Origin of the sequence: Achromobacter sp. JUb104, assembly GCF_024806975.1 — a bacterium.
Lineage (GTDB): Bacteria > Pseudomonadota > Gammaproteobacteria > Burkholderiales > Burkholderiaceae_B > Achromobacter > Achromobacter spanius.
Genome location: NZ_JANUEY010000004.1, coordinates 57,672 through 173,014, shown reverse-complemented (window position 1 = coordinate 173,014; position 115,343 = coordinate 57,672). Strand labels below are relative to the sequence as shown.

Sequence of the window (115,343 nt, the reverse complement as noted above, 5' to 3'; positions counted from 1 at the left end):
GGCGACTCATTGCGCGCGGAGTCACTGAAGTAGATTTGCAGTTTGACGTTCGAGCCTCGCGCCATGAAGCTCACGATGCCCATCTCGTGGTCGTGCGTGCCTCGGATGATGACGGGGCCTAACGAAATGCCGGGGCCGGCCGCTTCGGCTTGCTTGACGGCCACAACTTGCGGAGCGAGCTCAAGCAGGCGCGACTCGACCTGTGCGTTGCTGCCCTCGTACGAGTTTGCTGCCAGCTTGACGTGCGTGCCGTTCACCAGCAGATGCAGTTCATAGGTCTGCGACCATGTACCGCCCAGACTCTCTTGAAATTGGAATAGCCACTTGCCCCGAGCCAATTCCTCCGCGCCGAGAAGCATGGACTTCCCGGTTTCAGCACTTTGGACGGCGCGGATGCGGCGGGCTCGTTCTGATAGCGCCTCGTCAAACTGAGCCAGCGTGATGTCTTGCCCCAGAATATCGATTTCAACGCTCGTATGATCGGCCCCTCCTCCGTAGTAAACCTTCGCGTACCCGCTGGAAGGCGGCCCCCAGTCGGCAGGAAGTTCGATCAGTTGCCTGCCTACCGCCCACGTTCGCATGGGGCCGGTAATCTCGTTCACGGCGGGTTCCTCCTTTGAATGAAATAGGGCCATCGCGCCAGTGGCCAAGCCTGCCACCAAACATAGCAGCGGGATCAAGCGGCGCATGACGGACGCTTGGCTTGGGCTGCGATCTTGATGAGGCTATACAGCGTGAAGCGCCGGGTCTGCATCACTTTGAATGCGCCTTCATGGTCAAAGCCCGCGGCACTGACTTGCACCCGCACTTGGCAGACGGGTTCCGACTCCTGGTCCACCTCCGGGACGGACTTCAGGTTCGACCCCATGATGCCGGGGATGAACACGACCGGCAGGATCGCTTCGGGCGGAATCAGCAGAATGACCGGATCGCAGAGGGCCGTGGGCGTGAGGGTCCAGTGGAACACGGGGTGGCCCCGGGCATCGTAGGACATCGGGGCGAAACGCGGTGCGGTCGGGGCGGTGTCGGTCATGGCGGGTTCCTAAGCGGACGCGCGCATGGCCTTGGAAAATGACGTGGCGCTTGCGCAAGCGAATCACTCAACCGACCAGGGTGGTACCGATCCGGCAAAAAGACTATTGGAGAAGTCTGATTCTTGGATCTGATTTCTAAGGCTGAGTCTTAGGGCTACCCATGGCCATGGCCTATCCATGACCCAAAGCACACGGGGCGACGCCAACCGGCGCCGCCCCGTATGAAAACTGCCGCGACATCAGGCCCGTTCCGCGGCCCCCGGTGGCGCGGGCGGTGCGGACGCCGGCTCGCGGTCACGCCCCACCATGCGCTTCAATCCCAGCCATTGCTGGGACCAGAATCCTCGGCCGTAGTCGCGTCCGCCCAACTCGGCCTGCTGGTCATGGATGCCCGTGGGACCGTAGCCGACGCCGAAGCGGGCGGTGCGAAACAGCACGTCCCAGATGGGGAACAGCGCGGCGAAGTTATAGCCGCCGACGGGGCCGGGGGTGGATGCGTCGTAGGCAATGGAATGGTGGTGCCGATGAAAACGCGGGCTGACCAGCAAGCGTTCGCCCAAGGCGCCAAAGTGCATGCGCAGGTTCGCGTGCGACAGGCTCTGCGCCAATTGGGTAATGGCCACCACCACCACGAACTGCGCGGGCGGCACGCCCACCAGTTGCGACACGAACACGACCAGCACGTCGCGCAGCATGTCGTCCAGCAGGTGGTTGCGATCATCGCTCCAGACGGTCATCTGGCGTTGGCTGTGATGCACGGCATGCAGCGCCCATAGCCAGCCAAAGCGATGTTGTGCGCGATGGTAGAAGTAGTCGACCGCGTCGAACAGCAGCAGATAGATGATCAGGCTGACCCAGGCTTTGTCCGTGACGCCCGGCCAGTACTGGTCAAGCTGAAACGGCGCGAAGCCCCATACGTGCAACTGACCGAACACGCTGTCCCAGAACGGGTCGATGGTGAAGAACAGCGCCAGTCGGAAAACGCCCAGTCGATGGATCAGGGTGTAGAGCACGTCGATGCCGATCTGGCGGCGGTCGGTAACGGGTTCGACCGGCCGCAGGCGTTGCAGCGGGCCAAGCACCAGGACAAGCACGGCCACCTGCACCAGGCCGACCAGCAGCCACATGGTGGCGTCGTAGCCGTCTTCGATGAGGTTGCTCATGCCCAGGTGAAACAGCGCGGGCTGGATCAGGGTTTCGAAGAGCCATTGCTGGCTTGCTCCGAAGAATTGGCTAAGCGTGTCCATGATCAATGATGCGTGGCGATCCAGTCGCGATAGGCGGGGTTCTTGTCCAGGGTGGCGAAACAATAGCCCTTCTGTTGCAGGCCCACAATCAGGGGCTCAAGCACGGCGGGGGCCCAGGGGTCCTGGCGTGACCAGATGCCCAGGTGCGCCAGCAGGATATCGCCCGGCTTGATGGTGCGCAGGGCCTGGTCCAGCAGCTTTGCGTTGGGGAATTTGTCGCTGGGCAGTTCATCGCCCAGGAAACCGGCCGGCGACCAGCCCACGTGTTCGTAGCCACATGCCTTCGCGGCCTTGAGCAAGGCGGGCGAGGTCTTGCCGCCCGGCGCGCGGTACAGCGGCAGCATGGTGGCGCCCGTCATCTGATGGAAGCGGGTGGCGGAGCGCTTGATTTCGGCACAGTACTGTTCAGCCGACATTTCAGCGCGCTTGCCGGTGTTGGGGCCGGCGCTGGGCTTCACGCGGAATTTGCCACCGGGCAGGTCGCCCTGCCAATAGACGTGATCGTAGGTGTGCGAGGCAAACGCATGGCCTTCCGCCACGCGCGCCTTCCACCAGGGCGCCCACACGTCGTCCAGGCTTGCGCCGTCGGTCTTGGTGCGTTCGTTGGCCAGGAAGAAAGTGACCTTCACATGATGGCGCGCCAGCACGTCAGCGATCAGCGGCGCCACGCCCATGTGGCCGGTATCGAAGGTCAGGTAGACCGGCTTGTCGCAGGTCGTCGGCGCCGCGGCATGCGCCATCGGAACGGCAAATGCCAGCGCGGCGGCGAGCAGGCTCCTAACGGGTTGGAGCATGATTCAACGTCCATACGCCGTGCGGCGATTTGCCTACCGGGACCTGGTTCACGACCTTCTTCTGTTCCAGGTCCACCACGGTCAGCTTGCGTGCCCAGCGTGACGTGACCAGCAGCGTCTTGCCGTCGGCCAGGACGTCCATGCAGTCCGGACCGCCCGGCACGGCGAAGGTGTCGGTGACGGTCAGCGTCAGCATGTCGATGCGGCTGATGGTGTTGGCGGTGCGGTTGCTGACGAACAAGTGATGCTTGTCGCCCTGCGCGCGAAAGGCGTGCGCGCCGGCCCCGGTGGGAATGCGCTTGACCAGCTTGGCGGGGCCGTGGCTGACGTCATAGGCTTCCACAAAGGAATCGCCCGTCAGCGCCACCAACAGGGTTTTCTGGTCGGGCGTCAGGAACACGTCGGCCGGCGTCTTGCCAACCGACACGGTCCACTTCGGTGTCTGCGTAGCCAGGTCGATGGCGATCAGTTGATCGCTGTCCTGCAAGGTGACATAGGCCGTGGTGCTGCTCTTGTCGATCATGATGTGGCTGGGCGTCTTGCCCGCCTGCACCCGCTTGACCAGCTTCAGTTCCGCCCCCGGATGCTGCGGCTCCCAGGCGTAGATGTCGATATGGTCCAAGCGGTTGGCGGCGGTGACGAACCACTTCATGTCCGGCGAAAACTGCAACTGATAGGGGTCGACGATATCCGTCAGGGTGCGCTGCACCTCGCCTGTTTTCGGATCCATCATGGTGATGGTGTTGCCCGTTGCGTTGGCCACCATCAGCGATTTTTCGTCGGGCGTCAGGTACAGGTGGTGCGGTTCTTTGCCGGTGGGCACCCGTCGCAGTTCTTTGTAGGACACCGGGTCGACGATGCTGACATTGGCGTCCAGGGAATTCAGGACAAAAATCGGCGCGGAAGCCGCCGCTGCGCTAAGCGCCATCCCTACGCCGGCCAGGGCGTAGCGGACAAAATGCATGGGGTTCAATTTGAAGGTCCGGCGAAGAAGGATCGGGCACCGATCCCAGTGCTCGCCATTTTATGCACACGCACCTTTCAAAAGGGCATCAAGCGAGGGCGTGGGCGCATTCGCTTGCGCCTGTTGCGACTCAGCAACAACCCTCGCCCGCACCGCCCCCTAAAGATGCCAAAAACTCATTTGGCGTCAGCGGGTTGCGCGTCGGCCTCGACCCAGTTGCCGGCGTCAATATCGCGGTGGCGCAGCGCCGGCGCGCGGGTGGCGGACGAGGGGCCAAGGTCGGCCTCGCGCACGCCGCCCTGCGGGCCGATGACGAAGGTGCCGACGCCTGTCTGCCCGTAACGCGCGGGCCATGCCACGATGCGGTAGGCCATGTCGTCGTCGCCCGGCAGGATTTTGTAGCGATACCCGTAATACGCATCGGCCACCGGCACCTCCGGACCCATGACCAGCGCGTCGGGCCCCAGGGCTTGCGGCGGGGCGCCGGGCACTTCCGGCCAGTACAGGCCGTCCATGGCGCCGGGGCGGCTGACCAGGCGGCTGGCGTAGCGGCCTTGCCCCACGCCTTGCTGGTAACGGGTTTGCGCGGCCTGCAACTGCTGCAGGGTATCGATGGCGGTCAATTCGTTGCGGCCGATCGCGCGGCGCTGAAGTTCGGCCTTGCCCGCCACCGGGTCAAACCGCCAGCCCTTGCCCGCGCTGACGATGGGCACGGGAAGCGTCCAGCCGGATTCGCCCACGGCCAGCCAGGAGCTGCCGACGTCGGTGATAACCTCGTGCTTCTTGGACCAGGCCGCCAGGAAGCGGTAGATGTCGTCTTGCGCCACCCCGCCCGGCACAAGCTGATTGTGGTTCGGCCCCAGTACCTTCGCCATGGCAGCGGGATCGCTGGTGGCCAGGGCGTCGGCAAAGGCGTCGGCCGCGGCCTCGGGGGTGGGATACACGCTTTGCGCCGCCAGCGGCGCGCCCAGCCCCAGCGCCAGCAGTGTCGCCGCGCCCAAGGCACGGGCACGAATCCAGGCATTCGTCATGAAAGCTCCCTTGTCCATGGTGCTACCTCCGGCCGCCGCGATGGCCGCCGCCGCCCGCGTGTCCGCCGCCGCCGCGAGGGGCGCCACCGCCGCCCCGGCTCATGTCGCTTCGGTGACTTTGCTGGCGCATGCGGTCGCCGTTGCCGGAGTCGCGCAAAGCGTTGTTGCTGTTGGCCGAGCGGGCACGGTCGCGGGCGGCGCTTTCATCCGCGCGCTGGCGCTGGGCCGCGGCCTGATGGTTCTGCGTGGACACGCTTGAAGAGCGCGGGCTGTGGTTGCCGGCCTGTGTGCTGCGAGCCCCTTGGCCCTCGTTCCGTCCCGCCGCGCCTTGGCCATTCCGGCCCGCCGCGCCCTGGCCACCACGATCCGCGGCGCCCTGGCCACGCCCTGCGCCGGGTTGTGAATGGCCCGCAATGGGCTCCCCGGTACGTCCCTCGAACGACTGTGCCGCGCGATCACGCGCGGCGTCGCGTGAATTCGCCGCGGGTGCGGCGCCGCCCACACGTCCGCCCTGTCCGGCCTGACCTTGCCGCTGGCCCGCTTGCCGGTTTTGCAGGCCCGCCTGGCGTTCGCTATCGAAGCGCTGACGGTTGGCCTGGTCCGCATAAGGCGTGTTGCCACGGTTCTGCGGGTTGTGCTTCCAGGACACATTATTGTTGCGGGCGTTATCGATGCGCTGATTGACGTTGATGTTGTTGTACCGGTTGACGTCGATGTCGACGTCGTTGCTGCCCCAGTTAAACCCGCCCCACATCGAGTTCACCGCCGCCACGCCCAAGCCGAAACCAATGCCCGACACCAGCGCGGTTCCAAAGACGGACCCGGGCGGCGGCGGATAGTAGTAAGGCGGATAGGAAGGATAAGCCCACGCCCCGTAGACCACGGTGGGGTTGTAACTGGGCACGTAGACCACCTGCGGATCAGCCGGTTCGATCACCACCACCGTCTTGTCGTTGGTGGTGTTGGTGGTGACCGTCTGCTGCGGCGTGCTTTTCAGGTTGCCGGCCTTTTGCGCCTGCGTGCGCAAGCGCTGAACCGAATCCATCACGGCGTCCGGCTGCGCCAGGAAGGCATCGCCCACGGACTTCACCCAGTCAGGCTGGCGGCCCATCATGTCCATGACGGACGGGAACGCCACCAGTGATTTCACGCTGGGGTCCCAGGCTTCGCCTTCAACCGCCTTGACCGCCTGGTCACCTGATTCCGAGGTATGCGCCGCCGACCACTTGGCGGCGGCGGCAATGTCGTCGGGGTACGTGGCCCCCATGAGGATCTGCGACAGCAAGGAATCGGGATACAGCGCCACAGGCGCCATCAACTGATCCAATTGCCCGTTGTCCAGCTTGGTTTGCGCCGCCGCGGGCATGCAGACCGCCAGCCCCAGACACAAACAAGAAATTAACCACGCTTGCAGTCGACGCATGAACCGTTCTCCGTGAAGCAACGCATGAAGCTAAAAGCCACGAGGGAACTGCCGGATAACGCGCTGACAATATATGCCTATCACCGGGGCATGGGAAGCCCTGGCATCACGCGCCTCGTCCTTTTGCGGGACTGGATTGCCGGCAGGGCCAGGCCTATACTGATTTCGCCGTTGCTCGACATTCCTTTTCCTAAAGGAGAGGCAACATGTACAGGCACTTGCTCATCGCCGTGGATGGCTCCCTGCTGTCCGAATCGGCATTCAAGCGCGCGCTCGTTTTCGCCAAGGAAATGGGCGCAACCATCACGCTTATCCGCGCCATACCGGAGGACCATCTGCTGGTTCACCAGGCTGAAATGCTGGGCACCACGCAAACGCATCACACCGATCAGACGCGCAAGAACGCGGAAAACTACCTGAACGGTCTTGAAATGGAAGCCCGCCACGCGCTGGTGCCGTGCAATTGCGTCGTGCTGATCAACGACCACCCGCACGAGGCCATTGTGGAAACCGCAAAGGGCCAGGGGTGCGACCTGATCATCATGGGGTCGCACGGGCGCCACGGCATGACGGGCTTTCTGCTGGGCAGTGAAACGCAGCGTGTGCTGGCCAAAACGCGGCTACCCGTGCTGGTGTTCCGATGACGGACAGCGCGGCTCGGCACGGCACGGCCTGACGCGGCTCGGCCTGACGCGGCCCGGCCTGACGCGGCTCGGCCGAGCTTCCAGGCCTGGCATCTTTGCCGTCAGCCCGCCGGCTCCAGTGCGTGCTGGAAGGTGAAGCTGTCGGCGTAGATGTGGTCCAGGCTGGCGCCGCGTCCGGCCAGCACGTGCTTGGCGTCTTGAATCATGGCGGGTGCGCCGCACAGGTAGATCGCGTGTTCGGAAAGGTCGTCGTGGTCTTCGGCGACGGCGTCCTGCACATGGCCGCGCCGGCCTTGCCAGCTTGCGTCCGCGCGTGACAGCACCGGCACGAAATTGAATTCGTACAAACGCCCCGCCCAGCCCGCGATTTCATCTTGCAGATACAGGTCCGCCTGCGTGCGCATGCCCCAATACAAAGTCACGGGCGGGCAGTCCTCCTTGTCCAGCAAGGATTCCAGGATGGCCTTGATCGGCGCGATGCCGGTACCGGTGGCCACCATGATGAGCGGGCGCCAATCTTCCTCGTGGTAGCTGAACACGCCCAAGGGCGCTTCGATCGTCAAGGCCGCGCCGGCCTGCGCCTGCCCCAGCCATTGGTCGGTGTAACGGCCGCCGGGAATGCGTCGCACATGGAAGTCGACCAGCCCATCCGAGGGCACTGACGCCATCGAGAAACTGCGCGTTTCGCCGTCGGGCAGCAGCACGTTCATGTATTGACCCGGCACATAGTCCAGCCCGCCGTCGGGCAGCGCCAACGTCAGGTGGATGATGTCGTACGTATAGGCGTCGATGCGGTGCACGGTGGCGGCCAGTTGGCGCGGCTCGGGAAACACCTGGCGGCTGCTGGGCACGCTGATGCATAGATCGCTTTCCGGGCGCGCCTGGCACGCAAGCGCGTAGCCTTCGGCGGCTTCTTCCGGCGTCAACGCCATCGGGAAGTCGTCATAGCGCACCGCGCCGGATTCCAGCTTGATGCGGCAGGTGCCGCAGCCGCCAAAAGTGCATTCGTGCGGCAGCTTGACCCCCGCGCGTTCGGCGGCGTCCAGCAGGGATTCGTCGGCGCCGGCGACGAAGGCTGCGCCGGTCTGCAGGATGTGCACGCGGTATGCCATGACGGGCCTCGCTTATTTCTTGATGTCGGCCTGCACCAGCACTTTCATGCCGCGCGGCTCCAGCAATTCGGCCAAGGCCGCCAGCGCGGCCAGGCCCGCCTGCGTGTCCTGTTCGCCGTTGCCGCCGCTCAAGCCCACTCCACCGATCACCTCGTCGTTCACCACGATGGGAAAGCCGCCCACGAACACGGCGAACTTGCCGTCAAAGCTCCATTGAATGCCGAACGCTTCGTTGCCGGGCAGCGCGGGGCCGTTGGGCGGCGTGTTGAACAAGTGCGTCGAGCGCTTGTGGCCGGCGGCGGTAAAGGCCTTGTTCCAGGCGATTTGCGGGCCGGTGATGCGCGCGCCGTCCATGCGTTCCAAGGCGATGGGGTAGCCGCCGTCGTCCACGATGCAAATGGATTCCAGCACCCCGATGGCTTCGGATCTGGCCATGGCGGCACGCACCATCACGCGCGCTTCTTCCAGTTCCAGGCGGTAAATCTGTTTCATAGTCGTAGCCTCTTCAGTGATTGATCGCGCGCGTTCAGCCCGCGCGGTAGATGGTTTTGATTTGCGTGTAGAACTCCAGGCCCACACGGCCGGATTCCCGGAACGTGGACGTGCTGGAATGCTTCAAGCCGCCAAACGGCGCGTTGATCAGGTTGCCGGTGGTGGTGCGATTGATCTTTACCGTGCCCGCCTGAATGTCGCGCGCGAACCGGTGCGCGTAGCGCGCGTCGGTGGTGGCGATGGCGGCGGACAGGCCGTATTCCGTGTCGTTGGCCTTGGCGATGGCGTCGTCGTAGCCATCGACTTCGATCAGCGCGATCACCGGCCCGAAGATCTCTTCGCGCGCGATGCGCATTTGCTGGGTCACGTCGGTGAAAAGCGCGGGCGTGACGTAGTAGCCGCCGTCAAAGCCCGCGCCGGTCAACTGCTCGCCGCCGCACAGGTGCGTGGCCTCTTCCTTGCCGATTGCCACGTAGCTCAGCACGTTGTCCAACTGCTTGCGGGTGGCCAGCGGCCCCAGGTCGAAGTTGCCTTCCAGGCCATTGCCGATGGTCAGCGCCTTGACGCGCGCCACCAGTTTTTCGGTGAACGCCTGGCGCACCTTGGCATCCACCAGCACGCGGCTGGTACCCGTGCATGCCTGCCCGCTCAGCGAAAAACCGCCCTTTACGGCCAGGTCCACGGCGCGGTCCAGGTCGGCGTCGGCCAGCACGATCAGCGGATTCTTGCCGCCCAGTTCCATCTGCGTGCGCGTCGTCAGGCCGGCGCTGCGGTGGATCTGTTCGCCCGCGGCGGTGGACCCGGTGAACGAGATGGCGCGTACGGCCGGCGCGCTGGTGATGGCGGCGCCCACCGCCGCCGCCGGGCCGATCACCAGATTCAGCACGCCCGCGGGCAAGCCGGCCTGCACAAAGGCTTCGGTCAGGCGGTAGCCCGAGAGCGGCGCGTCGGACGACGGCTTGAATACCACCGTGTTGCCGGCGATGAGCGCGGGCGCGATCTTGCGGGCCGGGATGGAAATGGGGAAGTTCCACGGCGAGATCACGGCCGCCACGCCCAACGGTTCGCGCTGGCTGTAGACCACCATGTCCGGGTCATCGTTGACGAAGGTTTCGCCGGTAAAGCTCTGGCCTTCGACAGCATAGAAACGGATCGTCTGCGCCGAACGCAGCACTTCGTCCTTGGCCAGGTTCAGGCCCTTGCCCTCTTCGCGCGTCAGTTCGCGGGCGAATTGGTCCGCATGGTCTTCCAGGTATTGCGCCGCGCGAAACAGAATGGCCGCCCGCTTCGAGATCGGCATGTCGCGCCAGGCGGCAAAGGCGGCGTCGGCCGCCTGCACCGCGCGCCGCGCGTCGTCGGCGTCCGATACCGGGAAGTTGCCGACGATGTCGCTGGTGTTGGCCGGGTTGATGTTGGGAGCCGTGCGGCCGGTGGCGCTGGGCACCCAGGCGCCGCCGATGTGGTTCATGAAGGTTTGCTGCGAAAGATCGTCCACGGAAGCGCTTCCTATGCCGGTACGGGAGTGGCCCGAAATGGGGCGTCTGAGGTAAGTTCTGAACATTGTATACTTTAATCTCTAGCGAACGATACGTGAAAACCCGATCTGAGCCGTGAAAAAGGGGCCCTCGGGCCCCTTCTTGCTTGGCGTGGTGCGCCCTCGGTCAACGCCAGATCAGCACCGCGCAGATGGTGGACACCGACAGCGCCAGCACCACCGGCAGCAGCAGCGCCCGCACCAGCGACAGCACGTTCACCCGCGCGAAGCCGGCCACCGCAATCAAGGACGACCACGCGATCAGCGTGCCGCCGCCCGTCCACACCGCCCCCATCTGGCCCACCGCGGCCAGCGTCGCGGGGTCCACGCCCACCACCGGGCCCAGCGCGCCGGACAAGGTGCCGGTGAGCGGCAGCCCCGCGAAGCCGGAGCCGTCGATGCCGGTAATCATGCCTACCAGCAAGACGCCGAACGCGACCAGGAAGTGGTTTTCGGGTATCAGGTGCTGACCGGCCGAGATCACTTCAAACAGCAGCCCAGGAGCCTGCGCCTGTGGCACGCCCAGGATCTGCGCCGCCGTTTCGTTGGCGCCGATGAAGAAGAAACCGGCAATCGGCAGGACCGATCCCATGGCCTTGAAGGCGAACACAAAGCCGTCCGTCACGTGCTCGGGGCACACGTCCAGCATCCTGCGCGGGCCTTCGGCGGCCAGCGTCACCAGCATCATCACCACGAAGGCGACGCCGCCCACCAGCGCCGCCGCGTCGCCGCCGCGCAAGGCGGGCAGGGTCGGGAACAGCCGGGGCAGCACCATCACGCCGATCACCGCCAGGAAGGCCAGCGGCGTCACCACGGCGAAGGTCTTGGACCAGCGCACACGGCGGCGCTCTTCATCGCTGACGGTGGGGCCGCTGGGCAAGGCCGGGTCGGCGCCCATGGTGCCGCGCGCAAGTTCGGCCTTGTCGAACGAGCCGGATTGCTCGATGCGCGCCAGGCTGCCGTCCTGGGCACGCGCCTGCCAGGCGTCCAGCAGCCCCGCGTTGGCCGGCACGATGTGCTTGCGGATCAGCAGATAGGCCGCGGTCAGCGCCACGGCGCCGGTGATCAGTGACAACACCAGCGCGCGGTCGGCGACCACGGCCGCGCTGACCGCCGCCCCCGCCGCCTTGGCGCTGATGCTGGGCGCCACGCCAATCACATAGTCCGACGACAAGGCCATGCCTTGGCCGGCGATGGCAATCGCCATGGCGCCCGCCAGGGGCGGCAAACCGGCCGCGATGGCCGCGGGCAGCAAGATGGCCGACACCAGCGGCACGGCGGGCGTGGGCCAGAAGAACAGCGAGATCACATAGGTACAGAGCGCGATGATGATGAACGACGAATGGCCGCCCCGCATCACACGCCGAAACGGCTGCACCATGCGCACGTCCGCCTGCAAGGTTTTCAGGGAATTCAGCAGGGCGGTCATGAACGTGATGACCAGGAAGATATTGAACAATTCCTTGGCCGCCACGAAGCTGGCGGAAAAGATGCCGATCAGCGCGCTGATCGGATTGCCGGTAATGGCCAGCACCACCAGAAAGGTGCCGATTACCGATGGCACCACCACGTTGGCCCGCAAAATCATCGTCAGGATGATGGCGGCCACGCTGATCAGATATATCCAGTGAGCAGCAGTGAGCACGACGTCCGCTTGCATGCGTGATTCCCCTTGTGACGTGGCTGTTAGGTCGCCACAATCGGTATACTATATTTCGTTTGAAGGCATACCAATCGAAATATGCAGTGCCTAGGGAAACCGATAATTCTGAAAATCCCATGAATACCGCATAAAAATTACGGGTTTACCCGTGTTTTGAACGGCGGCATTCATTGCGGTCGAAATCAACGCTCGACTATCGTATACAAGAAGAAGCCTAGCCCATGTCCTCCCTGTCTTTCCCGGATTTCTGGCAGTACGCCGCCATGGCCGTGGTGGTGTTTGGCGCTGCCGTGGCGCAGGGCGTGGGCGGTATCGGCTTTGCGATGTTCGCGGCCCCGGTGGCGGCAATGTTCTTTCCGCAACTGGCTCCCGGCCCCCTGCTGACGCTGGGCGGCTTCATCTCCCTGTTGACCGCGTTGCGCGAACGGGCCTTCATCGACTGGTCCAACGTGTCGTACGCCTTGGCCGGCCGCGCGGTCGGGACGCTGCTGGCCATCTACGCGATGGCGCGTTTTGCCCCGCAGACCTTGGGCGTGCTGTTCGCCGGCATGATCCTGGTGGCCGTGGCGCTAAGCGTGGCGGGCTTGCGCTTTACGGCCACGCCGGGCCGGGTGTCCGGGGCCGGCGTGGCCTCCGGCATCATGGGAACGATGACGTCGGTGGGCGCCCCGCCCATCGCCATCGTGCTGCAGCACACCGCGCCGCCACAGCTGCGCGCCACGCTGGGCGTGGTGTTGTTCCTGGGGTCGATTTTCTCGCTGGCGATGCTGGCCCTGGCCAAGCGGTACACCGGCTACCACCTTGGCCTGGCGCTTAGCCTGGCGCCGTTCCTGCTGGCCGGTTTTGCCGTGTCCAACCGCTTGCGCACGCTGCTGCCGCCGCAAGCCGTGCGCAGCGTACTGCTGGCAGCGTGCGCGCTGGGCGCGGTGGGCGTGCTGGCCAAATCCTTCTGGGGGGCTTGATGCGCGGCATCGATGCCTGGCCCGCCGCACCGGTTTGCCGTCGCGGCATTCGGCTACACCCGGTAATACAATGCGGACTATATCCATTAATCCATACCTGCTCGCCATGACCACTTCTCCCGTCAGCCCGCAAGCCGTAGAGACGCCGTCTTCCGCCCCGCTGAAGATCGGCGAGCAGCATCCGCAGTTGTTCGCCGTTATCCGCGACAAGCTGCGCGAACGCATACTCAGCGGGGAATTCACCCCCGGTGACCGCTTGGTGGAAGGCCGCTTGTCCGAGGAAATGGGCGTATCGCGCATCCCCGTGCGCGAAGCGCTGCGCGCCTTGGCCGCCGAAGGGCTGGTCACCATCGAGCCGCGCCGCGGCGCGTCGGTATCGGTGCTGTCCGATGCCATTGCCTATGACATGGTGGAAGTGCGCGCCACGCTGGAAGGGCTGAACGCCAAGCTGGCGGCGCAACGCCGAGACGCCAAAACCGTGGAACGCTTGCAGGAATTCCTGCGCGAAGGCACCGAAGCCGCGCGCGGCGAGCAGTTGGACAAGTTCCTGGCGCTGAACTCCCAGTTTCACGAAATGCTGGCCACCATTGCCGGCAACGTGGTGCTGACGGATTTGATGCGCTCGCTGCGTGACCGCACGGCGCTCTTGTTCGCGCCCAGCAACATGCATCGCGCCAAGGCGAATTGGGATGAACATTCGCAGATCTTGAATGCCGTGATCGCCGGCAATGGCGACCTGGCCGCCTTGCTGGCCAGCCAGCACGTGCACAACGCGGCCAAGGCCTATACGGACGCCCAACAGCCGCACGGCGCGGCTGACTGATCAAGCAATAAAAGGCGACAGCGCAACAGGCGTTGAGCCCGCCGTATCAGGCGGTCGGCACCGGCGCGTCGGCCGCGTCTGAGGCCACGCCCACCACCACGCCCTTGCCGTTCTGCACCACCCACGACACCTTCACGTCGCCGGTCACAAAGGTCTGGCAGGCCATGCGATAGCCAGCGTCGAAGTCTTCAGGCCGCAAGTGTTTGCGTTCCTTGGGCTTGATCGCGTCAGTGTGTTCCAGGCCTTCCTCGATACGGCACTTGCAGGTGCCGCACAGGCCGCCCCCGCACTTGAAGGGGATGCCGCCCTTTTCCTTGAGCGACACGCGCAGCAAGTTGCTGTTCTCAGGCGCGGTGGCGACCTTGCCGCCGTTCGAGACGAATGTAATCTGAACCATGTTTTTTCAATGCCTTGCGACGGCGGCGGCGGGGCGCAGCGTCAAGGTGGATTCCATGCTGCCAAAGCGGGTCAGGTGGGCAAGTTCCTTGCGGGCCGCCTCCACCGACGTGAATTTCTCCAGAAACTTCGCGGGCACGCGGTTGACGACGTAGGGCGGAGTTTCTTCCGTCACGATCAAGCGCGTATCGCCGTGCAGCCGCGCGATGCAGAACACGGCCAAGGCCCGCCCGTAGAACTCGTAGTCATACGTTTCGATGATGTCGACGTCGTCCCCCACTTCGGTGCGGAACACGCCGGGTTTGGACGTCAGGATTACGTACACGGCATCCATGGCGCTAGGCCTCCACGTCCTGAACCAGCTCGACATCGTTGTTGAGCCACAGTTGGCAGGCCAGCCGATAGCCCTGGTCAATGCGGTCGCCCAACTGCTTCTTTTCTTTCCAATTGACCGGCGGCAGATACTCGGCGCCGGCCAGCACGCGGCACGCGCACTTGGCGCACTTGCCCATGCCGCATTCGTAGCGCAGATGCGGATACGGAAACTGCTTGATGCCGGCCCGCACCACCAGATTGGTGTTGTCCTTCACCACGTCGGTGTAGGTCTGGCCGCCTTTATGAAATACAACGGTAGGCATGAGTCTGTCGTCCAGGAACCGCGGGCCGGGCGTACCGCATGCGCAGCGCTGCCCGGAAACACCCACAACAATCAGGCGGCCAGGCCAAGTTCGGGCAGCTTGATCTCGTGCTGCACGTAATCGGTGTAAAGCGCCGTGGTGTACAGCAGCCGCATCTGGGCGCCGATTTCGCAGATCTTCAGGCAGCGCTGCTGCAAGTCGACCGTGTTCGCGTGTTCCAGCACGATCTGATAACCGCGTTCACCGTGGATCTCGTCGGACACGATGTGCAAGTCGAAGAATTCCACTTCTTCGTCGGTGAAACCGTACTTCTCGCGCAGCGTCGGCGTCTGCTTGCGGTAGATGGACGGCACCTGCGATTCCAGGCCGACGACCAGGCCCGCCACCGCCACGATGGGGTCTTCGCGCATGGCCACGGCATAACACCAGCTTTGCAGCGCGCGCGTGGTGGGCGACATGTTGTCCGGGTTGGTGACCCGTTCGCGCGTGGTGCCGCAGGCTTCGGCAAAGCGGATCAGCAGGTCGGTATGGCGGTCGCCGCCGATCTCTTCTTCATACATGTTGGCCAGCAGGAAGTCCTTGGCCTCGGTGTAGGTGTCGGGCGTGCGGGCGTAGAGATACCCCAGGTAGTCGGCGAACGGACCCACGTAGTGGTAGTGGTTCTCGGCCCAACGCGACAGATGTTCGCGGCTGAGCTTGCCTTCGGCCCAGGCAATGGAAAAGGGCGACGCATTGGCGCTCTTGCCCTTGATCGCGTTTTCCAACGCGGTGCGGAATTCATCTCGGTTCATCAGTTCTGCCATGACGCGCTCCAGTCCAGTAGGGAGGGATACCAGGCTGGTTTAGCCCGGGCATGATGAACATTGTATACCGTCTACTATTTTGAGCTGCTAGGGCAATCCCGGAGATAGCAGGGAGAAAGAGGGCCAGAACGCGCTAAATCAATAGGTTGCCGGATGGGAGGCGACGGGCGGCCGGGTGGACGACATTGCGCGCGCTGAGTACAATGAATACATTATCAATGCAATACGGAAATACCATGAATACCCGCCACCCTCTGGGAGACGCCCCCATCGGTCAGCAACTGCTGACGCATTACGCCCGCCGCGATGCGGTGCGCCACGCCACGCCCCTGTTCCCGTCGTCCTGGGCCGAGCTGTTTGCCCCGTTCCGCAGTGCCCGCCTGCAACCGCTGCGCGCAGCAGCGCCCACGGTTCGTCGGCACGACGACGAACCGGTGTGTCAGGCAGGTTGATGGTTTGCCGACCGGGAGCGTTGTCCCGGTAGCCGCGCCGGGGCGCCCGCCCCGGTCGATACGCTGTGCCGCCTAGCGGCGCGCGCGCAAGCTGGCCCGCATCCGGGCGTCTTGCAGAGTCGCCGCGTGTTGACGGCGTTCATTGGCGCCGGCCAGCATCAGCACCACCACGAACCCCACGGTGTAGGCCAGCACGTCCCACCAATCGGGCACGCTGCCCAGCACCACGCGCAGCACCGGCTGCTGAATTTGCCAGCCGTACAGCCGCGCCAGGTATTGGCAGAATTCGACCGCGTAGCCCGTCAACAGGGCTGCCACCGCCAGCGGCAACACGCGCGCGCGGACGAACGTGCGGTACAGCAGAAACGCCCAACCCACCGCCACCACATCCCCCACGAACCCGCGCAAGAACGGATAGGGCGCGCCATACATGGCAATTACCGCCAGCAGCGCGGTTACGGCAAGCAGGGCGGCGAAGGCGCGCCCATTGAAAGTCAGGGTCATGGTGGGATACGGCAGAGGGTGAAAGGACAACTTACGGCATGAGCTTGCCTGGCGCTTCGGGGAGCCAAGCCCGGCAACGCGGGCAGGCATGCTCAGAGCACCGGGCAGCGTACTCGAAATCCGAGGGAAAACCCGGAAACAGAGATCGCGTATCCGTCACCAAAAGTTATCCCGCGTTATCCACCGACTATCCACCGGCTATCCACTGCCTATCCACCCCCTATCCACCGGCTTACCCACATAGTTATCCACCGTCCGGCTCCTGCACGGCCGGCGTCTTCAGGCGTACCATTGATCACCGCGCAACGCCCCGCTTGCCCTCCCCCGATTCCCCACGAACCGCGAGGCCGTGTCGATGTTTACCTCCCTTTGGCGCAAGTGGCAGGCCGCGCGCCACGGCGGACCGCAGTTGGACGTGATACTGGCCGGCGCCGATCCGGACGCGCCGCTGGCTGACCGCAATTTGTGGATGCTGGATTTGTGTCGCTGGCTTGACCGCCCGGCTCCCGCCGCGTCGCCGCGCCATACCGACACCGCCGACGCCACCGACCCTGACCCCACGGCAAGCGCACGCTACCCGCAGCACACGCGCCTGCGTTACCTGCTGCAAGTGCTGGAACACACCCCCGAGCGCGCCGCGCGTGTCGGCGCCACCTTGCGTTCACTGGTGGCCGACAACGACCCGACCTCGCTGCTATGCGACACGGGCGTGGCCGCCCACCCCGGCTTCTGGAACGAGTTCTGGAACCGCGTGCAGACGCGCCTGTTGCCGCCGCCCCCCACGCGCGGCGACATGTCCGGCCTGTTCTCGCTGATGTTTCGCGGCAGCGGCACCGCGGAATGGATCGACGCACTGGACGACGACACGCTGGCCCGCATGCGCGCCGTGTTCCGCGCGGGCGACGCCACGACCATCCCGACGGCGCCTGCCGTCGATCCGTTTCCGCCAAGCATCGAAAAGGCCCTGATCAACAGTATCCAGGTGCTGGTCAGCCAGGTGCGCGCCACCGGCCTGGGTCAGGACATTCGATCTCGCCTGCCGGGTCCTGTCGAGGACTCGCCGTTCTTTGCACTGGCCCCCGCCGTGGCCGAACTCTGTGACAGCACGCCCGACACGCCCCCCGAGGTCTTCGCGCGCCGCCTGAACATGTTTCGCGCGCTGCTGGACGGTTGCCGCATGACCGCGCAAGGCGTGTATGACGAGCTTGCGGAAAACGGCGTGTCGGTCGACGTCGTGTTTCAGATTGAACGCATGAAGCTGCGCCTGGCGCGCATCGAACTGCTGCTGGGCGTATGGGTGGATCAGACCCAGCGTCATAAGTTCGTACAGCTGACCACGGAGCTGATCCGGTCCACCCAGGCGCGCAACAGCATCCGCCACCTGGTGACCTCGGCGTTTGCGCAACTGGCGCGCCGCGTCATGGAACGCACCGCCCAAACCGGCGAACACTACATCGCGCGTGACACCATCGAATACCTGGCGATGCTGAAAGCCTCGCTGGGCGGCGGCTTCGTCATGGTGTTCACGGTGTACTTGAAATTCTTCATCACGTCGGCGCACCTGGACAAGCTGCTGGAAGGGCTGTTGGCGGCGCTGAACTACGCGGGCGGATTCCTGGTGATCCACTTTGCGCATTTCACGCTGGCCACCAAGCAGCCCGCCATGACCGGGCCCGCGCTGGCCCACCGCCTGGACGACGCCCACACGCCGGAGGGTCGCGACGCCTTCCTGGACGACACGCTGGCGATGCTGCGGTCCAACGCCGCCGCCATCCTGGGTAACCTGGCCGTGATATTTCCGCTGGCCCTGGCCGTGCAGTGGGTGGCGGTCCATGGCCTGGACCGGCCGCTGATCAACGCGGACAAGGCACAGGAAACGCTGGCGTCGTTTTCCATCTGGGGCGCGACTCCGCTCTACGCCGCCGTCACCGGCGTGCTGCTGTGGCTGTCCAGCCTGATCGCCGGTTGGGCCGACAACTGGTTTGCGCTGCATCGCGTCCACGACGTGATGGCCTACAGCCGCCGGGCGCGGCACCTTTTTGGCGCGCGCGGCGCGTTGCGGTGGGCCGGGTTCTGGCAACGCAACATCTCCGGCATCGCGGCCAACGTGTCGTTGGGCCTGATGCTGGGCTTGGGGCCGGCCATCGTCGAACTGCTCGGCGCCCATGTGGAGGCGCGCCACGTGACGCTCAGCGCCGGCCAGCTTGGCACGGTGATCGCCACGCTGGGTTGGGACATCGTGCGTACCCAGGGGTTCTGGCTGGCCGTAGCCGGCATTGCCGCCACGGGCCTGCTGAATGTGGCGGTCAGCTTTGCGCTGGCCTTCAATGTGGCGCTGCGTTCACGCGACCTGCGTCGGGGCGATCGCGATTCGCTGTCGGCCAGCGTGCGGCAACGCATCTGGCAGCGGCCCACCACGCTCTTCTGGCCGGTCAAGCCCCGGCCCGCGCCCAAGCAGACCTGATGCCGCATTAGAATCAGTCCCTTGATGCCGGACGCCCCGCCCGCACGCCTCGCCCTGTTGCTGCCCATGCTCCCGTTCTCTCGCAATACCGTCTATCCGGCTGGCGCCGGCCTGCCCGCCTCGGAACGTCTTGGCGCCTTGCTCGCCGTCATGTTGGCCGTATGCATGGCCAGCCTGGACACGGCGATTGCCAACACGGCGCTACCCACCATCGCGCGTGATCTTCAGGCCAGCGACGCCGGCTCGATCTGGGTCATCAGCGGCTATCAACTGGCCATGGTGGCCGGGCTGCTGCCCGCCGCCGCGCTGGGCGAAATCCTGGGGCATCGGCGCGTGTACATGGTGGGGCTGGTGGTGTTCACCCTGTCGTCGCTTGCCTGTGGCCTGGCGCCGACCTTGCCCACGCTGGTGGTGGCGCGGATTCTGCAAGGGTTGGGCGCGGCCGGCGTCATGAGCGTGAACGGCGCCTTGCTGCGTTTTATCTACCCGTCATCCATGCTGGGACGCGGCCTGGGCTTGAACGCGATGGTGGTGGGGCTGTCGTTCGCGGCCGGTCCCACCGCCGCGTCCGCCATCCTGTTGCTGGGGTCCTGGCACTGGCTGTTCCTGATCAACGTGCCCATCGGCATCCTGGCCGCGGTGCTGGGCCTGCGCGGCCTGCCCGAAACCGAGCGCGCGCCGCACGGCTTCGACGGCATTGCCGCCGTGCTGTGCGCGCTGACGCTGGGCCTGTTTGTGTTGGGCTCCAATGAACTGGCGCATGGCGCGCCCTGGGCGCGCATTGCGCTGGAATGGGGCGGCGCCATCGCCAGCTTGTGGCTGCTGATGCGGCGCCAGGCCGGCCACCCGGCGCCCATCCTGGCGGTTGACCTGCTGCGGCGTCCCTTGTTCGCGCTGTCCGCCGCCACCGCTGTTTGCGCCTTCGCCGCGCAGGGGCTGGCGTTTGTATCGCTGCCGTTCATGCTGCAAACCGTGCTGGGCTACAGCCAGGTGCATACCGGCTTTCTGATTACGCCATGGCCGGTGGTGGTGGCCTTCATGGCCCCGATCGCGGGCCGGCTGTCCGACCGCTATCCCGCCGGCATCCTGGGCGGCGTCGGCCTGGCGTTGCTGGCCTTGGGCATGGTGCTGCTGGCGATGCTGCCGGCCGCGCCCTCCGCGTGGGATATCTGCTGGCGCATGGCCATCTGTGGTGCGGGTTTCGGCTTTTTCCAATCGCCCAATCTGCGGGCCATCATGACCTCGGCACCAGCTTCCCGGGCGGGCGGCGCCAGCGGCATGATCGGCACCGTGCGGCTGCTGGGCCAGGCGACTGGCGCGGCGCTGGTTGCGGCGTGCTTTCACGTGTCCACGACGCACGGCGCGGTGACCGCCTTGTGGCTGGGCGGCTTGTGCGCCGCCCTGGCCTGCATCGCCAGCTTTTCGCGCTTGCGCTTTGACGCATCGGAACCCATGGCATGCCCGGCGCCGCGATCCATGAAATAGCATCTAAGTCGCAACATTGTTGCGCTATTTATCGATATATTCGCCGAACGGGCCGATATATTCGTAAGTTGTGAAACAGTTGCTAAATATCCGCTGAACGGCGTCGTTGTTCGTAGTGCAGCACTCGCTGTATATCGGACGACTCGCTATGACACAGTTACTGAAAGACATCACGATCCGACGCATGATCCTGTGCACCCTGCTCGCCATCAGCGCGCTGGTCACGGGCTTGTCAGCCATCAGCGTCAACGGATTACGCAGCGCTGGGGAAGCGCTTGCCACCAGCGGCGACCTGCTGCACGAGGTTTCGGCGCTATCCCGGGTCAACGACCAGATCATGCGCGCCCGCCTGCGCTTGTCGCGGCAATTGGAATATGCCGCCGAAGGCCAGGCCGCCAAGGCGGCTGAAGAAGGCCGCAGCATCGACACCGCGCTTGCCGAAGCGCGCAAGCAACAGGCCATCTTTATTGAATTGGCCACCAAGGACGCTCCCGCCACCATCCTTCAACCCATGCAAGCGGGCTTTGATGCACTGGTCAACGGCGGCATCGCCGTGCAGCGCCAGCACCTGGAAGCAGGCGACATCGCGCGTGCGCGCGAGCACGCCGCCACCGCCGTGGTGTCGGCCAGTCGCGCGTTCGGCAAGAGCATGGAAAACTACGAAGCCTATGCAAAGGACCGCGAAACGCAGTTGTGGGAAGACGCCGCCGCCAAGCGCCAAGAGGCCTATATCGGCATGGGCGCCGTGCTGGGCATCTGCCTGTTGCTGCTGTTGCTGGGCGACCGCTACGTAGTGCTGTTCGTGCGACGCCCGCTGGACCAGGTCAAAGCCCACTTTCAACGCATCGCCGGCGGCGACCTGACCACGCCCATCGCCTCGTATGGCAAGAATTGCGTGGGGCAGCTCATTCCTTATCTGCAGGAAATGCAGACCAGTCTCGTGCATACCGTGCACGCCGTGCGCGAAGGCGTGGTCGAGATCAACGCGGGGTCCAGCGAAATCGCGGCCGGCAATCAGGACCTGTCCAGCCGCACCGAGCAGCAGGCCGCGTCCCTGGAAGAAACCGCCGCCAGCATGGAGCAATTGCTGTCCACCGTGACCAGCAACGCCGAGAACGCCCGCCAGGCCAACCAGATGGCGGCCACCGCCAGCCAGGTGGTGCAGCGCGGCGGCATGGCCGTGCAGGAAGCGGTGAGCACCATGCGCGAAATTGCGCAGGACTCGGGCCGCATCGAAGACATCGTCGGCGTCATCGACGGCATTGCCTTCCAGACCAACATCCTGGCGCTGAACGCGGCGGTCGAGGCCGCGCGCGCGGGCGAGGAAGGCAAGGGCTTTGCCGTGGTAGCCGCCGAAGTGCGGTCGCTGGCGCAGCGCAGCGCCGGAGCCGCGAAAGAGATCAAGCAACTGCTGTCGGCGTCCAGCGCCACCGTGCAGGCCGGTTCGGCGCAGGTCGAAGCAGCCGGGCGCACCATGCAGGAAATCCTGGAGACCATCGAACGCCTGACGCTGCTGGTCAATGACATTGCCACGGCGTCGCAGGAGCAGGTGACGGGCATCGACCAGGTCAATACCGCCGTGAATCAGATGGACCAGGTCACGCAGCAGAACGCCGCGCTGGTTGAAGAGGCCGCCGCGGCCGCCTCGTCGCTGGAAACCCAGGCTCAACGCCTGCAAGGCGCCGTCAGCGCGTTCCGCCTGCCGGCGCTGATCCAGGACAGACGGCAGATGGCTATCGCGGCCTGACGCGAGGTGCGCACGCTGGCCTGAACCCAGACGGCTTCAGGCCAGCGCCGCCACATCCACCAGCGCGCCGTGACGGATCACGCGCTTCGGAATATCCCCGCCAATCCAGTACGCCAACTCAGCCGGATGCGCCACGCGCCACGCGACAAAGTCCGCCACCTTGCCGGGTTCCAGCGCACCATGCGTGGCATGCAGGCCCAGCGCGCGCGCCGCGTTCACCGTGGCGCCCGCCAAAGCCTCTTCCGGCGTCATCTTGAACAGCGTGCACGCCATGCTCAGCATCAAGCGCAACGACAGCACGGGCGACGTGCCCGGGTTCAGGTCGGTTGAAATCGCAATGGGCACGCCGTGGCGGCGCAGCAGGTCCACGGGTGGCAACTGCGTTTCACGCAGCGCGTAGAACGCGCCTGGCAATAGCACCGCCACGGTGCCGGCATCCGCCATCGCCCGCACATCGCTTTCGGTCAGGTATTCCAGATGGTCCGCCGACAAGGCCCCATAGCGGGCGGCCAGCGATGCGCCATGCAGCGAAGACAATTGCTCGGCATGCAGCTTCACGGGCAGGTCCAGGTGCTTGGCGGCCTGGAACACCCGCTCGACCTGCTCGGGGGAAAACGCCAGGTGCTCGCAGAACGCATCCACGGCATCAATCAGCCCTTCGGCCGCCAGCACCGGCAGCATGCGCCGCGCCACTTCGTCGATGTAGTCATCCGAGCGCCCCACGAATTCCGGCGGCAGCGCGTGCGCGGCCAGACAGGTGGCCTGCACGGTCATCGGCAGTGTCTGGCCCAGGCGCCGCGCCACACGCAGCATCTTGCGTTCATTGGGCAGGTCCAGGCCGTAGCCCGACTTGACCTCCACCGTCGTCACGCCATCTTGCAGCAGATGCAGCGCGCGTTGGCGGGCGCTGACATACAGCGCGTCTTCGGACGCCTCGCGCGTGGCGCGCACCGTGCTGGCGATACCACCGCCCTGCGCCGCAATCGTTGCGTAGTCCACGCCTTGCAGCCGCTGTTCGAATTCCTTGCTGCGGTTGCCGCCAAAGACCAGGTGCGTGTGGCAGTCAATCAGCCCGGGCGTCACCCACGCGCCGCCCAGGTCGTGTTCATGCGCGGCATCCACCGACGGCAGGTCCGCTTCGTGGCCGATCCATTCGATGCGGTCCGCTTGGGTCACGATGGCCGCGCCTTCAATCACCGAATAGGCGCCGCCCGCCATGGTGGCCGCGTGGCAATGTCGCCAGATCTGTCTCATGCACATACTCCTTGAAACCGGCGCCGCGCCACTGGGGGGTGGCGGGCGCCGTACTCGGTCAGTCGGACCCATCAGTCAATCCCATCAGTCGGACCCCTGCGCCACCGGCACCGGGATGCCGCCGCTGGGACCGCGCGGCAGGACCAGGTAGCGGTACGCCACGCACAGCAACGCAATCCACACCGCGCCCACGACCAAGGCCATCTGCGTGCGCGGAAAATACCCCAGGACCCCGATCACGAACACCAGGAACGCAATCGCCAACAGCGGCCCGATCGGCCAGAACGGCACCGGGAACTTCAGGTCGGCGATTTCCGCAGGACTCATCTTGCGCCGCATCGCCACCTGCGACAACAGAATCATCAGCCACACCCACACGGTCGCGAAGGTGGCAATCGACGCAATCAGCACGAACACGTCTTCGGGTATCAGGTAGTTCAGCAGCACGCCCAGCAGCAGCGCCACGGTCATCACCACCACCGTCATCCACGGCACGCCGGATTTGGACACCGCCGCGAAGCCGCGCGGTGCCTGGCCTTGGCGGGCCATGCCGTAGAGCATGCGGCCCGCGCCAAAGATGTCGCTGTTGATGGCCGACACGGCCGCCGAGATCACCACGATATTCAGGATGGTGGCCGCCGACTTGATGCCCAGCCCGTCAAAGATCTGCACGAAGGGACTGCCCTGGCTACCGATCTGCGTCCACGGGAAAATTGACATCAGCACGAACAGCGTCAGCACATAGAACAGCAAAATGCGCAGCGGCACCGCGTTGATGGCGCGCGGGATGGTGCGGCCGGGGTCCTTGGCTTCTCCCGCCGTGATGCCGATGATCTCGATGCCGCCAAAAGCAAACACCACCACCGCCAGCGACGCGATCAGCCCGCCCACGCCGTTAGGCATGAAGCCGCCGTGCTCCCACAGGTTATGCACACCCGTCGCCGCGCTGTCCACATTCAAGCCGAAGCCGAACAGCATGATGCCCAAGCCGCCGGCAATCATGGCGATAATCGCGCCCACCTTCAGCAACGACAGCCAGAATTCCAGTTCACCAAACACCTTTACCGAACACAGGTTGATGGCGCCGATGAAGAACACGATGGACAGCACCCAGATCCAGCGCGGCACGTCCGGATACCAGAACCCCATGTACAAGCCGAAGGCGGTCACGTCGGCCAGGCAGACGATGATCATCTCGAAGGCATAAGTCCACCCCGTCAAAAAGCCCGCGATGGGTCCGAGGTAGCTGGTGGCGTACTGCCCGAAGGACCCGGACACGGGGTTTCTGACCGCCATTTCCCCTAACGCGCGCATCACCATGTACACGGCCGCGCCGGCAATCAGATAGGCGATCAGCACCGACGGGCCGGCGTCCTGGATGGCCTTGGCCGATCCATAGAACAGGCCCGTGCCGATGGCCGATCCCAACGCCATGAAGCGTATGTGCCTGGCGTTTAGCCCCCGTTTCAGATCCTGCGTTTCAGCTTGCATTTCCGTCTCCGTACTTGTTATAGGCGTGCAGCATCACGCCGTGCGAGCGCCTTCTACGGGCGCGTACGCACAGCGCGGGAATGCGGCCGTCAGGCGACGGCCGCAAAGAGGAAAATCAAAGGCTCGGCAGCAGCCCCGCGGGCATCAACCCGTTCAGGACCTGCGCCGATATCAGGCTGCTGGCGGCGGCGATGTCCGGCGCGAAGAAGCGGTCTTCTTCGTAGTGCGGCACTTGCTCGCGCAGTACGCGGCGCGCCTGTTCAAGCTGGGGCGATGTCTTCAAGCCTTCACGGAAGTCCAGCCCCTGGCACGCGCCCAGCCATTCGATGGCCAGGATGTCGCGCACGTTGTCTGCCATGGCCCAGAGCCGCTTGCCGGCGTTGGGCGCCATCGATACGTGGTCTTCCTGGTTGGCCGACGTGGGCATGCTGTCCACGCTGGCCGGATGCGCCAGCGCCTTGTTGTCGCTGGCCAGCGCGGCGGCGGTCACCTGGGCAATCATGAAGCCCGAATTCACGCCACCCTTGGCGACCAGGAACGGCGGCAACTGCGACATGTGCTTGTCCATCATCAGCGCAATGCGTCGTTCAGACAGCGCGCCGATTTCGGCCAGCGCCAAGGCCAGGTTGTCCGCCACCATGGCCACGGGTTCGGCATGGAAGTTGCCGCCCGAGATCACGTCGCCCTGGGACACGAACACCAGCGGGTTGTCCGACACGGCGTTGGATTCAATTTGCAGCACATGCGCGGCGTGGCGGATCTGCGTCAGGCAGGCGCCCATCACCTGGGGCTGGCAGCGCAGGGAGTACGGGTCTTGCACCTTTTCGCAATCGGCGTGCGAATGGCCCACTTCGCTGTCCTGGCCCAGCAGGTCGCGATAGACGCCGGCCACGGCGATCTGGCCCGGCTGGCCGCGCGCGGCGTGAATGCGCGCATCGAATGGCACGCGCGAACCCAGCATGGCTTCCACGCTGAGACTGCCGCACACCAGTCCGGCCGCCATCATGTCTTCGGCGTCGAACAAACCGCGCAGGGCGTAGGCCGTGGACACCTGCGTACCGTTCAACAGCGCCAGCCCTTCCTTGGCCGCCAGCGTCAGCGGCACGAGGCCGGCGCGCGCCAACGCTTCCTGCGCGGGCAACCACTCGCCTTGATACCGCGCGCGGCTTTCGCCCAGCAGCACGATGGACATATGCGCCAACGGCGCCAGGTCACCCGAGGCGCCCACCGAGCCTTTTAGCGGAATATGCGGATAAACGCCCGCGTTCACCATCGCGATCAGGCTGTCGATAACGTGGCGGCGGATACCGGAATAACCACGCGCCAGGCTGTTGATCTTCAAGACCATGATCAGCCGCACCATGGCGTCATCCAGGGGCTCGCCCACGCCCGCCGCGTGCGAGCGCACCAGCGAACTTTGCAGCGCTTCGAGGTCTTCGCGCGCGATCTTGGTGGACGCCAACAAGCCAAAGCCCGTGTTGATGCCATACACCGTGCGGCCCTCGGCGATCAGCCGTTCAACGGTCGCCACGCTGGCGTCGATGGCGTCCGCCGCGCCCGCATCCAGCGTCAAGCGGACCGGCTCCTGGTAGACGCGCCGCAAGTCGGCCAAGGTGAGGTGGCCGGGTTTCAAGTGCAATTCCATTTTTTTCTCCTGCGCCGGTGCTTCGGCGTCTTGCAATGGGGTGGTCAGGCCGGCCGTCATGCCGGCGCGTGCGCCGCAAGCCGCGTATCGCGGCGGGCAAATAGGTAATAAAGAATGCTGGGAACGATCAGGCCGATGATCCACGAGATGTCCACGCCACCCAGGCGTTCGACCATCGGGCCGGTATAAAGCTTGGTCGAGATGAACGGCATCTGTACCAATACGCCGAAGGCGTAGACCAGGATGCCGGGCAGGTTCCAGCGGCCATAGCGGCCGTTGGGGTCGGACAGCGCGGCCACGTCATAGCGTTCGCGATTCACGAAGTAGTAGTCCACCAGGTTCACCGCGCTCCAGGGCACGAAGAAGGCCAGGAGGAACAGGATGAAGGACTTGAATGCGTTCAGGAAGGAATGCTGGCCCACCAATGCCACCGCCGTGGCGGCACCCACGATCAACACCACGGCTACCGCGCGCTGGCGCCGTGTAATGTCGACATGCCCACGAAACCCGCTGACGATGGTCGCGATGCACATGAAGCTGCCGTAGGAATTCAGCGTAGATATCGTGACCTTTCCAAACGCGATGCTGAAGTACAGCAGCGCCGCCATCGTGCCCGTGCCGCCCAGGCCCACGATGTACGCGACTTCCCGCCCCGCGAACTGCCCGGCCGACATCGCCGCGGCCAGCACGCCCAGCACCATGGCAATCTGCGCGCCCAGCACCGAACCCAGCCCTACCGCCAGGAACGTCTTCACCGACGAGGTCGAACTGGGCAGGTAGCGCGAGTAGTCGGCCACATAAGGCCCATAGGCAATCTGCCAGGACGCGGCCAGTGACACCGCCAGCAGGAACGGCCCCCACGCAAAATGCCGGATCTGCAGCAACTGGCCCACATCGCCCACGGCAATGACGCGGCTGAACAGGTACACGAACGCGATCAGGCCGAACACGGTGGCGATGCGCCCGATGATGTGAATGACCCGATAGCCAAACAGCGTGGCCACCACGATGACCGACGCGAATATCAGGATGCCGATGGTGTCGCTCACGCCGAACAACTGCCCCAGCGCCTGGCCCGACAACACCGTGCCCGTGGCCGTGAAGCCCAGGTACATCAGGCACACCAGCACGATGGGTATCGCCGCGCCATACACGCCGAACTGCACACGGCTGGAGATCATTTGCGGCAAGCCCAGCTTTGGCCCCTGCGCCGCATGCAGCGCCATCACCACACCACCCAGCACCTGCCCGATGAACAGCCCGATCAAGGACCAGAACACGTCGCCGCCCAGCACCACCGCCAACGCGCCCGTGACGATGGCGGTGATCTGAAGGTTGGCGCCCATCCACAGCGTGAACTGGCTGTAGAGCTTGCCGTGCCGTTCGGACGCCGGAATGTAGTCGATGGAACGCCGTTCGATAAGCGGCGTGGACCCTGCCTCGCTTGCCTGCACCATCGCGTTGCCTCGTGGGTGGCGTGGGGCCGATCGTTGCCGATGGCGCCCCACGCGGGTTGGCGGAATTGGAACGGGTGTGGCTTTAGCGTTGGCCCGTGACCATGGGCAGGTTCAGCCCCTGCTCTTTCGCGCAGTCGATGGCGATGTCGTAGCCCGCGTCCGCATGCCGCATCACGCCCGTAGCCGGGTCGTTGGTCAGCACGCGGGCGATGCGCTCGGCGGCCTCGTCGGTGCCGTCGCACACCACGACCATGCCGGAGTGCTGCGAGAACCCCATGCCCACGCCGCCGCCATGGTGCAGCGACACCCAGGTGGCGCCGCTGGCGGTGTTCAGCAAGGCGTTCAGCAGCGGCCAGTCGGACACGGCGTCCGAGCCGTCGCGCATGGATTCGGTTTCGCGGTTGGGGCTGGCGACCGACCCGGAATCCAGATGGTCACGGCCAATGACGACGGGCGCGGACAGTTCGCCCGAGCGGACCATTTCATTGAAGGCCAGGCCCAGCTTCGCGCGTTCGCCCAGGCCCACCCAGCAGATGCGCGCCGGCAGGCCCTGGAAGCTGATGCGCTCGCGCGCCATGGCCAGCCAGCGGTGCAGGTGCTCGTCGTTCGGAATCAGTTCCTTGACCTTGGCGTCCGTCTTGTAGATGTCTTGCGGGTCGCCGGACAGCGCGGCCCAGCGGAACGGGCCCACGCCCCGGCAGAACAGCGGCCGGATGTAGGCGGGCACGAAGCCGGGGAAGTCGAAGGCGTCGGCCACGCCTTCTTCCTTGGCCATCTGGCGAATGTTGTTGCCGTAGTCAAAGGTGGGAATGCCCTGGCGCTTGAAGGCCAGCATGGCTTGCACGTGGACGGCCATCGATTGCTTGGCGGCCTTGATGACGACGGCGGGCTCGCGCTTGGCGCGTTCGCGGTATTCCTGCCAGGTCCAGCCGGCGGGCAGATAGCCGTTAAGCGGATCGTGCGCGCTGGTCTGGTCGGTAACCATGTCGGGCTTGACGCCACGGCGCACCAGTTCGGGCAGGATGTCGGCGGCGTTGCCGCACAGCGCGATGGACACCGCGCGGCCTTCCTTCGTGTACGCGGCAATGCGCGCCAGCGCGTCGTCCAGGTCAGTGGCTTGTTCGTCCACATAGCGGGTGCGCAGGCGGAAGTCGATGCTGGCTTGCTGGCATTCGATGTTCAGAGAACATGCGCCGGCCAAGGTGGCGGCCAGCGGCTGCGCGCCGCCCATGCCGCCCAGACCCGCGGTCAGCACCCAGCGGCCGGTCAGGTTGCCGCCGTAGTGCTGGCGGCCGGCTTCCACAAAGGTTTCGTAGGTGCCCTGCACGATGCCCTGGCTGCCGATGTAGATCCAACTGCCGGCCGTCATCTGGCCGTACATGGCCAAGCCCTTGGCGTCCAGCTCGTTGAAGTGTTCCCAGGTGGCCCAGTGCGGCACCAGGTTGGAATTGGCGATCAGCACGCGCGGCGCATTGGCATGGGTCTTGAACACGCCTACCGGCTTGCCCGACTGCACCAACAAGGTTTCGTCGTCGTTCAGGTTGGTGAGCGATTCAACGATCTTGTCATAGCAATCCCAGTTGCGGGCGGCACGGCCAATGCCGCCGTACACGACCAGTTCCTTGGGGTTCTCGGCGACGTCCGGGTCAAGGTTGTTCATCAACATGCGCAACGGCGCTTCGGTCAACCAGCTCTTGGCGGTCAGCTTATTGCCGCGCGCGGCACGGATCACGACATCGCGGTATCGGTTCGATTGGTCCAAGAGAGTCTCCTTGATCGGTTCTGCCGCGAAGTTCCCCACGCAGCGGTTGCCCGCATCATAGGACGCCTAGGGTTGTATATACAAGCCTAGATAAGCGAAATTTTGATAAGGGAATACCCGAATGGAGGGAGGGAGTTGTGGGCGCGGCTGATAGATGGGTTGCGCGCGATCCGCAGGTGGGTTCTTTTCATGGTTTATTCGCGCTTCACCCATCCTACGTACGCCGGCTCGGGCCCGTAGGATGGGTGGAGCGCGCAAGACTCAAGGCAAGAACCCAACCGCCCAACGCGCGAAACCCATCAAGCAGCGCAGGGTTCTAAACGCGATTGGCCACAGCACAACCGCGTTTTCAACGAAGCTGGCTACAGCACAGCCCCGTTTCTAAACGACGCCTGCCACAGCGCAACCGCTGCTTGATGGGTTGCGCGCGATCCGCGGTTGGGTTCTTTTCATTGTTTGTTCGCGCTTCACCCATCCTACGTACGCCGGCTCGGGCCCGTAGGATGGGTGGAGCGCGCAAGGCTCAAGCTAAGAACCCCAACCGCCCAACGCGCGCAACCCATCAAGCAGCCCAGGGTTCTAAACACGATTGGCCACAGCACAGCCGCGTTCTAACGAAGCTGGCTACAGCGCAAACGCGTTCTAAACGAAGTCGGCTACCACGCAACCGCTACTTGATGGGTTGCGCGCGGCCCGCAGTCGGGTTCTTTTCATTGTTTGTTCGCGCTTCACCCATCCTACCGGGGCGTTAGTTCGATCACGCAGGCATCGACTTCGCCTTCCAGCCGATATTCCACCAGCTCCAACGGCCCATCACTGTGCAGGCAGTCATATCGTGACGGCAGCGCGTGCGCCTCACCATCCACTCGCACCCCCAACATACCGCCCGCGTTCAGCACCAGCACGATGGGCGCGGCGCTATGAAACACCCACGGCGCCGATGCCCATTGCAGGCGCGCCTGATAGCGCTGGGGCGCATAGATCAAGTTGAAATCCCGGATCGGCCCATCCAGCAAACGGCAATCCACCCGCGCATTCCCCGGAAATGCGTAGGCCTGGCGTGACGTCAACGGCGTTTGCTCGCGGCCATCAACCGTCAACTGAATTCCCTGGCCTTCAAGCACGGTGATAACCCGCTGATAGCCATTGAACGCCGAAAACCCCCCATCCTGCGCCACATCGGCAATCGACAAGCGCCACTCAAACGCAGCGCTGCTGTCTCCAGGATTGCGGGCGACCTCTTGCGTGGTGCCTCCGCCGTTCTTCCACGGCATGCGCGGATAATCGGCGGCTTGATACAAACGGATGTTGCGCGCTGTCATGTCGTGAACTTGCCTTCCAGACGATGCCGCGACCCGGGGTGGATCAGGCGGGCAAGCGTCACCGCGCGGTCGCCCGACCAGGTACGGCGGCGGATCAGCAAACACGGTTCGTTGCGCTCGATCTGCAACAACTGGCATTCGCGCGGCTTGGCCAGAATGGCTTCGACCACGTGCTCGCCCTCGCTCAGCGGCGCCACGCGCGTCAGGTACTCATAGGGCGTGTGTTGCGTGAAGTCCTGCTTCAGGTAGTCGGGCGCCAGCCGCACATTGACGTAACGGTCTTCCAACTGGATCGGCACGTCGTCTTCAAAATGCACGATCACGGAATGGAATACCGGCTGCCCCGGGCGCAGCTCCAGCGCCTGGGCCTGCTCCGGGCCGGCCGGTTCTTCAACCAGGCGCACCACGCGGCTGTGATGGTGATGGTTGCGCGCCGCGATTTCATCCGCGATGTTGTTCACCGCGAACAGCGCCGACCGCGCCTTGGGCTGCGCCACGAACGTACCCACGCCCTGCATCCGCACCAGCAAGCCTTCGGCGGTCAGCTCGCGCAGCGCGCGATTGATCGTCATGCGGCTGAACCCCAGCTCATCAACCAGCTCGCTTTCCGAGGGCACGCGGTAGTGCGCGGGCCAGGCGCCTGTGCGGATCTGTTGCGCAATCATCTGCTTGACCTGCGCATACAAGGGCGCGGGCAGGGCGTTGGTCTGGACGGGCAATCGGGGGGGAGGAGAAGCCACGGAAGAATCCTGGGTGGGCGCCGCTGGGGCGGTCAAAAATTGGCCTCCAGTATAGACAGGTACACATGACTTGCGAATCGCCCGCCGCTTTCCGTATACTCCCCCCCTGTATCGTTTTCGGAGCCTGCCGTGCCGCATTCGCCGGAAGAAAAAAAACGTGTCGTCACCCGCTTGCGCCGTATCCAGGGGCAGGCGTTAGCATTGGAACGCGCGGTCAACGAGGGCACGGAATGCGGGGCGCTGTTACAGCAACTGGCCGCCTTGCGCGGCGCCGCCACCGGCCTGATGGCCGAGGTGCTGGAAAGCCATCTCCGGGAAACCTTCCTGCAATCCGCCCAGGGCGGGCCGCAACACGCCGGGATCGACGCCGAAGCCGAAGTCGATCAGCTGATGCGCATCGTCCGTTCCTATTTGAAGTAATTCCCCCGACATTCGTGGAGCACAACTATGAAATCACGCGCAGCAGTCGCATTCGGACCCGGCAAGCCGCTGGAAATCGTTGAAATCGACGTCGCGCCCCCGCAGCGCGGCGAGGTGCTGGTGCAGATCACCCACACCGGTGTCTGCCATACCGACGCCTTCACGCTTAGCGGTGATGACCCCGAAGGCCTGTTTCCCGCCGTGCTGGGCCACGAGGGCGCGGGCATCGTCGTGGAAGTGGGCGAAGGCGTCACGTCCCTGAAACCCGGTGACCACGTCATTCCGCTCTACACGGCCGAATGCCGCGAGTGCAAGTTCTGCCTGTCCGGCAAGACCAACCTGTGCCAGAAGGTGCGCGCCACCCAAGGCAAGGGTGTGATGCCCGACGGCACCTCGCGCTTCAGCTACGAAGGCAAGCCGCTCTACCACTACATGGGCTGCTCGACCTTCAGCGAATACTCGGTCGTCAACGAGATCTCGCTGGCCAAGATCAACCCCGCCGCCCCCCATGAAAAAGTCTGCCTGCTGGGCTGCGGCGTCACCACCGGCCTGGGCGCCGTGCACAACACCGCCAAGGTCAAGGAGGGCGATACGGTCGCCGTGTTCGGCCTGGGCGGCATCGGCCTGGCCGTGATCCAGGGCGCGGTGCAGGCCAAGGCCGGCCGCATCATCGCCGTGGACACCAACCCGAACAAGTTCGTGCTAGCCAGCGCCATGGGCGCCACCGACTGCATCAACCCAAAGGACTACGACAAGCCCATCCAGGATGTCATCGTCGAACTGACCGATGGCGGCGTGGACTTCTCGTTCGAATGCATCGGCAACGTGCACGTGATGCGCGCGGCGCTGGAATGCTGCCACAAGGGTTGGGGCGAAAGCATCATCATCGGCGTGGCCGGCGCGGGCCAGGAAATCAGCACGCGCCCGTTCCAACTGGTCACCGGCCGCGTGTGGCGCGGTTCGGCGTTCGGTGGTGTGAAGGGCCGTACGCAACTGCCGGGCATGGTCGAAGACGCCATGAGCGGCAAGATCGACCTGGACCCGTTCGTGACGCACACGCTGCCCCTGGAACGCATCAACGAAGCCTTCGACCTGATGCATGAAGGCAAGTCGATCCGCACCGTGATCCACTTCTAACGTTCGCCTCCGACGCGGCATACGACAGGCCCGGCGCAGGATGCGCCGGGCCTTTTTTCATGACACGCGCAAGACAGGTCCGCGTGTCTTCATGACAGCGTTGTCATTCATCTTCACGTCATCTTCCAACGCAACCATTCGCCCTTCAACAACGAGGGATCACACGAATGAATACGTGGAAGAGGACTGCGGGCGCCGCCATGCTGAGCGCCCTGTTGCTGGCCGGCTGCGGCGGCGACGACAACGATGACGAGCCGTCGGGCAACCCGGCGCCGGAACAGCCCGCACCGGAACAACCGGCCGCCAGCCGGCCGATGGAACTGACGATCCTGCACATCAACGATCATCACTCCACGCTGGACAGCAAGAAGAAAGACCTGAAACTCAAGAACGCCGCCGGCACGCCGGTGACCGTGAACGTGGACGTGGGCGGCTTTCCGCGTGTGACCGGCGCCATCAACACGCTGGCGGCCCAGTCCGCCAATGTGCTGAAGCTGCACGCCGGCGACGCCAATACCGGCACGCTGTACTTCAACCGCGCGGGCGAACCCGGCGAGGCCGACGCGGCCATGATGAACACCGTGTGCTTTGACGCGATGGCGGTGGGCAACCACGAGTTCGACAAGGGCGACAGCGGCTTGAAGCGCTTCATCGACCTGCTGCACGCGGGCACGTGCCAGACCCCCTTGCTAAGCGCCAACGTCACCTTTGCCGACGGGTCCGCGTTGAATCCATCGCGTGCGCCGGGCCTGGTCAAGCCGTCCATCGTGCTGCAACGCGATGGCCAGTCCATCGGCCTCATCGGCCTGACGATTGCCAACAAGACGCAGCAGTCGTCCAGCCCGGACGCCGGCACGCTGTTTTCGGACGAAGCCATCGCAGCGCAAACGCAGATTGATGCGCTGCGTGCCCAGGGCGTGAACAAGATCGTGGTGCTGAGCCATATCGGCTATGGCTACGACAAGCAGATCATCCCGACCTTGAGCGGCGTGGACGTGGTGGTGGGCGGCGATTCGCATACCTTGCTGGGTCCCGATGCCATGGTGGACTACGGCGTGGGAACGCCGTCGGGCGCCTACCCGACCGTGTTGCAGAACAAGGACGGCAAGCGCGTCTGCCTGGTACAGGCCTGGGAATACTCACAGGTCGTGGGCGAACTGAAAGTCAGCTTCGACGCCAACGGCGACGTGACCGAATGCGCCGGCACGCCCCATGTGCTGATGGGCGATGCGCTGACGATGGTGGGCGCCGCCCCCGCCGCCGCCGACAACACCGCCATGCTTGCCGATGTGGCGGCCAGCGGCTTTCTGCGCATCCAGCAGCCGGATGCCCAGGCCAGCGCGGTACTACAGCCCTTCAAGGACAAGGTCGACGTGTTCAGCGCCAGCGTCGTGGCGTCGGTGCCGCAGGAACTGTGCTCGCGCCGCGTGCCGGGCCTGACGCGCGACCGCAGCCGGTCCAGCGCCGACTGCAACACATTGGGCAGCGTCGACCTGCGCGGCGGCGACATCCAGCAACTGGTGGCGCAAGCGTACCTGGAAGTCGCCAACGCCAGCTACGGCGGCGCCGACATCACGCTGCAAAGCGGTGGCGGCGTGCGCGTGGCGCTCAAAGGCAACGTGACCGCGGCCAACGTGATCGAGGTGGTGCCGTTCGGCAACATGCTGTGGCGGCTGGACATCACGGGCGCCGAGGTCAAGGGCATGTTGGAAGACGGCATGCAGGCGGTCTTCGGCGCGGGCGGGTCAACCGGCCCCTACCCGTATACCGGCGGCCTGCGTTGGGACGTGAACGGTGCGCAGGCGCAAGGCAACCGCGTGACCAACATTGAAGTGCTGGATGCCGCCACGTCCACCTGGCAAGCGCTGGACGCCGCCCGCACCTACAAGCTGTTCGTGCTGAGCTTCAACGCGACGGGCGGCGACGGGTACAAGACCCTTGCCAACGTGCCCGCCGAACGCCGCCAGGATATCGGCGTACTGGACGCCGACGTGCTGCAGACCTACATCGACACGCAGGCCAAGGACCCGGTGTCCGGCCTGCCGGTGCTGAACCTGCTACCCGTCAGCCTGTACAGCACGAAGTCGTATAGCGAGTAGTCCGCGAGAGGGTCAGGACGTCAGGCCGAATTGTCGGCCGGGCGTCCTGCCCTCCAGGTATACCTGCTCGGTCTGACCCACAAACTGCGCCAGCGAAAATTCCCGCAACGCCGTGTTGCGGGCGTCCTCGCCCATCCGCGCGAGGACGCCGCGGTCGTTCAGGATGGCGGATACCGTGGTCATTACGCTGCTCACCGCCCCCGGATTCACCACCCAGCCGTTGCGGCCGTCGGTGACGTTCTCGGTCAGCCCGCCCACCTTGCTGACGATGACCGGCTTGCCGGCCGCCATCATTTCGCGGCAGGCGAATGAAATCGTCTCCAGCCGGGACGACAACACAAAGCCCACATCCAGCGCGGCCAGGACGGGGCGCACGTCATCGAGCAGCCCCGTGAACACCACCTGATGCGTCATGGCCAGATCGGCCACGCGCTGGCGCTGTTCGGCATCAGGTTCCTTGCCGGCAATCAGGATAACGACCTGGTCGCGCTGATGCTCGGGCAAAAGCGACACGGCGGTCACCATGTCCAACCAATTCTTGTAGGACGCCGTGCCGGCATTGCTGCCGATCACGAAGCGGCGCCGCATGCCCTCGGGCAACAGCGCGGCGCGTGCCTGCGCGGCTTGTTCGGGGGTCGCCGGCTGGTACTTCTGCGTGTCCACGCCATTGAGCACCACGCGCAGGTCTTCATCGCGGTACACCGATTCCTTCATGCGCCGGAACGTGTGGCCGCAGACGCAGATGACGCGATTGGTGCCCCACTTGGCCCGCACGCGCACGCCCAGGCTCTTGGCGTTGCGGTCGTTGTGCTGCGTATAGACGATGAACGGGCGCTTGGCGCCCATGCCCACGGCGGCCAGCATGCAAAGACGATGGTCGGCGGAGCCGTTCACGTGAATGACGTCGAACCGTTCCTTGCGCAGCAGCGTGCGCAGGCGGTGCAAGGCGCCCAACTGCTGGAAGGGCCGGCCCTTGAATTCCAGGTCGATCGAATGCACGCCGGGCAAGGCGTCCGCCTCGGCCAGAAGACGGCTGCCGCGCGGCGCGGCAACCGTGATCTGGGCGCGCTGGCGCAGCATGCGCGCCAAGGACATGACGTAGGTGGTGTGACCGCCCCCGTCGCCCTGGTGAAAGTTGGTGTAGAGAATTTTCATCATGAAAGGCCTGAAAGCCGTTGCGGGGAAGGCGGAGATTCCCCTTGATTGAGCAAACAGCTCCAATGACGCTTTTCGAACACGTCGTCGCCCAGGCGGCTGTCGACCGACAGGTTGTAGACCTTGACGCCGCGCTCTGCCAACAGGCGGCTGGCCTGTCGGAACGCGGGTTCGATGTGTCCGGCAAACTGCCGGTCCAGCGCGGTGGCCAACTGCGCGCCGGGTTGTTCATAAAAACGCGGACCCGCTGCGGCGCTCAGGTCCAGGCCATGCAAGTACAGCGTGCGGGCGCCCATCCAGGCCAACAGTTGCAGCGCCGTGTAGGCGACGGTGCCGCCACCGAAAAGCCCGCGCGCCGGGTTCAAGCTGAAGCCGTGCGCGTGCTGGGGGTTGTGCGCGTCAAACAGCACCAGCTCGGGGTCTGTGGCCAACTGCGCTTCCAGCTCGTCCGGCTGCGCGCGCGGTTGTAGCGCACGCTGATGCACTTCTTCAAACAGCGCGATGCGACAGCGAACCGCCTTCGCATCGAACAGGAACGAGATCCAGCGATACACCTCGGGCGTCACGAACAGCAGCAGGTCTTGCGACAGCACGTCCGCCACCAGATCGCGCCGACGCTTGACGAAGCCCGCATCCAGCATCGCGTAGTAATGAAAGCGCAACGTCGGATGCGCGCGTTGCAGCGCGATGGATCCGTTCACGCCCATGACAGTGTCCAGATGGCACCGCGCATAGTCGATCTGGGCGACCGAGGGGCCGCTAAGAATCAAATGTGCGTCGCCGCGTATGTCTTGCGGCACCTGCGCCATTGGCAGCGTCACCGGGCCACGCACGCCGACAAGATCACACGCCACCAGCCGTTCGCGGCCTTCGCGGCGCACCTTCACCAGCGGCCACAGCGTCTCGTTGTGCCGATAGGCCCCACCCTGTGTATAGCGGTAAAGATAGCGAAAGCCCTTGGTCAAAGGACGCGAGCGAAGCAAACGGGGAACGAGGGCAAACCGGGTCATGAATGGTGCCGCTGAAAGCGCGGCGAAACCTTACGAGGCGCTGATTCTACGCAGACGCCCCCCGTCCCAGGAGCTTAGAAACATTTGAGATGTAACAACGTGGAATGGGCGCATTCGCCCCCTATTTCGGGGCGTGCACCGGGCGGAAAGCGGCCTTCCCACATAGCGGAACGAAGGGTGCCGAATGCGCCGAATCGGCACCATTTCCGTGCATCGGCACCGTGCCCGCCGTACTAAACACGATTAGGCACGACGCCCACCGCGCTGGAACCTTCCATTACCATTTGCGGCAAAGCGATAGGCAATTGCAAGCGACTTTCCAGCGCGGCGATCCGGCCCCTTCAGCCCGCATGCCGAATGCTGATCAGGCTGAGGATTTCAAACAGGATCTGCGCCCCCGCGTGCGCCGTGTTTGCCGTGGCGTCATAGGCGGGCGCCACTTCGACCACGTCGCCACCGATGATGTCGATGCCGGCGAGCCCGCGCAATATCGCCTGCGCTTCGCGCACCGTCACGCCCCCGACCTCTGGCGTGCCCGTGCCGGGCGCGAAGGCGGGGTCCAGGCAATCGATATCGAACGAGACATACACCGGCGTGTCGCCGACGATGTCGCGGGCGCGCGCAATGACCGCGGGCACGCCCACCCGCGCGATGTCTTCCGCATGCACCACCGTCATGCCGGATTCGTACGAGAATTCCCACAGGTATTCCGCCGACCCTCGAATGCCGATCTGGATGGTGCGGGTGGGGTCCAACACACCGTCCAGCACTGCCTGCCGGAACGGGCCACCATGATGGAAGCGGCTGCCGTCGAACGGCCCGCCCGTGTCGCAATGCGCGTCAAAGTGGATCAGGGACACCGGCTCGCGCCGCCCCAACGCGCGCAGGATCGGCAGCGTGACGGAGTGGTCGCCGCCCACCGACACGGGAATGACGCCCGCCGCCTGGATCTGGGCATAGGCGCTTTCGATATCTTCGTGCGATTGCTCCAGGCTGAAGCGGCTGCGCATGGGCACGTCGCCAATGTCGGCCACGCGCAGGTCGCGCGTGGGTGTACAGCGCAGCACGTGGTTGTACGGGCCGACCCGTTCAATGGCGCGCAAGGCGCGTGGCCCAAAGCGGCAGCCGCTGCGGTTGCTGGCGCCCAGATCCATCGGCACACCCGCCAGCGCCACCTGCAGGTCACCGAAGTCTGGCGACTGCCAGTCGATGTATTGGGCGGGCGCGTCCAGCAAGGTGGGCATGCCCGCGTAGGGCGCGCTGCGCGTGCCGGTGTTGTCGATGATGTTCGCGGCCACCGCCCGAAAGTGGGCGTCATGGATGGCGGCTTCGTTGTCTCCGCCGAAGCGGGCGCGCAGCGCAGCAAGGCGTTCCGGTGTAAAGCGCATGTTGTCTTCCTGAAAGGGGTCGATTAGGTGGAGTCGATTAGGTGGAGTCGATTAGGTGCAGTCGATTAGGTGCAGTCGATTAGGTGGCGCCGATAACGCGGCGCCGATGCGTTGGCGCTACAGGGTTGGCATTGTTCAGTCGGCATCCGCCGGCGACACGGCCGCCTGGCCATACGGCGCGCCGGCGCGTCCCATCAGGCTGATCAGCACGAAGCTGGCCGCGCTGGCTGCCAGCGCCGCGTAGATCGGCGAGTTGGCCGCCAGGCCGTCCTTGACCATGAAGACGATCGCGGCGGCGCAGCCCAGCAACATGCTGGCAACGGCCCCGGCCGTGGTGGCGCGGCGCCAGTAGATGGCGCCCAGCAAGGGCACCAGCATGCCGCCCACCAACAGGTTGTAGGCGCAGGTCAGCGCGCTGAGCACGTCGTCCACCACCAGCGCAATGCCCACCGCCGACAGCGCCGCCAACAACGTGATCACGCGGTGCACGCGCAGGTCCTTGAAAGACCGCCCGCCACGCAGGGCCGGCAGCAGGTCTTCGGCCAGCACGGTGGCCGTGGCCAGCATCGTGGCGCTGGCGGTCGACATCATGGCCGCCAACGCCGCGGCGATGACCAGCCCGCGTATGCCATCCGGCAACTGCGATTGCACGATGGCCGCGAAGGCGTTGTTGGCGTTTTCCAAACCGGGAAGCAGCACCTGTGCCGTCATGCCGATCAAGGCGCCGACCAGGCCGTACACAATGCAGTACAGCCCGGCGGCGGTGCCCGCCACCCGCGCCACGCGCTCATCGCGGGCGGTGAACACGCGCTGCCATATTTCCTGGCCGATCAGGATGCCCAGGAAGTAAATGACGAAGTACGTGATGATCGTGCTCCAGCCAATCGAGGTCAGGTCGAAGCTGGCGGCGGGCAGGCGGGCGACAAGTTCGTCCCAGCCCCCGACCCGCATCAGGCAGATGGGCAGCAACACGAACATCAGCCCAACCGTCTTGATCACGAACTGGACGATGTCGGTCAGCGTCAGCGACCACATGCCGCCCAGCGCGGAATACACCGCGACAACGCCGCCGCCCACCACCACCGCCACCCAGAACGGCAGCTCGAACAACACTTCCATCACCGTGCCGATGGCGATGACGGAGGTCGCGGCCAGCATCAGCGCATAGGCCATCATCACCAGCGCGCTGACGTGCTTGGCGCCGGTGCTGAACCGCCGTTCCAGGATCTGCGTCACGGTAAAGATGCGCAGTTTCAGCAAGGGCTTGGCCAACACCCGGTTCAGCACGATGATGCCCAGGCCCAGCGCCCCGCATAGCCAGAACCCCGACAGGCCGTACGTGTACCCCAGCTTCACCGTGCCCACCGTGCTGGCGCCGCCCAGCACCGTGGCCGCCATGGTGCCCATGTACAGGCCCGGCCCCAGGTTGCGGCCCGCCACCAGATAGTCTTCATGCGTCTTCGCGCGCCGCATGCCGTACCAGCCCAGCAGCAGCATCGCCGCCAGGTAAATCACCACTACGCTTATATCCAACATCATGTCCGAAGTCTCCTCACCCGCCACGGCAGCAATGGTTGTTTTGAGCCCGGCGCGCCTGCCCACACGCCGGGCTTATCGATCAACCCGGATCTTCGTTCAAGCCGCGCCAAAAATATCGCTATTGGCGCGAATGTCAGACGCATCTGATATCGTTGCTCAATCCTCCGCCTTCGCGCCTACCCCATGCCGCCTCTACGCCCCGACTCCCCCGCCTTGCAGGACGCCATCGCCGACGCCATCAGCACGGCCACGCGCGGCGCGGGCCGCGTGAACATCCTGATCGCGGGCAAGACGGGGGTAGGCAAAAGCACGCTGATCAATGCCGTGTTCCGTGGCGAATTGGCCAGGACCGGCGCGGGCAAACCCGTCACCCAGACCACCCAGGAATACACCAAGCCCGGCCACCCGCTGACCATCATCGACACGCGCGGCCTGGAAGTGGGCGACTACGCGCGCTCGCGCCAGCAGTTGACGGACCTGATCCAGGAACGCTCCGCGTCCGACGACCAGGACAAGCACCTGCACGTGGCCTGGCTTTGCATCCAGGACAGCAGCCATCGCGTGGAAGACGCCGAGATCGAGCTTGCCGACATGCTGGCCAACGCCGGCATCCCCGTGGTGGTGGTGCTGACCAAGGCGCGCAAGAACAGCCCCTTCGTGGAACAAGCGCGCGCCCTGCTGCCGCGCGCCAAGCAAGTGGTGGCGGTGCGGGCGCTGCCGGAATGGATCGAGGAACTGGACGCGGAATTGCCGCCGATGGGTCTGGACAAGCTGATCGAGGTCACGGCCGAGTACATCCCCGAATCCCAGCAGCGGGCCTACGCCAACGCACTGTCCACCCGCAACAAGAAGGCCCTGGAAGTAAAAAAAAAGCGGGCTGAGATAGAGGTCAACGTGGCCGCCGGCCTGGCCGCCTCCGCCGCCGCCGCGCCCATTCCGTTTTCCGATGCCTTCGCGCTGGTGCCGATCCAGGTGGGCATGATCGCCAAGATCGGCATCACCTTCGGCATGGAACTGGACACCACCGCCATCACCACGCTGGTCACGTCCACCCTGGGCGCCTCGGCGGCCACGCTGATCGGCCGCTCGCTCGTGTCGGGCATGCTGAAGTTCATACCCGGCGCGGGCAGCGCCGTGGGCGGCACCATTGCCGCCACCACCGCCGGCGCCATCACCAAGCTGCTGGGCAATGCCTACGTGGCGGTGCTGTACGACTTTTGCCAGAAGAACCCGGGCAAGGACATCGACATCGGCATGATCGCGCAGGCGCTGAAGCAGCGGGTAAAGCTCTAAGCCGCGGCGCATTCGCATGCCTGCGCGCAGGCATACCCGCAACGTGCACGCAACGCTCCCGCATGCAATGAATTGCGTTTTCACGACATCATTCGTTAGATTTGCGCCTTTTCAGGCGCTCGGCTTAACTATCGTCCGTCATACGACGTAAAGCCGTATATCCCTCAGTCTTTTTGCGGGACGACCCACGCAGGCAAAACGCAACGCACGCGAATGCGCAAACGCCCCGCGACGGGGTCGGCTCCCGTCACATCCAATGATCATCGACAACTCCGACGTCATGTACCGGCACCTTGTGCAGGGCGTCGTCGACTACGCCATCTACATGCTGCATCCGGACGGCACCGTCGCCAACTGGAACGCCGGGGCGCAACGCGCCAAGGGCTACACACAGGAAGAAATCGTCGGCAAGAACTTCGCCTGCTTTTATAGCGAGGAAGACCAGGCTTCAGGCCTGCCGCAGCGCGGACTGGCCACTGCCCGCGAACAAGGCCGCTTTGAAGCCGAAGGGTGGCGGGTGCGCAAGGACGGCACGCTGTTCTGGGCCAACGTGGTGATCGATGCCATCCACGACGACCGGGGCGCGCTGCTGGGCTTTGCCAAAGTCACGCGCGACATCACCGAACGGCGTGAACGCGAACAGCAGCTTGTCCGGGCCAAAGAGCTGGCCGAGCACTACAACACCGAGCTGACGTCGCTGTCGAGCTTCCTGGATGCCGTGGTGTCGCACATCCCGTCGTGCGTGCTGGTGCTGGATGCCGTGTCGCGCAATATCCTGTTGGCCAATCGTCAGGCCGAAGCCACGTTCGGCGCCACACGCGCCGAGATGTTGGGCAAGACTGCCCAGCAATGCCTGCCCGCGCCCGTCTGCGAATTTTTCGACCGCCTGACGAACGATGCCCTGCGCACGGACGGCGCGCTGCGCGAAGCCGAAGAAGAACTGATCACCGCGCGCGGCATGCGCACCTTGCGCACGCGCACGCTGGTATTCCACAGCAGCGACCCGCGCTCGCGCTACGCGCTCTTGATCTCGGACGACGTCACCGACGAAAACGCCGCCCACGCGCAGGTGCGCTACATGGCGCACCACGACACGCTGACCGGCATGCCCAACCGCCGACTGTTTCGCGAACAACTGCTCAAGGCGCTGCAAAACCGCGCCGCCGACCGCCGCACCGCCGTGCTGTGCCTGGACCTGGACAACTTCAAGAGCGTGAACGATACGCTGGGCCACCCCTGCGGCGACGAACTGCTGCGCCTGTTCGCCAAGCGCCTGCCCAAGGTGCTGCGCGAGCAGGACACGCTGGCCCGGCTGGGTGGCGACGAGTTTGCCGTGGTGCTGCCCAACATCGGCCAGCAGGAAGACGTGCGCAAGCTGGCCGAGCGCTTGATCGAAACGATGCGCCAGCCGTTCGAGGTGGACGGCCATACCGTGCCCGTTACCGTCAGCATTGGCATCGCGCTGGCCGAAACGCCCGACTACACGGCCGACCACCTGCTGCGCTACGCCGACATGGCGCTGTATGAAGCCAAGCGCAATGGCCGCAACCGCCTGGCGTTTTTCGAACCCGAGATGGAAGTCGCCGCGCTCAAGCGCCATGAAATCGAGATGGACCTGCGCCAGGCCATCATGGGGCAGCAGTTCCAATTGCATTACCAGCCCATCCTGGATGTCAGCCATGTTCGCATCGTGGGTCGCGAGGCGCTGATGCGCTGGCAGCATCCGGTGAAGGGCCTGATCATGCCCGACGCCTTCATCCCCATCGCTGAAGAGACCGGGCTGATCCACGAGCTGGGCGCCTTCACCCTGCACGAGGCTTGCGCGGAAGCCATGCGCTGGGACGACCACGAAACCGTGGCGGTCAATCTGTCGGCCACCCAGTTCACCAACAGCGCGCTGGTGTCGCTGGTGGAGTCGGCCCTGTCCAATTCCGGCCTGCCCGCGTGGCGCCTGGAATTGGAGATTACCGAGTCGGTGCTGCTGGCGAATTCCGCCGCCAACCTGAACACCTTGAACCGGCTGAAGGCACTGGGTGTGAAGGTGGCGCTGGACGACTTCGGCACGGGCTATTCATCGCTGGGCTATCTGCGGTCGTTCGACTTCGACAAGATCAAGATCGACAAGTCGTTCACCCAAGATGTCGAATCCAGCAAGGAAGCGCTGGCCATCATCCGCGCCATCAACGGCATCGGGCGCAGCCTGGACATTCCCACCACCGCCGAAGGCGTGGAGACCGCCGCGCAATTGGAGCGGCTGACCCAAGAGGGCTGCTCGCACTTCCAGGGCTATTTGCTGGGCCGACCGGTGTCTCATGAAACGCAGCCGGACGACGCGACGTAGTCGGTTGTGAGATCGCGGAGTCGCCGGATCGCCGGACCGCCGGACCGCCGGACCGCCGGATCGCCGGATCGCCGGACCGCCGGACCGCTCAATCAAGGGGTCGGATCAAATCAGGGGCCGACCCCTCAATTTCGACCCCCGCCTGACTGCCCGCGGACCTATACTTTTCGAATCATCGGGTGCGCTGTGACGCGCCATCCTGCCCGGTGCCTGCCACGCCGCGCGTCGGATATTCCATCGCGCAAGCCGCCCCCTGGGCCGCTGCGCAGGGAGCCCATCATGAGCCGCAAATACATCGATTGCCGCGAGTACCCAAGCGAGCTGAACTGCTCGGTGGCCTTGGTAGCGGATACCGACGACGAACTGCTGGAAGCCGCCGTGCAGCACGCCACGACCGTACACAAACATGCGGACAGCCCCGAGCTACGGACCCAGCTAAAAGGCATGTTCCACGAGGGCACACCTTCGGTCGAGACGCCCGCGCGCGCGTGATCGCCGACAGCTACGCGCCATCAAATACGCGCGTCAACTAAGGGCCGTCAACTACGGGGCCGTCAACCAAGCGCCGTGGCCACGCCTTCAACCCGCGCCACCCGTCGTGACGCGGGTTGCCGCGCGCACCACGTCGAACAGGTTCTTGGGGTCCTGCAATTGCGGCGCCACTTCAATGCGGGTGCCTACGCCCAACCGGGCAGCGCTGTCGCGCAGCCAGCGCAGCGCCGAGAAGTCCTCCAGCGCGAATCCCACCGAATCGAAGATGGTCACGTCTGACGCGCTCTGGCGGCCCTCCGCCTGGCCCGTCAGCACGCGCCACAATTCCGTCACCGGGAAATCCGCGGGCATCTGCTGCAAGTCGCCTTCAATGCGCGTCTGTGGTTCGTATTCAACGAACACGGGGCCCAGCTTCAACACGTCGGCATGCAGCTCGGTCTTGCCGGGGCAATCGCCGCCCAAGGCATTGATGTGCATGCCCGGCTCGACCATGTCGGCGCAAAGGATGATGGCGTAGGCCTTGTCGGCCGTCACGGTAGTGACGATGTCCACGCCCTTGACGGCCTGGGCCGTGCTATCAAAGCGGACGACGCGCAAGGACGGCGCGGCGGCGGCCAGGTTGGCTTGCAGCTTGCGGGTGGCGTCTTCGTCCACGTCGTACACGTGCAGCGTGTCGATGCCCAGCACGGTGTGGAAAGCCAGCGCCTGAAACTCGGCTTGCGCGCCGTTGCCGATCAGGGCCATCGACCGCGAATCAGGCCGCGCCAGCGCCCGCGCAGCCAAGGCTGAGGTGACGGCGGTGCGCAGGGCGGTGGTCAGCGTCAGTTCGCTGATCAGCAGTGGCTCACCCGTGTTGACCTGCGCCAGCGCGCCAAAGGCCATCACGGTGGACAGGCCGGCATGCGGATTATTGGGGTGGCCGTTGACGAACTTGAAGCTGTAGAGCTCGTGGTCGGCGGTGGGCATCAATTCGATGACGCCGGTGGGGGAATGGCTGGCGACGCGCGCGGACTTATCGAATTCCTGCCATCGCAAAAAATCCGCCAGCACGTAGTCGAGCAGTTCGGTGTACACCTTTGGCGGGCCTTGCAAGGCCATGATGTTTGCCACGTCCGACGTTGTGAGCAGGGTCGTCATTCTTTTCTCCCCAAGGGATGGAAAGGAAATTCTGGCTGATGCCCAAATCAATTCATAGTGACAATAATATTCCACCCGCCGCCCACGGCGACGATCTAAACGGCAAGGCGGGCGGGACAGCCCCGCCCGCCTTGCGTGCCTTCCCGCGCTCAGTCCAACAGGTCCATCAACGCGGCGTCCTCCGCGTCATGGTGACGCGCCGCCTGTTCCAACTGCATCGAGAACGGCGCCGCCGCCAAGCGTACCGGCGAAGCCATGACCATCCCTCATCGCTTCCTGCGCCCCTGCCTGCCCTATTTTTTATTGCTCGTTTTAACGGGCGCTATCTTTGGCGTGGCCTACGATGCCATCGCTTCCTCGTCGGGTGAGAACAGCGGCACGGCCGAGCAACCCGCGCGCGATGTGCACTGGCCCGCCTTGCTTGGCGCCATTGGCGGCGTGCTGCTCAGCCTGTTGTGCTATCGCTGGTTTGGCGGTGCGTCAGCGGTGCGACGCCGATTGAATCGGGCAATGCGACGCGGGCACATCCACGTCGTCTATCAACCACTTGTGGAGATGTCCACGGGCCACATGGTTGGCGTCGAGGCGTTGGCGCGCTGGACGCACGAGACGCTGGGCGTGATTCCGCCCGATACGTTTTTCGCGTGGGCAGAGTCAACGGGCCTGGGACGCAAACTCACGCGCCACATCGTGCGCGCCGCCTTCTGCGACCTTCAAGATCGTTTGCGAGAGCCGGGCGACTTCTACGCCAGCATCAACGTCACGCCGCGCGACATCGAAGACGCTTCCTTTGTGAAGTTCATGGTCGATACCACACGCGAGTTTGGAATACCGCCCGACCGAATCGTGCTTGAAATTACGGAATCACTGGCGTTCTTGGTGGAAGACCCGCGCACGTTGATTGCCCAATACTTGCGAGTTGGATTCCGTGTGGTGATTGATGACTTCGGGGCGGGCTATGCCAACCTCAGCAATCTGCTCACGTGGGGCGTCAGCGGCCTGAAGCTGGACCGCACGTTGATCCGTTGGATCAGCGCGAATGCGTGGGCGGCCACGGTGCTGGACACGGTGTTCGAGATGACCCGCCGGTTGAATATCTCTGTGCTGGTCGAAGGCATCGAAACCGAAGAGCAGGCGCGCTATGTGCTGGAACGCGCGCCCGAAGCCACCGGCCAGGGCTGGCTGTATGGTCGCCCGTGCCGGGCGGAATTGCTGCGCGCCAATCCAACCCCGCCCGCCGCCCCCGCGTCCGCGTCCGCCCCTCAAGCGGCAACGTCTTTCTGTCCGGGAGCCAGCGCCGCCACGTCCGGCCATTGCGACCCGACGGTATGGCCTGTCTGATAAGAGTCGGCGCTGGTTGCGTCAGCCGCCTGCCAGCCCGACAGGCAGATGCTCGCGCATGATCTCGACGAATCGGCGCAGCCGCGCCGGCTGAAAACGCGACGGCGCATACACCAGGAATACCGGCAGCGGGTCGGCGCGCCACTGGGGCGCCAGATGCACCAGCCGGCCGGCGGCAAGGTCGTCTTGCATGACCCACGCCGATCCCAGCGCCACGCCCAGGCCCAGCACGGCGGCCTTGCGCAGCGCGTGCAAGCCGTCGGTGGACAGACGCGGGTGGATGCCGAAGCGCTCGGTTGCGCCCGTGTCGCAATGCGTCAGGCTGACCTCGGTGCGATAGAACGTGCGCAACGCCAGCCAGGGCAGGCACGCCAGCGCCTCCGGCTGCAAAGGCACGGGCGCACCGCGCAACAGATCGGGCGATGCAACGACAATGCGCGGCACTTCGCCCAGCTTCACGGCGATCACGGACGGGTCGGTCACCGCGCCCACGCGAATCGCGCAGTCCACGTTTTCCGCGATCAGATCCGGCATGCGGTCATGCAGCAGCCATTCCACGCGCATCGCGGGGTACTGCTGCAAGTAGCGCGCCAACGGCTCCACGAATTGATCCTGGCCAAACGCGTGCGGGGCCACCACGCGCAAGGTGCCGGTGGGTTCGTCGCCCGCGCCGCGCACATCGCTTTCAAACGACTGCCACGTGGCAAGCAGTTCCTTGGCGCGTTCATAACAGCGCTGCCCATCCTCGGTCAGCCGGATGGCGTGGGTGGAGCGTTGCAGCAGCCGCACCCCCATCGAGCGCTCCAGCAATTGCAGGCGGCGGCTGACGGTGGGTTGCGTGCCGCCCAGTTGCGCGGCGGCGGCCGACAGGCTGCCCGCCTCGACGATGCGCACGAACGTTTCGATCAGCAGCAGGCGGTCGGTGCCGGCAGTGGCGTTGCCAGGGGTCGTGACAGTCGGGATGGAGGTGCTCATACGCCAAACGTATAACCGATGTACCGCCGCGCCGGCTACCAAAACATCGTCCAGACGCCCAGAATCTGCCCCGTACACGAACCTTCGGACACGTCATCATGTCATCCCAAACCCCTTCCGCCACCTTGTCGCGTGGCCTGGTTTTTCTTCTAGCGATCGGCGCCGGCCTGTCGGTTGCGTCCCTGTATTACAGCCAACCCATGCTGGGCGTGCTGGGCGTTGAGATCCACGCCAGCGCCGAAACGCTGGGCTGGATTCCAACCCTGACGCAATTGGGCTACGCCTTCGGTATCTTGATGCTGGCGCCACTGGGCGACCGCCACGACCGTAAGCGCATCATCCTGATCAAAGCCGCCGTGCTGAGCCTGGCGCTGTTGGCGGCCGCCATGGCGCCGTCCATCGGCGTGCTGTTGGCGGCAAGTTTCGTGGTGGGCCTGTCGGCCACCTTGGCGCAAGACATCGTGCCCGCCGCCGCGCATCTGGCGCCCGCCGAGCAACGCGGCAAGATCGTCGGCACCGTCATGACCGGCCTGCTGCTGGGCATCCTGCTGTCGCGCGTGGTCAGCGGTTTTGTGGCCGAGCAATTCGGCTGGCGCGCCATGTTCGTGGCCGCCGCCGTCGCCATCGTGGTCTTGGGCGCGGCGCTGTGGCGCGGCCTGCCGCGCTTTGTGCCGACCGCTCAGTTGTCGTATGCGGCGTTGCTGGGTTCGCTGGCCACCTTGTGGCGCCAACATCCGGGGCTGCGCCGCGCGGCTACCGCGCAGGGCTTGCTGTCGTTGGGCTTCAGCGCGTTCTGGTCGACGCTGGCGGTCATGCTGCATGGCGCGCCGTTCCACCTGGGCGCCGGTGCGGCGGGCGCGTTCGGCCTGGCGGGTGCGGCCGGTGCATTGGCCGCGCCGCTGGCTGGCCGCGTGGCCGACACCCGTGGCCCGCTGGCGGTAGCCAGCCTGGGCGCGGGCCTGACCATGGTGTCGTTTGCGTCCATGATCTTCCTGCCGTTCCTGTCGCCGCACGCCGCCCTGTGGCTGATCGCCGGCGCCGCCATCGGTTTCGACCTGGGCATCCAGACCTCGCTGATCGCGCATCAAAGCATCGTCTACGGCATCGACCCCGCCGCCCGCAGCCGGCTCAACGCCATCCTGATGACGGGCGTGTTCATCGGCATGGCGGCTGGCGGCGCGCTGGGTAGCCTGGCGCTGGCGCACTGGGGCTGGACCGGCGTGACGGTGGTGGCGGCCAGTGCGGCAGCGGTAGCGCTGGGCTTGCGGGTGTGGCCCGCCTTGGGCGGCCGCGCGGTTATTGCGGCGCGTTGATCTCGTCGGCCGTGATGATCTCGGCCACCAACACCTGCGCGGGACCGTCCAGGAAGTACTCTTCCTGGGCGGGCTCGCGCAGCTTCATGTAGGCGTTCTCGCCGATCTGCATGGTGTGCCCGGCGGCCAGTTCCGCGCCGCTTTCCAGCATGTAGCCCATGATGTTGTTGAACATGTTCGAGTAGTACTCGCCTTCATCATGGCCCCGCGCCAGCGCCGCGAAATCGGGCAGGCCGAACCGGTCGGCGCCATACGTGCGCATCCACACGCCCGCCACGCCGTCCACGTCATACTTCACAAAGCCGCAATACAGCATGTTCAGCGGCAGCGTGCGCAACAGGTCCAGGCTTTCCTCACCCAGCGACTCGGCATCGAACACGCCGGCCGGCAACGAGGTGTGCGCGGTTTCGTTCAACACCGCCACGGCGCCAAACCCCGTCAACGCGCCGGCCACGGCGGCCAGCGCCACGTACTGCTCCAGCGGATCTTTCGCGAACCCACCGTAGTACAGGATGATGTGGCTGGCATGCGCGCGGACTTCGTCCTTGACCGTGCCCGGGTAATGGGCCGGCGCCACGCAGGCTTCCAACGAATCCTTGGGATAAGGTGCGTTAAAACCCACCAACCGCACCACATGCTCGCCCCAGCCCGCCAGGCCCAGCACTTCCGGCATGTCGGGCGCGATCTCGACGCGAGCCTTGCTCATTGACGGGTGATACGCGCACAACGCGGCCTTCAAGGTGTCTTCGGCCAGCGCCAGCGGTGCGTTGAACAGCACCTGCAAGCTCAGCGGGTTTTCAACGTCGGGGTTGGCGGCCAGCGCGCGCGAGTCGGCGGATTCTTCCTTGCTGCCAAAGAAGCGGGAGAAGATGCTCATGGGGTTTGGGGCTATCCAGAATTAAAACGGGGGCAGTATACGTTTGCCCATTGGTGCGCCCAACGCCATGTCTCGATTGGACACATCTCTCACCGTCCGGCCGGCTCCGAGAATCCCTTCGGCCCCACCGCTTCAACCACATAGTCGATGAACGATTTGATGCGCGACGAGATCGCGGTGTTGCGGTAGTACACCGCGTTGATCGGCTGCCTGACATCTTGCGTGTGGCGCGGCAGCACTTGCTGCAAGGCGCCCGATTCGCGGTCCGCTCGCGTCATGAAATCCGACAGGCAGACAATGCCGCCCGCATTCAACGCCAACTGCCGCAGCGTTTCGCCGCTATGCGCGCGCACGCCGGGCTTGACGTGCAAGGCTTGCCCATCGGCATCCAGCAGCGGCCATTCGTTCAGCGCTTCCAGTTGGCTGAAACCCAGCAGCGTGTGCGTGGCCAGGTCTGCCACGCGCTTGGGCGTGCCGTGTTGCGCCAGATAGGCCGGGCTGGCCAGCACGCGCACGCGGCTTTGCCCCAGCGGCACCGCGTGCAGCGACGAATCCTTCAGCCGCCCGATGCGAATGGCCAGGTCGGTGCGGCGTTCCAGCAGGTCGATATTGCCTTCGTTGCTGTTGAGCTCCAGCTCCACTTGCGGATAGCGCTTGCGGTAGCCCGGCACCAGCGGCGCAATGACATGCAGCATGAACGGTGACGCGGCATCCACGCGCAACAAGCCGGCCGGCTGATTGCGCCGCACATTCATCAGGTCTTCGGTTTCTTCCACCGCCGCCACGATGCGGCGCACTTGCTCAAGATAGGCGCGGCCTTCTTCGGTCAGTTCCAGCCGGCGCGTGGTTCGGCGCATCAAGGTGGTTTGCAGCTTTTCTTCCAGCCGGCTCATCGTGCGGCTGGTAGCCGAAATAGTCTGCCCCAGCACGTCGGCGGCAGCGGTGATGGATCCGCTGTCCACGACCGCGATAAAGACCTGCATTTCGTCGAGTGTGGTTTTCATGTTTGACGTTATATCAAAAGTCTTTCGCCAATACAGGGCTTTTTCAGCAAGGATCGGGCGGGCACACTGCCTGCATTCCCGGGCCATCGCCGCCTGGATCTTCACCCCCCTTTCCGGAGTTTTACATGAGCATTCCCCAATTCGGCGTCGGCACATTCCGCCTGCAAGGCCAGGTCGTCATTGATTCCGTGCGCAACGCGCTGGACGTGGGCTACCGCGCCATCGACACCGCGCAGATCTACGAAAACGAAGCCGAGGTCGGCCAGGCCATCGCCGAATCCGGCGTGACGCGCGCAGACCTGTTCATCACCACGAAAATCTGGGTGCCCAACATGGCGCAGGACAAGCTTGTACCCAGCCTGAAGGACAGCCTGGCCAAGCTGCGCACCGACTACGTGGACCTGACCCTGATCCACTGGCCCGCGCCCGGCAATGGCGTGTCGATCGCGGAATGCATGGGCGCGCTGGCCGAGGCCAAGTCGCAAGGCCTGACCCGCCAGATCGGTATCTCGAACTTCCCCATCGCTGAAACTCGTGAAGCCATCGAAGCCGTGGGCGCTGACGCCATCGCCACCAACCAGATCGAACTCAGCCCCTATCTGCAGAACGCAGCGCTGACCGCCTTCCTGAAGGAACAAGGCATTCACGTGACGTCGTACATGACGCTGGCCTGCGGCAAGGTGCTGAAAGACCCCGTCATCCAGCAGATCGCCCAACGCCATAACGCCACGCCCGCGCAAGTGGCGCTGGCCTGGGCGCTGCAACTGGGATATTCCGTGATCCCCTCGTCGACCAAGCGCGACAACCTGGCCAGCAACCTGCTCGCCCTGCAACTGCGCCTGAGCGATGAGGATATGGCACAGATCGCCGCGCTGGAGCGCAACGGGCGTGAAGTCAGCCCCGACGGGCTGGCGGCGAAGTGGGATTGAGCGAATGCTGGGATGGGTGTTATTGACGCCACTTGGCATACAGTGCTTCATAGCATCTTGAACCAGAGATTTTTATGAAGCCTAGCAAGAACCCACCCAAGAAGCCCAACAACCTCACCGGTATCCAACGCTACGACGCCCCCGCCGGCGGCTGGGGTGCGCTCAAGGCCACCGCCCAGGCCGTGGCCGACCAGATGCGGATCGCCGAAGCGCCCGTGCTTCTGCTGCGCACCAACAAACCGGACGGCTTTGACTGCCCGGGCTGCGCCTGGCCCGACAAGGCCCATACGTCCACCTTCCAGTTCTGCGAAAACGGCGCCAAGGCGGTCACCTGGGAAGCCACCAAGAAGCGGGTCACGCCTGAATTCTTCGCCGCGCACACCGTCACCGAATTGCTGACCTGGAGCGATCACAAGCTGGAAGACGCCGGCCGCCTGACGCATCCCTTGCGCTACGACGCCGCCAGCGACACCTATCAGCCCATCTCGTGGGACGCGGCCTTTGCCCACATCGGCCGCACGCTGTCCAGCCTGCCGGCCCCCGACATGGTGGAGTTCTACACGTCTGGCCGCGCCTCGAACGAGGCCGCTTTTCTCTTAAGCGTATTTGCGCGCGAGTTTGGCACCAACAACTTTCCCGACTGCTCGAACATGTGCCACGAGGCCACCAGCGTCGGGCTGCCGCAAGCCATCGGCATCGGCAAGGGCACGGTGTCGCTGGATGATTTCGATACCTGCGACCTGATCATCTCGATGGGCCACAACCCCGGCACCAATCACCCGCGCATGATGGGCACCTTGCATGAATGCGCGCGGCGCGGCGTGCCGATCATCGTGTTCAACCCTTTGCGTGAACGCGCGCTGGAACGCTTTGCCGACCCGCAAGACCCCATCGAAATGGGCACCTTCGGCTCGACCCGCATCGCATCCACCTACTACCAGGTGAAGGTCGGCGGCGACGCGGCGGCGCTCAAGGGCATCATGAAGGCGCTGGTGGAGGCGGACCGCAAGGCGCCCGGCGCCCTGGATCACGCTTTCATCGCGGAACACACGAACGGCTTTGACGCCTACGTCCAAGACCTGGACGACACCGACTGGGCCGACATCGAACAGGTCAGCGGCCTGGCGCGCGCGGAACTGGAACAGGTGGCCGCCGCCTACGCCAAGTCCAACGCCACCATCGTCACCTATGGCATGGGTATCACCCAGCACGCGCGCGGCACGCAGAACGTGCAGCAGATCGCCGCGCTGCTGCTGATGCGAGGCAACTTCGGCAAGCCCGGCGCCGGCATCTGCCCGTTGCGCGGGCATTCCAATGTGCAAGGCAACCGCAGCGTCGGCATCACCGAAAAGATCGACCCGGTGATGTTCGACAACTTTGAAAAGACGTTCGGTTTCCGCCCGCCCGAGCGCCATGGGCATGACGCCGTCGACGGCATGAAGGCGATGGTGAACGGGGACGCGCGCGTGTTGATCTGCCTGGGCGGCAACCTGGCCATGGCGCTGTCCGACACAAGCCAATGCGAGGCCGGCATGCGCCGCCTGGACCTGGCGGTGCACATGAACACCAAGCTGAACCGCTCGCAGTTGCTGATCGGTCGCGACGCGATCATCCTGCCGGTGCTGGGCCGCACGGAAAGCGATGTGCAGGCCAGCGGCGCGCAGTCCATTACCGTGGAAGACTCGATGTCGATGGTGCACGCCTCGCGCGGCAAGCTGACACCGGCGTCCGAGCACCTGCGTTCCGAACCCGCCATCATCGCCGGCATCGCCGCCGCCACGCTGCCCGCCAGCCGCGTCCCGTGGCTGCATCTGGTGGAAGACTACAGCCGCATCCGCGACCTGATCGAACAGGTGTATCCGGACTTCCACGGCTACAACGAACGCATCCTGAAACCGGGCGGCTTCCGCCTGCCGCTGCCGCCCACCGAGCGCATCTGGAAAACGCGCTCGGGCCGCGCTGAGTTCCTGCCGTTCAAGGGCTTGCAGGAAGATCCCGCCACCGCATCCGGCGGCCTGAAGCTGACCACGCTGCGCAGCCACGACCAGTACAACACCACCATCTACGGCCTGGACGATCGCTATCGCGGTGTGTTCGGCCGACGCGACGTGCTGTTCATGAATGCGTCCGACCTGACGCGCCACGGCCTGGAACCCGGCGACGAAGTCGAGCTTCAGACCGACCTGCCCGGCCAGTCCCACCGGCGCCTGCGGCTGACGGCGATTGCCTACGACATCGCGGCCGGCTCGGTCGGCGCGTACTACCCCGAAGCCAATGACCTTTGCCCGCTGGACTACCAGGACAAGCAAAGCGGCACGCCCAGCTACAAGTCGATTCCGGTGGTGATTCGGAAGGTGGCCTAGCTGGCGCGGCGGTGGCGCATTTGCCGCCCTATCGAAGCTCCAAGGTCGCCCCGATCACCCGCATTGTCGGCATCAACTGGCGCCAGGCGTCCCGGGGTATGGACGCCGGGCGCTTCAGTTCGGCGGCGGCGGGGTCGTTCAGCAGGTCGCCCTTGCAGGCGAACACGATGCTGTTGGTCATGTCGTCGTCCACCACTTCGAACATCGCCGGCCCGAACGACGCGCGCACGCGGGCCAGGTAGTCGTGGTGCATGGGGTGGTTCACGTGGAAGTTGATGACCAGGATGCCGTCGTCGCGCAGCGCGCGGAAGCAGTCGGCGTAGAACGCTTCCGAACACAAGGCATCGGGGATGCCGCCCACGCCGTAGCCGTCCAGGAAGATCACGTCGGCGTGGTCCGACATGGCGCGCAGGTGGTCGGCCGCGTCGGCCTGGATGACCTGGAAGCGGTCGTCGTCGCGCGGCACCATGAAGGTGTCGCGCAGTGCTATGACGGCGGGGTCGATCTCGACGACTTCGATGCGGGTCCGGGTCAGGTAGCGATAGCAGAACTTGGGCAGCGAGCCGCCGCCCAGGCCCACCATCAGAATGCGCGCGGGCTCGGGCTTGAACAGCACGAAGCCCATCATCATCCGCGTGTATTCGATTTCCAGCGCATCGGGATTAAGCACCGACATGCTGCTCTGGATCTCTTTCTGCGTGAAATGCAGCGTGCGGCGCGTGCCCGCGTTCTGAACGAAGGGCCGGTGGATGGCCGCTGGCTCGTCGCTCGGTTCCAAGTCGCGTTCCGAGTCGGGTGGCGATGCGTCGGCGGGAAGTAAGGGGTCGGACATGGGCGGGGCGGGTGGTGAAAACAGGCACAAGATACCACCAGCCCGGCGCCACTCATCACACCGGATGGTTGATTCGTCATCTTGGTCTTGTCCGGCAGGCGGCGAACGGCGATTTTCTCAATCTGCTCCGTTTTCACGTCAATGCGCCGCCATGCCCGTCACGCAAGCCCCCTCGCTACCGGACCGTCACCGCCCCCGGCTATCTACGCTTGCCCTGCTTGTCATGCAAGCCGGCGTGTTCACGGCGTATCTTTTTGGGCGTCCCGCCTACGCACAGGACCCGCTGGTGTATGTCTTTCGCGGCGCGGATGGCACCTGCTGTTCAAGCGGATCAACACCGAACAACGGCCACGATGGCCAATGGGGCCTGCGCGACTTCGTCCAGCAGGACGGCAATCTGGGCATCAACGCAAACGCGGCGGGCCAAGCCGGCATTTTGATCGACGTCAGCGGCGGAAGCGGCGGCAACGGCCGGGATTCGAACCCGAACCATTGGGGCGGCAACGGCGGCGGCGGCCGGATCATCGACTACACCTTGTCGACCAGCACCGTCACCGCATCGGGCCGGGGCATCACGCTGACATCGGCTGGCGGCAATGGCGGGCTGTGGGGCAACGCCGATGGCCCCAACGGCGGCTACGGCATCGGCGGCGACGGGCATAGGGCGCGCATCACGCTCAACAACGCCCGCGTGTCCGGCACCGGCTTTGGCGTGGCGGTCCAGTCCTGGGGCGGATCGGGCGTCGACAGCGCAATCGCCGGCGGGTTCAGCGGCGCCAATAACGCGGGTCACGGCGGCAACGCGGGCGAGGCATCCGCGATCCTGCAAGGCAATACCTCCATCACCGCGCGCGCGGCGGGGCCGGACGACGTCAGCGCGGGCGTGGGGCTGATATCCAGCGCCGGCAACGGCGGCGCCGCCGAGCACACTGGAGATTTCGGTGGCCATAGCAACGCGGGCCGAGGCGGCGATGCCGGGACGGTCACCTTCACGTCATCGGCCAACGCCAGCGTCACCGCGCTGGGCGACGGCGTCTACGGCGTCATCGCCCGCTCCATCGGCGGCAATGCGTCGCAACAGAACGGCACCGACACCCAGGCCGCCGCCGGCGGCAATGCGGGGCTGGTCACCATCAACAACGGCGGCAGGATCACGGCAAGCGGCAACCGTGGCATTGGCGTCTATGCACTGACCCAAGGCGGCAATGGCGGAAACGGTGGCGACGGGTCCTGGGCCGGTGGACACAATGGCGGCGCGGGCGGCTCGCCCGGCGCCGTCAACATCACCAACACCGGAACGATTACAACGGGCACGGCGGATACGGTCGGCGCGAAGGGCATCGTGGCCAGCGTGCTGGGCGGCGAAGGCGGGCCGGGCGGCGCCAACGGCACCTTCGGGCCCGGGGGCAATGGTGGCGCGGGCGCGGTCGCCGGCCAGGCGATCACCTTGGCCAACAGCGGCGCCATCAGCACCGACGGCAACGACGCCGGCGCGGTCATCGCCAACAGCGCGGGCGGCGGCGGCGGGCTGGCCAACGCCAGCAACGGCTTCATCTTCGTGGGTGGCGGCCACGGCGGCGCGGGGGGCACGGGCGGCAGCATCGCCATGAGCAACAGCGGCGCGATCGATACCTCGGGTGACAACAGCGCCGCCGTGACGCTGCAAAGCATCGGCGGCGGCGGTGGCGTGGGCGGCGACGCCAACGCCACCGGGGTGATCGCCACCGTCGCCATCGGCGGCAACGGCGGCGCGGCGGGCAACGGCGGGCTGGTGCTGTTCTCGTCCCAGGGCAAGATCCTGACCCGCGCCGGCAACGCCTCGGCGGTGGTCCTGCAAAGTATCGGTGGAGGCGGCGGCAGCGCCGGATCGGCCAATGCGGTCGGCGTGGGCGTCGGCCTTAACGTCACGGTGGCCAATGGCGGCAAGGGCGGCAGCGGCGGCTCGGGCGGCGCCGTGTCGTTCACGCAGGCGAGCCAAGGCGTGATCTCGACCTTGGGCGCGCACAGCCATGGCGTACTGGCGCAGAGCATCGGCGGCGGCGGCGGCAATGGTGGGCTGGCCAACTCGCGCACCATCACGATCGCGCCGCAGGCGGGCGAAGACCCCACCGGCGCCGTCACACTTGCCATCACCAATGGCGGCGCGGGCCAGGGCGCCGGCTCGGACGGCACGGTCACGCTCAACAACGCGGGTTCCATCAGCACGGCAGCGGCGCAAAGCAACGGCGTGGTGGCGCAGAGCATAGGCGGCGGTGGCGGCAATGGCGGTGGTGTGCTGGCGCCCATCAAGACACCCACCATCGGTGATTCCCTGATCACCGTGAACCTGAGCGTGCGGCACGGTGCGCAAGGCGGCCAGGGCGGCGATGGCGGACGCGCACAGGTCAGCAATGCCGGAACCGGCGTCGTCGCCACCCAAGGCGAGGGGTCGGCCGGTATCGTGGCGCAGAGCATCGGCGGCGGCGGCGGCAACGGCGGCATCGTCCAGGCGCAGGACGCCCGCTCGTTCACGGACATCCTGGGCGCGCCCAGCGGCCTGGCCGGCTTGCTGGACAAGGCGGCAAGCTGGCTGGAAAGCGGTGCGCAGATGAAGGTGAGCAAAGCCATCAGCCTGTCGGCCGGCATCACGACAGGGGGCAGCGGCGGCGCGGGTGGGGACGCCAATCCCTTCAACGTGCGCAATGACGGAACCGTGACGACGAAGGGTGACCATGCCCCCGGCATCCTTGCGCAGAGCATCGGTGGGGGTGGCGGCAACGCGGGAATGATTGAATCCAGCGGCGTGTCCGGCCTGCTGTCCAGCATTGATGGGCTGATTCGGGCGTCGGAATCGGGTGTGCAGGACCTGTTCACCGTGGCCCTGCCGCAAGTCAACATGACGCACCAGACCGGCGGCAGTGGCGGCGCGGCGGGCGCGGGCGGAGGTTCGGCGGGCGACCCAGCCATCGTCATCAACAGCGGCACGATCGTGACGCAAGGCGACGGGTCGGCGGGCATTGTGGCGCAGAGCATCGGCGGCGGCGGCGGACGCAGCACCGCCAGCGGCCAGGACCTGCAAGCCATCGTCACGGCGGCAGCGGGCAACAACAGCGCCGCCATCATCGACAAGATCACCCGCATCATCGACATCCTCGGCACGAAAGGCGGCGCGGCGATAGGCTCGCTGGCCAATGTGAACATCGGTGGCGTCGATGGCACAAACGGCGCGGGCGGGGCCGTCACCATCGATGCCAGCGCAACCAGCAGCCGCATCAGCACCCTTGGCTACCAGGCGCCCGGGCTGCTTGCCCAAAGCGTGGGCGGTGGCGGTGGCGTATCGGCCGTCGAACAGCCGCTAAGCCTGTGGAGCAACTTCACGTCGACCACGGCGCTGGGCGCGACGGGCAGGCAGGGCCCCGACACGGCAAGCCTGGGCGGCCAGGTCAGCGTCGTCCACGGCGGCAACTTGACCACCCAGGCGGGCGGATCTCCCGGCATCATGGCGCAAAGCGTGGGCGGCGGTGGCGGGCTCAGCACGCTCAGCCTGCGCAACGCCAGCCTGGCCACCATCGCGCAACGCGCCTCCGTGGCGATATCGCTGGGCGGCAACTTCGATTGGAGCGCCCCGTCGGCATTCAACTCGGTAAGAACCTCTGCGGGCGCGGTGAGCGTGGCGAACAACACGGGTCGCATCGCGACGCAGGGCGGGATGTCGCCGGGCGTCTTCGCGCAAAGCGTCGGCGGCGGCGGTGGGGCGGCCATCATTACCACCACCGCGTCGCTCGGCGGCATCGACATCCAGCTTGGCAATCTACGCAACGACACGATTGCGTCCTTCTCCACGCTGACCGGCAACGGCGGCAACGTGGCCGTCTCGAATTCGGGCGGCAGCATCGTCACGCAGGGTGCGCTGTCATTTGGCGTGCTGGCGCAAAGCGTGGGCGGCGGCGGGGGTTACGCCTCAGTCGACAACGGCGTCCAGCCTATCGCCGCGCCCATGAACATCACGTTCGGTTCCAACTCCCTGATGAACGGGGCGGGCGGAAGCGTGACGGTGACCCAGGATGTGGGCGGCAGCATCGTCACCGCCGGCACCAACGCGCATGGCATCGTGGCGCAGAGCATCGGCGGTGGCGGCGGCATTGCGGGCATGGCGGTCCAGCCGAATCTGACGACCTTGAAGGCGGTGTCCGCGCCGGCCAGCGGTGTCGACGCCAACACCGTCAACCTGTCCGTGTCGGGCGTGGTTGCCACCTCGGGCAATGGCGCGGCCGGGATTCTTGCGCAGAGCATTGGCGGCGGCGGCGGGCTGACGGGCGATCAGTCATCGGCGCTTTATACCAGCGGGATCATCCAGGACGCCGGCCTGACGGCGGGCACCGGCAACGGCGGTGGCGTCAGCGTCGCCATCGGCACGGGCGGCACGGTGCAAACGTCGGGCGCGAATGCACCCGCCATCCTGGCGATGAGCGTGGGCGGCGGCGGCGTCTTCAAGGACGGCACGCTGTACCAATACGACACGCCCAGCAACGCCCTGGCCTACGGCGGCCCCATCACCATCAGCCTGGGCCTGGCCGGCCAGGTGGTCGCCACCGGCGCAAACTCGCCGGCCATCGTCGCCATCAGCAACGGCGCCAACGGCGGTGGGCGGCCCATCTCGATCACCCTGGACGCGCGCGCGCTGGTCAGCGCCAACGCCACGTCAGGCACCGCCATTCTTGCCGTTGCACCACTGGCCACCACCACCATCACCAACGCGGGCGTCATTCAGGGCAAGACGGCCATCGACGTGTCCGGCACGGCCTTGGTCAACAACAACGGCAGCGTCGCGGGCGATGTGCTGATGGGTGGTGGCAGCACGTTCAACAACAACCCGGGCGCCACGCTCTATAGCGGCGCGCAATTTCAGGGCAACCTGAACAACGCCGGCATCCTGAACCCCGGTGGGCCGGGCGTGTACCAGGCCACCCGCATCACCGGCGTGTTGAACCAAACGGGCACCTACCGGCCCGACCTGGATTTCGGCGACCACAACAGCGACTTCATCTCCGTCTCTGGCGCATCGACCTTCGGTGGGGTGGTCAATCCGGTGCTGCGCAACCCCGTGAAGAACGTGTGGCTGGGCATTGGGCATTTCGACGCCGCCCAGTCCCAGGCCCCCACCACCGCCAGCGATAGCCCCTTGTTCACCTACACCTTGAAGAACAACGGCGGCCCAGGCTGGCGCGACCCCTTGATATCGGTGGACGCCAACTTCACGCCATCGGCGTTACCCATCAGCGCGGACCGCATGAACATCGCGAACTCGCTGCAAGGCTTGTGGAACCAGGGCGACCGGCGCAGCGCGGCCTTGTTCGACAAATTCACCGGTGTGCAAACCGCCGACCAATACCGGGACGCGCTGAACGGCGTGGCGCACGACGGTCAATTCGCGCGCGCCTCCAACCAGATACACGCCAGCTACGCCGCGATGAACCGCATGATGAGCTGCCCGGGTTTCGTGGGCGACAACACGATACTGCGCGAGGGCGATTGTGTGTGGTCGCGGCTGGACACGAACTGGACGCAGCGCAAAGGCACTTCGAATGACGAGGGCTATCGCATTCGCCAGACGGCGCTGACACTCGGCGCGCAGCGCGAGATCGCCCCCAACTGGTTCCTGGGCGGATCACTGGGTTACGCCTACGGCAAGACCACGTCGTCATCAGACCTGTCCGGCAACAGCGATACGTTCCTGGGCGGTCTGGCCTTGAAATACAACAACGCCCCCTGGCAGATCGCCGTGGCCGTGCATGGTGGCGTCGAGAAAAGCAGGATGTCGCGCAGCACGCTTGATGGCGTGGCAAAGAGCAAGCCCGATTCCTCGTTTCTGGCGGCGCGGCTACGCACCGCCTATGAATTCAGCCAGCCGTCGTGGTACCTGCGCCCCTATGTTGACTGGGACGTGAACCATATCCGGCAGGACGGCTACCAGGAGCAAGGCGGCGGGCCGTTCAACCTGAGGGTGCGCGGCAACGACACGACGTCGTTCATGGTGTCGCCCATGGTTGAAGTCGGCGGCCGCACGGACCTGGATAACGGCGCAACCCTGCGCTCGTATGTGGCCGGCGGCATGAGCTTTCTGAGCGGCGGCGACGTGGTCACGACGATGCAGCTCAGCGGTTTCAACACCACGCCGTTCTCGTTGAAGTCAGGCATGCCGCGCACCTACGGCAATCTGGCGGCGGGGCTGGAGATGCTGACGCCCAAGGGCATGGAGCTGAAGACAGAATACGCACTACGCGGCAACGGGCAATACCGCGACCAGTCGCTGACGTTGCGTATGGCCTACCGCTTTTGAGGGGGCTGCGGGCCGCTGCGGGTTGTGCTTACTTCCGCGTCCACTTCCCCAGGCCGCCATCGTCGTAGAACTTGATATCCAGGCCGCTGGCCTGACCCTGGCCAGGATCCGTCTTGAACACGACGGACGCCAGCGAGTCGACCAGATCCGCTTCCCCGGCGGGTGCGAACGCGAACGTGTCGCCGTCCCAATGCGTCATCGGAAAGCGCATGCCCTTGGGTCCCAGCACCAGCGTCAACGCGCCGTCGGCTTCCTGGATCTCGGCAGGCCCGTAGTAGGCGTTGTCATAGCGGCCCACATACTGGCGCAGCGGCTTGGCGGGCTTGGGGGTAGCGGGTTTAGTGGTGCCGGAAAGATCGGCCTGCGGTTCAAAGAAGCCCAGCATGGCGCCGTGGTAGGCCGCGTACCAGTCGCGCGTGGGCTTGCCATACAGCGCCGTGTCGATGAACGTGGCGGCCACGGATTCCGCCGCGCCCACCGGCGCGCCGTTGGTCAGCACCACGATGCCGATACCGGCGGACGGCACGATCTTGAACGTGGTGCCCGTGCCCATCAGGAACGCGCCGGAATGCCCCATCGACGGGCGTCCGCCCAGCTCCGTGTTGATATTGAAGCCATAGCCATAGAAGCCGGAACGCGCGTCGATGCTGTGAGCACGCGCGCTGAATGATTGCGGCGACAAGGCGGGCAAAAGCGCGCCGGAAGCAATCATCGGCTTGCCCTGGTATTGGCCGTCGGCCAGCAACAGCTTCAACCATTGCGCCAGATCGACCACCGTGGAAGACACGCCGCCTGCCGGCGCCTGCTGATCGGCGTTGCGCTGCCCCAGCGGCACAAACGCACCCTTCTGATAGCCATGCAGCACGGCGCGATTGTCGTGCGCCAGGAAGTCGTTGTAGCGATAGCTGGTCGACGTCATGCCCAGCGGCGAGAACAGCAGGTCTTGCGCCAGGCCTTCCCACGGGCGGCCCGCCGCCTTCGCCACCGCCTCGGCGCCGATCGTCGTACTGAAGTTCGCGTAGTGATACGACGTGCGAAACGCGTCCAGCGGTTGCAGCCGCAGCCGCGCGATGACCTCAGCGCGCGTGTAGCCCAGGTCTTCCAGATCGTCGCCCGCGGTGCCTGGCAGGCCCGAGCGGTGCGCGAAGAAATCGCCGATGGTGCCGTGCGTAGAAACGTACGCGTTGCTGAGCGCAAAGTCCGGCAGATACCGCGCAACGGGGTCATCCCACGACACCGCGCCCTTGGACACCTCGATGGCCGCGACGGTTGCCGACAGCGACTTCGAGATCGACGCAATCTGGAACACCGTGCGCGCATCCACGGGTGCGTTCTTGCCTGCCTCGCGCGTGCCGTAGCCCTGGGCCAGCACCGTCTTGCCATCAATGACGACCGCCACCGCCATGCCTGGCACCTGGCTGCGCGCCATGATGTCCTGGACGATGCCCGGCAGCGCCTTCACCGCCAGGTCCTTGCTGCCCGCCGGAATCGCGATGGCGTCGGCGGGCGGGCTGGCATGGCTTTCAATGGCGATCGGCTGCGCCCGCGCCGTCATCGAACCGCACAGAGCCAGAACGACAAGGCTGGCGATGATGGTGTGTTTGTTCGTCATGGAACCCTCTCAGAAACCCGCTTGATACGCGATGCGGAATACGCCCTGGTTGATGCGGATGGCCTGATCGCGCTGATGCGTAATGCCGGCCTGAATGATGAAGCCGACTGGCGTCACATACGTGACCGCGCCGGATAGCGCCCAGTCCCAATCGTCTTGCAAGCCGTACTGCGCCAGCTTGCCGTTGCTGCCGGACAACTTGCGCGCGGCGGCCGTGGCGGTGAATTGCCAGCGCTCGCGCGACAGCGATACCGACGTCACCCCATTGCCGTTGCCCACCGGCGCGCCTCGGAACGCGCTGGCAAAGGTGGCCTCGTTGAACCAGCTCAGGCTCCAGGCATCGGCCAGCGGCGCGTCCACCCGAAACCGGGCGGAAACCGTGTTGGCGCTTTCGCCCTGGCCCGGGTCCACGTGCAGCCGGCCGGCGTCCACGCCACCCGACAGCCCCTCCCAACCCGGCAAGTCTCGAAAGTCGTAAGACACGATGAACGATTTCAGTTGGTCGCTGAACGCCGGCGGCTGGTCGGGCCGGATGAAGCCGTCGTCCACGCTAAGCCGATGGTTGAGCGCCGTGTCGTCGCGCTTGAACAGCATCGCCGCCACCGAGTGCGTGCCATGGCCGCCCGTGTCGAAGGTGTAGCGGCCGCCCAGGCCGATGGATCCGCGAAATTCCGAGTTCTCGTTGAAGCCGCTGTACAGGCCATCGATGACATGCCAGGCGTCGCCGAAGCCCAGGTCCATCTTGCCGCCATACAGCGCGTAGCGGTCCGCCGTATAGGCCGCGAACAGATTGTCCAGGTCCACGCCCAGATCCGAAAAGGCGTTGTCCTTCGTTTCGTTGTTTGACGAGTTGAGCGTGGCCTTGGTGCGGATCGAGAACCGCTGCGTCAGTTGCAAGACCAGCGCGGCTTCCGCCGTGGGTTGAACGCTGCTCCAGTGAGAACGCGGAATCTGTCCGTTGTCATCCTTGATGCCGAAGAATTCGGTGTAGCCGGTCATCAGCAAGAAGCGGCCATTCAAGTGCGGGTATGTGTCCGCGCCGTCGCCCAACTGGCTGTAGGGCGTCAGGAAGATCTCGGTCTTGAAGGGATCAGGCCCTTCTTGCGCGGACGCGGCGCCAGACGCCAGGGCGACCAACGCAATGGCCTGGCAAAGCGATTTTGCAATACGCGCGCCCATTGCAGGGCGCCGACCAAACCCGATCACCGCGCCAGCTCGGCCGCCAGCTCGCGCACTTGGGAATGGATGTTCCCGAACATGGCGAAGTTGACCCGGCTGGCCACGACGAACACGCCCAGGTCACGATTGGGCGACAACACCGCATAGCTCATGAAGCCGCCCAGGCCACCGCTTTTGCCCAGCAGCAGGGGCGCGCCGTTGCGGGGCAGGCTGACCACCCAGCCCAGCCCCATGCCATCGGCATCGGTCACTTCCGTGCCCACCACGGACTTCAAGCCGTCATACGGCAGCCACATCGTGTGGGCCAGGGTGAACGCTTCCTTGCCCTGCCTGGCGCCGTCCAGATGCCATCGCATCCACCGCGCCATATCGCCCGCCGTGGAATAGATGCCCGCGCTGGCGTACATCACATCAGGCACGGGTGCGTTCGGATCCGGTTTGTCGAAAGGATCCAGGCCCGTCATCAAGCGCTTTTTCTGCGCGTCGCTCAGCACGTTGGTCGTATCGACCAGGCCGGCGGGCTTGGTGACTTCGTTGGCAAGCAATGTGGAATAGTCGGCGCCCCCCGCTCGGGCCAGCGCATCGCCCAGCAATCCGAAGCCCAGGTTCGAATACAGGGTGGTGGTGCCGGGCCGGTAGGCGGGCGGGTTAGCGCCGATCCACTTCCAGTAATACGCGCGGTCGAAAGCCGCGAAGGGGTTGTCGGACGGCTTGGCGTTCGGGTCCGGCAGTTCGCGCGGCAGGCCCGCCGAATGCGTGGCCAGGTCCAGCAGGCTGATGGGGCGACCCTGGGTCTGCACGGTGGCCTTGTCTGGCGCGTACTTGGCCAGGGGGTCGGTCAGCTTGAGCTTGCCCTGGGCCGCCAGCGAGGCCAGCACGTCGCCGGCGAACACCTTGGATACCGACGCGATCCGGAAGATGGAATGTTCGTCCGGCTCTACGCCATTGCCCGGCGCCGTCTCGCCGTAGCCCTGAATGACGACGTCGTCGCCACGCACCACGGCGATGATCAGGGCGGGCGCGCCGGCGTTTAGATACAGCTGCATGCCGGCCATGGACACGGCGTCTTGCAAGGCCAGGTCGGTGGCGCGGGCCGGGGCCGTGCCTAGCGCGCAAGAGGCGGCAACAGCCAGGAAGGTAAAGCGTGAAAGGACGCGAGACGCCAGCATGCCGATTCTCTCAAGGTAGCCCGGGGAAGCGGGAAACCCGCCAAGCGAGATGATCCCAAAAACTTCGGCAATGGCCACATTGCAAGGACGAAACAACATGCCGGCATGACGAATGGCATGGCGGGGGCCCAAGCCCCGGGCTGACGCTGCGGGCTAGGCCCCGATGTCAAATCCCCATGCGTTCGCGCAGCGGCTTTCGGTACGAGCGCGACACCGGCCAGGCGCTCTCGACCGACCGCATCCGGATCAGCCACTTGTCGACGCTGCGGCGGTCGACGTCCATGACATGCAACGCATTGGCAATGGCGGTGCGGTGGACCCGGAAGAAGATCTTCTCGGGCAGCAAGGTCGACCACATGCCCAACGCGCGCGAGTCCAACACCATCGACCCGTCTTCAAGCCAGATCTCGCTGTAGTTGCCGGCCGATCGCACCCCCACGATCGTCTCGGGCTGCACGCCGCGCACCACGCCGCGCATCGTCAGATAGACCACGGACATGGCGCTTTCATGCATCGCCGTCCGGTTCTTTTCCAGACTGTGCGAATACTTGGCCTGCCCGATCAGATTGGCGCATTGGTACAAAGCGTTGATCTCGGCGGCGGACCAGGTCCGATGCAGGACGGTGGTGTCGAAACCGATGATCCCGCATAGCTTCTTGTCGTGGAATACCGGCACGCTCAGCACGCTCTTGTTGCCCTGGCGCACGAATTCGGCCTGGATGATGCGCGCGGTGCGCGGCAGGTCGTGCACATCGTGGATGGCTACGGCATAGCCTTGCACCATGAACTTGTGCAGCCATGCGATCAGCGTCGTGGGTACATCCTGAAGTTCGGCAACAAAGGGCTGCGTCTGGCCCCGGCACCATTCATGAGTGTTGCGAAACCGGAGCATGTCGGGCCGGTACTCGATGAACCAGGCGCGGTCGACATCCGAGGTTTCGCCCATGAAGGCCAGCAGCTCGGCGATGGCGTCATCGACAGGACGCTTGAGCAAACTCATCGCGCACCGATACAGCCACTTCAGCGACGAGTCAGGCGAGAGTTCGGCGACGGTGTGCGTCTGGTATTGGACTGCATCCTTCACTGCGTTTCCCCTGGCGACCGGATCGAACATCGTCCATGTGCTGCCATGCAGCACGCCAAGCGGCGATTTTCACTCCGGCCCGGGGCAAAGACAAGCTTGAATCAGGAAGATGCGCCGCCGAACAGATCCGCCTGGCGGGGGTCCGCGGCGGTCAGGTCGTAGCCGATCTGCTCGGCCACCTCACGCAGGATGGCCTGCGCCAGATTGAACGCGGTATTGGCGGCGGGCACGCCGGCGTAGATCGCGTTCTGCAACAGCACTTCCTTGAGCTCGTCGGGCGTCAGGCGGGACTCATCCGCTGCCGTCAACGCCGCGCGCACATGCAGCTCGAACTCTTCCCACCGGCCCAGCGACAGCGTCACCGCCAGCACCATCATGCGGCGAGCCTTGTGCGGCAAGCCCGGACGGCTCCAGATGTCGTGCCAGGCGTAGCGCGTGATCAGGTTCTGGTAGTCGGCCGTGAACGTGGTGGCGCGGTCCAGCGAGCGCTGCACCCATTCATCGCCCAACACGGCGCGGCGGTTGGCCAAGCCCCGCTCGAAATCGTCTTCCCGGCTCATCTGATACCCCTTTTGCGTGAATGCGTGAGGATAGGGGCGCAAGCTGAACATCCGCCCGCGCCCCCTGTCGATCAATTCACCGTGATGTTATTGGCTTTCACGACCTCGGCCCAGCGCACTTGTTCGGCGTCGACGAACTTGGCGAAGTCGGCTGCGCTGCTGCCCACGGGGGTCAGGCCCAGCTTGGCGAGCTTTTCGCGGGTGTCGGGGCGGGCCAGCGCTTTTTGCACCAGGTCTTGCAGCTTGGCCACCACGGCGGGGTCGGTGCCGGCGGGCAGGAACAAGCCGTTCCACTCGGCCACATCAAAGTCCTTGATGCCGGCTTCGCCCACGGTAGCCACGTTCGGCAGTTCGGGCATGCGCTTGGCCGACGATACCGCCAGCGCCTTCAGCTTGCCGCCGCTGACGTAGTTCAGGCTGGACGCGGCGTTGGCGAAATAGACGTCGACCTGCCCGCCCATGACGTCAACGATGGCCGGCGCGCCGCCCTTGTACGGCACGTGCACCACGTCGATGCCGGCGTCTTTCTTCAGCAGTTCGGCGGCCATCTGCGCCAGGCTGCCCGGGCCGTAGGACGCAAACGTGTAGCGGCCCGGGTTGGCGCGCGCGGCGCTGATGAAGTCAGGCAGGTTGTTGAAGGCCGAGCCGGGCGCCGCCACCAGGATGTTCGGCACGCTGACGGCCTGCGAGACCGGCACGAAGTCCTTTTTCACGTCGTAGGGCAGCTTGCGCAGCGCTGGGTTGATCGCGAAAGCGGATGCATCGAACAGCACCGTGTAGCCGTCCGGCTTCGCACGCGCCACGTAGGCCGCGCCGATAGCGCCGCTGGCGCCACCCTTGTTTTCGATGACCACGCTTTGGCCGGCCACTTCGCCCATGCCTTGCGCGATGATGCGCGCGGCGTTGTCGGCGCCGCCACCGGCGGAGTACGGCACCACCATGGTGATGGGTTGCTCGGGATAGCCGGCGGCGTGAGCCGTGCCCAACGCGCTGGTCAGGCCAATGGTGGCAGCCAGGGCCGCGATGTAGGTTTTCTTCATGTGTGCTCCTCAAGTCCCCCCTACGGGGATGTGAAATGGATCATGGAATCGTGGCGCGATCCGCCTGGCAAAGTCAGACGGTCGCGATGGGGTTGACCGGCGCGCCCACCAGACCGGGCACGTACATGGGTGCGGCGGTCAGGAAAAAAGCGTGTCGGCCATGCTGGCGCAACCATTGCGCCAGCGGGGTCAGGTGCCAAAGCTCGCCCAGCGGCAGGCCCAGCTTGAACAGGCATTGTTCGTGCAGGGGCAGCAGCGGCCCCGTGCCCGTATCCAGGTGATGGTTGCGCAGTTCCACGGCGTGGTTGTCGGCGGCGATGGCCGCGATGCGGCTCTCCTTGATCCACGCCAGCAGTTGCGCGTCCGCGCCATCCAGCACGCAGCAACTGGTCTTGAGCCGGTCTTGTTCGTCGTCGCCCAAGGTCAGCGCCAGATCGGCCAGGCCCGTGTGCAGGCACAGCACGTCGCCCGGCCGCACCTGCACGCCATCGGCCTGCATCACGTCCATCAGGTCGCGGTAGGACACCTTGCGGTGCGCGTCGCCAAAGCGGGCGCGCAGGTCCACCATCACGCCACGGCCCTGGATGCCGTGACGCGCCATCGGCGCGATGGACAGGTCTTGGGTGCCGCTGAAATTTTCGGATTGAGGTTCGCTGACGGTAAAGCCGTTGTAGCCGGTGGGCTGCGCCTGGCCGGTGCCATGCGCGTCGTACATCGACCCCACATGGCCCAGCGCGTCCCATTGCGTGGAGTACTGCGGCGACAGGGTGACGCGGTCATCGCTGACAACGTCGGTGGCGCCGGGCACGTCGCGCGCCAAGGGGTAGCGGTAGACCGGCACGCCATTCTTTTCGGCGGGCTGGATCACCGGCCCCTTGCGGCGCGGGTTGAGCACGGGTGCGCGCGGCACCGTCAGCGGCAGGCTCAAGGAAAACGACAGGCCGGTCTGAATTTCGGCAACAGCGGCCAAGCGCGCCTGGCTGTCCAGGTAATTAAGGGTGCCGAGCTGGTCGTCATGCCCGAAGTCCCCCCAATTCGATCCTTCCGGCCGATGCCCGTAGCGGCGTGCTTGATTCATGACTGCTGTCTCCTCGTCCTGTCACGGACGAATTTTGCTATCGTTTTGTTACGGCTTATTGCACCACAGCGGATTGCATTAATTGCTCGATTTCCTGCTCGGTGTATCCCAGGGTGGACAGTATTTTTTCGCTGTGTTCCCCCAAACTGGGCGCGGCGCGGCCGGTGGCGCTGTCGTTGGTGCTGTCGTTGGTGCTTCCCGTGGCGTTCTCGGTGACCGCTTCGGTGGTCTTGCCTTCGCTGGCAGCGGCCTGGCCGGACGCACCGAAATGCGCCCATTGCGCCAGGCCCAGATAGTTGCCCGCCTGCTTGCTGTGATACGGGCGCATCAGCCCCATGGCTTGCACCTGCGGGTGGTCGAACATGTCTTCCACCGGACGCACCTCGGCGCAAGGCACGCTCTGGCCAAAGCGCTCGGCCCATTCGCGGGCCGACGCGCGCGACAAGGCCTGGCGCACCAGCGGCACCAGCACGGCCGCCTGCGCCGCGCGCTTCTTGACGGTGTCGTAGTCGGGGTGGTCGGCCAGGTCCGCCAGGTCCAGATGGCCGCACAGGGCGCGCCAGAAATGCGGCGTGTTGGCCGACAAATACAGATGGCCTTCGCGCGTGGGATGGATGCCCGTGATACCGCCCGAGCGCATGTCGCGCTCAAGATGACGCGGCTCGCCCTCGGCCCACACCAGGCGGGCCGATTGCATGGCCAGCGCGCTGCCCAGAAGCGATACCTCGATGGCCTGGCCCTGGCCCGTTTTCTCGCGCTGGTAGAGCGCCGCCGACACGCTGTTCGAGATCAACGCGGCGCCGTAATAGTCCACCACCGATCCGTACAACACTTCGGGCGGGCCGTCGGCCTTGGCCTGCGCGGCGCACATGCCCGTCATCGATTGCAGCACCTGGTCGTAACCCGCATGGCGCGCCATGGGGCCGACCGCGCCGTAGCCCGTCATGGCGCAATAGATCAGGCGGGGGTTCACGGCCGACAGGGTGGCGAAGTCGATCCGCAGCCGTTCCGGCACGCCCGGCCGGAAGTTATGGACCAGCACATCGGCCTCACGCACCAGCCGAAGCAGCACCTCGTGGCCGGCCTCGTCCTTCAGGTTCAGGCACAGGCCGCGCTTATTGCGGTTGATGCCCAGAAAGGCGCGGCTTTCGGCCGCCAGTGTGGAGGGGTACTTGCGCAGGTTGTCGCCTTCGGGCGGCTCCACCTTGATCACGTCGGCGCCCATGTCGCCCAGCAGGGCGCAGCCGTAGGGGCCGGCAATGTAGGCGCTCAGGTCCAGCACCTTGATGCCTGCCAGCGGCAGGTTGGCGGGGGATTCAAATTCCATATTGCGATTCACTCGATATCTAGGGCCAGGCGCGGGCCTGGCCCGGTTCAGGCGGCCCGGCCGGCTGCCAGCAGCACATCGCGGGCGCGTTGCACGAAGGGCGCGTCGATCATCTTTCCGTCCAGCAGGAAGGCGCCCACGCCGTCCTGCTCGCGGCTGGCCGACACGATCCGCTCGGCCTCGGCGACCTCTTCGGCGCTGAAGCCGAAGACCTCGTTGGCGATGGCGATCTGGCTGGGATGCACACAGGATTTGCCCAGAAAGCCCAGCGAACGGGCCAGCTTCGCTTCGGCGCGAAAGCCCTCGGCATCGCGCACGCGGGCGTAGGCCGCGTCCATGGCGTACTTGCCCGCGCACCCCGCGCCCAAGCGCAAGGACAGCATCACTGCGCGCAGCGTTTCGGGTTGGTAGCGGTCGATGCCCAGCGGTTCGAAGAGATCGGCCAGGCCCAATTGCAAGCCGGCCACACGCGGATGCGCGGCGGCCAACTCGGCCGCGCTGGCCAAGGCGCGCGGGGTTTCCACGGTGATAAGGAATTCATTCTGAAAGCCGGCGGCAATGGCTTGGGCGGCGGCCTCGCACAGCGCGGTGGCGCTTTCCACCTTGGGCAGGTTCAGCAGGTCAATCGGCAAGCCGCCCAGCGCGCCCAGGTCGGCGGCAAAGTACGGGGTGTCGGCCGCATTCACGCGAACGATAATTTTCTTGGGATGTAGCGCCTGCGCCGCCGCAAAACCGGGGGAAGCCAACCAGTGGGCCAAGGCATCGCGGGCCTCGTGCTTGCGCGTGGGCGCGACGGCGTCCTCCAGGTCGAAGGACAGCGCGTCCGCCTGGCTGGCCATGGCTTTATCGAAGAGGTCCGGGCGCGAACCCGGCACGAATAGCTTGCTTCTCATTGGTGTCTCCTGGTGGCATTGTGGCGCTGCGCCACGGCGTCAGGGGACAGCCAAATTACGATAAGAAGATAGAATATCTATCGTTATGAACACCGACTTCCTACATACGCTGGCCGCCGTGGGCCAGCATGGCTCCATGGCCGAGGCCGCTCGCCGCCTGGGGTTGACCCATGGCGCCGTGGCGCAACAGGTGCGCAAACTGGAGCAGGAATTGGGCGTGCCGCTGGTGGCGCGCGCCGGCCGCACGGTGCACCTGACGGCCAAGGCGATTGAACTGATCGGCCCCATGCGCGAGGTCCTGGAGCGCATCGAGAAGATCCGCTACCTGGCGCGATCCGACGAAATGATGGGAGAGCTGAGGCTGGGCGCGGGCAACACCGCGTTGAACTCCATGGTGCCGGCCATCCTGGAACACCTGGTCAGCCGCCACCCGCTGATCAACGTGGAGATTCAGCCGGGGCATTCGGTGCGCTTCTATCCCGCCATCGAAAGCGGCGAGCTGGATGCGGCCATCGCCCTGGAGGCGCCTTACCCGCTATCCAAAAGCCTGGGCTGGCAGTTGCTGCGCGAAGAACCCTATGTGCTGGCGGCGGCGCCGCGCCACGCGGGTCGGCATCCGCACAGCCTGCTGACCGCCGAGCCGTTCATCCGCTATCAGCGCAGCGACTGGGGCGGTAGCCACGTTGACGACTACCTGCGGCGCGTGGGTATCACGCCGCGTGAACGCTTTGAACTGAACGCCATCGAGTCGATCGCGGTGATGGTCAGCCGCGACCTGGGCGTGGCCATCCTGCCGCAATCGACCAACGGCGCGATCGAACGGCTGGGCCTGTTGGCGCTACCGCTGCCCGAACACTGCGAACCGCGCCGCTTCGGGCTGATCTGGTCACGGGTGTCGCCCCGGCTGGCGCTGATCCGCGCGTTTCGTGACATCGCGGTGGTGGAGTACGCCAAGGTGCAACTACCCGGCGCACCCCGCCCCGGTGCGTGACGCCGGCAAAGGCGTATCGGCCGAGGTATTGCCGGCGAACTTGCGGATCTTCTCGGCCAGTTCCGGTGTTGGCCGCTCATAGCTGTAGCAGTACGGCGGCGTGGGGGCTGACTCGGGGCGGTAGTCCTGAAGCACGGGCTTGGCATCGCCCAGGTACAGGTTGTCTTTCAAGCGCAAGAAGGCCTTGTAGTCGCGCGTGTAGCCATGCACGGCCTTCAATTTTTCATAGGCGCCACGATCCGATTCGCCGTTGTCCAGCGCGCTGCGTCCGGATGCGATGGGAATGTAGCGGCAGTAATTCACATTGATGCCTTCCACCGTGGGGAAAAATTCCGGCTCGACGCATTTGCGCTTCGTGTCGTTGTTGAAGATGTTTCCTTCGACCAGCGCTTTCGCTTCCAGGCTGAAGCTCATGCCGTAGAAGTCCCAATTTTCAAGCAGGTTGTTGAACAGGTGGAAGGTGCCGAATTGCCCGCGCGGATTGCGCTGCACGGTATTGAAAAAGTAATTGTGGTGCAGCGTCACGCGCGCGATGGAATCGCGGTCGTAGTTGTGGAACAGGTCCTTGGACGTAATGTTGTTCAGCAGCATGACCTTGTTCGAGTTATGGAACTTGGTCCATGAAATCGTGACGTCGGTCGAGCCGTTCTTCACGTTGAGCAGCCGGTCGGACATGCGCGACAGATCCATATGATCCACCCACACGTCGCGGCTGCCATTGGCCACGTTCACCGCTTGCGTCAGCCGGTTCAGGCGTCCGTCAATCGTCAGATGCGTCAGGATCACGTTCTGGCTGCCATATACGCCCAGGCCGTCGTCCATCAAGGCGACGCGCTTGCCGCGTCCATCGATCGTGGTGTTGGACGGCACGCGAAGCTGCTTCTTCAGCACAATCGTCATGTCGGACGCAAAGCGGATCCAGGTGGGTCCCTTCTTGGCTTGCGCCAGCGCGGCGCGCAGCGTGCCCGGCCCCGCATCCTGGTCAGAGGTGACCTCGATCAACCTGCCGCCCAAGCCGCCCGTGGCCCGGGCGCCGTAGCCCTCGCGCTGTTGCAAGAGCGACGCGACCCAGGCGCAGCTTGCATCCGGGCTGGCGCACGATTCACTGGCTGCGGCGGTGCCGCCCGCCAACATGGCGAAGGCCGCAATGGCCCAGGCCAGCAATCGACGCATCGCCTTCATTCCAGGCTTTGTTCGGGTCTTCGTTTCTGGCTTCTTTCCAGGCTGCATTCGCGCCCTCCTTGTCACTGCGCGGAGCGATCCGCAGGCTTCACGTGGCGCCAGATGCCGCCGCTTGCGCGCAGGTCTTCCGGCGGGCCGGCCAAGTGTTCGCGCAGCCGTTCGAAGTAGGCGGCCTTCCAACGCTCCGCATACGCATCGGCGTCTTCGCCGGGATTGGCGGCGGGCAGCATTTCCAGCGTGTAGGCCACGTGGCCGTTTTCCCAGCGCGGCACGTAGAACACCGACGGCACGCCCAGCCGATGCGCCAGGTGCGACGCAAAGCTGGAATACGTGACGTCCTGCCCTTCGAAGGTGGTGCGTGGCGCCGCCGGGTTTGCCGCGCCATCGATGGCCAGGCACAGCACATAGCCCGAGTTCAGTGCGCGCATGCAGGCCTTGGCCACCTGCGCCTCGGTCTGGTCGGCGGTGGAAATCAAGGCCGTGGCGTAGCTGCTCTGAGCCACGCTGGGCGCCGTCGCCAGCCAGCGCGACGGAATCCCCAGCAATTCCAACGCCATCAGCCCGGCATACATGGGGCCGACGTGCGCCGTGGCAACCACCACTCCCCGGCCGGCCGCCAAGAGCGGCGCAAAGAAGCGTTCGCCGGTGTCCAGCTCGCCCAGCACCTGCATGGCCTCTTCGACGCTGTCCTCGCGGCATTCCAGCCAGTCGAACAGCAGGTGGTCCATCATGTGGCCCCAGCGCACCCGGCGCTCCCATTCCACGCGGTCAATATCCTTATCACCGCGCAACGACCACGCCCAGTCCAGGCGCGCCTGAGGAATGGGCGCGGAATCCAGGCGCGCTTCCATCTGGCGCACGGCTTCCTGAAAGGTGGCGGGCAGTTGCTCGCTACGCGCCGCCACATACTTGTCGTACAGCGCCTCGGCCTCTTGCTTGCGGCCCGCCTGTGACAAGGCCCCGATGGCCGCGCGCTGCCACATTCCCTTCTCGGGCGATTTCTCCAGCAGCTTCAGCATCTGCTCGGCGGCTTCGTCGTACTGCAAGGTGTAGCGTAGCGCGCGCGCATACAGCGCCCGCGTCTGCTCCAGGTCCGGCGCCAGTTCAATCGCCTGCGCGAGCGGCGCCACGGCCTCTTTGTAGCGGCCGGCGCGCAGCAGCGTTTCGCCGTACAGCGTCAGCAGCCTGACGTCGGACGGCGACGCGCGCAAGCCCGCTTCGAAGTGCGTCAGCGCATGCACCTTGCGGTCATCTTCAGTGCTTCGCCGAAGGTGCGACAGGCCGAGCGACGAGCGCAAGGCGGCGCTGTCATGCCCCGCGTCCAGCGCCGCATTGCCAAGCTGAATGGCGGCCTCGGCGCGGTCATCGTCCATCAAGGCGCGCACGGCAACGGTCGCCACGCGCTCGTTCGGCAGCTTGTTCGGGTCCAGCGACGCCGCGATGCCTGCCGCATCAGCCGCATCGCCGTTGCGCGAAAAGGCCAGCATCCAGAAGTGCGCTTCGCCGGGGTCCGCGTGCGCGACGTCCAGCGTGGCGCGAGCGACCTCGGCGGCCTCGGCGACACGGCCGGCTTGCACGCGCAACTGGATCCGCGCGGCATGCATGGCTGCGGATTCCGGCGCCAACGCGCCGGCGGCGTCGGCCTCGGCAATGGCGCGTTCCCATTGCTCGGTGCGCCCCAACAGGCTGGCCAGCGTGCGGCGTTCATCGGCACGCAAGGGGTAGGCGGCAATCAGCACCTCCAGCGCGGCAATGGCTAGCGCAAGCCGGCCTTCCCGCATGTAAGGCGAAACCAGCAAGCGTCGCACATCGCGCCAGCCATCGCTTGCGCCCGCCAGCACCGGCGCAAGCTTGGCCATGTCGCGCGCGGGGTCGTCGGCGTCCAGGATTTCCTTGATGACTTCGCGCAGCCGCGCGGTGGCGTCGGCCTGCGCGCGGCGCGCCGCGACGGCAGGATTGACAGCCGAAGCACCAGCCGAATCAACCGAATTTTGAACCGGGTTTTCAACCGGGTTTTCAACCATGTCGCAGCCCCCTCAACAACGCCATCCCCACACGGGTGATGAACATCAACACGAATCCCAGCGCCAACGCTTGCAGCAACAAGATGGCGGTGCGCGGGCTGCTCGGCCGGTCGGTCGGCACCGGTTGCGCAATGATGGACAGGTACCGCTGCAAGCGCAGCGCATCCGTCATGGCCTGCTGGTATGACTGCTGCGCCAGGGTCAGGTTCGAATCCGCGAAGGCCTGGGTGTTTCTCAGCGCTTCGTAGGATTTAAGCTGCTTCGCTTCCGTGTTGCCCTGGCCGCTTAAGCGACGGCGAACCGACTCAATCCGCTTCTTCAACGCTACCACCTGCATTTCAGCGGGCTTCAGCATGAAATGGTCTTTGTTGCCCAGCGCGCGAATCTTGTCCAGATTGATCTGCGCGCTGCTCAACTCGGTCTCAAGCTGGCTGGACAGGTTCAGCAGCATCGACACCGTGGCGGTCGGGTCGATATTGCCGTGCGTGGTGCGCCACGCCGTCAGCGCCTCGCGGGCGCCAAGCGCCTTTTGCTCGGCAAGCCGCACCGACTCTTCGCTGACCTTGAGCTTGTCGGCCACGCCCTTCTTGTTCATCGAGCTGACGAATTCCTCGGCCAGCCCGATCAGCGCGCGCGACAGGGTGGCGGCATCTTCCGGCGAATACGCGCTGACGCGCAACACGTCGATCTGCTCCAGCGCGTTGAACGACACGTGCACCGCCTTCTGATAGGCACGGTAAAGATCGTCATTGCTTGAGCCTTCGGAAAGATGGTTGAGCGGATCCACGCCGGCATGCACCAGGTATTGACGCAGGCCCACGCGTTGATCCAACTGCTGCATGGCGTCGCGCGATTTCAGGAAATCGGCCACGGCCCAGCCGTCCACGAAGCCGCCCAGCATGCCGCCCATGTTGCCGGTGGTAAGCAGGCTTGCCGGCCCGCCTCCTCCGCCTTGCTGACCCGACCCCGCCTGCACGAAGAAGCGCGATTCCGCTTCGTAGCGTGGCGTGGCGATGATCAGCGCGTAGACCAGGGCGAACGCCACCGGCGCAATCACGATCAGCGCATTGATCCAGCGGTGGCGGCGGCGCTCGCGTATCGACGCCTGCCGTTCAAGACGGCGGCGTTCGATCTCGGACCCGCCTTCAGATGCCAAGCTGGCTGTCCTCGAAGCCTCCGAAGACGTCGTCGCCTGCGTTGCCGGATTCATTCCTTGATCGTCTTGGGGGGAACCGGCTGATGCATTGGTCGAGGTCGTCTTCGATCCGGAGGTTGCTTCGTTCATAAATCAAGCCTTTCAGGCAATAGTCCGCCAACTGATTCTGGCGATAACTGGAAAAAATCAATGTCCGGCCGATCAGCCGCTCTTCGAACAGCGCCAGCCAGAGACGGGTGAAACGGCAGGGCTCGAAAGGGATGGACCCTTCGATCACATACACGTCGAACGCCGGCGCCAGCGCCAGTGCGAACGAAAATTCCTGCCGTGCGTAGAGCGGCCAATGCTCCATGGGCTTGGCCAGGGTCTTGGGGTCGCTGATCAGGTCGGCAACCAGTTCGTGGGTGGCATCCGCGTCGATCTCGTACATCTCGCTGACGAAGTCGATCATGCTCAGGCCGTTTGCCTTGCCGCGGATAAAGCCTTGCCGGCCGATGGCCCACGACACGTTGCCGTCGTGCTTGACGAAGCCCTGGCGCGGCGGGCGCAGGTTGCACAGCACGTCGATAATCTGGCGATGCATTTCCGGCGCGGGAGACAGCAGCGCATAGCGCCCCACCGGAATGTCCAGGGTGACGTTGGCCAGCAGCGCCTGCCTGGCGCCAAAGGCAAAGGGCTCGTCGGTGACGCCGTTCAGATGAATCATCTTCGTGCCTCACATTGGCTGGATATTGGGACGGGCCAGACGCTCGGCCGCCAAGGCAACCACCATCAGGAACACCAAGGACGTCAGGAAGTAACCCAGGCTGGCGTCGGTCGATTCGTAGGCCTCGAAGTACGCGGAGCGCAACAGCTGCATGCCATGCGCGAACGGCGACCACAGGATCCACGGGCGCAGATGCTCGGGTAGCTGTTCCGACACGAAGAACACGCCCGAGAAGATCTGCAAGAAGCGCTCGATCACCGGCGCCAGCCGCAGGAAGAAGTGCCAGAAGGTGGCAATCGACCCGAACAGCAGGCCCATGGCCGAGCCGCAACATCCCATCAGCACGACAAACAGCACAAACCCGCCCCAGCTTATCGGCAGGGTGATGAACCCCAGCGCGTGGCCGGCGCTGATCAGTATCGCGAACACCACCAGGTATATCGAAAGGTAGATAAGCGACTGCACCAGCGCGCACATCAGCGGCGTCACCCCCTGGAAGTTCAAGATGCCGCGCGCCGAGATATAGGCCGCGCTGCTTCTGAAAATGATCTGCCGGAACATGATCCAGGTGGTCGCGCCCAGCAGCGAGAACGTCTGCACATCCATGCCCAGGATGTAGTGCGTGCCCATCAGGATGTACAGCGACGAAATCAGCGTCAGCAGCACCACCGGGCCCACCAGGGCCCACAGCAGGGCGATGCGGCTTTCGCCGTGGATCACGCGCAACTGAAACACGAACAGCGCCAGCAAGGTGCGTCCCACGGGCCGGTATTCGGCCATGCGCGGATGATGCCCGTCATGCAGCACCCGCAGGTGTTGCCGCAGGATTTCAAGGTCCGCGGCCTCGTCGCGCGGCAGCTCGACTTCCAGCGCGATGTCGTTGCGCGAGGCATGGCGACGCGCGTCACGCGCCTCGTCCTGCTTGCGCCGCTCCACGCGCCGCGCATGCGCATCGGCCAGGCGCTGGTCTTCCGCCACCAGCTTGGCCGGCATATAGCCCGGCGCGAATACCTCGACACCCGCGCGGATGTCCTGCTCAAGCAGGCGCACGATGATGCGCAGCCTGCGCCGCGAAAAATCGGCGACGGTCTCATCGACTTTGCCGCGCGCAATCTCCGCGTCCAGTTCCGCCTGCACGGCCTCGTACACCGCCCGGCGGGCGGCCACGGAGTCATGCGGCTCGCCCTGCAGGCGCGCCAGCAAAGGCTTGAACAAGACGGCTGGCGGCGCCTTGGCTTCAAACAGCACGGCCGGGTCCAGCCGCCACGCGGCGACCCCGGACCCTACCGCGTAACTACTGTCCTTGCGGCGCGAGCGCCAACCCTTGATCCGGTCCTCGTTGCTCATCGACACGCTATTGAGTCACGCCGGTAGAGCTGCCGCCCGAATCGCTGTCGATTGCCCGCGTGGCGCTGAAGCCTGCGCTCATGGTGACGCGGAATGCCGACAAGACCTTCTGAACCTGCGTAAACGGCGCGTCCGAAATGTAGATGGCCTGGCCTTCATGCACGGTGAATTCACGCGCCAGCGCCACCTGCTCCGGACGGGTCAGGTCAAACTGGTAGACCACCGGCAGCATGTCCGGCTTGCCTTCCACGCCCGCCTTCGCTGGCGTGAACAGGAACACCGAACGCGGATCCGCCAGCTTGTCGTCCAGGCCGCGCGAATCAGCCAGCGCGTCCAGCACGCTGTAGTTGCGCTTGCTGATGGCCACGCGGCCTTGCGTGCCGGCCGCGCCCAGCACCGTCAGGTACTCGCGCGAATCGTAGGCGGTGATGACGTCGCCCGGCCGCAGCAGGATGTCGTTGTTCTGGTTGCGATAGATATCCGACAGCCGCACGGACGCCACCTGGTTGTCGCGGCGCAGGCTGATGACCAGTTGCTCGGGGTTCGTCTGCACGGGCGCGGCCTGCGCCAGCGCGCTGCTCAGCCGTTGCGCGGTCTGGGTGATGGGGTACATGCCGGGCTTGGTCAGGTTGCCCTGCACGGTCACCATCTGGCCGCGCTCGGCGGCGGCGCGCGTCACGCTGACGTCGGCGCCCACCACCAGCTTGGCCAGGCGCTGCACGACGCGGTCATGCAACTGGGCCAGCGTCAAACCGCCGGCCTGGAATTTTCCGATGATGGGGAAATAGACGTTGCCCGCCCGGTCGATCTGCTGGTTGCCCAGGTCGCTGACGCCGGACGGGTCCGCCGCGAACACACCCAGGCCACCGCGTTCCCACACCTTCACGTTGATACCGTCGCCCGGGACCAGGCGGTCAAACCCCGCCTCGGTCAGGTCACGATAGCGGACCGGAAAGTCCGCAACGTCGGGCACCCTGCTTTCTTGCACAAGCTCGCGCGAGGCGGGCATCACGATGACGTCCTTGTCGTCGTGCGCCCCCGTCATCTCGCTCAACATGGGACCGGATCGCGGCAGTTGGCAGCCCGTCAGTGAAAGTGCGGCAAGCACCATCAGGGTGATTGCCGCGTTGCGCCGCAGGCTCGGAGCCGGGACGTTCATTTGCATAAAAACCTTAACCTTTAAGACCTAGGAAGAATGAACGGCCGATCAGCGCAATCGCTGATCGGCCGCTCAAAGCCGCCCCTCAGGCAAGCATCCGTTGCATCGGCACGTAGTCGATGCGCTCATCGTTTTCGGAGACGGGCATGACGGGCACGCACAGGCTCAGGAACATGGACAACATCGCGTCCAGCGAAAACAGGTTCTGTGCCCGCTGACGGCTTTGCGTTTTCAAGTCCTGGTTGGTGCGCGCCAGGTCGATCATCGACTCCACCTTGTCGCAAGCCTCGTGCATGTCCGGGTGCTCGACATCCGAAAGCAGATGCCCCGTTTCGTTCTCGACAAAGCACTCGCCCGCGCCGCCGGCCGGTGTGGAGATCACCGGCACGCCCAGAAGCTGCGCCTCGATCAGCACGTTGGGCAAGCCCTCGTAACGCGACAGCAGCACACTGGCATCCATCTGCGAATACCAGTAGCCCACGTGGTTCGACAGGCCGACCAAGAGCAGCCGGTCTTGCACGCGCAGCTCTTCCGCCAGCGCTACGATGTTGTCGTGCAGGCGGCCGTCGCCCACGATGACAAAGCGCGCTTGCGGTCGTCGTTTCAGATAGAGCGCGGCAAGCTTGATCCACAGTTGCGGGCGCTTGTCGGGCTCCAGGCGGAACACACCGCCAATCGTTTCCGTCGCGTCGCTGGTGCTGGCCTTGAAGGCCTCCCACTTGGCTTCGTCCGCGGGCGAGGCATTGACCGCCAGGTCCGGCACGCCGTTGTACAGCACGTGAAAACGCACGATGGGAATGCCCAGCCAGTCCGCATAGGCCTCGGCGGCCGTGCGGCTGTTGCTGACGAAATACACCCCAGGCACTTGCGCCAGCGCCTGAAACAGCTCGGGGTATTCCTCGCGGAACCGATCCTTGCGGATGTTCGGTGGCAGCCCGCGAAACACCAGGTGGATGGTCGGGGCGCCGGCCAGCAGCGCGGCCAGTGCGCCGAACAGGCATGTGCCGTCCTGCCACAAGCTGACCACGTCGAAAGGGTTGGCGCGCAACACCGGCGCCAGGCGCGTGACGCCATAGTGCACGGGCGGCGGCAACTGTTCCAGCAGGCGGCCCAGACGGCCGTCGGGCACGGACTGATGCGCCACCGACACGGCGGGCAAGCGGTTGATTTCGGTGACCGGAATCTGCGCCTTTACCAGCACGGGCAGGAAGAAGTCCAAGCCCTGCTTCTTGGAGGACCCGGACGGCTCGGTGTGCTGCTTGACCATCACCTCGACCTTTTCCGGCCGCATCAGCGCAGGCGCCGCGCCATTGCCGGGCAGAACCTGATCCGGCATTTCGGCCATGCGCGTCAATTCACCGGCCAGCCGCGTCAGTTGCCGTTCGGCGCCGCCCGGCCCCAGGCTGCCGGTAACCAGCGCCACCGAGATCGGCTTTTCCGGAGACTGCTCGGGAATCTGGCGATTCCGAAAATGCAGGATCGCATGCTTCATCGACACGATCCTGATGTCCTTGCCCGCCAGCGCCGCCTCGGGTTCCAGGCCGCGATAAAAAGCGTAGTCGCGGGCCAGGCCCTCGGCCAGTTCCGCCGCCTTGCTGCCCGGCGCCAGATGGCTGGCCACTGGCCGGATCGCTTCATAGGCTTCAAGCAGCAAGCCGCGCTTGCGCAGGCGCTTGGCGAATTCGACGCGGATATTGCGATCCGTATGTTGCAGGATCAAGCGGCGAAACAGCGCATCCGACTGCGCGTGCGCGCGGATGTCGCTCAGCAGCTTGGCACGCGCAAACAAGCGCGAGGGGTTCTCGGACGACTCGGGCAGATGGCGGTCGACCAAGGCCAGGGCCTCGTCGACATGCCGTTCCTTGACGAGGCGAGTCGCGCAGTAGCGGACGATCAGAAGATCGTCCGGCCATTCTTTCAAGAGCGTGGCCCACTGCTCGGCCATGCCCTCGTTCAAGCCCGCCGACTCCTTCAGTCGAAGGAGCAGAAAACGCACTTTGGAGTCTTCCAGGTGATCGCGCGCCAGCGCCTCGGCGCGCGGCAGGTTTTCCTGGGCGACCTGAACCCGCACCGACGCCGCAACGATCTCCTCCAACTGGGCGTGCACCCATTGAAGGTCGGACATTACGCCAGTCCGCTCGGCTGTCAGCGGCGGGTTCATGCGGCCTTCCTGCGGTTGGCCTTTTCAATCCACACCAGGCAGCGGTCGATGTAGTGGTCGTACTGTGCCGGGTTGTCGGACTGTTCCTTCAGGCGCCGCCAGTAAGGCAGGGCGTGCTCGAAGCGGTGCAGGCGCATGGCGCCCACGGCGGCTAGGCGCAGGCCGATGGCGTCGGTCGGCACAAGCTGCAGAATGCGTTCGCCCAGCGCCAGGCGCTCGGTGGTGCTGGCCGGATCCAGCGCACGCGCTTCGGCATACAAGACCGCGATGATGCGGCGCTTCTCGTGTTCGACCTCGGTCATGGCCGGCCACGCCTGCGCCACGCGCTCCAGCAGGTTCCAGGCGCCGCGATGATCGCCGGCGGCCAGGATTTCGCGGGCGCCACGGATGGCGCGCGGGCCGAGCCTGCCAAGCTGGCGCTCGGCTTCGTCCTTGGCGCTTTGATCGGCCGATGCATGCGCCAGCACCATCTTGTAGGCGTCAATGGCTTCGCCGAACCAGCCGCCGTTGAATGCCACGCGGGCAAAGTACAACTGCGTGCTGAGCGGGGCGGCTTCTTCCGCCGCGGCTTGCTCAAGATGGCGCATCGCGGTTTGCTTGTCGCCCAGGGCGTCGGCGGCGCGGCCACGCATGGTGTCCAGCTCGGGGAACTCCACCTGGCTGTCCAGCGCGATGTCCGTCAGGTCGATCACTTCCTTGTGGTTGCCCGCCAAGAGCGCGGCGCGCACGCCCAGGCGCATGGCACGTTCGAAGGCGCGCTGCGAGCGCAGGGCGGTCAAGGCATCGGGGTTAAGCAGGCGGTGCGCGCAGATGCGTTCTGCCGCGTCACGCAAGCGCCCTTCTTCCAAGGCGCGCGTGCCTTCTTCGGCCCATGCGGACGATTGCGACAACAGCCAGGCGCGGATGTCTTCCCGCTCGCTCTGGGCCAGTCGGCAAGACACGGCCAACGCCGCCGCCGCCAGGATGAAGCCGCGCCACGAAGCCTCTTTGACCAGCTCCAGCGCCAACACGTCGTCCAGCGCGGGCGACTCGGACGCCAGCACGCGCAGCGCCGCGCGGTCACCATTCAACAGCCTGTCGCGCCACAGCACCGCAAAGCCTCGGCCATGCGACGGAATGGCCTCGCGCACTTCCTGAACCCAGCGCAACACCGCTTCCATGTCACCGCTGGCTTGCAGCAGCGACAGCACCGTGTCGGCCGCTTCCAGCGCGCTGGCCTCGTCCGGCGAGGCAATGCGGAACAGTTGCTTCCAGTTGCCCAGCGCTTCGTCCACATAGCCCAACTGCCCCGCCGACACGGCGGCGATGCGCACGATTTCGGGGGTTTCGATTTCGTCGCCCAGCAGGCCGGCCGCCAGCGAGTACGCCACGTCGTAGCGACCCAGCTTGAACTGATTGCGCATCAGCACCTGCTCGGCCTTGCTGCCGGTGGCCAGCGCGCCGTCGGCGCCGTCCGCGCTGCCCAGCAGCGCCAGCGAGCCTTCGTAGTCGCCCAGCTCTTCTTGAATGCGAGCGAACAGCAGCGTGTGCTCGGGCAGGCCGGGATGGCGGCGCAGCACGTCGCGCACCCGGCGCGAGGCTTCGCGCAGGTCGCCCGATTCCCAGATCTTTTCAATGCGCTCGGCGCTTTCGTCCGCGGTCAGCTTGGGCACAACGGGCTGCGTCGTGGCGGTGCTCATGCGCGGACGCATGTAGTTCTTGAACCACTCGGCGTACAGACGCTCGGCGAAGGTCTGCGTGTAGTGCGTCAGGTCAAGCCCGCCGTTTTCCATCGCATCGGCCTGGCCGATCTTGTTCATCAGCGGCGTCGGGTCATAGCACGGCACGCCGATGCGCTGCGCGCCGGCGGCCACCGCGGCAATCAGTTGGGCGCGCTGTTCGATCGGCACGTTGTCCGGCGTCAAGGCGTTGACGTGCGTGACGAACACCACTTTGTCGTGGCCCAGCAGGTCCACCAACTGACGCATCTCGCCGTCGATCTCTTCGTCCGTCTGGTCGCGCTTGACGATGCGGGCGAGCAGCTCGCGGTCGTCCTGGGAAAGCCCCTTGAAGACCGGATCCTGGTCCAGCAGCGCGCGGCGTTCAGCCAGGCGGTCTGCGTGCGCCATGGACCAGAACATCCGCGTGCGGGTGCGGTCGGCGAAGAACTCACTGAAGTAGCGCCCCAGGTAGTTGGACTGGATGGGGTAGCCGTCAATGGTCAGCAGCTTGCGCGAGGACAGCTCGACCATGTACAGGTCGGCCGGCTTGTGCGTGCCACGGCGAGCCTGCTCGCCGTTGGACGGGCGGAACACCAGGCGCTGCACGTCGGCCGGAATATCGGCCTGGCCGAACATGAAGCGCGCTTGCTGCAGCGCCTCGGCGCTGGTGTGCACAAAGCCGTAGTTGCGGCCCAGCTGCAACTTGATGGGGTAGCGGCCCACGGCGTCGCGCAGCGGGGTGTGGATGCGGCAGGTGCCGATCGGAGCAATGGTAAATGCGGTCATTCAGGGTCTCTCCTGTAGTGAGGGATAGCGAGCCTGAACTTAAAGAGTCCAGTACAAGAGGTCGGAGGCGAGCCGCTTGCTATCAAGCACAGACTTCAAGTCGCACACCATGCCTCCGCTCTTGACCAAGGTGGGCATGTCTTCCCAGATGGTCTCCATGGTTTCGCGGTGCGGAACTGCAAGAATCAGCACGTCCATGTCGCGGAAATCTTCGCGCTTGACGAGCTGGATGCCGTATTCGTGCTCCATCTGGTCCGGATCGACCATCGGGTCGCACGCGACCGGGGTAATGCCGTAGTTGCCAAGCGCCTTGTAGAGGTCGACGACTTTGGAATTACGGATGTCGGGCACGTTTTCCTTGAAGGTCATGCCCAGGATGCCGACGCGAGTCGACGCATTCAGGCGACCGGCGCGCGCCAGGTTCTGCACGATGCGCGAGGCCACGTGGTTGGCCATGCCGTCGTTGATGCGGCGGCCCGACAGGATGACTTCGGGGTGGTAGCCCAGTTCCTGCGCCTTGGACGTCAGGTAGTACGGGTCGACACCGATGCAATGGCCACCGACCAGGCCCGGCGTGAACTTGAGGAAGTTCCACTTGGTGCCGGCGGCGTTCAGGACTTCCGAGGTGCGGATGCCGACCAGGTCGCAGATCTTCGACATCTCGTTCATCAACGCGATGTTGATGTCGCGCTGGGTGTTTTCCAGCACCTTGGCGGCTTCGGCCACCTTGATGGACGAGGCGCGGTGTACGCCGGCATCAATGATTTTTTCGTAGACGCCCGCGATGATTTCCAGCGACGCTTCGTCCTGGCCGGACACGATCTTGACGATCTTTTCCAGCGGGTGCTCGCGGTCGCCCGGGTTGATGCGTTCGGGGCTGTAGCCCAGCTTGAAATCGACGCCGCAGCGCAAGCCCGACACTTTTTCCAGCTCGGGGCCGCAGATTTCTTCGGTGGCGCCAGGGTGGACGGTGGATTCAAAGACAACGATGCAGCCCGGGCGCAGCACGGGGCCGATGGACCGGCACGCCCGCACCAGCAGGGAAAAGTCGGGGTTGTTTTTTTCGTCCACGGGCGTCGGGACGGCGACCACGAAGAAGTCGCAACCTTCCAGTTCAGAGATCTGGTCGGTGAAGGTCATGGGAGACGCTAGCAATGCGTCACGTTCGATCTCGCCAGTCCAGTCATGTCCCTCTTTCAGTGTCGCGATTCGCCGCTTATCCACATCAAAGCCGATGACATCAAAGCGCTTGGAAAATGCGACTGCCACGGGCAGGCCGACATAACCAAGGCCACACACTGCGATTCTCTTTACCACGGGGGCCTCACTGTTTTCGTCGTGTCTAGGACACTAGAAATCGACGCCCAAAAGACAAAAAATCGACGTGAAATCGATTTACTTTTGTCCCGCTTGGGCGGACTTTTTGCTAGGGGTGTTGTTACGTCTCGATACCCAAATCACGGTGCTGGGCGGCGAGCAGACGAATCGTAGAGGCGCTGGACAGCAATTTTCTTTCTAAAGATTTATTTTGCTGTGCAAATAAGTCAGAGGTTCCGTAATAAACCCCGGGGAATCCCTCAAATAATTACATTCATTACACAAACGGCAACATAGCGTTGTCGCCGACCTGTTAGTGAATGTTGAAATTCGTGTTTTTTATTATTAATTCACGAAACTGAAAAGCGGGTTAACAGCAGCATAATATCGACTTGCACAACGGTTATTAATTAATAACTGAAAAAAAGATTATCAGTTTCTAATTCCGGTAACGGCGCCGTGCTATCCATCCCCCCCTCCTACGCACGAGCTTTCCGGCTGCGACGCCGCTTGACAACGTAACCGACCAACTAGTAGATTGGCTGCCACGCGAATCCTTCAACCATCCCACGCCACTGCGCGCCCCGGCGCTTCGTTTTTTTTCAGCAGACCAGAGTTGTTACCCATGAGCTTGGAGCTTTCCCCCCGCGCCCTTGAGATCGTCGAGCAGACCCGGCTGCTGCTGGGCGCCGGTGGTTATCACGGGTTCAGCTACGCCGATGTGTCCGAACGGGTGCATATCGGCAAGCCCAGCATCCACCATCACTTCCCCACCAAGGCGGACCTGGTCCTTACCGTGGTGTCGCATCACCGCGCGCAAGCCCGGCAGGGCCTGGCGGCGCTGGACCAACATGTGCCAGACCCACGCGCGCGCTTGACCGCCTATGCCGACTACTGGGCCACCTGCATCCGCGAGGGCACGATGCCCATGTGCATCTGCGCCATGCTGGCCGCTGAATTGCCGATGATTCCTCCGCCGATCGCGGACGAGGTGCGCGCGTATTTCGGCGAACTGACCGCGTGGATCGCATCGGTACTGGAGGGCGGCGTGTCGCAAGGGCAGTTCCAACTGCGCGACAGTGCCGAGGCAGACGCGCAAGCCTTCATGTCGACCTTGCACGGCGCGATGCTGACCGCGCGGGCGTTAGGCGACCCCAAGGTATTCGCCACGATTTCCAGCGCGGCCATCAAGCAGTTGGCCGCCTCGACCTGATCACATCAGGACGCGCATCGGCAGTTCAAAACGATGCGCTTTTTTTTAACTTTTTCACCGACCAACTAGTCGGTTGTTTTTTAGGAGCCTTCCCATGCCACATCCTATTTCCACCTTGGGGGCCGCGCACACCCTCATCAGCCTGGTGCCTCTTGCGGCAGGCGCATACAGCTTTGCGCGCTATCGCGGCATCCAGAGCGCAACGCGAGCCGGCAAGATCTATCTGGGCGGCTTGCTGATTGCGGTGCTGACGTCGTTCGGGTTGTCCAGTTCGGGCGGGTTCAATGTCGGGCATGCGCTGGGCATCCTGGCGCTGCTGTCGGTGGCGGGCGCATTGCTCGTGCCGCGACTGCCCCTGCTGTCCCGCGCGCATCCTTATCTGTCGCAGCTTGGGTTTTCATTCAGCTTTTTCCTGATGTGCGTGCCGGGCATCGCGGAAACGCTGACGCGGCTGCCTGTTTCGCATCCGCTTGCCGACGGCCCGCAATCTCCGTTGGTCCGAGGCGCGCTGGCGACATGGTTCGCGGTGTTTCTCGTGGGGTCGGTGGCGCAGTTGATCTGGATCGGTATGCAGCGACGCGCGCAGAAAGCAGGCGGCGGGCAGCGATAGCCGCTGGCCATGCCTACCGCCATGCTGACCCGCCATGCCACAACGGTATGCCATCAAGCCATGCGCCGTGATTCGCCACGGCCACGCAAGGAGTTGCCATGAGTTCCAGCGCCGTCGACCCGATTGGCCACACCCGCATCGACACAGTCCCGGACCCCTACCGCGCTCAACACGCGGCACGAGCGCAGGCGCAGCAGTTCGCGCGCATTCATTCCGCGCGGCAGGCAACGGTTGCTGCGGCTACGTCGGCCGCCACGTCGGCGGCCCGGCAATCGGCCAGTCCGAAGGCCGATGTGCCTGGCGCATCCACGGACCCACTGCGCGATCAGTACACCGCCCACTGCTTGAAGCTGGCTGTCCAGGCGTTCCATGACCAGCAAGCCAGACTGGACGCGCATGCCATCGCGGTCAACCGGGCATTGCGGGACGAGCAGACCGCCTTGCAGGTGCGCGCCGACGCGGCCCATGACCTGGGCACCATCCAAGGCCTGTTGCCGCAACTACCTTATCGCTTCGTGGTGGGCGTGCCGCCGATGCTGCCGCTGCCCTTGAGCCCGGCAGCACAGCCCACGTCCACCATGGTTGCCCCGGTGACCCAGGCGGAAAAGCTGGGCAGCAGCACTGAAGGCGCGGCGTCTAACCCGCCACCACGTCCGCCATACAAGGCTGATGCTGCGCACGATGACGAATCGCATTGGCCAGGTCAGCAATCGGCGCCAACAGACCCCGATCAAATGCCTCGTGCGCCACACCCGCGCGCAGCCTAGCGGGCCAATCGGCATGCGTCAGCGCCCCCCGCCCCAGCGACACGAAGTCCGCCTCTTGCCGGGCGAGCATTTCTTCGGCCCGCGTGGCGTCATGCAAGGAACCGTTCGCCAACACCGGCACGGAAGCCTGCTTGCGCGCCAGCGCCGCCAGGCTTCCACCATGCTCGCCAAAAGCAGGCCGCCAGGCCTCGAATTCCGTCGTATGCAGGTAGTCGATGGGCTGCGCACCTAGCGTGCGGAAGATGTGCGCCGCATCGGCCTCGCCGCCTTCCCACTTGTGCGTGAAGTCGTTCACCTTGCCTTGCGAAGTACGCACGCCCACCACGAATGGCGCCGACGTGGCCTGCCGAACCGCCTGGATGACATCCACCGTCAAGCGCAACCGCTTGTCCAGGCTGCCGCCGTAACCGTCATCGCGCAGATTGGTGTGGGCCGTCAGAAACTGGTCCAGCAGATAGCCGTTGGCGCCGTGGATCTCCACGCCGTCGAACCCCACTTCTTGCGCGCGGCGCGCCGCTTGCGCAAACCCGTCGATGGCCTCGGCGATGTCATCGGCGGACATCGCTTCGGGCATGCGATACGGCCCTTCGCCACGATAGAACGCCATCTGCTGCCCCTTCGGCAACACCGCCGAAGGACCCTTGGTCGTATCGCGATAGGGGTTGCCCTGCGACAGCGCCCCCGCATGCATCAACTGCGCCACGATGCGGCCGCCTTGGCCGTGCACACGGTCCACCACGGCGCGCCACGCATCGCGCTGCGCGTCGTCGGCCAGCCCCGGCTGAAAAAGATAGCCCTGTGCATAGGCCTTGTCCGTATAGATGCCCTCGGTAATCACCAGGCCAAAGCCGCCGGCCGCGAAGGCCTCGTAATAATCGGCCATCAACTCCGTGGCGTGGCCGTCTGCCGTGGCGCTGACGCGCGTCATGGGCGCAACGGCAAGACGATTGGGCAGGCTCAGCGCCGTGCCTATCCGCAGCGGCGTGAACAGCCCGGCGTGCGCGGTCGGCGTGTTGCTGACGGAACGATCGACAGGCGTGTTCATGTCAGTCGCCCTCTTGCTGGCGCACGGCCGCAATGGCTTCGATCTCGATCATGGCGGCGGGGTCGTACAAGGCCTTGATCTCGGCGATGGTGTCGGCCGGATAGGGGGCCGAGAAGAAGCGACGGCGCAAGGCCACGACGTCCTTGAAGTGCCCCATGTCGGTCACGAAGATGGTGACCTTGATGACGTCGTCCAGGCTGGAGCCACCGGCTTCCAACGCACGCCGCAGGTTGGAGAATGCCTGCTCGCCTTGCGCCATGAAGCCGCCTTCAACAATCTTGCCGTCATCGGCGGCGCCCGCTTGCCCCGAGATGAAAAGCAGATTGCCAAACTGGATGCCCTGCGACAGCAGGAAGGGCGCGTAGTTGTCGGGTTGGGTGGTGACACGTTTCAGCATGATGCGAATTTCCTCATTTGTAGATGGTGGGAAGAACAGCCATGTATGACTGATCCATGCCTCTACTGTAGGAATACGCCGCCCCCCTGACAAAGGTTCATTTGTCAGCTATAAGAAGAGATAAATTCATCTATAAGCCCACCGCCATGCACCGCCGCACCCTTCCGCTGTCCGCTCTACGCGCCTTCGAAGCCGCCGCCCGCCTGGGCAGCTTCAAGGCCGCCGCCACTGAACTGGCGGTAACGCCAACCGCTGTCAGCCATCAGATTCGCGCCCTGGAGGCGCAGACCGGGCTGGCGCTGTTCGACCGCCAGGTGCGCAAGGTGGCGCTGACCGAAGCGGGCGCGCAGTTGTTCCCGGTGCTGCGTGACGGCTTCGATGCGTTCGAGGCCACGCTCGCCCGATTGACCCAACAGCGCGCACGGATTCAAGTCAGCATCTCCGCCACCAATGCGTTCACCGTGAAGTGGTTGGTGCCGCGCATGAGCGATTTCCGCGGCCAGCATCCCGGCATCGACTTGCAGCTGCAAGCCAGCGACGAGCTTGCCGACTTGCGATCCACGGCGGTCGACATCGCCATCCGCTACGGCCGAGGGCCGTATCCCGGCTTGGTCACGCAACCCTTGTTCACCGACCGCTTCGCTCCCGTGGCGAATCCCCGCCTGGGCGTCACCTCGCCGGCGGATCTGGCGCGCGTGCCCTTGATCCGTTTCGACTGGAAGCAGGCGCATCCTGAAAACCCCACTTGGGAACGCTGGTTCGCCGTCGCGCAATTGCCGCAGCCGCAACAAGCAAGCCAGTTGCGCTTTTCAGATGAGGGGCATGCGATACAAGCGGCCGTGGCCGGGCATGGGATTGCGCTGGTCAGCCTGGCGTTGATTGCCGACGAGTTGGAAGCCGGCCATTTGGTGCAGCCATTCGGGCCCGAGATCGACGGGCACACTTATCACCTGGCGACGTATGCCGACCGGCCGAGTTCGGCGCCGGTTCAGACGGTGGCGGAGTGGTTGCGTGCGCAGGCGGCGCGATAAGAATGGCAACGCCGTCAGCCCGGCGTGCGGCGCGTTCTCTTTGGGGTTTCGCCGAAGGCCCGGCGGTACGCTTGTGAGAACTCGCCCAGGTGGGTGAAGCCGAAACGTGTCGCAATGGCGCTGACCGTGTCCGGATTATCGGGCTGCGTCAACGCTTGCCGCACGGCCCGCAGGCGCTGTTCGCGCAACCATTGCAAAGGCGATTGCCCGCATTCATCCTGGAACAAGGCTTGCAGCCGTCTGACCGACAGGCCGCAATGGCTGGCAACCATGGCCACCGGCAACCGGTCGCCCAGATGCTCAAGCATGTAGGCTTGCGCGCGCCGCAGGCTCTTGGGCGCGGTGGGCGGTGGCGCCGGCCACAATTGCCCCGCCATGCTGTGCGGCTGGTGCAACAACAGCGTGGTCGCCACAAGCATCTCGGTTTGCGCCAGCAACGCGGCCTGGGCGATGTTTTGTTCCTGATTCAGGCCCGAGCAGCGCACCACCCATTGCAGCATGGGCAGCAGCGCCTGCCACGCCGCCGTGTATAGCGGAATGACCGCATCGAAGCCGACATCGGGCGCCTCTTCGTGGCCCGTCAGGCGTTGCCAGGCGTCGTCAATAGCGGGGCGGTCCAGGCGCAGCAGCACCTGTTCGTAATCAGGGCCGGTCTGAAAGTGAAATCGCCTGTCGGGGCTGATGAGAAACGCCTGGTTGGGCGAGACCTCGATGCGTTGCCCATCAAAGTGGAACACCGCCTGCCCCTGCGTGGGCAGCACCAGAAGGTAATAGCCGTCCAGGCAGTGGCAATCGGGATCAATGCTGAGGTCCGCCCCGAAGCCATGCCGCATCTTGAGCAACGACATGCGCCCGCATGCAAGCACGTCCAGCCTGCTGTGAAGAATCCGTCCGTGGTTGATCCGCAGCCGATAGGAGTTAAGGATCTGGCCTATCTGCTGCCGCGCGTCGTCGATGTCGTTCGTGTCCACAAGCCGGTTTTGCTCGAACGGCACTTGTTCAAATAAAGAAGCAAGCATCTGACTTCACACAGGCTGAGGTAGCCGAATACTACCGGAGCATCCCTGGCGGCGCGATAAAAACGTGCTTTTCCGATATCCGGCGGCGCAGAACCGATAGACGCCCCGAGGCCCCGGCACGACCATGACGCGCCGTGTGCCTCATGAGTGTATCGATGCAGAACCCTTCCAAGTTGCCCCAGCGTGTTTCCCGTCGTCAACGCAAGGGCACGCCAAGCCCAGTGCGGGGCCTTGTCGGTTTGAGGCTGAACCACGTCAGCAAACTGCTTCTGATGGCCTGGTGTTCAACGCTGTCGGTTGCCCACGCCCAGCAGCAAAACCTGAACTGCGTGGTTCAAGGGAGCCTGGTCTGCGGCAATAGCGGCAGCCAGACACTGAATTCGCCGGTGCTGCTGACCGATGGCATGTATGACCTGAGCATCACCAACAGCGCCCCCCTGCTGCTGACCACCGGGTCCGCGGCAACGGGCGTGCAGATCATCAGCCAGGGGCAGACCGGCACCGATGACAGCTTCAACGGCGGCGCGGGCCATTCCGTTACCTTGACCAACAACGGCAGCGTATCCCTTACCTTGGCCGGCACCGCAGGCCAGATGGGTATCGGCGTGCGCGCCGCCAGTCGCGGTGGGGTCGGCTATACGCCGGACCACGACGATGACGGTGGCGCGGGCGGCTACAGCAGCCCGGTCACGTTGACCAACAACGCCACGGTGTCGATGTTCCAAGGCGCGGGCGGCAACTTTGCGGCCGGCGTGATGGGTGTGTATGCCGAGGCCGCGGGCGGCAACGGCGGGGCGGCCCATTCGCACGCCATCGACCACTACGGCGGCAACGGCGGCACGGCGGGGGTCGTCACGCTGAACAACAATGCGGCCGTCACCATTGGCTCCGGCATTACGCGCGTGACGGGCAGCGTCAGGGCTTGGGGGGTGGCGGCTGAAAGCTTCGGCGGCTCGGGCGGCATGTACGCGAAAGGCCAGGAAACGGATTCGACCGCCGGTGAAGGCGGCGACGCAAGCAACGTCACCGTGAACAACCTGGGCAACGTCGGCGTTTATTGGCAGAACCCGTCCACCGAAACCACCTCCGACGGCGTGGTCGGCATTCTTGCCCGCAGCATTGGCGGCCAGGGAGGCGGCAGCGACTACACCAACGATGCCGGCGGCAACGGCGGCAATGCCGGCGCGGTGCAGATCAACGTGGGGCCCATCCAGGGCGCCGCCAACACGGGGCCGACGACCGTGGTGGTCGACAGTGTGCAGGCCCCCAGCGGCACCAGCGCGGGGATATTGGGCATTTCCCGGGGCGGACTGGGCGGCGTGCAGGCGTCGCATGGCGCCGGTGGAGGCGCGGGCGGCAACGCGGGGTCGGTCACCATCCAACTGAACAATACGGCGGTCCGCTCCACCGGCGACAACGTGGCGGGCGTGATCGCCTTTTCGCGCGGCGCCAACGGCGGGTCTGGCGACAACACGCACGACAGCACCTATGGCGGCAACGGCGGCAAGGCCGGCAATGTGTCGATCTCGCTGGATTATTCCGGCAGCCCGCAGGGCCAGGCTTCGTCGGTACTGACCAATGGCGCGTATGGCTACGGCCTGCTGGCGCAAAGCGTGGGAGGTTTCGGCGGCGCCGGCACCACGCTGGGTGGCATCGGCCAGGACGCGGGCACCGCGTTCGCCACCACCCTGAATTACTCGTCCGTGACGACCGTGGGCGACTTCGCCGCCGGCATCGTCACGCAGTCCATTGGCGGCGGCGGTGGAACCGGCACCGACTTCACCGTCGGCCTGGCCGGGGCGGGAGGCAACGGTGGCAACGGCGGGTCCGGCACGGATGCGACGATTTCCACCTCGGGCGCGATCACCACGACGGGCCAACACGCCTACGGCCTGCTGGCGCAGTCGATCGGCGGCAGCGGCGGCACTGGCGGCGTCGGCGAGGGGCTGATCCTGGCGCTGGGCGGAGCCGGCGGGGCCGGCGGCGCGGGCGGCACGGTGACGATCGACAACGCGGGCGCCGTCAGCACCAACGGATACGGGTCCACCGGCATGCTGGGCCAATCGATCGGTGGCGGAGGTGGCGCGGCGGGATCCGCCACCGGCCTGTTCGCCATCGGCGGATCGGTGTCCGACTCGCAGAACAATGGCGGCGGCACCGTCACCCTGACCAACACCGGAAGCGTGATCACCCAAGGCGATGCGGCCATCGGCCTGCTTGGGCAGTCGATCGGCGGCGGTGGGGGTAGCGCAGCATCGGCGGCGGGTCTGCTGTCCATCGGCGGCTCTGCCGGCTCTGGCGGAAACGGCGGGACGGTGACCGTGTCGGCCAACGGCACCCAACAGACTTCGGGCAAGTACGCTTACGGCGCGGTCGCGCAGTCGATCGGTGGCGGGGGTGGCAATGGCGGCGATGCGTTCGTGCTCACCACGGCGGTGGCGACGCCCGCCATCGGCGGAAGCGGCGGCGCCGGCGGCAACGGCGGCACGGTGCAGTTATTCGTCGACAACAACGGTACGGTAACGACCTTGGGCGATGGCGCCACCGCGGTGCTGGCGCAGTCGATTGGCGGCGGCGGCGGCAGCGGCGGCTCGGCCACCAACGTGGCCCTGGTGGATCCGGTTTCCCTGTCGATCGGCGGATCCGCGGGTGCGGGCGGTACGGCGGGCACGGTGACGGTCCAGACGTCGGGCGCAAGCCTGCAAAGCAATGGCGCCGCCGCCTCGGGCATCGTTGCCCAGGCGATCGGCGGCGGTGGCGGCAGCGGCGGCACCGCCCAGTCGGCGGGACTGAATCTGGGATTCAGCCTGGCCGTGGCGGTAGGCGGCAGTGGCGGCCTCGGCGGCGACGGCGCCAAGGTGGCCGTGACGCTGGCTGATACACAGATCAATACGGGCGGCCTGGTGGCGGGCCAGGCAGCCCCGACGACAGCAGGCCAGGCGGTCGCGCAAACCGATTCCTACGGAATACTTGCCCAGTCGATTGGCGGCGGCGGCGGCACCGGCGGCAGCGCCGTGGCGCGCAGTGTCGCCCTGCCCGTGCCGCTGGACGAAGACACGGTATTCGCGATCGGCTCGGCGGTGGCGGTTGGGGCCTCGGGCGGCAGCGGGGGCGATGGCAAGGAAGTGGACGTGACGCTCTCCGGCAATAGCCTGGTGCGCACCAACGGCCAAGGCTCGCACGGCGTGCTGGCGCAATCCATCGGCGGCGGCGGCGGCAACGGCGGCGACTCGAAAGCCATGAGCCGCACGTTCACGATTCCCGACGCCAGCATCGCCGTCAATGTGGATGTGGCCGTGGGGGGCAGCGGCGGCGTCAGCGGAGACGCCGCGCTGGTCAACCTGCAACTGAACGACCAGGCCCAGATCGCAACCTATGGCGATTTCTCCAACGCGCTGATGGGGCAAGCCATCGGCGGGGGCGGCGGCAACGCCGGCGTGGGTAGCAGCGGCACCGGCGGCCTGGCCAAAGGAAAGTCCTACACCGTGAATGTCGGCGTGGGCGGCAAAGGCAGTGCGGGCGGCGCGGGCGGACCCTTGCAGGCCTCGCTGGCCCAGGGCGCCGTTCTGGCAACCTTCGGGTCAGGCTCGCGCGGCGTCCTGCTGCAGTCGGTGGGCGGCGGGGGCGGCGCTTCGCAAGGCACCACCGTGGACCTCGGCGCGCCTTTCTCTTCCGGAGGCGGCGACGACGCGGCAGCCACCACCAGTTTCTCGGCATCGGTCAGTGTGTCGGTGGGTGAGGATGGCGGCGCGGGCGGCAACGGTGGCACCGTGCTGCTGACCCATGCCGGCACCATCAACACGTCGGGCAATGACGCCGACGGCGTCCTGCTGCAATCCATCGGCGGTGGCGGCGGCTTGGGCGGTTCAGCCGGCTCGGACGCGTCGGCCGGGCCCTCGTCATATCCGGACGCCCCCAGCGATCCCGATGACCCGGGCAGCAATCCCGGCAGTGACCCAGGCAGTGATCCAGGCAGTGACCCATCAGGCGACAACAACCTTGGTTCGTATTCGCTGTCGGTCGCCGTGGGGGGCAAAGGGGGCGGCGGCGGCAGTGGCGACGCAGTCACCGTCAACTACGCCGGCCTGACGACCACCCAGGGGGATCTTGCCGACGGCATGGTGGTGCAATCCATTGGCGGCGGTGGCGGGGTGGGCGGCACGTCGACCGCCAAGGGCGCCAAGGGTGATCTGGACCTGACGATTTCCGTGGGCGGTCAGGGCGGGGTCGGTGGCGACGGCGGCGATCTCACCTTGAACATGCAGGGCCAGGCCAGTGCCACCAGCAGCGAGGCGAACGCGGCGCAACTGACGACCTACGGCAATGTGGCCTATGGCCTGCTGGCGCAATCCATCGGCGGCGGCGGTGGCCAGGCTGCCGATGGCTCGGCCGACGTCACCTATAAAACGGCTGACACGCCGTCCTTGCTGATCGGCGTGGGTGGCAAGGGAGGCGCCGGCGGCAAGGGCGGCACCATCAACATGAACACCCCCGGCAGCCTGTTCGGGGCGGCCACGTATGGCACGGGCTCCCATGCGGTGGTCCTGCAATCGATCGGCGGTGGCGGCGGCGCCGCCAGTGCGAATGCCAGCAACAGCGCATCGCTGGTGGGCGAGTCGTTCGTGCTGAACCTGGGCGGCGGCGGCGCGGGAGCAGATAGCGGTGGCGGCGCCATCAATGTGGACTCCGTGGTGCTGGCGAACACAAGCGGGCACGGCGCCTACGGCTTCGTCGCACAATCCATCGGCGGCGGCGGCGGCATCGCTTACGCGGGCCAGGCAGCGAACATCAGCAGCGCGACGATCGACACCTCGCAGCAGCAGAATGCCTACGACGCCTCCGGCGGGACCATCACCGTGGGCCTGCATTCCGCCTTGGACCGGGGAGCGGCAGACCCGTACTACGACATCCGCACCCAGGGGACCGCGTCGCACGGCATCGTGCTGCAATCCATCGGCGGCGGCGGCGGCATCGCGGGCGACCCCGGATTGCCGCTGCAACTGGGATGGCAGGGCGGAGGCGCGGCCAACACCGCCGCGAACCTGGCCAACGGCGGCAACATCACGCTAGGCGTAGGCAATGCGCTGATCCAGACCCTGGGCGCCAACAGCGTGGGCATCGTCATGCAGTCCATTGCCGATGGCGGCGGACTGGGCGGAACCGCGCAGGGCAGCTTTGCCGGATCGCTGTACGACCATTCCTCGGGCGGGGGCGGCAAGGCGGGCAGCATCACGTTCACTCAGGGCTCCAACGGCAGGCTGTTCGTGTACGGCGCCAATCCGGTCGGGGTATTCGCCCAGAGCGATGGCAATACGTCGCAGGCATCGCAGATTTCCCTGACCATTGACGGCTTGCTTCAAACGACCACCGGGGATCCCAACGGCATCGGGCTGTGGCTCGACGGCGGCGCCGACTCAAACCTGGTCACGGTAGGCCAGGGAGGCGAGATCCTGTCCACGGTTGCCGTTCAGCAAACCCGTTTCGGCACCACCACGGTCAACAACGCCGGCACCATCTCGGGCTCGCAGATCCTGAGCGCACCGGACGCCGACACCGTCGGCGTGGTCAACAACACGGGGACGCTGCTGAACGCGAAGACCATCAAGGGCACGGTCTTGAACGACGGCAACGTGCTGATCGGTTCAATGGCCCGCATCGATGCGATGCGCGTGACGGATGACTACACGCAGCGCGGCGCCGGCATCTTGCACGTCAGCACGGACTTCTCCGGCAGGCGCGCCGACACGATCACCGTGGATGGCGCGGCGGCGCTGGGCGGGCACGTAAAAGTCGACGCCATCACGCTGATGCCGAACCGCGAGCTGACCTTCCTGCAAGCAGGCAGCCTGTCGGCCGGCGCGAGCGTGGGCGGCGCATCGTCGCTGTTCGACTTCAACACCCGCTATACGGACCGCTTGGCAGCGGTGTCCGTGGGCGGGGCGAACTTCAAGGCGCTGTCGGACAGCTACGGCGTGGGCGCCAACCTGCGCGAGGTCGGCAACCATCTGCAAAGCATCTGGGACCAGGGCAGCAACGAGGAACTGGGGGCGTTGTATGCCCAGCTCGATCACGCCGCCGGCGCGGGCGCGGGAGGTTATTCGTCAGCCTTGAGCGATCTGTCACCCGGCTTGTCGGCCGCGCCTGCCGCGCTGGCGACGGGGGCCATGAAAGGCTTTGCAGACACGCTGTTCAGTTGCCCCTGGTTCGATGGCGCCACCGCGCAAACCGCCGAAGGCAATTGCGTGTGGGGCCGCGCCAGCGACAAGACCACCCATCTTGATTCAGGGCGCGGAACCTCATCCACGCGGGCTCGTTCCACGTCCTACCAACTGGGCGGGCAGCAGCGCATCGCGCCGAACTGGGTGTTGGGATTCTCGGCTGCATACGAAAACAGCACGGTACGGTCAGACGACAGCCGCGTGCAGACCAAGGGCGACGCGGGCTACCTGGGCGCCGTGCTGAAGTACGAGACCGGCCCCTGGACCTTCTCGGGTGCAACCTACGGCAGCTTCGGTTCGTATGACAACAAACGCCGCATCGGCCTGACCGGCGCAGAAGCCAAGAGCCGCTCGGACGTCTGGTCGATCGGCCAGCAATTGCGCGCCTCGTATACCTACGCAAGCGACCAGGCCTACATCAAGCCCTATACCAATCTGGACTTGATCTACACGCGCATGCCGGCCTACAGCGAGCACGGCGCGGGCGCCTTGAACCTGGACGTCGGCAGCGCCGACAAGGTGACGGCGCTGCTGACCCCGGGTGTCGAAGTGGGTGGGCGATACGACCTGAAGCACGGCTACACCGCGCGCCCTTTCCTCAACGTCGGCGTCTCGCTCGCCAGCACCGACAAGTGGGATAGCAAGGCGCAATTGGCGGCAGCGCCCGCCGGCAGCCGCGATTTCAGAACCACGCTGGAGACAGGCCGCGTGTTCGGCCATGCCTCGGTCGGCGTGGAGCTGGCCAGCCAAGCCGGCTTCGATCTGCGGTTGCAATACGACGGGCTGATATCCGACCGAGCGCGGAGTTCGGGCGGGTCGGTGAAGGCGACTTGGAGGTTCTGATGGCGGGGGAAAAACTCAGGTTATCCCGCAAAAAGGACACACTTAGGGAATAAACGCTAAGCATATGATTTCATTGGGTTTTGGATGGTTTGAACGAAAAACCGGAAAACCATCCAAAACGCTTTTAAATCATCGACTTATCGTCCGCGAAGTCAGTCGCCTCAGACGACCCTCTCCACGCATCAAGATCCTTCGCGACCGCGCTCGCCTTCGCCGCCGCGAGCTCGTTCGCAATCTTGCCCGCGAAGAGATGCAGCGGTGCCGATTCAACCGTCGCGGCCTGGATGATCAGCAGCGCAAGCTTGTCAGGGTCCCCAGCCTGTTGGCCATGCAACGTATCCAGATGCAGGTCCAGCGACGCCTTGGCCTCCGCGTAATCGTCGATCTGCCGCTTGGCCACCGCCAATGCGCCGCTGCTCAGGAAGTCGGTGCGCACCGGGCCGGGGTACACCACGGTGGCGCGGATACCCAGCTCGGCCACTTCCGCCGCCAGCGCTTCCGTCAGCCCGGACAGCGCGAACTTGCTGGCGACGTAGCTGCCCCAACCCGCGTAGCCTCCCTGGTAGCCGACGATGGACGAAATATTGATGATGTGTCCGCTGCGCTGGCGACGAAGCTGCGGCAGCGCATGGCGCAGCACCGCCATCGGCGCAAAGAAATTCACCTCGAAATTGCGGCGCAGCTCGTCGTCCGACAAGGCCTCGACCGCCCCTTGCTGGGCGTAGCCGGCATTGTTCACCACGACGTCGATCGCGCCGAAGGTTTGCACGGTCTTGTCGATGGCCGCTTGCACGCTGCGGTCACTGGTCAGATCGACCTCAAGCGGAAGGAAGCGGTCCGAGGTCGCGCCGAATGCCTCGGTCAGCGCGGTGGCGACGCGGGAGGTAGCGGCCACGCGGCAGCCTTGCTTCAGCAGATGCGTCACGAGTTGATGGCCGACGCCTTTCGACGCGCCGGTGATGAACCAGACAGGGGATGCGTGTTTCATGAAAATTCCTTTATTCACTATGGATTTGATAGGGGTAGCGTCTCTTGTTAGGGCAATGCCACGCTCATGCCGCCGTCGGCCATGACGACGGCGCCGACGATGAAGCTGGCCTTTTCAGACGCAAGGAAAGCGATCACCTCGGCGATTTCCTTCGGCTGGGCGGCGCGGCGAATGGGGGCCTTCTTGCCATGTTCCGCAAGGAAGGCCTGGCCGTCGGTATGGATGTGGTTGGTAATGTTGGTAATCACGTCGCCTGACCCCACGGCATTGACGCGAATACCGTGTTCGATGGCTTCCAGCGAGAGCGCCCGCGTCAACTGGGCAAGCGCGCCCTTCGACGCCGCGTAGGCTGCGATCTGCGGAAAAGCCTGATAGCAGGCGTATGAACCCACGTTGACGATGGCGCCAGTCTTGGCCGGCACCATGACGCGCATGGCTTCGCGCGAGAACAGGAACGCACCCGTGGCGTTGACGGCCTGGACGCCGTTCCAGTCGTCCAGCGACATCTCCATCAAGGGCTTGTTGAGGATGATCGCCGCGTTGTTGACCAAGAGATCGAGCTTTCCGAACTGCTCGATCGCGGTGGACACCGCGCGCACGGCGCTTTCCTCCCGGGCGACATCGGCCACGACGGGAACGATGCCAGGGCGGGCCAGGGCTTCCACGTTGCTGCCGCGCCCCACGGCGATCACATTCGCGCCTTCAGCATGGAGCAATTCCGTGGTGGCCAAGCCAATGCCGCTGGCGGCGCCGGTAACGATTGCGACCTTGCCTGCGAAGCTGCCAGTGGTTGTATTGCGAGCTGTCATGATGAACTCCTTGCTTAATCGGATTCTGGATATCGATGCTTAGAACGGGCTGGCAGTAGGCCGCACCACGATCTCGCTGACGTCGACGTCAGCGGGCTGCTCAACCGCGTAGGCAATGGCGCGAGCGATGGCATCCGGCGTGATGGCGATGCGGCGGAACTCCCGCATGGCCGTGCGCGCGGTGTCGTCGGAGATGGTGTCGGCAAGCTCGGACTCCACGACACCGGGGCAGATCACCGTGACGCGGATCTTGTCCGTTTCCTGGCGCAGCCCGTCGGAGATGGCGCGCACCGCGAACTTGGTGGCGCAGTACACCGCCGCCGTGGGCGACACCGACAGGCCGCCGATCGAAGAGATATTGATGACCTGGCCCTGGCCTTGCGCTTCCATCGTCGGCAGCACGGCGGCGATGCCATGCAGCACGCCCCGCACATTCACGTCGATCATGCGATTCCACTCGTTGACCTTCAGCGCGTTAAGCGGCGAGAGCGGCATCACGCCTGCGTTGTTGACCAGCACGTCAATGCGGCCAAACGCATCAAGCGCGAAGCGCGCAAACGCCGCCGTGTCGTCAGCCGAGGTCACGTCAAGTTCGCGATAGCGAACAACGCCGCCAGCCGCTTCAATCGATTGAGCCAGTTCGGCAAGCCTGTCGGTGCGGCGCGCGCCAATGACAAGCCGGTGGCCCTGTGCCGCGAGCAAGCGGGCGGCGCCCTCGCCAATACCGCTGCTGGCGCCCGTGATCAGAATGACTTTGGATTCGTTCGAATTGCGTGCCATGTTGCATACTCCTATCGTTGGTTCGAATCTGGCCGGCGACGCCCACGGTGAGCCCTGGAACCGCCGCTGCCTGGTTACGGCCCTTAAATGAAGCGTTATTGCTTGTGTGCCGTTAAGTGAATGATAGGGATCGCTCGCTTCCAAGCGAATACACGGACCAATGCCGTTATTGCCTATTCCTATCGTTCTTGCTGGCGCCCTGCTCAGGGTGCAGTTAGAATTTCGGCTATCGCGAACCACCAGGAGACCGCGGTGTCGACAGCCCGCTCCCCCGCCTCGATCAAGATGACCGGCCTCATTGAAAAGCTGGCGCCTAACGAGGGCTACACGCAGACCACGCTGGAAAGCGTTCGGCTGATGCGCTCTGATCGGCCGCTAGGCCGCACGCCGGTCCTCTACGAACCGAGCATCGTGATTGTTTGCCAGGGCCGCAAGCTGGGATTCCTGGGCAGTGAGGTCTATATCTACGACGCGCAGCACTACCTAGTGCTGTCGGTACCGTTGCCGTTCTCAACGGAAACGCAGGCCTCGCCGGAAGAGCCAATGCTGGCGGTATCCATCCGTTTGGATTTGCTCGAACTCAGCGACCTGATCATGCAGATCGGCGCCACGGGCCTGCCCGACGAGCCACCGAATGGCATGGTGTCCACCCAGCTTGACGAGCATCTGGCCAGCGCGACGGTGCGACTGCTGGAGGCGTTGACGGTGACCAGGGACGCCAAGATATTGGGTCCCAGCCTGGTGCGCGAGATCTGCTACCGCGTATTGACGGGCGAACAGGGCGGCGCGATGCGCGCGGCGCTAGCCCACCACGGCCGATTCGGCCGCGTCGCGAAAGCGCTAAAGCGCATCCACACCGACTACGCCGCGCCGCTGAATGTGACGCACCTTGCTGAAGAAGCCGGCATGAGCGTACCGGCGTTTCACGCAAACTTCCGCACGGTGACGCAGACGTCGCCCATCCAGTACATCAAGTCCACCCGCCTGCATCAGGCACGCCTGATGATGATCCGCGACGGCGCCACCGCCGCCGCGGCCGCCGGGCGCGTGGGCTACGAAAGCACTTCGCAGTTCAGCCGGGAATTCAAGCGCCTGTTTGGAAGAACGCCCATTGAAGAGGCGCGCGACATGCGCGAGTCTTTTACGCTGTCGCCGCCCACTTTCAGTGACTGATCATCCACGGCCGGGCGCCGGCGAAGGTTTTGCCCCCGTCGGCTGTCTGGCGTGTTCGGCCGGTGGCTTTGGCGCCTGAACAACAACCGCAACCCATGCCGTGGCCGCTGCGGGTGCTGCGGGGTTCATGGGCGGCGCGTTCGTTGACGGCGCGGGCGCGGTTCATTGCCGAAGACAGCGCCGAGACCGCGGGCGCACCACTGACAAAGCGCTCGCAAGCGCCGCCGCAATCGGGGCAAGGCGCGGGGTCACGCCATTGCGACAAGGGCCTCAGCACGGAGAACTCGCCGCAGTCCTGGCAGCGATAGTCATAGAGCGGCATGCGTGCTCTCCTCAAAGGTCTTTGGCGATGGGCATGTCCATGCCACGCTGTATCTGCGGCACATCGCCCAGCGCATTGGGCTGGATGTCGATGTCGAAGATCTCGGTCGGCAGCCACAAGGTCGCGCAGGCATTGGGAATGTCCACCACGCCGCTGATGTGGCCCTGCACCGGCGCCGTGCCCAATATCGAGTACGCCTGCGCGCCCGAATAGCCAAACTTCTTCAGGTACTCAATGGCGTTCAGGCAGGCCTGGCGATAGGCGATGTGCACGTCCAGATAGTGCTGCTTGCCGCCTTCATCGACCGAAATGCCTTCGAAGATCAGATAGTCTTTGTAGTTGGGCGTGATGGGGCTGGGCTTGAAGATGGGATTGCGAATGCCGTACTTGGCCATGCCGCCCTTGATGAGCGACACCCGCATATGCACCCAGCCCGCCATTTCGATGGCGCCGCAGAAGGTGATCTCGCCGTCGCCCTGCGAGAAGTGCAGGTCACCGACCGACAGGCCGCCACCGTTGACGTAAACCGGAAAGAACACCCGAGAACCGCGCGACAGATCCTTGATGTCGCAGTTGCCGCCGTGCTCGCGCGGCGGTACGGTACGCGCACCGGTGGCGGCGGCGCGATCGCGCTCGGCCCCCTTGAGCTTGCCCATATGCGCCGTCTTGGGCGCCGGCGGATTGGCCAGGGGCGGCACGCGCTCGGGGTCGCTGTCGATCAGCTTCTGTTCACGCTCATTCCACGTGTCCAGCAGTGCCTGATCCGGCAGGCAGCCGATCAAGCCCGGATGGATAAGGCCAGCGAAGCGCACACCCGGGATATGGCGCGAGGTCGTGAACATGCCTTCAAAATCCCAGATCGACTTTTGCGCCGAAGGGAAGTGTTCGGTCAGAAAGCCGCCGCCATTGTTCTTGCTGAAAAAGCCGTTGAAGCCCCACAGGCTTTCCTGCTTGGCGCCGATATCCAGCAGGTCCACCACCAGCAAGTCACCGGGCTCGGCGCCTTCAACGCCAACGGGGCCGGACAGGAAGTGCACCGTGGACAGGTCCACGTCGCGCACGTCAGAGGCATCGTCATCGTTCTTGATCGCGCCGCCCGTCCAGTCGTAGGTTTCAAGCACGAAGTCATCGCCCGGCTTGACCCACGTGGCCATGGGAATATCGGGATGCCAGCGATTGTGCACGCCTTCGTTTTCGTAGGGGGATTGGGCCAGGTCGACCTTGATCAGGGTTTCAGGCATGTCATGCTCCTTTGAGGTGGACAACGACTTCAGACAGACAGGTATTTGCTGATCGTCTTCTCGTCAACGCGCTCGCGCGGGTCTTCGTGCACGAAGCGGCCCTTGTCGATCACGATGAGCCGGTCGGCGATCTGCATGGTGAAACTCAAGACTTGTTCGGACACCACGATGGCCAGATTGCGCAGCGTGCGAATCTCCAGCAGGCTGCGGGCGATGTCCTTGATGATGGACGGCTGTATGCCCTCGGTGGGTTCGTCCAGCAGCAGCACGCGCGGGTTGGTGACCAGGGCGCGGGCGATGGCAAGCTGCTGTTGCTGCCCGCCGGACAGATCGCCGCCACGCCGGCCGCGCATGTCGTGCAACACCGGAAACAGGGCGTAGATATCTTCCGGAATGGTGTCGCGCAGTGCCCGCCCGCGCATGCCGGTACGGATGTTCTCTTCAACGGTCAGCGTCGGAAATATCATGCGGCCCTGCGGCACGTAAGCCACCCCGCTGCGCACACGCTGATGGCTCTCCAGGCGTTCCAGCGCCTTGCCGTCCAGCGAGATCGAGCCCTGCATGGTGGGCAGCATGCCCATCATGGTTTTGAACAGCGTGGTCTTGCCCATGCCGTTGCGGCCCATCACGGCGACGATTTCACCGGCAGACACGGCTAGGTCGACACCGTGGATGACTTTGCTTTGGCCATAGCCTGACACCAGGCCAGCGATATTGAACATATTGCCTCCTGGCCTCAGTGGCCGAGATAGACTTCAACCACGCGCGGATCGGACTGCACCATGTCCATGCTGCCCTCGGCCAGTACACGGCCCTGGTGCAGCACCGTGACCTTGTGCGCGATGTTTTTCACGAACTCCATGTCATGCTCGATCACGATGAGCGATCGATTGCGGCTGATGCGATTGAGCAGTTCGGCGGTGCGCTCGCGCTCGGACACGCTCATGCCGGCCACCGGTTCGTCCAGCATCATCAGCTCGGGCTCCTGCATCAGCAGCATGCCGATTTCCAGCCATTGCTTTTGACCGTGCGAGAGCAGCTCCGCCGAGCGATCGAGGTGATCAGCAAGAAAAATCTCTTCGGCCACCTGCTCGACCCGTTCGATCACGGCCGCACTACGCCGAAAGGTCAGCGCACCAAACACGCTGCGCCCGGCCGGGAACGACACTTCCAGGTTTTCGCGCACGGACAGGGTTTCGTAGATAGAGGGGGTCTGAAACTTGCGGCCCACGCCGGCCCGCACGATTTCATATTCGGCCAGGCCGGTCAGCTCCGTGTCCTTGAAGCGGATAGAGCCGGCGGTGGCCTTGGTGCGGCCGCAGATCAGATCCAGCAGCGTGGTCTTGCCGGCGCCATTGGGGCCGATGACCACGCGCAGCTCTCCCTGATCGACATACAGGTTGAGGTCGTTGACGGCGACAAAGCCGTTGAACGAGACGGTCAGGCCTTCGATGTACAAGGCGAACTCTGAGGGGTTCATGCTGCCTCCGTGGCGCCATCCGCCTCGCGGCGCGGTGCTTTGCGCGCCAGGCGTTTTTGGGCGTATTGCTGATACAGACCAGCCAGCCCATTAGGGAAGGCCATCACGACGGCAATGAACAGGCCTCCCATCAGGAACAGCCAGAGCTGCGGGAAAGCCTCGGAGAAATAGCTTTTGCCGAAGTTGACCAGCAGCGTGCCGTAGACCGCGCCCAGCAGGGACAGACGGCCGCCGACCGCGGCGAAGATGACCATTTCAATGGACGGCACGATGCCCACGAAGGAAGGCGACATGAAGCCGACCTGCAAGGTGAACATGGCGCCCCCGATGGCCGAGAACACGGCGGCCACGCAGAAGACAAAGACCTTGAAGCTGGCGACGTCATAGCCCGAGAAGCGCACGCGCTCTTCTTTGTCGCGCATGGCCATCAAGAGCTTGCCCAGCTTGGAAGAAAGCAGGTAGCGGCCGAACAGGATGCAGGCAAACAGCAGCGCGCCGTTGATGAAATACAGCACCAGCCGCGCGCTGTCCGTGCGGATATCCCAGCCCAGCAGCGTCTTCAGATCGGTGATGCCGTTGACGCCGCCGGTCCAGCCCTGCTGGCCGATGATGAGCACCGACAGGATCAGGGCCACGGCCTGCGTCACGATGGCGAAATAGGTGTCGCCCACGCGGCGCTTGAACATGGCCGCGCCCAAAATCAAGGCCAGCAGGCAGGGCAGCACCGGTACCGCCATCAAGGTGAACCAGAAGCTTTTGAAGGGCACCCAGAGCCAGGGAAGCGAGGTCAGTTGGTTCCAGTCCATGAAGTCCGGGATGCCGGGCGTGGACTGAATCTTGGTGGCCTCCGGCGTCGAGGCTTCCAGCTTCAGGAACATGGCCATGCAATAACCGCCCAAGCCGAAAAACACCCCCTGGCCCAGACTCAGGATGCCGCCATAGCCCCAGCACAGCACCAGACCGAGCGCGACAAAGGCATAGGAAAGGTATTTGCCAATCAGATTGAGCCGGAAGACGTCCAGGCTTAGCGGAAACACCACAAAGAGCAGCAGCGCCAGAATCGCCAGCCCAGCCAGCCCTTCACGTCCACCCACGACATTGCGAAAGAATTTCTGCATGATCCGCCCCCTACTTGCGTACCTTGATGCTGAACAAGCCTTGCGGGCGCAGCATCAGAATGATCACGATGGCCGACAGCGTCAGCACTTTTGCCATCGACCCCGTCATGAAGAATTCCGAGATCGATTGCGTCTGCGCGATGACGAAGGCCGACGCGATGGTGCCGAAAAGGCTGGCCGCGCCGCCAAACACCACGGTCAGGAAGGTGTCGACGATGTAGAGCGAGCCGCTGGTCGGGCCGGTGGAACCGATGGTTGTGAAGGCCGCGCCGGCAATGCCGGCGATACCGCAACCCAGCGAGAACGTCACGCGGTCCACGCGCTTCGTATCGATACCGACCGCGCCGCTCATGGCGCGGTTTTGCACCGTGGCGCGCACATGCAGGCCCCAGGTTGAGCGGAACAACGCCAAGAGCAGCCCGCCCGTCAGCAGGATGCTGATGGACATGACGAACAGCCCGTTGATGGGGATGTCCACGCCGTCCAGCGGTTGCCAGGACCCCATCAGCCAGTCGGGCAGCGTGGGGCTGACTTCGCGCGGCCCGAACAGCGAGCGCAGTGTTTGTTGCAGCACCAGCGACAAGCCCCAGGTCGCCAGCAGCGTGTCCAGGGGCCGCCGGTAGAGATGACGGATCATCAGCCACTCGACCAGCCAGCCCAGGCCGAAAGTCACGGCAAAGGCCAATAGGATGGCGATGAAGAAGTAGGCCGGCATCAGGCCGGGCGCGTACTGCTGGACCAGTTCGGAACAGAGATAGGTGCAATAGGCGCCCACCGCCAGGAACTCGCCATGGGCCATGTTGATGACGCCCATCTGGCCAAAGATGATCGCCAGGCCCAAGGCCATCAGCAACAGCACGCTGAAGACCGATAGACCGTTGAAGCCCTGCATCAGCAGGATGGCCCCGAGTTCGGAAAAGGATTCCATGGATGGCTCCCGGCAGTGAAAAGGGCGCCGCGCGCGGCGCCCGGATCGAGGTGATTACTGATAGCCCTTGGGGAAGGGATCGGGCTTGATCAGTTCCGGGGTTTCGAAGATCACGTCAACCTGGCCGTCCTTGCGAATCTGGCCGATGCGGGTCTTGCTCCACAGGTGGTGGTTGGGATCGATCTTGACGTAGCCTTCGGGCGCTTCCTTGAACTCCAGGCCGGCCGAGGCGGCGACCACCTTGTCGACATCGAAGCTGCCGGCCTTTTCCACCGCCATCTTCCACAGCCAGGGGCCCAGATAGGCCGCCTGGGTCACATCGCCGATCACGGCGTTGGCGCCGTACTTGGCCTTGAAGGCCTCGACGAATTTCTTGTTGTTGGCATTGTCCAGGCTCTGGAAATACTTCATGCACGACCAGAAGCCCTCGGCGTTTTCACCGCCGATACCCAGCAATTCATCTTCGGTCACCGAGATGGTCAGGAGCTTTTGCTTGCCGCTGGTGACGCCGGCCGCCTTGAGCTGTTTGTAGAACGACACGTTGCTGCCGCCCACCACCACGGCGAAGACCACATCGGGCTTTTTCAGTTTGATCTTGTTGATCAGCGAACCGAATTGCGTGTGACCCAGCGGGTAGTATTCCTCGCCAACCACCTCGCCCTTGAGCACGTTCTCGATATGCTTGCGGGCAATCTTGTTCGAGGTGCGCGGCCAGATGTAGTCAGAGCCGATCAGATAGAACGAGCGCGCCTTCTTCTCGCGCGACAGCCAGTCCAGGCTGGACAGAATCTGCTGCGTGGCCTCCTGGCCGGTATAGAAGACGTTCTTGGATTGCTCCAGGCCTTCATAAAAGGTCGGGTAATACAGCAGGCCGTTCTCTTTCTCGAACACCGGCAAGACCGCCTTGCGCGAGGCCGAGGTCCAGCAGCCGAACACGGTGGCGACCTTGTCGCTGACCAGCAGTTTGCGGGCCTTTTCGGCAAAGGTCGGCCAGTCCGAGGCGCCGTCTTCCTGGATGATCTTGATCTTGCGACCCAGAATGCCGCCCATGGCATTGATCTGCTCGATGGCCAGGCGCTCGGATTGAATCGACCCGGTTTCGCTGATGGCCATGGTGCCGGTCGCCGAGTGCAACTGGCCTACCGTGACTTCGGTGTCGGTAATGGCCAGGCCGGTGGTGTTGATGGCGGAAGTGGCCGGCGCGGCCGCGCGCGACAGCGCCGGTATGCCCAACAGCGGCAGGGAGGCAAAAGCCAGGGCCAGGCGCCGGCGCGAGGGCAGTTCCGGGGCATTATCAAAAGGGGTTTTGCCAGACATCGATGACTCCTCAATGGATCACGACCAGGGAAACCGAGCATGCGCGACACATGCCGCGGCCCGGAGGGTGAGGGCATACTAGGAGCCTATGACGCAGTGCAACATACGTTGATTGACGTACAGGCAGGCCCACCCCCCGGGCGTTACAACGGCATCTACGTTCAATGACGTATCCCCTACTCCCTTGGAGCCCGATTTGTCTGCCAGCGCGCCCCAACGCATCGTCAAGATCCGCCGTGACTACAACACCTGGGTCGCCAATGAGACGCTGGAAGACTACGCGTTGCGTTTCACGCCGGTGTCGTTTCGCAAGTGGTCGGAGTTCCGCGTCGCCAATACCGCCCTGGGGGCCGTGTCTTTCCTGGCGCTGGAAGCCATCGGCGGGGCGCTGGCGCTGAACTATGGCTTTATCAATGCCTTCTGGGCCATCATCGCCGTGGCCCTGGTCACCTTCCTGACCGGCTTGCCGATTGCCTATTACGCGGCGCGCCATGGCCTGGACATGGATCTGCTGACGCGCGGGGCCGGCTTTGGCTACATCGGCTCGACCATTACCTCGCTGATCTACGCCTCCTTTACCTTCATCTTTTTTGCGCTGGAGGCGGCCATCATGGCGCTGGCCATCGAGTTGGCCACCGGCTTGCCGCTGTCTATCGGCTATCTCTTGTGCGCCGTGGTCATCCTGCCCATGGTGGCGTATGGCATTACCTTCATCAGCCGGTTGCAGTCATGGACGCAGCCGATATGGCTGGTGTTGCTGCTCTTGCCCTATGCCTTTATCGCCTTCCGGGATCCCGGGACCTTGCAGGAGTTTCTGCGGTTTCCGGGCTATGACGGCCGGGGCGGCAATTTCAACTTGCTGATGTTCGGCTCGGCGGTGGCGGTGGCCGCCTCGCTGGTGACGCAGATCGGCGAACAGGTCGACTTTCTGCGCTTTCTGCCCGAACGCACGGCGGCCAACCGCAGGCGCTGGTGGCTCGCCCTAATCTGCGCGGGTCCGGGCTGGATCCTGCCGGGCGCGGCCAAGATTCTGGGCGGCGCCTTTCTGGCCTGGCTGGCCCTGTCCCTGGGAGCCCCGGCCGACAAAGCGGGCGACCCCACCCATATGTATCTGGCGGCCTATACCTATGTGGTCAGCGATCCCGCCCTGGCGCTGGCGCTGGTCACGGCCTTTGTGGTGGTCTCGCAGGTCAAGATCAATGTGACCAATGCGTATGCCGGCTCGCTGGCCTGGTCCAACTTCTTTGCCCGCATCACGCACAGCCATCCGGGCCGGGTGGTGTGGCTGGTGTTCAACGTGCTGATCGCCGTGGTCCTGATGGAGATGGGCGTGTTTGGCGCGTTGGAGCACGTGCTGGCGGTGTTCTCGCACGTTGCGCTGGCCTGGATCGGGGCGCTGGTGGCGGATCTGGTGATCAACAAGCCGCTGGGTCTGTCGCCGAAGCGAATCGAGTTTCGCCGCGCCTATCTGTATGACATCAACCCGGTCGGTGTGGGCAGCATGCTGATCGCCATGACGCTGGGCCTGCTGGCCTTTGCCGGCGTGTTTCCAGGCACGGCGGGCGCGCTGGCGCAGGCGTTATCGCCCTTTGTGGCCTTGCTGGCGGCTTTTATCTGCGCGCCTGTCATCGCCTGGCGCACGCGCGGGCGCTACAACCTGGCGCGCACGCCGGTCGATGTCGCGGGTTCGGATCATGTCTGTGTGATCTGCGCCAACCGTTTCGAACAGCCGGACATGGCGCATTGCCCGGCCTATAACGGCGCCATCTGTTCCTTGTGCTGCACGCTGGATGCCCGCTGCCAGGATCGCTGCAAACAGCAGGGACGCTTGAAGGATCAGGTGCAGGCGGTCTTGGGTCGGCTGTTGCCGGCGCGGGTCACACCGCTGCTGCATAGCCGCCTGGGCCACTACCTCTTGATCGTGGCGGGGATGGGGTCGCTGCTGGCCGGCATTCTGGGCTTGATCTACTACCAGGAGTACGCCAGTCATATGCGCGCCGGCCTGAACCCCTCGGGTTTGCGGCCAAGCTTCTTGAAGTTGTATGCCGCCTTGTTGCTGATCGGCGGCGTCGTGGCCTGGTGGCTGGTGCTGGCCCACGAAAGCCGGCGCGTGGCGCAAGAGGAATCGGATCGACAGACCCATTTGCTGCTGCGCGAAATCGAGGCGCACAAGCAGACCGACGCGCAGTTGCAACAGGCCAAGGAAGCGGCCGAAAGCGCTAATCTGGCCAAGAGCCGCTTCATGGGCGGCATGAGCCATGAGTTGCGCGCGCCCTTGAACAGCATTCTGGGTTACGCGCAGATTCTGCAGCGCGACCCAAGCTTGCCACCGGCGCGGCGTGAGGCCATTGATGTGATTCATCGCAGCGGCAAGCATTTGATCGGCCTGATCGATGGTTTGCTGGACATCGCGCGTATCGAGGCGGGCAGGCTGAGGTTGGAGAACAGCGAACTGCGCTTGCCGGCGTTTCTGGAGCAGATCGTGCAGATGTTCCGGCCGCAGAGCACGCTTAAAGGGCTGCGCTTTTGCTATGAGGCGGCCGAACTGCCGTCCATCGTGCATATCGACGAAAAGCGGTTGCGGCAGATCCTGATCAACCTGTTGAGCAATGCGCTGAAGTTCACGTCAGAAGGCCAGGTGTCGATGCGCGTGAAGTCGGCGGCGGATATGGTTTTGTTCGAAGTCGAGGATAGCGGCCGAGGCATACCGGCCGAGGATCTGGAACGCATCTTTCTGCCGTTTGAACGCAGTTGGGCGGCGGCCGAGCAGGCCGATTCCGGCACGGGCCTGGGCCTGACCATCTGCCGCATGCTGACCGGCATCATGGGCGGCGAGTTGACGGTGCGCAGCACCGTCGGCCGCGGCAGTGTGTTCACGCTCAAGCTGTTTTTGCCGGAGGTGCGCTCGCCGCGCAGCGATGTCCGGCCGTCGGGGCTGGTGGTGGGCTATCGCGGCGAGCGGCTGCGGATCCTCACGGTGGATGACCAGCCTTCGCAGCGTCGCCTGGTGCGCGACCTGCTGGAGCCGCTGGGCTTTGAGATACACGAAGCGCCGCACGGCGCGGCTTGCCTGGCCTGCGTGCATACGCTGCGGCCAGCCCTGATATTGATGGACGTCTCCATGCCCGAGATGACGGGATGGGAAGTGTTGCGGCGCTTGCGCGACGAAGGCGTGGCCGTGCCCATAGTGATGCTGTCGGCCAACATCCTGGGGCTGGATCCGAAAGACCCGACGCAAAGCGGGCACAACGCGTTCATAGCCAAACCCGTGATGTTTGAGGATCTGCTGAATCAACTCGGCAGTCTGCTCAAGCTGGACTGGCAGGTGGCGCCGGTCGAAGCGGCGCTGCCGGCGGGGGATCTGCATCGGGTGGCACTAGAGCGCGAGGATGCCGAGGCGCTGCTGGAACTGGGGGCCATGGGCTATATCAAGGGCATACAGGCCAAGCTGGAAGAGATACAGGGCCGCCGGGCCGAAGCACGCGAATTGACGCTGCATCTGCGGGCGCTGGCGGGCGAGTTTCAACTGCATGAATTCAATCAAGTGCTCAAACACCATGTACAGCGTCACCATGCCCACGCCCGATAAGAACCTCGTCATGCTGGTCGATGATGCGCCGGACAATCTGAAAATGCTCTCCACCGCATTGGACGCGGCGGGTTATCAGGTGCTGGTGGCAACTGACGGCCAGTCGGCGATAGAACGGGTGGATTTCGTGGTGCCGGATATCGTGCTGCTTGATGCGGTGATGCCGGGGATGGATGGCTTCGAGACCTGCGCACGCTTGAAAGCGCATCCGGCGGCGGGCGATGTGCCGGTGGTGTTCATGACGGGCCTGACCGAGCCCGAGCACGTGTTGAAGGGCTTTCGGGTGGGCGGCGTGGACTATGTGACCAAGCCGCTGGATCCGGATGTGGTGGTGGCCAGGCTGCGTACGCATTTGCGCAATGCGCGCAGCCTGTCGGCGGCCTTTGATGCGATCGATGCGGCGGCGCGAGCCGTCGTGGCGCTGGACGCGCGCGGGCTGCCGATCTGGAAGACGGGCAAGGCGCGGATCTGGTTGGCGGCCTATTTTGGTTGCGCCGAGGATGCGGCGGATCTGCCGGCGCCCTTGGCGGATTGGGTGGCGGGCAATCTGGCGGCCGGGCCGGCGGCGACACCTTTGGTGATTGCCAGCACGCGAGGGCGTTTGACCTTGAGCCTGTCGGCATCACGGCGCAGCGGCGAGACCTTGCTGCTATTGCAGGAGACGGCGCCGTTAGCGCCTGCCTACGGTCTGACGCCGCGTGAGGCCGATGTGCTGCGCTGGTTGGCCAAGGGAAAAACCAATCGGGATATCGCCGACATTCTAGGCATGGCGCCACGAACGGTGAACAAGCACCTGGAACACATCTACGTCAAACTGGGCGTGGAAACGCGCGCGGCGGCGGCCGCGCTGGCGGTGCGGCAGGGGGAAGCCTTTTAAAGCGCTTGCGCCATACTCACTTTTGAGTATGGCTAGCAACTGAGATGGAGGCCACGCTCGCTCCTGGTCGGTACGGCGAAACGACACCCGTATGGCGGCTGCCTCCAACCAGGAGATTTGCGATGAAACGTAGAACTTTCCTCTCTGGCAGCGCCACCTCGATTGCAGCGTTATCGGCACAGCCGGTCCTGGCGCATTACGACCCGCCGCTCAATGCGCCGCCGGCACCCGGCGATTTGGCCGCAACCGCCGCTCGCGTGCGTGCGCAATTCATGAAGGATTTCGAACCCGCCTACGTGGAAAACGTGATCATCCCGCATTTTCTGGTCAGCGTTTTCGAGGGCGAACGGTCGTTTCTTCCGATGATCGACCTTGCGTTGACCAAAGAGAATGCGCTGCCCAATGATCTATGGGGTCTGCTTAGCGAAACCTGGCAGCCCGACCCGGCGGATGGCGTGACGGTATTCCTTCAGGGGCTGGAAAAGCGAGGCCCGGACAACCGCCGCAAGCGCATCTACATGTCGGCCGTAACGCCGGATCTCTACCGTGAACATTACGGCGGGAAGGTGGTGAAATTTTTTGACGGATTTCTGTCCGACGCCAATGCCGGGCGGCCATTGATGCGCACATACCTGGATTCATTCTGGGACCTGTATTGGGACCTGCACCTTGGCGTGTCACATGAGCAGATCCCCAAGCGCGTTCGCCAGATCGGCGAGAGCTTCAATACGGTTCTGGCCTATCGCGACCCCACGCAGCGCATCGTGTACGAAAACTACATGACGGTTCGATCCCACCTGGACTTCCTGAAGTCATGGATCGATGAAAGACTTGCCGACATCGCATCCGGAAAGACGAAAGCCCCCGAAAAGACCTTCGCCTGGTATTGGATGAAGAACGGCGAAGACAGCGCGTACTTCAACCACAAGGATGTGGTGTTCGAGTGCTTCCACAATTTCGTTGCCTTCAGCCAGTGGGGCAACACCATCTACAACATCATGCGCCGGTTGGCCTCTGACGTAGGAGACCCAACGATCAGAACCGCTTTCAAGCAAACGATGGAAAGCGAACCCGATAATGCGCGGGGTGCGCCGTATACGCCGCTGGAAGCGTACGTTATGGAGCTCTTTCGGCTCATTTCACCGAATGGCGGCAGTATTTCCGCACTGGGCGAAACGCAGACACCTCGGTTCGACCGCCACGGCTATATCGTCAGCCCACATACGTCGACGAGCCTCGACCCCGTGCATTGGACGAACC

90 protein-coding genes (2 of these 90 cut by a window edge) are annotated in these 115,343 nt (G+C 64.8%); 27 read left to right on the top strand and 63 right to left on the bottom strand.

Features of this window, described 5'->3' with window-relative positions:
* The 7 genes from M2361_RS26630 to M2361_RS26600 form a co-directional block, all read right to left on the bottom strand.
* A protein-coding gene (locus M2361_RS26630) for a T6SS immunity protein Tli4 family protein (protein WP_259252797.1) crosses the window boundary here: on the bottom strand, positions 1–602 show its 5' portion. It extends 544 nt beyond the left edge of the window; the window shows 602 of its 1,146 coding nt (coding positions 1–602); its start codon is at positions 600–602; its stop codon lies beyond the left edge, outside the window.
* 74 nt (positions 603–676) lie between these two features.
* On the bottom strand, positions 677–1,033 hold the full coding sequence (locus tag M2361_RS26625) for a hypothetical protein (protein WP_259252796.1): 357 nt from the start codon (positions 1,031–1,033) through the stop codon (positions 677–679).
* 240 nt (positions 1,034–1,273) lie between these two features.
* Positions 1,274–2,281, bottom strand: a complete 1,008-nt coding sequence (locus M2361_RS26620; RefSeq protein ID WP_050446815.1) for a sterol desaturase family protein — start codon at positions 2,279–2,281, stop codon at positions 1,274–1,276.
* Between the two features lie 2 nt (positions 2,282–2,283).
* Positions 2,284–3,075 carry a polysaccharide deacetylase family protein gene (locus tag M2361_RS26615; protein ID WP_404976456.1) on the bottom strand — a complete coding sequence of 264 codons (792 nt, stop codon included), beginning with the start codon at positions 3,073–3,075 and terminating at the stop codon, positions 2,284–2,286.
* Positions 3,059–4,039, bottom strand: coding sequence for a YncE family protein (locus M2361_RS26610; RefSeq protein WP_259252909.1), 981 nt, complete (start codon positions 4,037–4,039; stop codon positions 3,059–3,061). Before M2361_RS26610 ends, M2361_RS26615 begins: the two co-directional genes overlap by 17 nt.
* 176 nt (positions 4,040–4,215) lie before the next feature.
* On the bottom strand, positions 4,216–5,088 hold the full coding sequence (locus tag M2361_RS26605) for a DUF2950 domain-containing protein (protein ID WP_259252795.1): 873 nt from the start codon (positions 5,086–5,088) through the stop codon (positions 4,216–4,218).
* Between the two features lie 4 nt (positions 5,089–5,092).
* Positions 5,093–6,493, bottom strand: coding sequence for a DUF3300 domain-containing protein (locus tag M2361_RS26600; RefSeq protein WP_259252794.1), 1,401 nt, complete (start codon positions 6,491–6,493; stop codon positions 5,093–5,095).
* Between the two features lie 206 nt (positions 6,494–6,699).
* Here M2361_RS26600 and M2361_RS26595 point away from each other — a divergent pair, with 206 nt between their 5' ends.
* Positions 6,700–7,137, top strand: coding sequence for a universal stress protein (locus M2361_RS26595; RefSeq protein ID WP_259252793.1), 438 nt, complete (start codon positions 6,700–6,702; stop codon positions 7,135–7,137).
* A gap of 101 nt (positions 7,138–7,238) precedes the next feature.
* Here M2361_RS26595 and M2361_RS26590 read toward each other — a convergent pair whose 3' ends face one another.
* The 4 genes from M2361_RS26590 to M2361_RS26575 form a co-directional block, all read right to left on the bottom strand.
* Positions 7,239–8,249, bottom strand: coding sequence for a 2Fe-2S iron-sulfur cluster-binding protein (locus tag M2361_RS26590; protein WP_259252792.1), 1,011 nt, complete (start codon positions 8,247–8,249; stop codon positions 7,239–7,241).
* A 12-nt stretch (positions 8,250–8,261) separates the two neighbouring features.
* Positions 8,262–8,741 carry a heme-binding protein gene (locus tag M2361_RS26585; RefSeq protein WP_259252791.1) on the bottom strand — a complete coding sequence of 160 codons (480 nt, stop codon included), beginning with the start codon at positions 8,739–8,741 and terminating at the stop codon, positions 8,262–8,264.
* Between the two features lie 34 nt (positions 8,742–8,775).
* Positions 8,776–10,209, bottom strand: coding sequence for an aldehyde dehydrogenase family protein (locus tag M2361_RS26580; protein ID WP_404976458.1), 1,434 nt, complete (start codon positions 10,207–10,209; stop codon positions 8,776–8,778).
* A gap of 193 nt (positions 10,210–10,402) precedes the next feature.
* Complete coding sequence (locus M2361_RS26575) at positions 10,403–11,935, bottom strand: hypothetical protein (protein ID WP_259252789.1); 1,533 nt, start codon at positions 11,933–11,935, stop codon at positions 10,403–10,405.
* Between the two features lie 224 nt (positions 11,936–12,159).
* Between M2361_RS26575 and M2361_RS26570 the strand changes: the two genes are divergently transcribed.
* Both M2361_RS26570 and M2361_RS26565 read left to right on the top strand, forming a co-directional pair.
* Complete coding sequence (locus M2361_RS26570) at positions 12,160–12,900, top strand: sulfite exporter TauE/SafE family protein (protein WP_259252788.1); 741 nt, start codon at positions 12,160–12,162, stop codon at positions 12,898–12,900.
* A 106-nt stretch (positions 12,901–13,006) separates the two neighbouring features.
* On the top strand, positions 13,007–13,723 hold the full coding sequence (locus M2361_RS26565) for a GntR family transcriptional regulator (RefSeq protein ID WP_259252787.1): 717 nt from the start codon (positions 13,007–13,009) through the stop codon (positions 13,721–13,723).
* A gap of 46 nt (positions 13,724–13,769) precedes the next feature.
* Here M2361_RS26565 and M2361_RS26560 read toward each other — a convergent pair whose 3' ends face one another.
* The 4 genes from M2361_RS26560 to M2361_RS26545 form a co-directional block, all read right to left on the bottom strand.
* Positions 13,770–14,120, bottom strand: coding sequence for a (2Fe-2S)-binding protein (locus tag M2361_RS26560; protein WP_259252786.1), 351 nt, complete (start codon positions 14,118–14,120; stop codon positions 13,770–13,772).
* A 6-nt stretch (positions 14,121–14,126) separates the two neighbouring features.
* Entirely contained in the window at positions 14,127–14,453 is a 327-nt protein-coding gene (locus M2361_RS26555; RefSeq protein WP_259252785.1) for a ferredoxin, read from the bottom strand.
* A gap of 4 nt (positions 14,454–14,457) precedes the next feature.
* A complete protein-coding gene (locus tag M2361_RS26550) occupies positions 14,458–14,757 on the bottom strand; it encodes a (2Fe-2S)-binding protein (protein WP_259252784.1) in 300 nt (99 codons plus the stop codon).
* 71 nt (positions 14,758–14,828) lie between these two features.
* Positions 14,829–15,560 carry a TenA family transcriptional regulator gene (locus M2361_RS26545; protein ID WP_050446826.1) on the bottom strand — a complete coding sequence of 244 codons (732 nt, stop codon included), beginning with the start codon at positions 15,558–15,560 and terminating at the stop codon, positions 14,829–14,831.
* A gap of 236 nt (positions 15,561–15,796) precedes the next feature.
* On the opposite strand from M2361_RS26545, the gene M2361_RS26540 reads away from it, so the two are divergent.
* A complete protein-coding gene (locus tag M2361_RS26540; RefSeq protein ID WP_083447362.1) occupies positions 15,797–16,012 on the top strand; it encodes a hypothetical protein in 216 nt (71 codons plus the stop codon).
* Between the two features lie 72 nt (positions 16,013–16,084).
* Here M2361_RS26540 and M2361_RS26535 read toward each other — a convergent pair whose 3' ends face one another.
* On the bottom strand, positions 16,085–16,516 hold the full coding sequence (locus M2361_RS26535) for a DUF2809 domain-containing protein (protein ID WP_259252783.1): 432 nt from the start codon (positions 16,514–16,516) through the stop codon (positions 16,085–16,087).
* A 355-nt stretch (positions 16,517–16,871) separates the two neighbouring features.
* Here M2361_RS26535 and M2361_RS26530 point away from each other — a divergent pair, with 355 nt between their 5' ends.
* The 3 genes from M2361_RS26530 to M2361_RS26520 all read left to right on the top strand — a co-directional run bounded on the left by M2361_RS26530 (position 16,872) and on the right by M2361_RS26520 (position 22,212).
* Entirely contained in the window at positions 16,872–18,980 is a 2,109-nt protein-coding gene (locus tag M2361_RS26530; RefSeq protein ID WP_259252782.1) for a site-specific recombinase, read from the top strand.
* Between the two features lie 66 nt (positions 18,981–19,046).
* Positions 19,047–20,465 (top strand): MFS transporter, encoded by a 1,419-nt coding sequence (locus M2361_RS26525; RefSeq protein ID WP_259252908.1) that lies wholly within the window; start codon positions 19,047–19,049, stop codon positions 20,463–20,465.
* 148 nt (positions 20,466–20,613) lie between these two features.
* Positions 20,614–22,212 (top strand): methyl-accepting chemotaxis protein, encoded by a 1,599-nt coding sequence (locus tag M2361_RS26520; RefSeq protein WP_259252781.1) that lies wholly within the window; start codon positions 20,614–20,616, stop codon positions 22,210–22,212.
* 36 nt (positions 22,213–22,248) lie between these two features.
* Here M2361_RS26520 and hutI read toward each other — a convergent pair whose 3' ends face one another.
* The 7 genes from hutI to hutC form a co-directional block, all read right to left on the bottom strand.
* Complete coding sequence (hutI, locus tag M2361_RS26515) at positions 22,249–23,466, bottom strand: imidazolonepropionase (protein WP_259252778.1); 1,218 nt, start codon at positions 23,464–23,466, stop codon at positions 22,249–22,251.
* 84 nt (positions 23,467–23,550) lie between these two features.
* Positions 23,551–24,957 (bottom strand): amino acid permease, encoded by a 1,407-nt coding sequence (locus M2361_RS26510; protein ID WP_259252777.1) that lies wholly within the window; start codon positions 24,955–24,957, stop codon positions 23,551–23,553.
* 115 nt (positions 24,958–25,072) lie between these two features.
* Positions 25,073–26,602 (bottom strand): histidine ammonia-lyase, encoded by a 1,530-nt coding sequence (gene hutH / locus M2361_RS26505; RefSeq protein WP_259252776.1) that lies wholly within the window; start codon positions 26,600–26,602, stop codon positions 25,073–25,075.
* Between the two features lie 56 nt (positions 26,603–26,658).
* Complete coding sequence (locus M2361_RS26500) at positions 26,659–28,059, bottom strand: cytosine permease (RefSeq protein WP_259252775.1); 1,401 nt, start codon at positions 28,057–28,059, stop codon at positions 26,659–26,661.
* 82 nt (positions 28,060–28,141) lie between these two features.
* Positions 28,142–29,821, bottom strand: coding sequence for a urocanate hydratase (gene hutU, locus M2361_RS26495; protein WP_259252774.1), 1,680 nt, complete (start codon positions 29,819–29,821; stop codon positions 28,142–28,144).
* Positions 29,822–30,558: 737 nt separating this feature from the next.
* Positions 30,559–31,143 (bottom strand): HutD family protein, encoded by a 585-nt coding sequence (locus tag M2361_RS26490; RefSeq protein ID WP_259252773.1) that lies wholly within the window; start codon positions 31,141–31,143, stop codon positions 30,559–30,561.
* Positions 31,140–31,883, bottom strand: a complete 744-nt coding sequence (gene hutC / locus M2361_RS26485; RefSeq protein ID WP_172616209.1) for a histidine utilization repressor — start codon at positions 31,881–31,883, stop codon at positions 31,140–31,142. Before hutC ends, M2361_RS26490 begins: the two co-directional genes overlap by 4 nt.
* A gap of 129 nt (positions 31,884–32,012) precedes the next feature.
* On the opposite strand from hutC, the gene M2361_RS26480 reads away from it, so the two are divergent.
* The 3 genes from M2361_RS26480 (at position 32,013) to M2361_RS26470 (ending at position 35,539) form a co-directional block, all read left to right on the top strand.
* Positions 32,013–32,303, top strand: a complete 291-nt coding sequence (locus M2361_RS26480) for a metal/formaldehyde-sensitive transcriptional repressor (protein WP_046805570.1) — start codon at positions 32,013–32,015, stop codon at positions 32,301–32,303.
* A gap of 27 nt (positions 32,304–32,330) precedes the next feature.
* Complete coding sequence (locus tag M2361_RS26475) at positions 32,331–33,440, top strand: S-(hydroxymethyl)glutathione dehydrogenase/class III alcohol dehydrogenase (RefSeq protein WP_100853426.1); 1,110 nt, start codon at positions 32,331–32,333, stop codon at positions 33,438–33,440.
* Positions 33,441–33,607: 167 nt separating this feature from the next.
* Entirely contained in the window at positions 33,608–35,539 is a 1,932-nt protein-coding gene (locus M2361_RS26470) for a bifunctional UDP-sugar hydrolase/5'-nucleotidase (RefSeq protein ID WP_259252772.1), read from the top strand.
* Positions 35,540–35,551: 12 nt separating this feature from the next.
* Here M2361_RS26470 and M2361_RS26465 read toward each other — a convergent pair whose 3' ends face one another.
* The 4 genes from M2361_RS26465 to M2361_RS26450 all read right to left on the bottom strand — a co-directional run bounded on the left by M2361_RS26465 (position 35,552) and on the right by M2361_RS26450 (position 40,631).
* Positions 35,552–36,694, bottom strand: coding sequence for a glycosyltransferase (locus M2361_RS26465; protein ID WP_259252907.1), 1,143 nt, complete (start codon positions 36,692–36,694; stop codon positions 35,552–35,554).
* Complete coding sequence (locus M2361_RS26460) at positions 36,694–37,704, bottom strand: hypothetical protein (RefSeq protein ID WP_259252769.1); 1,011 nt, start codon at positions 37,702–37,704, stop codon at positions 36,694–36,696. Before M2361_RS26460 ends, M2361_RS26465 begins: the two co-directional genes overlap by 1 nt.
* Before the next feature lie 341 nt (positions 37,705–38,045).
* Positions 38,046–39,092 (bottom strand): agmatinase, encoded by a 1,047-nt coding sequence (gene speB, locus M2361_RS26455; protein ID WP_259252768.1) that lies wholly within the window; start codon positions 39,090–39,092, stop codon positions 38,046–38,048.
* A 135-nt stretch (positions 39,093–39,227) separates the two neighbouring features.
* Complete coding sequence (locus tag M2361_RS26450; protein ID WP_259252767.1) at positions 39,228–40,631, bottom strand: sodium:solute symporter; 1,404 nt, start codon at positions 40,629–40,631, stop codon at positions 39,228–39,230.
* A gap of 183 nt (positions 40,632–40,814) precedes the next feature.
* On the opposite strand from M2361_RS26450, the gene M2361_RS26445 reads away from it, so the two are divergent.
* From M2361_RS26445 to M2361_RS26435, 3 genes are all read left to right on the top strand, one after another.
* Positions 40,815–41,924, top strand: a complete 1,110-nt coding sequence (locus tag M2361_RS26445; RefSeq protein ID WP_259252766.1) for a YcjF family protein — start codon at positions 40,815–40,817, stop codon at positions 41,922–41,924.
* Positions 41,925–42,180: 256 nt separating this feature from the next.
* Entirely contained in the window at positions 42,181–44,265 is a 2,085-nt protein-coding gene (locus M2361_RS26440) for a bifunctional diguanylate cyclase/phosphodiesterase (protein ID WP_259252764.1), read from the top strand.
* A 279-nt stretch (positions 44,266–44,544) separates the two neighbouring features.
* Positions 44,545–44,757 carry a DUF1059 domain-containing protein gene (locus M2361_RS26435; protein ID WP_259252763.1) on the top strand — a complete coding sequence of 71 codons (213 nt, stop codon included), beginning with the start codon at positions 44,545–44,547 and terminating at the stop codon, positions 44,755–44,757.
* Positions 44,758–44,844: 87 nt separating this feature from the next.
* Here M2361_RS26435 and M2361_RS26430 read toward each other — a convergent pair whose 3' ends face one another.
* On the bottom strand, positions 44,845–45,894 hold the full coding sequence (locus M2361_RS26430; protein WP_259252762.1) for an ornithine cyclodeaminase: 1,050 nt from the start codon (positions 45,892–45,894) through the stop codon (positions 44,845–44,847).
* Between the two features lie 255 nt (positions 45,895–46,149).
* On the opposite strand from M2361_RS26430, the gene M2361_RS26425 reads away from it, so the two are divergent.
* The gene (locus tag M2361_RS26425) at positions 46,150–47,235 is read left to right on the top strand and encodes an EAL domain-containing protein (protein ID WP_259252761.1); all 1,086 of its coding nucleotides are present in this window, start codon (positions 46,150–46,152) and stop codon (positions 47,233–47,235) included.
* A 21-nt stretch (positions 47,236–47,256) separates the two neighbouring features.
* Here the strand turns inward: M2361_RS26425 and M2361_RS26420 are convergent, their stop codons facing one another.
* Entirely contained in the window at positions 47,257–48,210 is a 954-nt protein-coding gene (locus M2361_RS26420; RefSeq protein ID WP_259252760.1) for a LysR family transcriptional regulator, read from the bottom strand.
* A 98-nt stretch (positions 48,211–48,308) separates the two neighbouring features.
* Here M2361_RS26420 and M2361_RS26415 point away from each other — a divergent pair, with 98 nt between their 5' ends.
* Positions 48,309–49,523, top strand: coding sequence for an MFS transporter (locus M2361_RS26415; protein WP_259252759.1), 1,215 nt, complete (start codon positions 48,309–48,311; stop codon positions 49,521–49,523).
* Here the strand turns inward: M2361_RS26415 and M2361_RS26410 are convergent.
* Positions 49,507–50,400, bottom strand: coding sequence for a DUF4261 domain-containing protein (locus tag M2361_RS26410; RefSeq protein WP_259252758.1), 894 nt, complete (start codon positions 50,398–50,400; stop codon positions 49,507–49,509). The two genes, M2361_RS26415 and M2361_RS26410, sit on opposite strands and share 17 nt — an antisense overlap.
* Positions 50,401–50,489: 89 nt before the next feature.
* On the bottom strand, positions 50,490–51,404 hold the full coding sequence (locus tag M2361_RS26405) for a LysR substrate-binding domain-containing protein (protein WP_259252757.1): 915 nt from the start codon (positions 51,402–51,404) through the stop codon (positions 50,490–50,492).
* A gap of 125 nt (positions 51,405–51,529) precedes the next feature.
* On the opposite strand from M2361_RS26405, the gene dkgB reads away from it, so the two are divergent.
* Together dkgB and M2361_RS26395 are read left to right on the top strand one after the other, a co-directional pair.
* Entirely contained in the window at positions 51,530–52,333 is an 804-nt protein-coding gene (gene dkgB / locus M2361_RS26400; RefSeq protein ID WP_259252756.1) for a 2,5-didehydrogluconate reductase DkgB, read from the top strand.
* 74 nt (positions 52,334–52,407) lie between these two features.
* A complete protein-coding gene (locus M2361_RS26395; RefSeq protein ID WP_259252755.1) occupies positions 52,408–54,696 on the top strand; it encodes an FdhF/YdeP family oxidoreductase in 2,289 nt (762 codons plus the stop codon).
* A 28-nt stretch (positions 54,697–54,724) separates the two neighbouring features.
* Here the strand turns inward: M2361_RS26395 and M2361_RS26390 are convergent, their stop codons facing one another.
* Positions 54,725–55,528, bottom strand: coding sequence for a fused MFS/spermidine synthase (locus M2361_RS26390; RefSeq protein WP_259252754.1), 804 nt, complete (start codon positions 55,526–55,528; stop codon positions 54,725–54,727).
* Between the two features lie 151 nt (positions 55,529–55,679).
* Here M2361_RS26390 and M2361_RS26385 point away from each other — a divergent pair, with 151 nt between their 5' ends.
* Complete coding sequence (locus M2361_RS26385) at positions 55,680–61,847, top strand: autotransporter outer membrane beta-barrel domain-containing protein (protein ID WP_259252753.1); 6,168 nt, start codon at positions 55,680–55,682, stop codon at positions 61,845–61,847.
* 28 nt (positions 61,848–61,875) lie between these two features.
* Here M2361_RS26385 and M2361_RS26380 read toward each other — a convergent pair whose 3' ends face one another.
* The 9 genes from M2361_RS26380 to M2361_RS26340 form a co-directional block, all read right to left on the bottom strand.
* Positions 61,876–63,459, bottom strand: a complete 1,584-nt coding sequence (locus tag M2361_RS26380) for a serine hydrolase (protein ID WP_259252752.1) — start codon at positions 63,457–63,459, stop codon at positions 61,876–61,878.
* A gap of 9 nt (positions 63,460–63,468) precedes the next feature.
* Positions 63,469–64,638, bottom strand: a complete 1,170-nt coding sequence (locus M2361_RS26375; RefSeq protein WP_259252751.1) for a hypothetical protein — start codon at positions 64,636–64,638, stop codon at positions 63,469–63,471.
* 23 nt (positions 64,639–64,661) lie between these two features.
* Positions 64,662–65,807, bottom strand: coding sequence for a D-alanyl-D-alanine-carboxypeptidase/endopeptidase AmpH (gene ampH, locus M2361_RS26370; RefSeq protein ID WP_259252750.1), 1,146 nt, complete (start codon positions 65,805–65,807; stop codon positions 64,662–64,664).
* Positions 65,808–65,973: 166 nt separating this feature from the next.
* Positions 65,974–66,891, bottom strand: a complete 918-nt coding sequence (locus M2361_RS26365; RefSeq protein WP_259252749.1) for a GAF domain-containing DNA-binding protein — start codon at positions 66,889–66,891, stop codon at positions 65,974–65,976.
* A gap of 101 nt (positions 66,892–66,992) precedes the next feature.
* Positions 66,993–67,451, bottom strand: a complete 459-nt coding sequence (locus tag M2361_RS26360) for a carboxymuconolactone decarboxylase family protein (protein WP_259252748.1) — start codon at positions 67,449–67,451, stop codon at positions 66,993–66,995.
* Positions 67,452–67,522: 71 nt separating this feature from the next.
* Entirely contained in the window at positions 67,523–68,491 is a 969-nt protein-coding gene (locus M2361_RS26355; RefSeq protein ID WP_259252747.1) for a tripartite tricarboxylate transporter substrate binding protein, read from the bottom strand.
* 73 nt (positions 68,492–68,564) lie between these two features.
* A complete protein-coding gene (locus M2361_RS26350) occupies positions 68,565–69,569 on the bottom strand; it encodes a cyclase family protein (RefSeq protein ID WP_259252746.1) in 1,005 nt (334 codons plus the stop codon).
* 55 nt (positions 69,570–69,624) lie between these two features.
* Positions 69,625–70,896: a CaiB/BaiF CoA-transferase family protein gene (locus M2361_RS26345; protein ID WP_259252745.1), complete on the bottom strand. Its 1,272-nt coding sequence runs from the start codon at positions 70,894–70,896 to the stop codon at positions 69,625–69,627.
* 47 nt (positions 70,897–70,943) lie between these two features.
* A complete protein-coding gene (locus tag M2361_RS26340; RefSeq protein WP_259252744.1) occupies positions 70,944–71,789 on the bottom strand; it encodes a CoA ester lyase in 846 nt (281 codons plus the stop codon).
* An 85-nt stretch (positions 71,790–71,874) separates the two neighbouring features.
* On the opposite strand from M2361_RS26340, the gene M2361_RS26335 reads away from it, so the two are divergent.
* Complete coding sequence (locus M2361_RS26335; RefSeq protein WP_259252743.1) at positions 71,875–72,780, top strand: LysR family transcriptional regulator; 906 nt, start codon at positions 71,875–71,877, stop codon at positions 72,778–72,780.
* Here M2361_RS26335 and M2361_RS26330 read toward each other — a convergent pair.
* The 9 genes from M2361_RS26330 to M2361_RS26290 form a co-directional block, all read right to left on the bottom strand.
* Positions 72,751–73,953 (bottom strand): polysaccharide lyase family 1 protein, encoded by a 1,203-nt coding sequence (locus M2361_RS26330; protein WP_404976455.1) that lies wholly within the window; start codon positions 73,951–73,953, stop codon positions 72,751–72,753. The genes M2361_RS26335 and M2361_RS26330 overlap by 30 nt on opposite strands.
* Positions 73,954–74,024: 71 nt before the next feature.
* Positions 74,025–75,986 carry a tetratricopeptide repeat protein gene (locus M2361_RS26325; RefSeq protein WP_259252741.1) on the bottom strand — a complete coding sequence of 654 codons (1,962 nt, stop codon included), beginning with the start codon at positions 75,984–75,986 and terminating at the stop codon, positions 74,025–74,027.
* Complete coding sequence (locus M2361_RS26320) at positions 75,979–77,196, bottom strand: sugar ABC transporter (protein WP_259252740.1); 1,218 nt, start codon at positions 77,194–77,196, stop codon at positions 75,979–75,981. Before M2361_RS26320 ends, M2361_RS26325 begins: the two co-directional genes overlap by 8 nt.
* Positions 77,132–77,848: an ATPase gene (locus tag M2361_RS26315; RefSeq protein WP_100853461.1), complete on the bottom strand. Its 717-nt coding sequence runs from the start codon at positions 77,846–77,848 to the stop codon at positions 77,132–77,134. The genes M2361_RS26320 and M2361_RS26315 overlap by 65 nt, the downstream gene beginning before the upstream one ends.
* A gap of 9 nt (positions 77,849–77,857) precedes the next feature.
* Positions 77,858–79,195 carry an ABC transporter permease gene (locus tag M2361_RS26310; RefSeq protein ID WP_259252739.1) on the bottom strand — a complete coding sequence of 446 codons (1,338 nt, stop codon included), beginning with the start codon at positions 79,193–79,195 and terminating at the stop codon, positions 77,858–77,860.
* Between the two features lie 7 nt (positions 79,196–79,202).
* Positions 79,203–80,360, bottom strand: coding sequence for a polysaccharide biosynthesis/export family protein (locus M2361_RS26305; RefSeq protein WP_259252738.1), 1,158 nt, complete (start codon positions 80,358–80,360; stop codon positions 79,203–79,205).
* A gap of 79 nt (positions 80,361–80,439) precedes the next feature.
* Positions 80,440–82,515, bottom strand: coding sequence for a glycosyltransferase (locus M2361_RS26300; protein WP_259252737.1), 2,076 nt, complete (start codon positions 82,513–82,515; stop codon positions 80,440–80,442).
* Positions 82,512–85,001 carry a hypothetical protein gene (locus M2361_RS26295; RefSeq protein WP_259252736.1) on the bottom strand — a complete coding sequence of 830 codons (2,490 nt, stop codon included), beginning with the start codon at positions 84,999–85,001 and terminating at the stop codon, positions 82,512–82,514. The genes M2361_RS26300 and M2361_RS26295 overlap by 4 nt, the downstream gene beginning before the upstream one ends.
* A 39-nt stretch (positions 85,002–85,040) precedes the next feature.
* Entirely contained in the window at positions 85,041–86,300 is a 1,260-nt protein-coding gene (locus tag M2361_RS26290; RefSeq protein ID WP_100853466.1) for a nucleotide sugar dehydrogenase, read from the bottom strand.
* Between the two features lie 643 nt (positions 86,301–86,943).
* Here M2361_RS26290 and M2361_RS26285 point away from each other — a divergent pair.
* Both M2361_RS26285 and M2361_RS26280 read left to right on the top strand, forming a co-directional pair.
* Positions 86,944–87,531, top strand: coding sequence for a TetR/AcrR family transcriptional regulator (locus M2361_RS26285; protein ID WP_259252735.1), 588 nt, complete (start codon positions 86,944–86,946; stop codon positions 87,529–87,531).
* Positions 87,532–87,625: 94 nt separating this feature from the next.
* A complete protein-coding gene (locus M2361_RS26280; protein WP_259252734.1) occupies positions 87,626–88,141 on the top strand; it encodes a hypothetical protein in 516 nt (171 codons plus the stop codon).
* Between the two features lie 636 nt (positions 88,142–88,777).
* Here M2361_RS26280 and M2361_RS26275 read toward each other — a convergent pair.
* Both M2361_RS26275 and M2361_RS26270 read right to left on the bottom strand, forming a co-directional pair.
* Positions 88,778–89,953 carry an NADH:flavin oxidoreductase gene (locus tag M2361_RS26275; RefSeq protein ID WP_259252733.1) on the bottom strand — a complete coding sequence of 392 codons (1,176 nt, stop codon included), beginning with the start codon at positions 89,951–89,953 and terminating at the stop codon, positions 88,778–88,780.
* Position 89,954: 1 nt separating this feature from the next.
* Positions 89,955–90,350 carry a RidA family protein gene (locus M2361_RS26270; protein WP_259252732.1) on the bottom strand — a complete coding sequence of 132 codons (396 nt, stop codon included), beginning with the start codon at positions 90,348–90,350 and terminating at the stop codon, positions 89,955–89,957.
* A 146-nt stretch (positions 90,351–90,496) separates the two neighbouring features.
* Here M2361_RS26270 and M2361_RS26265 point away from each other — a divergent pair, with 146 nt between their 5' ends.
* Positions 90,497–91,381, top strand: coding sequence for a LysR substrate-binding domain-containing protein (locus M2361_RS26265; protein WP_259252731.1), 885 nt, complete (start codon positions 90,497–90,499; stop codon positions 91,379–91,381).
* A 14-nt stretch (positions 91,382–91,395) separates the two neighbouring features.
* On the opposite strand, the gene M2361_RS26260 is transcribed toward M2361_RS26265, so the two are convergent.
* On the bottom strand, positions 91,396–92,400 hold the full coding sequence (locus M2361_RS26260; RefSeq protein WP_259252730.1) for a helix-turn-helix domain-containing protein: 1,005 nt from the start codon (positions 92,398–92,400) through the stop codon (positions 91,396–91,398).
* A 272-nt stretch (positions 92,401–92,672) separates the two neighbouring features.
* Here M2361_RS26260 and M2361_RS26255 point away from each other — a divergent pair, with 272 nt between their 5' ends.
* A complete protein-coding gene (locus tag M2361_RS26255) occupies positions 92,673–99,461 on the top strand; it encodes an autotransporter outer membrane beta-barrel domain-containing protein (RefSeq protein WP_259252729.1) in 6,789 nt (2,262 codons plus the stop codon).
* Positions 99,462–99,585: 124 nt separating this feature from the next.
* Here M2361_RS26255 and M2361_RS26250 read toward each other — a convergent pair whose 3' ends face one another.
* Genes M2361_RS26250 through M2361_RS26240 form a run of 3 tightly spaced genes read right to left on the bottom strand, consistent with a single transcriptional unit; the run spans position 99,586 to position 102,038 of the window.
* Positions 99,586–100,449, bottom strand: a complete 864-nt coding sequence (locus tag M2361_RS26250; RefSeq protein WP_259252728.1) for an SDR family oxidoreductase — start codon at positions 100,447–100,449, stop codon at positions 99,586–99,588.
* A 47-nt stretch (positions 100,450–100,496) separates the two neighbouring features.
* Complete coding sequence (locus tag M2361_RS26245; protein ID WP_259252727.1) at positions 100,497–101,258, bottom strand: SDR family NAD(P)-dependent oxidoreductase; 762 nt, start codon at positions 101,256–101,258, stop codon at positions 100,497–100,499.
* Positions 101,259–101,297: 39 nt separating this feature from the next.
* Positions 101,298–102,038, bottom strand: coding sequence for an SDR family oxidoreductase (locus M2361_RS26240; protein WP_259252726.1), 741 nt, complete (start codon positions 102,036–102,038; stop codon positions 101,298–101,300).
* Positions 102,039–102,323: 285 nt separating this feature from the next.
* On the opposite strand from M2361_RS26240, the gene M2361_RS26235 reads away from it, so the two are divergent.
* The gene (locus M2361_RS26235; protein ID WP_404976457.1) at positions 102,324–103,211 is read left to right on the top strand and encodes an AraC family transcriptional regulator N-terminal domain-containing protein; all 888 of its coding nucleotides are present in this window, start codon (positions 102,324–102,326) and stop codon (positions 103,209–103,211) included.
* Here M2361_RS26235 and M2361_RS26230 read toward each other — a convergent pair.
* From M2361_RS26230 to urtA, 7 genes are read right to left on the bottom strand one after another with little or no spacing between them, the layout of a single operon-like run.
* Entirely contained in the window at positions 103,201–103,533 is a 333-nt protein-coding gene (locus M2361_RS26230) for a zinc ribbon domain-containing protein (RefSeq protein ID WP_259252723.1), read from the bottom strand. The genes M2361_RS26235 and M2361_RS26230 overlap by 11 nt on opposite strands.
* Before the next feature lie 11 nt (positions 103,534–103,544).
* Positions 103,545–104,774 (bottom strand): formamidase, encoded by a 1,230-nt coding sequence (fmdA, locus tag M2361_RS26225; protein ID WP_259252722.1) that lies wholly within the window; start codon positions 104,772–104,774, stop codon positions 103,545–103,547.
* Between the two features lie 29 nt (positions 104,775–104,803).
* Entirely contained in the window at positions 104,804–105,496 is a 693-nt protein-coding gene (urtE, locus tag M2361_RS26220; protein WP_100853475.1) for an urea ABC transporter ATP-binding subunit UrtE, read from the bottom strand.
* Between the two features lie 14 nt (positions 105,497–105,510).
* Complete coding sequence (gene urtD / locus M2361_RS26215) at positions 105,511–106,254, bottom strand: urea ABC transporter ATP-binding protein UrtD (RefSeq protein ID WP_100853476.1); 744 nt, start codon at positions 106,252–106,254, stop codon at positions 105,511–105,513.
* Positions 106,251–107,372, bottom strand: coding sequence for an urea ABC transporter permease subunit UrtC (gene urtC, locus M2361_RS26210; RefSeq protein WP_259252721.1), 1,122 nt, complete (start codon positions 107,370–107,372; stop codon positions 106,251–106,253). Before urtC ends, urtD begins: the two co-directional genes overlap by 4 nt.
* Before the next feature lie 10 nt (positions 107,373–107,382).
* Positions 107,383–108,300 (bottom strand): urea ABC transporter permease subunit UrtB, encoded by a 918-nt coding sequence (urtB, locus tag M2361_RS26205; RefSeq protein ID WP_105559008.1) that lies wholly within the window; start codon positions 108,298–108,300, stop codon positions 107,383–107,385.
* Positions 108,301–108,354: 54 nt separating this feature from the next.
* Positions 108,355–109,617: an urea ABC transporter substrate-binding protein gene (urtA, locus tag M2361_RS26200; protein WP_259252720.1), complete on the bottom strand. Its 1,263-nt coding sequence runs from the start codon at positions 109,615–109,617 to the stop codon at positions 108,355–108,357.
* 196 nt (positions 109,618–109,813) lie between these two features.
* On the opposite strand from urtA, the gene M2361_RS26195 reads away from it, so the two are divergent.
* From M2361_RS26195 to M2361_RS26185, 3 genes are all read left to right on the top strand, one after another.
* Entirely contained in the window at positions 109,814–113,206 is a 3,393-nt protein-coding gene (locus M2361_RS26195) for an ATP-binding protein (RefSeq protein WP_259252719.1), read from the top strand.
* Entirely contained in the window at positions 113,190–114,083 is an 894-nt protein-coding gene (locus M2361_RS26190; protein ID WP_259252718.1) for a response regulator, read from the top strand. Before M2361_RS26195 ends, M2361_RS26190 begins: the two co-directional genes overlap by 17 nt.
* Positions 114,084–114,205: 122 nt before the next feature.
* Positions 114,206–115,343: the 5' portion of a cytochrome P450 gene (locus M2361_RS26185; RefSeq protein ID WP_259252717.1), read on the top strand. It continues 410 nt past the right edge of the window; 1,138 of the gene's 1,548 nt are visible here — the first part of the coding sequence; it begins with the start codon at positions 114,206–114,208; its stop codon lies off the right edge, out of view.

Excerpts from the sequence above, each read along its gene's own strand:
- M2361_RS26625 (WP_259252796.1), bottom strand. The coding sequence starts at position 1,033 with ATGACCGACACCGCCCCGACCGCACCGCGTTTCGCCCCGATGTCCTAC.
- M2361_RS26620 (WP_050446815.1), bottom strand. The coding sequence starts at position 2,281 with ATGGACACGCTTAGCCAATTCTTCGGAGCAAGCCAGCAATGGCTCTTC.
- M2361_RS26615 (WP_404976456.1), bottom strand. The coding sequence starts at position 3,075 with ATGCTCCAACCCGTTAGGAGCCTGCTCGCCGCCGCGCTGGCATTTGCC.
- M2361_RS26610 (WP_259252909.1), bottom strand. The coding sequence starts at position 4,039 with ATGCATTTTGTCCGCTACGCCCTGGCCGGCGTAGGGATGGCGCTTAGC.
- M2361_RS26605 (WP_259252795.1), bottom strand. The coding sequence starts at position 5,088 with ATGGACAAGGGAGCTTTCATGACGAATGCCTGGATTCGTGCCCGTGCC.
- M2361_RS26600 (WP_259252794.1), bottom strand. The coding sequence starts at position 6,493 with ATGCGTCGACTGCAAGCGTGGTTAATTTCTTGTTTGTGTCTGGGGCTG.
- M2361_RS26595 (WP_259252793.1), top strand. The coding sequence starts at position 6,700 with ATGTACAGGCACTTGCTCATCGCCGTGGATGGCTCCCTGCTGTCCGAA.
- M2361_RS26590 (WP_259252792.1), bottom strand. The coding sequence starts at position 8,249 with ATGGCATACCGCGTGCACATCCTGCAGACCGGCGCAGCCTTCGTCGCC.
- M2361_RS26585 (WP_259252791.1), bottom strand. The coding sequence starts at position 8,741 with ATGAAACAGATTTACCGCCTGGAACTGGAAGAAGCGCGCGTGATGGTG.
- M2361_RS26580 (WP_404976458.1), bottom strand. The coding sequence starts at position 10,209 with ATGAACCACATCGGCGGCGCCTGGGTGCCCAGCGCCACCGGCCGCACG.
- M2361_RS26575 (WP_259252789.1), bottom strand. The coding sequence starts at position 11,935 with ATGCAAGCGGACGTCGTGCTCACTGCTGCTCACTGGATATATCTGATC.
- M2361_RS26570 (WP_259252788.1), top strand. The coding sequence starts at position 12,160 with ATGTCCTCCCTGTCTTTCCCGGATTTCTGGCAGTACGCCGCCATGGCC.
- M2361_RS26565 (WP_259252787.1), top strand. The coding sequence starts at position 13,007 with ATGACCACTTCTCCCGTCAGCCCGCAAGCCGTAGAGACGCCGTCTTCC.
- M2361_RS26560 (WP_259252786.1), bottom strand. The coding sequence starts at position 14,120 with ATGGTTCAGATTACATTCGTCTCGAACGGCGGCAAGGTCGCCACCGCG.
- M2361_RS26555 (WP_259252785.1), bottom strand. The coding sequence starts at position 14,453 with ATGGATGCCGTGTACGTAATCCTGACGTCCAAACCCGGCGTGTTCCGC.
- M2361_RS26550 (WP_259252784.1), bottom strand. The coding sequence starts at position 14,757 with ATGCCTACCGTTGTATTTCATAAAGGCGGCCAGACCTACACCGACGTG.
- M2361_RS26545 (WP_050446826.1), bottom strand. The coding sequence starts at position 15,560 with ATGGCAGAACTGATGAACCGAGATGAATTCCGCACCGCGTTGGAAAAC.
- M2361_RS26540 (WP_083447362.1), top strand. The coding sequence starts at position 15,797 with ATGAATACCCGCCACCCTCTGGGAGACGCCCCCATCGGTCAGCAACTG.
- M2361_RS26535 (WP_259252783.1), bottom strand. The coding sequence starts at position 16,516 with ATGACCCTGACTTTCAATGGGCGCGCCTTCGCCGCCCTGCTTGCCGTA.
- M2361_RS26530 (WP_259252782.1), top strand. The coding sequence starts at position 16,872 with ATGTTTACCTCCCTTTGGCGCAAGTGGCAGGCCGCGCGCCACGGCGGA.
- M2361_RS26525 (WP_259252908.1), top strand. The coding sequence starts at position 19,047 with ATGCTCCCGTTCTCTCGCAATACCGTCTATCCGGCTGGCGCCGGCCTG.
- M2361_RS26520 (WP_259252781.1), top strand. The coding sequence starts at position 20,614 with ATGACACAGTTACTGAAAGACATCACGATCCGACGCATGATCCTGTGC.
- hutI (WP_259252778.1), bottom strand. The coding sequence starts at position 23,466 with ATGAGACAGATCTGGCGACATTGCCACGCGGCCACCATGGCGGGCGGC.
- M2361_RS26510 (WP_259252777.1), bottom strand. The coding sequence starts at position 24,957 with ATGCAAGCTGAAACGCAGGATCTGAAACGGGGGCTAAACGCCAGGCAC.
- hutH (WP_259252776.1), bottom strand. The coding sequence starts at position 26,602 with ATGGAATTGCACTTGAAACCCGGCCACCTCACCTTGGCCGACTTGCGG.
- M2361_RS26500 (WP_259252775.1), bottom strand. The coding sequence starts at position 28,059 with ATGGTGCAGGCAAGCGAGGCAGGGTCCACGCCGCTTATCGAACGGCGT.
- M2361_RS26490 (WP_259252773.1), bottom strand. The coding sequence starts at position 31,143 with ATGACAGCGCGCAACATCCGTTTGTATCAAGCCGCCGATTATCCGCGC.
- M2361_RS26475 (WP_100853426.1), top strand. The coding sequence starts at position 32,331 with ATGAAATCACGCGCAGCAGTCGCATTCGGACCCGGCAAGCCGCTGGAA.
- M2361_RS26470 (WP_259252772.1), top strand. The coding sequence starts at position 33,608 with ATGAATACGTGGAAGAGGACTGCGGGCGCCGCCATGCTGAGCGCCCTG.
- M2361_RS26465 (WP_259252907.1), bottom strand. The coding sequence starts at position 36,694 with ATGAAAATTCTCTACACCAACTTTCACCAGGGCGACGGGGGCGGTCAC.
- M2361_RS26460 (WP_259252769.1), bottom strand. The coding sequence starts at position 37,704 with ATGACCCGGTTTGCCCTCGTTCCCCGTTTGCTTCGCTCGCGTCCTTTG.
- speB (WP_259252768.1), bottom strand. The coding sequence starts at position 39,092 with ATGCGCTTTACACCGGAACGCCTTGCTGCGCTGCGCGCCCGCTTCGGC.
- M2361_RS26450 (WP_259252767.1), bottom strand. The coding sequence starts at position 40,631 with ATGATGTTGGATATAAGCGTAGTGGTGATTTACCTGGCGGCGATGCTG.
- M2361_RS26445 (WP_259252766.1), top strand. The coding sequence starts at position 40,815 with ATGCCGCCTCTACGCCCCGACTCCCCCGCCTTGCAGGACGCCATCGCC.
- M2361_RS26440 (WP_259252764.1), top strand. The coding sequence starts at position 42,181 with ATGATCATCGACAACTCCGACGTCATGTACCGGCACCTTGTGCAGGGC.
- M2361_RS26435 (WP_259252763.1), top strand. The coding sequence starts at position 44,545 with ATGAGCCGCAAATACATCGATTGCCGCGAGTACCCAAGCGAGCTGAAC.
- M2361_RS26430 (WP_259252762.1), bottom strand. The coding sequence starts at position 45,894 with ATGACGACCCTGCTCACAACGTCGGACGTGGCAAACATCATGGCCTTG.
- M2361_RS26425 (WP_259252761.1), top strand. The coding sequence starts at position 46,150 with ATGACCATCCCTCATCGCTTCCTGCGCCCCTGCCTGCCCTATTTTTTA.
- M2361_RS26420 (WP_259252760.1), bottom strand. The coding sequence starts at position 48,210 with ATGAGCACCTCCATCCCGACTGTCACGACCCCTGGCAACGCCACTGCC.
- M2361_RS26415 (WP_259252759.1), top strand. The coding sequence starts at position 48,309 with ATGTCATCCCAAACCCCTTCCGCCACCTTGTCGCGTGGCCTGGTTTTT.
- M2361_RS26410 (WP_259252758.1), bottom strand. The coding sequence starts at position 50,400 with ATGAGCATCTTCTCCCGCTTCTTTGGCAGCAAGGAAGAATCCGCCGAC.
- M2361_RS26405 (WP_259252757.1), bottom strand. The coding sequence starts at position 51,404 with ATGAAAACCACACTCGACGAAATGCAGGTCTTTATCGCGGTCGTGGAC.
- dkgB (WP_259252756.1), top strand. The coding sequence starts at position 51,530 with ATGAGCATTCCCCAATTCGGCGTCGGCACATTCCGCCTGCAAGGCCAG.
- M2361_RS26395 (WP_259252755.1), top strand. The coding sequence starts at position 52,408 with ATGAAGCCTAGCAAGAACCCACCCAAGAAGCCCAACAACCTCACCGGT.
- M2361_RS26390 (WP_259252754.1), bottom strand. The coding sequence starts at position 55,528 with ATGTCCGACCCCTTACTTCCCGCCGACGCATCGCCACCCGACTCGGAA.
- M2361_RS26385 (WP_259252753.1), top strand. The coding sequence starts at position 55,680 with ATGCCCGTCACGCAAGCCCCCTCGCTACCGGACCGTCACCGCCCCCGG.
- M2361_RS26380 (WP_259252752.1), bottom strand. The coding sequence starts at position 63,459 with ATGACGAACAAACACACCATCATCGCCAGCCTTGTCGTTCTGGCTCTG.
- M2361_RS26375 (WP_259252751.1), bottom strand. The coding sequence starts at position 64,638 with ATGGGCGCGCGTATTGCAAAATCGCTTTGCCAGGCCATTGCGTTGGTC.
- ampH (WP_259252750.1), bottom strand. The coding sequence starts at position 65,807 with ATGCTGGCGTCTCGCGTCCTTTCACGCTTTACCTTCCTGGCTGTTGCC.
- M2361_RS26360 (WP_259252748.1), bottom strand. The coding sequence starts at position 67,451 with ATGAGCCGGGAAGACGATTTCGAGCGGGGCTTGGCCAACCGCCGCGCC.
- M2361_RS26355 (WP_259252747.1), bottom strand. The coding sequence starts at position 68,491 with ATGAAGAAAACCTACATCGCGGCCCTGGCTGCCACCATTGGCCTGACC.
- M2361_RS26350 (WP_259252746.1), bottom strand. The coding sequence starts at position 69,569 with ATGAATCAAGCACGCCGCTACGGGCATCGGCCGGAAGGATCGAATTGG.
- M2361_RS26345 (WP_259252745.1), bottom strand. The coding sequence starts at position 70,896 with ATGGAATTTGAATCCCCCGCCAACCTGCCGCTGGCAGGCATCAAGGTG.
- M2361_RS26340 (WP_259252744.1), bottom strand. The coding sequence starts at position 71,789 with ATGAGAAGCAAGCTATTCGTGCCGGGTTCGCGCCCGGACCTCTTCGAT.
- M2361_RS26335 (WP_259252743.1), top strand. The coding sequence starts at position 71,875 with ATGAACACCGACTTCCTACATACGCTGGCCGCCGTGGGCCAGCATGGC.
- M2361_RS26330 (WP_404976455.1), bottom strand. The coding sequence starts at position 73,953 with ATGCGTCGATTGCTGGCCTGGGCCATTGCGGCCTTCGCCATGTTGGCG.
- M2361_RS26325 (WP_259252741.1), bottom strand. The coding sequence starts at position 75,986 with ATGGTTGAAAACCCGGTTGAAAACCCGGTTCAAAATTCGGTTGATTCG.
- M2361_RS26320 (WP_259252740.1), bottom strand. The coding sequence starts at position 77,196 with ATGAATCCGGCAACGCAGGCGACGACGTCTTCGGAGGCTTCGAGGACA.
- M2361_RS26315 (WP_100853461.1), bottom strand. The coding sequence starts at position 77,848 with ATGATTCATCTGAACGGCGTCACCGACGAGCCCTTTGCCTTTGGCGCC.
- M2361_RS26310 (WP_259252739.1), bottom strand. The coding sequence starts at position 79,195 with ATGAGCAACGAGGACCGGATCAAGGGTTGGCGCTCGCGCCGCAAGGAC.
- M2361_RS26305 (WP_259252738.1), bottom strand. The coding sequence starts at position 80,360 with ATGCAAATGAACGTCCCGGCTCCGAGCCTGCGGCGCAACGCGGCAATC.
- M2361_RS26300 (WP_259252737.1), bottom strand. The coding sequence starts at position 82,515 with ATGAACCCGCCGCTGACAGCCGAGCGGACTGGCGTAATGTCCGACCTT.
- M2361_RS26295 (WP_259252736.1), bottom strand. The coding sequence starts at position 85,001 with ATGACCGCATTTACCATTGCTCCGATCGGCACCTGCCGCATCCACACC.
- M2361_RS26285 (WP_259252735.1), top strand. The coding sequence starts at position 86,944 with ATGAGCTTGGAGCTTTCCCCCCGCGCCCTTGAGATCGTCGAGCAGACC.
- M2361_RS26280 (WP_259252734.1), top strand. The coding sequence starts at position 87,626 with ATGCCACATCCTATTTCCACCTTGGGGGCCGCGCACACCCTCATCAGC.
- M2361_RS26275 (WP_259252733.1), bottom strand. The coding sequence starts at position 89,953 with ATGAACACGCCTGTCGATCGTTCCGTCAGCAACACGCCGACCGCGCAC.
- M2361_RS26270 (WP_259252732.1), bottom strand. The coding sequence starts at position 90,350 with ATGCTGAAACGTGTCACCACCCAACCCGACAACTACGCGCCCTTCCTG.
- M2361_RS26265 (WP_259252731.1), top strand. The coding sequence starts at position 90,497 with ATGCACCGCCGCACCCTTCCGCTGTCCGCTCTACGCGCCTTCGAAGCC.
- M2361_RS26260 (WP_259252730.1), bottom strand. The coding sequence starts at position 92,400 with ATGCTTGCTTCTTTATTTGAACAAGTGCCGTTCGAGCAAAACCGGCTT.
- M2361_RS26255 (WP_259252729.1), top strand. The coding sequence starts at position 92,673 with ATGGCCTGGTGTTCAACGCTGTCGGTTGCCCACGCCCAGCAGCAAAAC.
- M2361_RS26250 (WP_259252728.1), bottom strand. The coding sequence starts at position 100,449 with ATGAAACACGCATCCCCTGTCTGGTTCATCACCGGCGCGTCGAAAGGC.
- M2361_RS26245 (WP_259252727.1), bottom strand. The coding sequence starts at position 101,258 with ATGACAGCTCGCAATACAACCACTGGCAGCTTCGCAGGCAAGGTCGCA.
- M2361_RS26240 (WP_259252726.1), bottom strand. The coding sequence starts at position 102,038 with ATGGCACGCAATTCGAACGAATCCAAAGTCATTCTGATCACGGGCGCC.
- M2361_RS26235 (WP_404976457.1), top strand. The coding sequence starts at position 102,324 with ATGACCGGCCTCATTGAAAAGCTGGCGCCTAACGAGGGCTACACGCAG.
- M2361_RS26230 (WP_259252723.1), bottom strand. The coding sequence starts at position 103,533 with ATGCCGCTCTATGACTATCGCTGCCAGGACTGCGGCGAGTTCTCCGTG.
- fmdA (WP_259252722.1), bottom strand. The coding sequence starts at position 104,774 with ATGCCTGAAACCCTGATCAAGGTCGACCTGGCCCAATCCCCCTACGAA.
- urtE (WP_100853475.1), bottom strand. The coding sequence starts at position 105,496 with ATGTTCAATATCGCTGGCCTGGTGTCAGGCTATGGCCAAAGCAAAGTC.
- urtD (WP_100853476.1), bottom strand. The coding sequence starts at position 106,254 with ATGAACCCCTCAGAGTTCGCCTTGTACATCGAAGGCCTGACCGTCTCG.
- urtC (WP_259252721.1), bottom strand. The coding sequence starts at position 107,372 with ATGCAGAAATTCTTTCGCAATGTCGTGGGTGGACGTGAAGGGCTGGCT.
- urtB (WP_105559008.1), bottom strand. The coding sequence starts at position 108,300 with ATGGAATCCTTTTCCGAACTCGGGGCCATCCTGCTGATGCAGGGCTTC.
- urtA (WP_259252720.1), bottom strand. The coding sequence starts at position 109,617 with ATGTCTGGCAAAACCCCTTTTGATAATGCCCCGGAACTGCCCTCGCGC.
- M2361_RS26190 (WP_259252718.1), top strand. The coding sequence starts at position 113,190 with ATGCCCACGCCCGATAAGAACCTCGTCATGCTGGTCGATGATGCGCCG.